The 112,859-nt window shown below is 66.5% G+C and carries 111 protein-coding genes and 1 pseudogene (2 of these 112 cut by a window edge); 53 read left to right on the plus strand and 59 right to left on the minus strand.

Translation table 11 applies throughout. From position 1 onward, the window contains the following. On the minus strand, positions 1 to 136 hold the start of the coding sequence (locus ACHQ4I_RS17125) for a DoxX family protein (RefSeq protein WP_420772775.1). The gene continues 212 nt to the left of window position 1, outside the view; the window shows 136 of its 348 coding nt (coding positions 1–136); its start codon is at positions 134 to 136; the stop codon falls past the left edge of the window. A 101-nt stretch (positions 137 to 237) separates the two neighbouring features. On the opposite strand from ACHQ4I_RS17125, the gene ACHQ4I_RS17130 reads away from it, so the two are divergent. Then, positions 238 to 1,122, plus strand: a complete 885-nt coding sequence (locus ACHQ4I_RS17130; protein WP_420772776.1) for a sigma-70 family RNA polymerase sigma factor — start codon at positions 238 to 240, stop codon at positions 1,120 to 1,122. A gap of 4 nt (positions 1,123 to 1,126) precedes the next feature. Here the strand turns inward: ACHQ4I_RS17130 and ilvD are convergent, their stop codons facing one another. Together ilvD and ACHQ4I_RS17140 are read right to left on the minus strand one after the other, a co-directional pair. Next, on the minus strand, positions 1,127 to 2,833 hold the full coding sequence (gene ilvD / locus ACHQ4I_RS17135) for a dihydroxy-acid dehydratase (protein ID WP_420772777.1): 1,707 nt from the start codon (positions 2,831 to 2,833) through the stop codon (positions 1,127 to 1,129). A gap of 60 nt (positions 2,834 to 2,893) precedes the next feature. Then, a complete protein-coding gene (locus ACHQ4I_RS17140) occupies positions 2,894 to 3,301 on the minus strand; it encodes a MarR family winged helix-turn-helix transcriptional regulator (protein WP_420772778.1) in 408 nt (135 codons plus the stop codon). Positions 3,302 to 3,312: 11 nt separating this feature from the next. Between ACHQ4I_RS17140 and ACHQ4I_RS17145 the strand changes: the two genes are divergently transcribed. Then, on the plus strand, positions 3,313 to 4,002 hold the full coding sequence (locus ACHQ4I_RS17145) for an alpha/beta fold hydrolase (RefSeq protein ID WP_420773082.1): 690 nt from the start codon (positions 3,313 to 3,315) through the stop codon (positions 4,000 to 4,002). 30 nt (positions 4,003 to 4,032) lie between these two features. On the opposite strand, the gene ACHQ4I_RS17150 is transcribed toward ACHQ4I_RS17145, so the two are convergent. Continuing rightward, positions 4,033 to 4,302: a winged helix-turn-helix transcriptional regulator gene (locus ACHQ4I_RS17150; protein WP_420773083.1), complete on the minus strand. Its 270-nt coding sequence runs from the start codon at positions 4,300 to 4,302 to the stop codon at positions 4,033 to 4,035. Here ACHQ4I_RS17150 and ACHQ4I_RS17155 point away from each other — a divergent pair. After that, positions 4,189 to 4,737, plus strand: coding sequence for an alpha/beta fold hydrolase (locus tag ACHQ4I_RS17155; RefSeq protein WP_420773100.1), 549 nt, complete (start codon positions 4,189 to 4,191; stop codon positions 4,735 to 4,737). The two genes, ACHQ4I_RS17150 and ACHQ4I_RS17155, sit on opposite strands and share 114 nt — an antisense overlap. Here ACHQ4I_RS17155 and ACHQ4I_RS17160 read toward each other — a convergent pair. After that, positions 4,679 to 5,035 (minus strand): MFS transporter, encoded by a 357-nt coding sequence (locus ACHQ4I_RS17160; protein WP_420772779.1) that lies wholly within the window; start codon positions 5,033 to 5,035, stop codon positions 4,679 to 4,681. The two genes, ACHQ4I_RS17155 and ACHQ4I_RS17160, sit on opposite strands and share 59 nt — an antisense overlap. Positions 5,036 to 5,067: 32 nt before the next feature. After that, positions 5,068 to 5,973: an MBL fold metallo-hydrolase gene (locus tag ACHQ4I_RS17165; protein WP_420772780.1), complete on the minus strand. Its 906-nt coding sequence runs from the start codon at positions 5,971 to 5,973 to the stop codon at positions 5,068 to 5,070. Here ACHQ4I_RS17165 and ACHQ4I_RS17170 point away from each other — a divergent pair. Then, entirely contained in the window at positions 5,972 to 6,970 is a 999-nt protein-coding gene (locus tag ACHQ4I_RS17170) for a LysR family transcriptional regulator (RefSeq protein ID WP_420772781.1), read from the plus strand. The genes ACHQ4I_RS17165 and ACHQ4I_RS17170 overlap by 2 nt on opposite strands. Here the strand turns inward: ACHQ4I_RS17170 and ACHQ4I_RS17175 are convergent. The 13 genes from ACHQ4I_RS17175 to ACHQ4I_RS17235 form a co-directional block, all read right to left on the minus strand. Beyond that, positions 6,960 to 7,433: an HAD-IIIC family phosphatase gene (locus tag ACHQ4I_RS17175; RefSeq protein WP_420772782.1), complete on the minus strand. Its 474-nt coding sequence runs from the start codon at positions 7,431 to 7,433 to the stop codon at positions 6,960 to 6,962. The genes ACHQ4I_RS17170 and ACHQ4I_RS17175 overlap by 11 nt on opposite strands. A 166-nt stretch (positions 7,434 to 7,599) precedes the next feature. Further along, positions 7,600 to 8,376, minus strand: a complete 777-nt coding sequence (locus tag ACHQ4I_RS17180; protein WP_420772783.1) for an SDR family NAD(P)-dependent oxidoreductase — start codon at positions 8,374 to 8,376, stop codon at positions 7,600 to 7,602. Further along, the gene (locus ACHQ4I_RS17185) at positions 8,373 to 9,305 is read right to left on the minus strand and encodes a diacylglycerol/lipid kinase family protein (RefSeq protein WP_420772784.1); all 933 of its coding nucleotides are present in this window, start codon (positions 9,303 to 9,305) and stop codon (positions 8,373 to 8,375) included. The genes ACHQ4I_RS17180 and ACHQ4I_RS17185 overlap by 4 nt, the downstream gene beginning before the upstream one ends. Continuing rightward, positions 9,305 to 10,006, minus strand: a complete 702-nt coding sequence (locus tag ACHQ4I_RS17190; RefSeq protein ID WP_420772785.1) for an HAD family hydrolase — start codon at positions 10,004 to 10,006, stop codon at positions 9,305 to 9,307. Before ACHQ4I_RS17190 ends, ACHQ4I_RS17185 begins: the two co-directional genes overlap by 1 nt. Positions 10,007 to 10,071: 65 nt before the next feature. Beyond that, positions 10,072 to 11,475: a nucleotidyltransferase domain-containing protein gene (locus ACHQ4I_RS17195; protein ID WP_420772786.1), complete on the minus strand. Its 1,404-nt coding sequence runs from the start codon at positions 11,473 to 11,475 to the stop codon at positions 10,072 to 10,074. 1 nt (position 11,476) lies between these two features. Beyond that, positions 11,477 to 12,808: an aminotransferase class I/II-fold pyridoxal phosphate-dependent enzyme gene (locus ACHQ4I_RS17200; protein WP_420772787.1), complete on the minus strand. Its 1,332-nt coding sequence runs from the start codon at positions 12,806 to 12,808 to the stop codon at positions 11,477 to 11,479. After that, positions 12,805 to 15,525, minus strand: a complete 2,721-nt coding sequence (locus ACHQ4I_RS17205; RefSeq protein ID WP_420772788.1) for a PEP/pyruvate-binding domain-containing protein — start codon at positions 15,523 to 15,525, stop codon at positions 12,805 to 12,807. The genes ACHQ4I_RS17200 and ACHQ4I_RS17205 overlap by 4 nt, the downstream gene beginning before the upstream one ends. Further along, positions 15,522 to 16,925, minus strand: coding sequence for a cytochrome P450 (locus tag ACHQ4I_RS17210; RefSeq protein WP_420772789.1), 1,404 nt, complete (start codon positions 16,923 to 16,925; stop codon positions 15,522 to 15,524). Before ACHQ4I_RS17210 ends, ACHQ4I_RS17205 begins: the two co-directional genes overlap by 4 nt. Before the next feature lie 37 nt (positions 16,926 to 16,962). After that, positions 16,963 to 18,684, minus strand: a complete 1,722-nt coding sequence (locus ACHQ4I_RS17215; RefSeq protein WP_420772790.1) for a fatty acyl-AMP ligase — start codon at positions 18,682 to 18,684, stop codon at positions 16,963 to 16,965. Further along, entirely contained in the window at positions 18,681 to 18,935 is a 255-nt protein-coding gene (locus tag ACHQ4I_RS17220) for an acyl carrier protein (protein WP_420772791.1), read from the minus strand. Before ACHQ4I_RS17220 ends, ACHQ4I_RS17215 begins: the two co-directional genes overlap by 4 nt. Beyond that, positions 18,932 to 19,783, minus strand: a complete 852-nt coding sequence (locus tag ACHQ4I_RS17225) for a hypothetical protein (RefSeq protein WP_420772792.1) — start codon at positions 19,781 to 19,783, stop codon at positions 18,932 to 18,934. The genes ACHQ4I_RS17220 and ACHQ4I_RS17225 overlap by 4 nt, the downstream gene beginning before the upstream one ends. Beyond that, on the minus strand, positions 19,780 to 25,791 hold the full coding sequence (locus ACHQ4I_RS17230; protein WP_420772793.1) for an aminotransferase class III-fold pyridoxal phosphate-dependent enzyme: 6,012 nt from the start codon (positions 25,789 to 25,791) through the stop codon (positions 19,780 to 19,782). Before ACHQ4I_RS17230 ends, ACHQ4I_RS17225 begins: the two co-directional genes overlap by 4 nt. A 3-nt stretch (positions 25,792 to 25,794) precedes the next feature. Continuing rightward, a complete protein-coding gene (locus ACHQ4I_RS17235) occupies positions 25,795 to 26,058 on the minus strand; it encodes an acyl carrier protein (RefSeq protein WP_420772794.1) in 264 nt (87 codons plus the stop codon). A gap of 828 nt (positions 26,059 to 26,886) precedes the next feature. Between ACHQ4I_RS17235 and ACHQ4I_RS17240 the strand changes: the two genes are divergently transcribed. Beyond that, positions 26,887 to 28,101, plus strand: coding sequence for a PucR family transcriptional regulator (locus tag ACHQ4I_RS17240; protein WP_420772795.1), 1,215 nt, complete (start codon positions 26,887 to 26,889; stop codon positions 28,099 to 28,101). Positions 28,102 to 28,110: 9 nt separating this feature from the next. Here ACHQ4I_RS17240 and ACHQ4I_RS17245 read toward each other — a convergent pair. Together ACHQ4I_RS17245 and ACHQ4I_RS17250 are read right to left on the minus strand one after the other, a co-directional pair. Continuing rightward, positions 28,111 to 28,263, minus strand: a pseudogene (locus ACHQ4I_RS17245) (alpha/beta hydrolase-fold protein); the annotation flags it as partial. A 40-nt stretch (positions 28,264 to 28,303) separates the two neighbouring features. After that, on the minus strand, positions 28,304 to 29,101 hold the full coding sequence (locus ACHQ4I_RS17250; RefSeq protein WP_420772796.1) for a lytic transglycosylase domain-containing protein: 798 nt from the start codon (positions 29,099 to 29,101) through the stop codon (positions 28,304 to 28,306). Between the two features lie 183 nt (positions 29,102 to 29,284). Between ACHQ4I_RS17250 and ACHQ4I_RS17255 the strand changes: the two genes are divergently transcribed. Then, a complete protein-coding gene (locus tag ACHQ4I_RS17255; RefSeq protein ID WP_420772797.1) occupies positions 29,285 to 29,587 on the plus strand; it encodes a hypothetical protein in 303 nt (100 codons plus the stop codon). A gap of 93 nt (positions 29,588 to 29,680) precedes the next feature. Next, positions 29,681 to 30,013, plus strand: coding sequence for a hypothetical protein (locus tag ACHQ4I_RS17260; RefSeq protein ID WP_420772798.1), 333 nt, complete (start codon positions 29,681 to 29,683; stop codon positions 30,011 to 30,013). Between the two features lie 420 nt (positions 30,014 to 30,433). Here the strand turns inward: ACHQ4I_RS17260 and ACHQ4I_RS17265 are convergent, their stop codons facing one another. The 3 genes from ACHQ4I_RS17265 to ACHQ4I_RS17275 form a co-directional block, all read right to left on the minus strand. Beyond that, positions 30,434 to 31,414 carry a TolB family protein gene (locus ACHQ4I_RS17265; protein WP_420772799.1) on the minus strand — a complete coding sequence of 327 codons (981 nt, stop codon included), beginning with the start codon at positions 31,412 to 31,414 and terminating at the stop codon, positions 30,434 to 30,436. Then, positions 31,411 to 32,700 (minus strand): MFS transporter, encoded by a 1,290-nt coding sequence (locus tag ACHQ4I_RS17270; protein WP_420772800.1) that lies wholly within the window; start codon positions 32,698 to 32,700, stop codon positions 31,411 to 31,413. Before ACHQ4I_RS17270 ends, ACHQ4I_RS17265 begins: the two co-directional genes overlap by 4 nt. A 110-nt stretch (positions 32,701 to 32,810) precedes the next feature. Next, the gene (locus tag ACHQ4I_RS17275; protein WP_420772801.1) at positions 32,811 to 33,656 is read right to left on the minus strand and encodes an alkaline phosphatase family protein; all 846 of its coding nucleotides are present in this window, start codon (positions 33,654 to 33,656) and stop codon (positions 32,811 to 32,813) included. Positions 33,657 to 33,948: 292 nt separating this feature from the next. Between ACHQ4I_RS17275 and ACHQ4I_RS17280 the strand changes: the two genes are divergently transcribed. Further along, positions 33,949 to 34,287, plus strand: a complete 339-nt coding sequence (locus tag ACHQ4I_RS17280) for a hypothetical protein (RefSeq protein ID WP_420772802.1) — start codon at positions 33,949 to 33,951, stop codon at positions 34,285 to 34,287. A 100-nt stretch (positions 34,288 to 34,387) separates the two neighbouring features. On the opposite strand, the gene ACHQ4I_RS17285 is transcribed toward ACHQ4I_RS17280, so the two are convergent. Then, positions 34,388 to 35,569 (minus strand): alpha/beta hydrolase family protein, encoded by a 1,182-nt coding sequence (locus ACHQ4I_RS17285; protein WP_420772803.1) that lies wholly within the window; start codon positions 35,567 to 35,569, stop codon positions 34,388 to 34,390. A 292-nt stretch (positions 35,570 to 35,861) separates the two neighbouring features. On the opposite strand from ACHQ4I_RS17285, the gene ACHQ4I_RS17290 reads away from it, so the two are divergent. Both ACHQ4I_RS17290 and ACHQ4I_RS17295 read left to right on the plus strand, forming a co-directional pair. Then, complete coding sequence (locus ACHQ4I_RS17290; RefSeq protein WP_420772804.1) at positions 35,862 to 36,641, plus strand: enoyl-CoA hydratase-related protein; 780 nt, start codon at positions 35,862 to 35,864, stop codon at positions 36,639 to 36,641. Between the two features lie 172 nt (positions 36,642 to 36,813). Further along, positions 36,814 to 38,535: a phospholipase D-like domain-containing protein gene (locus tag ACHQ4I_RS17295; RefSeq protein ID WP_420772805.1), complete on the plus strand. Its 1,722-nt coding sequence runs from the start codon at positions 36,814 to 36,816 to the stop codon at positions 38,533 to 38,535. A 45-nt stretch (positions 38,536 to 38,580) separates the two neighbouring features. On the opposite strand, the gene ACHQ4I_RS17300 is transcribed toward ACHQ4I_RS17295, so the two are convergent. After that, positions 38,581 to 39,573, minus strand: a complete 993-nt coding sequence (locus tag ACHQ4I_RS17300; protein WP_420772806.1) for a TIGR03557 family F420-dependent LLM class oxidoreductase — start codon at positions 39,571 to 39,573, stop codon at positions 38,581 to 38,583. 140 nt (positions 39,574 to 39,713) lie between these two features. Further along, positions 39,714 to 40,187: a CinA family protein gene (locus ACHQ4I_RS17305; protein WP_420772807.1), complete on the minus strand. Its 474-nt coding sequence runs from the start codon at positions 40,185 to 40,187 to the stop codon at positions 39,714 to 39,716. 590 nt (positions 40,188 to 40,777) lie between these two features. Between ACHQ4I_RS17305 and ACHQ4I_RS17310 the strand changes: the two genes are divergently transcribed. Next, positions 40,778 to 41,077, plus strand: a complete 300-nt coding sequence (locus tag ACHQ4I_RS17310) for a hypothetical protein (RefSeq protein ID WP_420772808.1) — start codon at positions 40,778 to 40,780, stop codon at positions 41,075 to 41,077. A 20-nt stretch (positions 41,078 to 41,097) separates the two neighbouring features. Here ACHQ4I_RS17310 and ACHQ4I_RS17315 read toward each other — a convergent pair whose 3' ends face one another. The 4 genes from ACHQ4I_RS17315 to ACHQ4I_RS17330 all read right to left on the minus strand — a co-directional run bounded on the left by ACHQ4I_RS17315 (position 41,098) and on the right by ACHQ4I_RS17330 (position 44,531). After that, positions 41,098 to 41,340: an FDXHR family putative zinc-binding protein gene (locus ACHQ4I_RS17315; protein ID WP_420772809.1), complete on the minus strand. Its 243-nt coding sequence runs from the start codon at positions 41,338 to 41,340 to the stop codon at positions 41,098 to 41,100. Positions 41,341 to 41,424: 84 nt separating this feature from the next. Next, positions 41,425 to 41,742: a protealysin inhibitor emfourin gene (locus tag ACHQ4I_RS17320; RefSeq protein ID WP_420772810.1), complete on the minus strand. Its 318-nt coding sequence runs from the start codon at positions 41,740 to 41,742 to the stop codon at positions 41,425 to 41,427. 29 nt (positions 41,743 to 41,771) lie between these two features. Next, complete coding sequence (locus ACHQ4I_RS17325) at positions 41,772 to 42,818, minus strand: M4 family metallopeptidase (protein WP_420772811.1); 1,047 nt, start codon at positions 42,816 to 42,818, stop codon at positions 41,772 to 41,774. A gap of 504 nt (positions 42,819 to 43,322) precedes the next feature. Beyond that, the gene (locus ACHQ4I_RS17330; RefSeq protein WP_420772812.1) at positions 43,323 to 44,531 is read right to left on the minus strand and encodes an esterase/lipase family protein; all 1,209 of its coding nucleotides are present in this window, start codon (positions 44,529 to 44,531) and stop codon (positions 43,323 to 43,325) included. Positions 44,532 to 44,882: 351 nt separating this feature from the next. Between ACHQ4I_RS17330 and ACHQ4I_RS17335 the strand changes: the two genes are divergently transcribed. Both ACHQ4I_RS17335 and ACHQ4I_RS17340 read left to right on the plus strand, forming a co-directional pair. Continuing rightward, the gene (locus ACHQ4I_RS17335) at positions 44,883 to 45,533 is read left to right on the plus strand and encodes a YdcF family protein (protein ID WP_420772813.1); all 651 of its coding nucleotides are present in this window, start codon (positions 44,883 to 44,885) and stop codon (positions 45,531 to 45,533) included. A 31-nt stretch (positions 45,534 to 45,564) separates the two neighbouring features. Beyond that, the gene (locus tag ACHQ4I_RS17340) at positions 45,565 to 46,620 is read left to right on the plus strand and encodes a fused (3R)-hydroxyacyl-ACP dehydratase subunits HadA/HadB (RefSeq protein WP_420772814.1); all 1,056 of its coding nucleotides are present in this window, start codon (positions 45,565 to 45,567) and stop codon (positions 46,618 to 46,620) included. Here ACHQ4I_RS17340 and ACHQ4I_RS17345 read toward each other — a convergent pair. Continuing rightward, entirely contained in the window at positions 46,581 to 47,624 is a 1,044-nt protein-coding gene (locus tag ACHQ4I_RS17345) for an LLM class flavin-dependent oxidoreductase (protein ID WP_420772815.1), read from the minus strand. The genes ACHQ4I_RS17340 and ACHQ4I_RS17345 overlap by 40 nt on opposite strands. Before the next feature lie 188 nt (positions 47,625 to 47,812). On the opposite strand from ACHQ4I_RS17345, the gene ACHQ4I_RS17350 reads away from it, so the two are divergent. Continuing rightward, positions 47,813 to 50,554, plus strand: a complete 2,742-nt coding sequence (locus ACHQ4I_RS17350) for a discoidin domain-containing protein (RefSeq protein ID WP_420772816.1) — start codon at positions 47,813 to 47,815, stop codon at positions 50,552 to 50,554. 177 nt (positions 50,555 to 50,731) lie between these two features. On the opposite strand, the gene ACHQ4I_RS17355 is transcribed toward ACHQ4I_RS17350, so the two are convergent. Both ACHQ4I_RS17355 and ACHQ4I_RS17360 read right to left on the minus strand, forming a co-directional pair. Next, complete coding sequence (locus ACHQ4I_RS17355) at positions 50,732 to 51,973, minus strand: lipase family protein (protein WP_420772817.1); 1,242 nt, start codon at positions 51,971 to 51,973, stop codon at positions 50,732 to 50,734. A gap of 231 nt (positions 51,974 to 52,204) precedes the next feature. Next, positions 52,205 to 52,855: a hypothetical protein gene (locus ACHQ4I_RS17360; protein WP_420772818.1), complete on the minus strand. Its 651-nt coding sequence runs from the start codon at positions 52,853 to 52,855 to the stop codon at positions 52,205 to 52,207. A 103-nt stretch (positions 52,856 to 52,958) separates the two neighbouring features. On the opposite strand from ACHQ4I_RS17360, the gene ACHQ4I_RS17365 reads away from it, so the two are divergent. Continuing rightward, positions 52,959 to 53,426 carry a hypothetical protein gene (locus ACHQ4I_RS17365; RefSeq protein ID WP_420772819.1) on the plus strand — a complete coding sequence of 156 codons (468 nt, stop codon included), beginning with the start codon at positions 52,959 to 52,961 and terminating at the stop codon, positions 53,424 to 53,426. Between the two features lies 1 nt (position 53,427). On the opposite strand, the gene ACHQ4I_RS17370 is transcribed toward ACHQ4I_RS17365, so the two are convergent. The 5 genes from ACHQ4I_RS17370 to ACHQ4I_RS17390 form a co-directional block, all read right to left on the minus strand. Further along, complete coding sequence (locus ACHQ4I_RS17370) at positions 53,428 to 54,618, minus strand: ABC transporter permease (protein ID WP_420772820.1); 1,191 nt, start codon at positions 54,616 to 54,618, stop codon at positions 53,428 to 53,430. Continuing rightward, entirely contained in the window at positions 54,615 to 55,493 is an 879-nt protein-coding gene (locus tag ACHQ4I_RS17375; protein ID WP_420772821.1) for an ABC transporter ATP-binding protein, read from the minus strand. Before ACHQ4I_RS17375 ends, ACHQ4I_RS17370 begins: the two co-directional genes overlap by 4 nt. A gap of 84 nt (positions 55,494 to 55,577) precedes the next feature. Beyond that, a complete protein-coding gene (locus tag ACHQ4I_RS17380) occupies positions 55,578 to 56,600 on the minus strand; it encodes an alpha/beta hydrolase (RefSeq protein WP_420772822.1) in 1,023 nt (340 codons plus the stop codon). After that, entirely contained in the window at positions 56,597 to 57,547 is a 951-nt protein-coding gene (locus ACHQ4I_RS17385) for an acyl-ACP desaturase (RefSeq protein WP_420772823.1), read from the minus strand. The genes ACHQ4I_RS17380 and ACHQ4I_RS17385 overlap by 4 nt, the downstream gene beginning before the upstream one ends. 48 nt (positions 57,548 to 57,595) lie before the next feature. Continuing rightward, positions 57,596 to 58,567, minus strand: coding sequence for an RsbRD N-terminal domain-containing protein (locus ACHQ4I_RS17390; protein WP_420772824.1), 972 nt, complete (start codon positions 58,565 to 58,567; stop codon positions 57,596 to 57,598). Between the two features lie 444 nt (positions 58,568 to 59,011). Here ACHQ4I_RS17390 and ACHQ4I_RS17395 point away from each other — a divergent pair, with 444 nt between their 5' ends. Next, positions 59,012 to 60,562: an acyl-CoA carboxylase subunit beta gene (locus ACHQ4I_RS17395; RefSeq protein WP_420772825.1), complete on the plus strand. Its 1,551-nt coding sequence runs from the start codon at positions 59,012 to 59,014 to the stop codon at positions 60,560 to 60,562. A gap of 212 nt (positions 60,563 to 60,774) precedes the next feature. On the opposite strand, the gene ACHQ4I_RS17400 is transcribed toward ACHQ4I_RS17395, so the two are convergent. The 6 genes from ACHQ4I_RS17400 to ACHQ4I_RS17425 form a co-directional block, all read right to left on the minus strand. Then, a complete protein-coding gene (locus ACHQ4I_RS17400) occupies positions 60,775 to 61,383 on the minus strand; it encodes an Rv1733c family protein (RefSeq protein WP_420772826.1) in 609 nt (202 codons plus the stop codon). After that, positions 61,380 to 62,027: a TetR/AcrR family transcriptional regulator gene (locus ACHQ4I_RS17405; protein ID WP_420772827.1), complete on the minus strand. Its 648-nt coding sequence runs from the start codon at positions 62,025 to 62,027 to the stop codon at positions 61,380 to 61,382. Before ACHQ4I_RS17405 ends, ACHQ4I_RS17400 begins: the two co-directional genes overlap by 4 nt. A gap of 198 nt (positions 62,028 to 62,225) precedes the next feature. Continuing rightward, positions 62,226 to 63,167: a helix-turn-helix domain-containing protein gene (locus ACHQ4I_RS17410; RefSeq protein ID WP_420772828.1), complete on the minus strand. Its 942-nt coding sequence runs from the start codon at positions 63,165 to 63,167 to the stop codon at positions 62,226 to 62,228. Positions 63,168 to 63,259: 92 nt separating this feature from the next. After that, positions 63,260 to 64,324, minus strand: coding sequence for a fused (3R)-hydroxyacyl-ACP dehydratase subunits HadA/HadB (locus ACHQ4I_RS17415; protein WP_420773084.1), 1,065 nt, complete (start codon positions 64,322 to 64,324; stop codon positions 63,260 to 63,262). 82 nt (positions 64,325 to 64,406) lie between these two features. After that, complete coding sequence (locus ACHQ4I_RS17420; protein WP_420772829.1) at positions 64,407 to 65,825, minus strand: lipase family protein; 1,419 nt, start codon at positions 65,823 to 65,825, stop codon at positions 64,407 to 64,409. A 203-nt stretch (positions 65,826 to 66,028) separates the two neighbouring features. Then, entirely contained in the window at positions 66,029 to 67,186 is a 1,158-nt protein-coding gene (locus ACHQ4I_RS17425) for a lipase family protein (protein WP_420773085.1), read from the minus strand. A 332-nt stretch (positions 67,187 to 67,518) separates the two neighbouring features. On the opposite strand from ACHQ4I_RS17425, the gene ACHQ4I_RS17430 reads away from it, so the two are divergent. Beyond that, the gene (locus ACHQ4I_RS17430) at positions 67,519 to 67,776 is read left to right on the plus strand and encodes a hypothetical protein (protein ID WP_420772830.1); all 258 of its coding nucleotides are present in this window, start codon (positions 67,519 to 67,521) and stop codon (positions 67,774 to 67,776) included. Positions 67,777 to 67,804: 28 nt separating this feature from the next. On the opposite strand, the gene ACHQ4I_RS17435 is transcribed toward ACHQ4I_RS17430, so the two are convergent. Then, complete coding sequence (locus ACHQ4I_RS17435) at positions 67,805 to 68,011, minus strand: hypothetical protein (protein ID WP_420772831.1); 207 nt, start codon at positions 68,009 to 68,011, stop codon at positions 67,805 to 67,807. 331 nt (positions 68,012 to 68,342) lie between these two features. On the opposite strand from ACHQ4I_RS17435, the gene ACHQ4I_RS17440 reads away from it, so the two are divergent. The 4 genes from ACHQ4I_RS17440 (at position 68,343) to ACHQ4I_RS17455 (ending at position 70,428) form a co-directional block, all read left to right on the plus strand. Then, positions 68,343 to 68,846 carry a DUF2599 domain-containing protein gene (locus ACHQ4I_RS17440; RefSeq protein ID WP_420772832.1) on the plus strand — a complete coding sequence of 168 codons (504 nt, stop codon included), beginning with the start codon at positions 68,343 to 68,345 and terminating at the stop codon, positions 68,844 to 68,846. A 13-nt stretch (positions 68,847 to 68,859) separates the two neighbouring features. Next, entirely contained in the window at positions 68,860 to 69,522 is a 663-nt protein-coding gene (locus tag ACHQ4I_RS17445; protein WP_420772833.1) for an SDR family oxidoreductase, read from the plus strand. 50 nt (positions 69,523 to 69,572) lie between these two features. Next, a complete protein-coding gene (locus ACHQ4I_RS17450) occupies positions 69,573 to 69,890 on the plus strand; it encodes a putative quinol monooxygenase (protein ID WP_420772834.1) in 318 nt (105 codons plus the stop codon). Between the two features lie 229 nt (positions 69,891 to 70,119). Next, entirely contained in the window at positions 70,120 to 70,428 is a 309-nt protein-coding gene (locus tag ACHQ4I_RS17455) for a hypothetical protein (RefSeq protein ID WP_420772835.1), read from the plus strand. A 40-nt stretch (positions 70,429 to 70,468) separates the two neighbouring features. On the opposite strand, the gene ACHQ4I_RS17460 is transcribed toward ACHQ4I_RS17455, so the two are convergent. Then, a complete protein-coding gene (locus ACHQ4I_RS17460; protein ID WP_420772836.1) occupies positions 70,469 to 71,107 on the minus strand; it encodes a TetR/AcrR family transcriptional regulator in 639 nt (212 codons plus the stop codon). Between the two features lie 53 nt (positions 71,108 to 71,160). Here ACHQ4I_RS17460 and ACHQ4I_RS17465 point away from each other — a divergent pair, with 53 nt between their 5' ends. Together ACHQ4I_RS17465 and ACHQ4I_RS17470 are read left to right on the plus strand one after the other, a co-directional pair. Further along, positions 71,161 to 71,829, plus strand: a complete 669-nt coding sequence (locus ACHQ4I_RS17465) for a class II aldolase/adducin family protein (RefSeq protein ID WP_420772837.1) — start codon at positions 71,161 to 71,163, stop codon at positions 71,827 to 71,829. After that, entirely contained in the window at positions 71,826 to 72,779 is a 954-nt protein-coding gene (locus ACHQ4I_RS17470; protein ID WP_420772838.1) for a carbohydrate kinase family protein, read from the plus strand. The genes ACHQ4I_RS17465 and ACHQ4I_RS17470 overlap by 4 nt, the downstream gene beginning before the upstream one ends. 37 nt (positions 72,780 to 72,816) lie before the next feature. Here the strand turns inward: ACHQ4I_RS17470 and ACHQ4I_RS17475 are convergent, their stop codons facing one another. Together ACHQ4I_RS17475 and ACHQ4I_RS17480 are read right to left on the minus strand one after the other, a co-directional pair. Continuing rightward, entirely contained in the window at positions 72,817 to 73,704 is an 888-nt protein-coding gene (locus tag ACHQ4I_RS17475; RefSeq protein WP_420772839.1) for a helix-turn-helix domain-containing protein, read from the minus strand. An 88-nt stretch (positions 73,705 to 73,792) separates the two neighbouring features. Further along, positions 73,793 to 74,017, minus strand: a complete 225-nt coding sequence (locus ACHQ4I_RS17480; RefSeq protein ID WP_420772840.1) for a DUF397 domain-containing protein — start codon at positions 74,015 to 74,017, stop codon at positions 73,793 to 73,795. Between the two features lie 443 nt (positions 74,018 to 74,460). Between ACHQ4I_RS17480 and ACHQ4I_RS17485 the strand changes: the two genes are divergently transcribed. From ACHQ4I_RS17485 to ACHQ4I_RS17495, 3 genes are all read left to right on the plus strand, one after another. Next, positions 74,461 to 75,258, plus strand: coding sequence for an SAM-dependent methyltransferase (locus ACHQ4I_RS17485; protein ID WP_420772841.1), 798 nt, complete (start codon positions 74,461 to 74,463; stop codon positions 75,256 to 75,258). A gap of 203 nt (positions 75,259 to 75,461) precedes the next feature. Then, the gene (locus tag ACHQ4I_RS17490; protein ID WP_420772842.1) at positions 75,462 to 75,698 is read left to right on the plus strand and encodes a hypothetical protein; all 237 of its coding nucleotides are present in this window, start codon (positions 75,462 to 75,464) and stop codon (positions 75,696 to 75,698) included. Between the two features lie 196 nt (positions 75,699 to 75,894). After that, positions 75,895 to 76,092: a hypothetical protein gene (locus tag ACHQ4I_RS17495; RefSeq protein ID WP_420772843.1), complete on the plus strand. Its 198-nt coding sequence runs from the start codon at positions 75,895 to 75,897 to the stop codon at positions 76,090 to 76,092. Between the two features lie 17 nt (positions 76,093 to 76,109). Here the strand turns inward: ACHQ4I_RS17495 and ACHQ4I_RS17500 are convergent, their stop codons facing one another. Next, complete coding sequence (locus tag ACHQ4I_RS17500) at positions 76,110 to 77,264, minus strand: esterase/lipase family protein (protein ID WP_420772844.1); 1,155 nt, start codon at positions 77,262 to 77,264, stop codon at positions 76,110 to 76,112. A 292-nt stretch (positions 77,265 to 77,556) separates the two neighbouring features. Here ACHQ4I_RS17500 and ACHQ4I_RS17505 point away from each other — a divergent pair, with 292 nt between their 5' ends. From ACHQ4I_RS17505 to ACHQ4I_RS17540, 8 genes are all read left to right on the plus strand, one after another. Continuing rightward, a complete protein-coding gene (locus ACHQ4I_RS17505; protein ID WP_420772845.1) occupies positions 77,557 to 78,816 on the plus strand; it encodes a PucR family transcriptional regulator in 1,260 nt (419 codons plus the stop codon). An 87-nt stretch (positions 78,817 to 78,903) separates the two neighbouring features. Further along, the gene (locus ACHQ4I_RS17510) at positions 78,904 to 79,338 is read left to right on the plus strand and encodes a CBS domain-containing protein (protein WP_420772846.1); all 435 of its coding nucleotides are present in this window, start codon (positions 78,904 to 78,906) and stop codon (positions 79,336 to 79,338) included. Positions 79,339 to 79,455: 117 nt separating this feature from the next. Beyond that, on the plus strand, positions 79,456 to 80,769 hold the full coding sequence (locus ACHQ4I_RS17515; protein WP_420772847.1) for an aminotransferase class V-fold PLP-dependent enzyme: 1,314 nt from the start codon (positions 79,456 to 79,458) through the stop codon (positions 80,767 to 80,769). Next, positions 80,766 to 82,058, plus strand: coding sequence for a heavy-metal-associated domain-containing protein (locus ACHQ4I_RS17520; protein ID WP_420772848.1), 1,293 nt, complete (start codon positions 80,766 to 80,768; stop codon positions 82,056 to 82,058). The genes ACHQ4I_RS17515 and ACHQ4I_RS17520 overlap by 4 nt, the downstream gene beginning before the upstream one ends. After that, positions 82,055 to 83,659 (plus strand): type III PLP-dependent enzyme domain-containing protein, encoded by a 1,605-nt coding sequence (locus tag ACHQ4I_RS17525; RefSeq protein WP_420772849.1) that lies wholly within the window; start codon positions 82,055 to 82,057, stop codon positions 83,657 to 83,659. The genes ACHQ4I_RS17520 and ACHQ4I_RS17525 overlap by 4 nt, the downstream gene beginning before the upstream one ends. After that, the gene (locus ACHQ4I_RS17530) at positions 83,659 to 84,978 is read left to right on the plus strand and encodes a pyridoxal-phosphate dependent enzyme (protein WP_420772850.1); all 1,320 of its coding nucleotides are present in this window, start codon (positions 83,659 to 83,661) and stop codon (positions 84,976 to 84,978) included. The genes ACHQ4I_RS17525 and ACHQ4I_RS17530 overlap by 1 nt, the downstream gene beginning before the upstream one ends. 35 nt (positions 84,979 to 85,013) lie before the next feature. Beyond that, complete coding sequence (locus tag ACHQ4I_RS17535) at positions 85,014 to 85,634, plus strand: TetR/AcrR family transcriptional regulator (protein ID WP_420772851.1); 621 nt, start codon at positions 85,014 to 85,016, stop codon at positions 85,632 to 85,634. A 315-nt stretch (positions 85,635 to 85,949) separates the two neighbouring features. Next, entirely contained in the window at positions 85,950 to 86,669 is a 720-nt protein-coding gene (locus ACHQ4I_RS17540) for an MgtC/SapB family protein (RefSeq protein WP_420772852.1), read from the plus strand. 9 nt (positions 86,670 to 86,678) lie between these two features. On the opposite strand, the gene ACHQ4I_RS17545 is transcribed toward ACHQ4I_RS17540, so the two are convergent. Next, positions 86,679 to 87,800 (minus strand): BTAD domain-containing putative transcriptional regulator, encoded by a 1,122-nt coding sequence (locus ACHQ4I_RS17545; protein ID WP_420772853.1) that lies wholly within the window; start codon positions 87,798 to 87,800, stop codon positions 86,679 to 86,681. A gap of 67 nt (positions 87,801 to 87,867) precedes the next feature. Further along, positions 87,868 to 90,801: a tetratricopeptide repeat protein gene (locus tag ACHQ4I_RS17550; protein ID WP_420772854.1), complete on the minus strand. Its 2,934-nt coding sequence runs from the start codon at positions 90,799 to 90,801 to the stop codon at positions 87,868 to 87,870. Between the two features lie 155 nt (positions 90,802 to 90,956). On the opposite strand from ACHQ4I_RS17550, the gene ACHQ4I_RS17555 reads away from it, so the two are divergent. From ACHQ4I_RS17555 to ligD, 6 genes are all read left to right on the plus strand, one after another. Then, complete coding sequence (locus ACHQ4I_RS17555) at positions 90,957 to 91,877, plus strand: alpha/beta hydrolase family protein (RefSeq protein WP_420772855.1); 921 nt, start codon at positions 90,957 to 90,959, stop codon at positions 91,875 to 91,877. A 65-nt stretch (positions 91,878 to 91,942) separates the two neighbouring features. Beyond that, entirely contained in the window at positions 91,943 to 92,176 is a 234-nt protein-coding gene (locus tag ACHQ4I_RS17560) for a hypothetical protein (protein ID WP_420772856.1), read from the plus strand. Between the two features lie 40 nt (positions 92,177 to 92,216). Beyond that, positions 92,217 to 93,317, plus strand: coding sequence for an SPFH domain-containing protein (locus tag ACHQ4I_RS17565; RefSeq protein WP_420772857.1), 1,101 nt, complete (start codon positions 92,217 to 92,219; stop codon positions 93,315 to 93,317). Positions 93,318 to 93,348: 31 nt separating this feature from the next. Then, entirely contained in the window at positions 93,349 to 93,747 is a 399-nt protein-coding gene (locus tag ACHQ4I_RS17570; RefSeq protein WP_420772858.1) for a cold-shock protein, read from the plus strand. Positions 93,748 to 93,905: 158 nt separating this feature from the next. Beyond that, complete coding sequence (locus ACHQ4I_RS17575; RefSeq protein ID WP_420772859.1) at positions 93,906 to 94,991, plus strand: ATP-dependent DNA ligase; 1,086 nt, start codon at positions 93,906 to 93,908, stop codon at positions 94,989 to 94,991. Then, complete coding sequence (ligD, locus tag ACHQ4I_RS17580; RefSeq protein WP_420772860.1) at positions 94,991 to 96,001, plus strand: non-homologous end-joining DNA ligase; 1,011 nt, start codon at positions 94,991 to 94,993, stop codon at positions 95,999 to 96,001. The genes ACHQ4I_RS17575 and ligD overlap by 1 nt, the downstream gene beginning before the upstream one ends. Positions 96,002 to 96,012: 11 nt before the next feature. Here the strand turns inward: ligD and ACHQ4I_RS17585 are convergent, their stop codons facing one another. Then, the gene (locus ACHQ4I_RS17585; protein ID WP_420772861.1) at positions 96,013 to 96,762 is read right to left on the minus strand and encodes a DUF4190 domain-containing protein; all 750 of its coding nucleotides are present in this window, start codon (positions 96,760 to 96,762) and stop codon (positions 96,013 to 96,015) included. A gap of 318 nt (positions 96,763 to 97,080) precedes the next feature. Between ACHQ4I_RS17585 and ACHQ4I_RS17590 the strand changes: the two genes are divergently transcribed. Next, complete coding sequence (locus ACHQ4I_RS17590) at positions 97,081 to 97,449, plus strand: hypothetical protein (RefSeq protein ID WP_420772862.1); 369 nt, start codon at positions 97,081 to 97,083, stop codon at positions 97,447 to 97,449. 9 nt (positions 97,450 to 97,458) lie between these two features. Here ACHQ4I_RS17590 and ACHQ4I_RS17595 read toward each other — a convergent pair whose 3' ends face one another. The 3 genes from ACHQ4I_RS17595 to ACHQ4I_RS17605 form a co-directional block, all read right to left on the minus strand. After that, a complete protein-coding gene (locus ACHQ4I_RS17595; RefSeq protein ID WP_420773086.1) occupies positions 97,459 to 98,094 on the minus strand; it encodes a TetR/AcrR family transcriptional regulator in 636 nt (211 codons plus the stop codon). A 19-nt stretch (positions 98,095 to 98,113) separates the two neighbouring features. Further along, positions 98,114 to 99,259, minus strand: a complete 1,146-nt coding sequence (locus tag ACHQ4I_RS17600; protein WP_420772863.1) for an acyl-CoA dehydrogenase family protein — start codon at positions 99,257 to 99,259, stop codon at positions 98,114 to 98,116. Between the two features lie 133 nt (positions 99,260 to 99,392). Next, positions 99,393 to 100,088, minus strand: a complete 696-nt coding sequence (locus ACHQ4I_RS17605) for a TetR/AcrR family transcriptional regulator (protein WP_420772864.1) — start codon at positions 100,086 to 100,088, stop codon at positions 99,393 to 99,395. A 195-nt stretch (positions 100,089 to 100,283) separates the two neighbouring features. Between ACHQ4I_RS17605 and ACHQ4I_RS17610 the strand changes: the two genes are divergently transcribed. From ACHQ4I_RS17610 to ACHQ4I_RS17645, 8 genes are all read left to right on the plus strand, one after another. After that, the gene (locus tag ACHQ4I_RS17610) at positions 100,284 to 101,222 is read left to right on the plus strand and encodes an alpha/beta fold hydrolase (RefSeq protein WP_420772865.1); all 939 of its coding nucleotides are present in this window, start codon (positions 100,284 to 100,286) and stop codon (positions 101,220 to 101,222) included. 31 nt (positions 101,223 to 101,253) lie between these two features. Beyond that, positions 101,254 to 101,469: a hypothetical protein gene (locus ACHQ4I_RS17615; protein ID WP_420772866.1), complete on the plus strand. Its 216-nt coding sequence runs from the start codon at positions 101,254 to 101,256 to the stop codon at positions 101,467 to 101,469. Continuing rightward, the gene (locus ACHQ4I_RS17620) at positions 101,466 to 101,717 is read left to right on the plus strand and encodes a hypothetical protein (RefSeq protein WP_420772867.1); all 252 of its coding nucleotides are present in this window, start codon (positions 101,466 to 101,468) and stop codon (positions 101,715 to 101,717) included. Before ACHQ4I_RS17615 ends, ACHQ4I_RS17620 begins: the two co-directional genes overlap by 4 nt. Continuing rightward, entirely contained in the window at positions 101,714 to 102,043 is a 330-nt protein-coding gene (locus tag ACHQ4I_RS17625) for a hypothetical protein (RefSeq protein ID WP_420772868.1), read from the plus strand. Before ACHQ4I_RS17620 ends, ACHQ4I_RS17625 begins: the two co-directional genes overlap by 4 nt. Next, a complete protein-coding gene (locus tag ACHQ4I_RS17630; RefSeq protein WP_420772869.1) occupies positions 102,040 to 103,413 on the plus strand; it encodes a hypothetical protein in 1,374 nt (457 codons plus the stop codon). The genes ACHQ4I_RS17625 and ACHQ4I_RS17630 overlap by 4 nt, the downstream gene beginning before the upstream one ends. A gap of 106 nt (positions 103,414 to 103,519) precedes the next feature. Continuing rightward, a complete protein-coding gene (locus ACHQ4I_RS17635) occupies positions 103,520 to 104,989 on the plus strand; it encodes an SDR family NAD(P)-dependent oxidoreductase (protein ID WP_420772870.1) in 1,470 nt (489 codons plus the stop codon). A 59-nt stretch (positions 104,990 to 105,048) separates the two neighbouring features. Continuing rightward, positions 105,049 to 105,828, plus strand: coding sequence for an O-methyltransferase (locus tag ACHQ4I_RS17640; RefSeq protein ID WP_420772871.1), 780 nt, complete (start codon positions 105,049 to 105,051; stop codon positions 105,826 to 105,828). 46 nt (positions 105,829 to 105,874) lie between these two features. Beyond that, a complete protein-coding gene (locus ACHQ4I_RS17645; RefSeq protein WP_420772872.1) occupies positions 105,875 to 106,264 on the plus strand; it encodes a DUF2784 domain-containing protein in 390 nt (129 codons plus the stop codon). Here the strand turns inward: ACHQ4I_RS17645 and ACHQ4I_RS17650 are convergent. Next, the gene (locus tag ACHQ4I_RS17650) at positions 106,204 to 106,962 is read right to left on the minus strand and encodes a thioesterase II family protein (protein WP_420772873.1); all 759 of its coding nucleotides are present in this window, start codon (positions 106,960 to 106,962) and stop codon (positions 106,204 to 106,206) included. The two genes, ACHQ4I_RS17645 and ACHQ4I_RS17650, sit on opposite strands and share 61 nt — an antisense overlap. A 70-nt stretch (positions 106,963 to 107,032) precedes the next feature. Continuing rightward, entirely contained in the window at positions 107,033 to 107,929 is an 897-nt protein-coding gene (locus ACHQ4I_RS17655; RefSeq protein WP_420772874.1) for a dienelactone hydrolase family protein, read from the minus strand. 44 nt (positions 107,930 to 107,973) lie between these two features. Between ACHQ4I_RS17655 and ACHQ4I_RS17660 the strand changes: the two genes are divergently transcribed. Further along, positions 107,974 to 109,320: a CoA transferase gene (locus ACHQ4I_RS17660; RefSeq protein ID WP_420772875.1), complete on the plus strand. Its 1,347-nt coding sequence runs from the start codon at positions 107,974 to 107,976 to the stop codon at positions 109,318 to 109,320. A 64-nt stretch (positions 109,321 to 109,384) separates the two neighbouring features. Here the strand turns inward: ACHQ4I_RS17660 and ACHQ4I_RS17665 are convergent, their stop codons facing one another. After that, entirely contained in the window at positions 109,385 to 109,957 is a 573-nt protein-coding gene (locus tag ACHQ4I_RS17665; protein ID WP_420772876.1) for a TetR family transcriptional regulator, read from the minus strand. A 102-nt stretch (positions 109,958 to 110,059) separates the two neighbouring features. Between ACHQ4I_RS17665 and ACHQ4I_RS17670 the strand changes: the two genes are divergently transcribed. The 3 genes in view from ACHQ4I_RS17670 to ACHQ4I_RS17680 are tightly spaced (at most 43 nt apart) and all read left to right on the plus strand, a layout consistent with a single transcriptional unit that may run on beyond the window. Further along, complete coding sequence (locus ACHQ4I_RS17670; protein ID WP_420772877.1) at positions 110,060 to 111,268, plus strand: FAD-dependent monooxygenase; 1,209 nt, start codon at positions 110,060 to 110,062, stop codon at positions 111,266 to 111,268. Between the two features lie 43 nt (positions 111,269 to 111,311). Further along, complete coding sequence (locus ACHQ4I_RS17675; protein WP_420772878.1) at positions 111,312 to 112,358, plus strand: nucleoside hydrolase; 1,047 nt, start codon at positions 111,312 to 111,314, stop codon at positions 112,356 to 112,358. Continuing rightward, positions 112,355 to 112,859, plus strand: partial view of an amidohydrolase family protein gene (locus ACHQ4I_RS17680; RefSeq protein ID WP_420772879.1) — the 5' portion only. Its footprint extends 377 nt past the window's final position; the window shows 505 of its 882 coding nt (coding positions 1–505); the start codon lies at positions 112,355 to 112,357; the stop codon falls past the right edge of the window. Before ACHQ4I_RS17675 ends, ACHQ4I_RS17680 begins: the two co-directional genes overlap by 4 nt.

Genomic DNA, 112,859 nt, shown 5'->3' on the forward strand with positions numbered 1-112,859 from the left:
GGTTGAGTGCCCACTGTGGGATGCCGTAGCCCTGCATGGTCTCGCGCACCTTATCCGCCTTGACGACATCGAAGCCGGCGGCGAATAGTGCGGCGACGGCGGCGAGGATGGTGACGACGATGTATGCGACTGACATGGGAATACCCTCCGGGTGTCTGGGTTCTGCGGGTCTGCGATCGTGGTGAGGCAGCCGATCGCCTTATTCACGTGACGGATGCCGAGAGCGAAAGGTGACCGATGCACGCACAGGAATTGCTGGCGCGACGATTCGAGACGCACCGCGATCACCTGCGCGCGGTCGCCTATCGGATGTTGGGGTCGGCAAGTGAAGCCGATGACGCGGTGCAGGAGGCATGGCTGCGGCTGGACCGCACCGACATCGGTGCGGTCGAGAATCTGGCGGGCTGGCTGACGACGGTGGTCTCCCGGATCTGCCTCGACATGCTCCGCTCCCGGGCCGCCCGGCGCGAGGATCCGATCGATCGGATCGCCGATCTCGGCGACTCCGCCTATGACCACGACCCCGAAAGCGAAGCGGTGCTGATCGATTCGGTGGGGCGGGCGCTGCTGGTGGTGCTGGATAGGCTCGGTCCCGACGAGCGAGTCGCGTTCGTGCTACACGATATGTTCGCCGTGCCGTTCGAGCAGATCGCGCCCATCGTCGGCCGCACAACGGCCACCACCAAGAAGCTCGCCAGCCGGGCCCGCGCGCGGGCGCACGGTGATGCGACCGCGTCCACCGCGGAGCTCGCCGAACAGCGCCGCGTCGTCGACGCCTTCCTCGCCGCCGCCCGCAGCGGTGATCTCGACGCGCTGCTCGCGGTGTTGGCTCCCGACGTCGTGCGCACGGCCGATCCCGCGGCGCTGCCCTCGGGTATGGCGCCGGTCGCCCGCGGCGCGCAGGCAGTGGCACGCGAGACCGTCATCCTGCGTCGCCGCTCCCGGGTCGCGACGCTCGCGCTGGTCAATGGCGCGGTCGGCATCATCGTCGCCCCGCGCGGCAAACTGCTACTCGCCCTTGCCGTTACGGTCGAGGACCACCGGATCGCGGGCTACGACGTGATCGCCGATCCGACCCGACTGCGCCGACTCGATCTGGCGGTCCTGCCCGAATTGTCTTGACCCGTCAGTCGCAGACGGCCCCGTATGACGCCGAGCCGACCAGCTTCGAGTACTTGGCGAGCACGCCACGGGTGTAGCGGGGCGGCAATGGTTTCCAGCCCTCCCGGCGGCGGGCCAGTTCTGCGGGGTCGATCAGTAGGTCGAGGGTGCCTGCGGCGACGTCGAGGCGGATTTGGTCGCCGTCGTGGACGAAGGCGATCGGGCCGCCGTCGACCGCCTCCGGGGCGACGTGGCCGACGCACAATCCGGTGGTACCGCCGGAGAAACGCCCATCGGTGAGCAGCAGCACGTCCTTGCCCAGGCCGGCGCCCTTGATGGCCGCGGTGATGGCGAGCATTTCGCGCATTCCGGGACCGCCCTTGGGGCCCTCGTAGCGGATGACCACCACGTCGCCCGCCGCGATCGTGCCATCCGCCAGCGCGTCCATCGCGGCCCGTTCGCGATCGAAAACCCTTGCGGTGCCGGTGAATACGTCGGAGTCGAAGCCCGCGGACTTGACCACGGCGCCGCCGGGGGCGAGGGATCCGGCGAGGATGGTTATGCCGCCGGTCGGGTGGATCGGGGATGTCATGGCCCGCACCACTTTTCCGTCGGGGTCCGGCGGGGCGATATCGGCGAGGTTCTCGGCCACCGTCCGGCCCGTCACGGTCAGGCAGTCGCCGTGCAGCAGCCCGGCGTCGAGCAGCGCCTTCATCATCACCGGCACGCCGCCGATCCGGTCCACATCCGTCATCACATGTCGCCCGAAGGGTTTCACGTCGGCGAGGTGTGGCACCCGGCGCCCGACCCGGGCGAAATCCTCCAGCGTCAGATCCACCTTCGCATCGTGTGCGATCGCCAGCAGGTGCAGTACGGCATTGGTGGAGCCGCCGAATGCCATCACGACGGCGATCGCGTTCTCGAAGGCTTCCTTGGTGAGGATGTCGGCGGTGGTTATCCCGCGCCGCAGCAATTCCACCACCGCCTCGCCACTGCGCCGCGCATAGCCGTCCCGTCGCCGGTCGGTCGCGGGCGGCGCCGCACTGCCCGGCAGCGACATGCCCAAGGCCTCGGCCGCGCTGGCCATGGTGTTAGCGGTGTACATCCCGCCGCAGGCGCCCTCGCCCGGGCAGATGGCGCGCTCGATGGCGTCCACATCCGCGCGACTCATCAACCCGCGCGAGCAGGCGCCGACCGCCTCGAACGCGTCGATGATCGTCACCTCGCGCTCGCTGCCATCGGAGAGTTTGGCGATACCGGGCAGGATCGAGCCCGCGTAGAGGAATACGCTCGCCAGATTCAGCCGCGCCGCCGCCATCAGCATGCCCGGCAACGATTTGTCGCATCCGGCGAGCAGCACCGAACCGTCGAGCCGCTCGGCCTGCATCACGGTCTCGACGCTATCGGCGATCACCTCCCGCGATACCAGCGAGAAATGCATGCCCTCATGACCCATGGAAATACCGTCGGAGACCGAAATGGTGCCGAATTCCATGGGATACCCGCCGCCCGCGAATACGCCCTCCTTGCAGGCCTTGGCGAGCCGGTCCAGCGACAGGTTGCACGGCGTGATCTCGTTCCAGGACGAGGCCACCCCGATCTGGGATTTGCCCCAGTCGCCGTCGTCCATGCCGACGGCGCGCAGCATGCCACGGGCGGCCGTCTTCTCCAGACCATCGGTGACGTCGCGGCTGCGCGGCTTGATATCGGGAGCGTTCGGATCATTCGCCATGGCCACATCATTCCTGCCCGGATCGCCGAGCGGCGCCGACCACGCCGATCACGGTGAATTTCAGCGCGTGCCGATTCGCTGGAGCAGATCCAGCAGCGTTGCGCGTTCATTGGCGGACAATGCGGCGAAGGAGTCGGCCAGCACCTCGTTCGCGACCTGGTTTCCCGCGCGCAGCACCTGCTCGCCGGCGGCGGTGAGCCGGTGCTCGATGGCGCGACCGCGGCCGGGCGTGCGTTCGATCAGACCGCGTGTCACCAACCGGTTGGCCAGGGTGCCGAAGGCCTGCTCGCTCTGAAATGTCTCTTCGGCCAAGGCACGGGCGGTGGAACCGGGGTTGCGGTCGATGGCGCGCAGCGCATCCCATTGGGCGAGGGTGGTGCCGATGGTCGCGAGCCGACCGTCCAGCGCGCGATGGTGGCGGTACTGCGCCTGTTTGACGGCGCGTCCCAGGGCTAGGCAGCGGCCCAACCATTCTCGTCCTGCACGGCGGCGCCGGTCCGGCCTCGGTGGCCGGTATTGCCGAGCAGCTGTCCCGCACGTCCCATGTTCTTACGCCAACTCATCCCGGTTGGAATGGCACACCGTTGGCATTCGACAGCATCGGCGACCTCGCGCGCGCCTATCTGGACCTGCTCGGCGACCGCGATCTGCATGACGTTCTCGTCATCGGCTCCTCCATCGGCGGCTGGATCGCCGCCGAAATGGCCGTCCGCGATCGCGAGCGCCGGATCGCCGGTCTCGTGCTGATCGACGCGACCGGCGTATGGTTCGACGACGAACCGATCACCGACTTCTTCGCCCTCGACGCCCACGGCGTGGCCGAGCACTCCTATCACGACCCGGCGCGCTTCTACCAGGACCCGGCCGATATCCCCGCCGCGCAATCGGCCGTGCGCCAAGGGAATATGGCGGCGCTACGGCACTACGCGGGCGACCCGTACATGCACAATCCGCAACTGCTCCCCCAACTCGCCGCCGTCACCACACCCACCCTGTTGCTCTGGGGCGAAAGCGACCGCATCGTCACCCCGGCCTACGGCGAAGCCTATGCCGCCGCCTTCGGCAATGCCCGATTCGAAATCATCCGTGCGGCAGGCCATTTGCCGCAACTGGAGCAACCGGAGGACACCTTCGCACGCGTCGAGGCATTCCTCCCGGCACTGCGGTAGTGGATCGACGCTCGAGCACCGCGGTAGCGGTCAGACGCGCCGATCGATCTCGCCCATATGCTCCTCCGCCCACATGCGCAGCGCGGCGAGGGGCACTTCAAGGGATAGCCCGAGGTCGGTCAGACGGTAGTGCACGCGGGGCGGGACTGTCGGTTCCACTCGTCGAGCGACCAAACCATCGGCGCGATGCGGCGGCCCGAGCGCGTGCGACGACTCGTGCTGATGGAATCGCTGCTGGGTACGCTGCCCGGCGCCGAGGACTTCCTCGCGGGCGGTCCACCCTGGTGGTTCGGCTTCCACGCGGTACCCGGACTCGCCGAAACCGTGCTGGCCGGAAACGAATCCGAGTACATCGACTGGTTTCTCACCGTCGGTACCCACGGGCGCGGTGTGCCCGCACGGATACGGGACGCCTTCGTCACCGCCTACACCGGCCGCGAGGCGTTGCGCTGTGCCTTCGCCTACTACCGAGCAATGCCGAGCACGGCACGCCAGATCGAACAGGCTGTCACGTCCGAGCGACTCACCGTGCCGACCATGGCCGTCGGCGCGCATCCGGTCGGCGACGCACTGGCACGGCAACTGCGCCCCATCGCCGATATGCTTGTCGCCCACGTGATTCCCGACTGCGGACACATCGTTCCGCTGGACGGCACCGCTGCCCTGCTCGACCTGCTTACGGATTTCCTTGCGGCCGAGGTCGATTCGGGGTTCCCAGGCGAAGGTGCCGGGTGACGAAGACGAGCAGCGCCACGAGTTGGACGGCGGCGGTGACGCTGACCACGGCGGTCAGGGAGCGGGTGTAGAGCAGGCCGAGGAGCGCGGATCCGGCGAAGGCGGCGAGCCCGCAACCGACGGCGAAAATGCCGAAGGCGGTGCCGCGTCGGTGCGCCGGGACAAGATCGGCGACCGTCGCGCGCAGGGTTGATTCCTGGACGCCGAGGACCGCGCCCCACAACAACGCACCGACGACGGCGGAGACGGTGTTGTCCCGGAACCCCAGTGGTGGGATCAGCGCCGAAAGTATCGGCACCGCAAGCAGGATTCGAGCGCCGATGCGGCAGGCTATGTGGGCGAGCCGGTCGCATGCGAATGCTCGGCGCACAAGCATCCGACACCCTTCTCGATCCACTCCTGACCATCCCATTCGGGGCGCCGAGCTATCAGCAGCGCGCGGACCTCGTCGACGATTGTCTGCTCGGCTACGGCCGAATCGCGGCGAATCCACGTCTCATCCCGCAGCATTCGCAGATAGTCACGCACATCGGCCAGCAGTTCCGAGCCGCCGATGGCACCATGACCGGGCACGACGATCCGCGGACCCTCGGCGGCCAGCCGTTCCATGACCGCAAGCCACCGGATTCCGGAAACGTCGGTGTCCTGGGGTGGAAACCAGGGGAAGATCGCGAACTGCCCGGACTCGACCAGATCCCCGGTGAACATGACGCCCGCCTCGGGCACCTCGACAACCTGATCGCCGTTGCTGTGCGCGCGACCGGTGGCCCGCAACCGCACCACCCGACCACCCAGATCGAGTTCATAGGACTGGTCGTAGACGATATCGGGCCATACCAGACGAACACCCTCGAGCTGGCGGGCCACCCCGGCACCGAGGCCGGTGAACATGTCGAGATATCCCGGCCCTTTCAGTCGTAGGTCCGATGCCTGATCTCGGTTGATCAGATAAGTCGCCACGCCGGCGAAGGTTTGTGCGCCGAACGCATGCTCGGGATGGAAATGTGTTGTCGTCAAATACAACTCGCGGCCATCGGCGATCTCGGTCGCGAATTTCAGCACCGTCTCGGCGTTGCGCGGCCCCATGCCCGTCTCGACAACCAGCACGGCATCACGGCCACCGATGACGCCGACATTCGGCACCAGCGGCACCCGCCGGTTCGGAATCACCGCGATGTCGCGGGCAATCTCTGTCGCATCCGTGAGATCGACAACAGGTTCGAGCATTTCGGCCATGAAGACTCCTCATGTGTGGGTGTGTGTTCCCAGTCCAGCGCGGGCCGATCGGCACGTCCAAGACCGATTCCGTACCCCCGATACCGTGCGGGTATCGTTGCCGCTGATGGACTTACGCCTGCTGCGATATTTCGTCGCGGTGGCCGAGGAACTGCACTTCGGCCGCGCCGCCGCACGTCTGCATATGTCGCAGCCGCCACTCAGCCGGGCCATCAAACAACTCGAGACCGACCTCGGCTGCGTCCTGCTGCACCGCTCGCCCATAGGCGTCGTACTCACCCCGGCGGGCACCGCCCTCTACGGCGAAGCGCGCCTCCTACTGACCCAGGCCGAGCAGGCCCGAGCCCGAGTCATCACGGCCGCGGGCAACGCCACACTCACCATCGGCACCCTTGCCGATAGCGCCGAGCAGGCCGGAACCCGGCTCGCCGCCGCATACCGGCAACACCACCCAGGTGTGCACATCCGCATCCGCGAGGCCGATTTCACCGATCCGACCACCGGACTCCGCGCTGGCCTCGTGGACGTCGCGCTCACCCGAACCCCGTTCGACCTGACCGGCATCGCAACCCATGTGCTGCGCGTCGACCGGATCGGCGTCGTGCTCCGCGCCGACGACCCGCTCGCCGATCGCGACAACCTGGGCCTACCCGATGTCGCCGACCGCCAGTGGTTCCGCTTGCCCGACGGCACCGACCCGCTGTGGTGCGCGTACTGGACGCAACCGCGCGGTCACGATAAGGCGGGCCCGGTCGTACGGACGGTCCACGAATGCCTGCAGGCCGTCCTGTGGAACGGCTCGGTCGGACTCATCCCGCTCACCCACGACCTCCCCGACGGTCTCACCGCGGTCCCGCTGATCGATATGCCACCCAGCGAACTCGTCGTGGCCTGGAACGACGGCGACGACAATCCTCTGATCCGGTCGTTCGCCCGCATTGCCGCCGCGATCTACCGCGCTGACCCGAGTGGATCGTCAGGGGTACCTACCCCGTGATGCTCGCGAACCCCATGGGCGGCGTGGCCGAGGGCCCCGTGCGCAGCACTGGGCGGAAGTCGGGTAGTGCGGGCAGCACGTCGGCGTTGCGGGCGGCATAGCAGCGCACTCGCGGAAGCATCCGGGTGACCTCGGCGCGCTCCACCGGTTCGGCGTCGATGAAACCAATGGTGTCCAGCGCCAATCCGAGCGTCTGCGCGATCCGGACCAGCGATGACGATTTGCGACCCCAGCCGATCTCGATGGCCGAGAACATATCGTAGAGCCCGTGCCGGTACAGCTTGTTCAGGGTGAGGTCGCGATCGCTACGGCTGGCGACGGCGTGCCAGATGCCGCGTTCGCTCAGCATATGTAGCGTGCGCAGAGCCGCGGGCCGTGGTGCGCCGCTGGTCGCGTCGCACACGACACCATCCCAGAGGGTGTTGTCCAGTTCCCAGACAAGACATCTCAGAGCCGGTGCCATCGCCTGCCCCTATCGGTTGGTCATCGCTGCCTCTCCTGCCGTGTCATCCGACAGATGGGTTACTAGCACACCATCCAGCGAACGGCACGTGTCGGGCAAGCCCCCGCTTTCTTGGGAGCCCGTCCGGCCGAGGTGATACTACCGGTACCGCCCGCGAATGCTCCTGTCAAAAGCCGTAATAGCGGCGAACGAGGCGTTCGTAGACGCGTGCCGGCGTGAATCGCCGGGTCCAGAAGGACAGCCGAACGTCGCTGCCGCACAGATAGGTCTGGCGTGGTTCGGTCGCTTCCAGGATCGTCCGCACCTTCTTGGCTACCGCCTCGGCGGGCTGTCCGGCCGCCAGATATCCGCTGACCCGGGCGAGCACCGAGATCCGATCGGGTGTGTACGCCTCGATCGGATCTGCAACGCGCACAGCGGAATCGATGATCGGGGTGACCGTCCACCCCGGCGCGAGCACCGACACATGGATGCCGAATGCGGCGGTCTCCACGCGCGCCGCCTCGCCGAGGCGTTCGATGGCGGCCTTGGTGGCCGAATACCAGCCGCCGTAGGGTTCGGCGATCGCGCCCGCACCGGAGCTGACCACGATCACGCGACCGTGGCCTTGGGCCCGCATGATCGGCAGTACCTCGCGCAGCACGCGGTGGGTGCCGATCACATTGGTGTCGACGAGCGCGGCGGCCTCGTCCGGATCGGTCTCCTCCACCGAGCCGACGATGCCGTAGGCGGCGAAGGTGACCACGGCGTCGATGCGGCCGTGCCGGGCGTGCACCGACTTCACCCAACCGCGCACCGCCTCGGTATCGCGGACGTCGACCGCGCTCACGCCTTCGCGAGCGAGCTTGTCACTGCCTTCGACGGTATAGCCGACGCGTGCAAGGTATTCGACGGTTGCCGCACCCATGCCGTTCGCCGCGCCGGTCACCAGCACCACGGTCATAGCGCACACACCTTCAGCACCTGGGGCAATACCTCCAAGCGCGCCGATTCGACGATCGTGATCTCGCCGTCCAATTCCAGCGGTGCGGGTGCGGCCGGGCGCAGTTCCACCGCGGTGTCGCGGTGGCAGGTTGCCAGCGTGGAGCCCGCGAACTTACCGCGGTAGAGCCCCGCGATCAGACCCAGAATTCGGGCGCGGCCAGCGGCTTCCCAGATATTCACGTCGAAATGACCGTCGGCGCGGGTAACCGGGGTGTCGTAGTACATGCCACCGGCGAAGTGCACGCTCTTGAGCACGCCGACATTCGTGATCGGGGCGGTGTGCACCCAGTCCGAGCCACGCAGCTGAATGGCCAGCGGCTGATGGGTGGCGATATTGCTCAGCGCGGTGGCGATAATGGCCGCCTCGACATTGCGGGATTTCAGCCAGCCGATCAGTCCGCGGGCGTGGTTGAACGAATGATTGCCTGCCGCAACGAGTCCCATGCTCGCATTGAGCAGGAAGTAGCGGACCATCCGGGTGCCGTCGGGCAGCAGCATGGTCGCTTTGCCCACGTCGACGATCTCGGCCGGACCGAGCCGGACCGGGATATCGGCGATTCTGGCGCGCCCCGGTTTGTGGAAATCGTTGGAGCTGCCGAGACCGACCGCGCCCAGCGCGGTCTTTTCCGCTCCGCGACGCGGTCGGTCGGTCTCTGGGTCCATGATCGCATTGAGGACCAGATTGACCATGCCGTCGCCGCCCGCCGCCACAATGACATCGGGTGCGTCCGACTCGAAGCTCGCGCGCACCAGCTTCTCGGCTTGCTCTGCGTCGCTGGGCATTTCGACGGCGAGGTCGGTATCCCTCTCGCGCAACGCGTGTTCCACCGGACGCCACCGCTGTAGCGCCGTCCCGGCATTGGATTGTGGATTCAGGACGACGAGCACTACTCCTCCTCGATACCCAGCCACTCGCGCAGCCGAGGCCAACCACCGGTACTAACCAGCCCGGTTTCCGAACAGTCTTGTGGGACAGCCGATTCCGACACATTCACCAGAAACACCGGTATCCCGATCCGGGCCGCCGGTGCATCGTTGGCGGCATCGTTGCCGATCATCACGCACTCCCCCGCTTCCGCGCCGAGCCGGTCGAGGAGTTCTCGATAGAACTCGAGGCGCGGCTTCGAACGGCGCATGTTCTCCCCGCTGGTCCGGAAGGTGAATGCGGACGGGTCGTAACCGCCCCAGCCCAGCCGGGTGGTGACCGTGCTGTCCGGCCACAGCGGGTTGGTCGCCACCACCTGCATGGTGCCCGCCTCCTGGAGCCGGGTCACCGTATCCAGGGCCCACGGTTCGGGCGGAAAACACGCCCGCAGTCGTGGAAACCCGTGCTCCGCCAGGCTCTTCAGTTGGGTCGCGACGGCCTCGGGTGCGACGTCGATCCGGTCGGCGAGGAGCCGGACCATGAGTTCGGTATTGGTGTGCTCGGTGTCGTTGGCGCGGACCTGCTTCAGCACGCCGTAGAGGACGCGCAGAAACCGATGCCGCGGGGTCAACTCACGAAACGCCTGCGCGGCCGCGAACGGCATCAGCGTCTTGAACCTGCGCCGGCGCAGTCGCACCAGGGTGCCGTCCAGATCCCACAGCACCGTCCGATAATGGGGCCCACCCGCGTCCCGGCCGCCGCCCCTGGTCGAGTCGCTTCGCGACGCTGTCATTCCTGGCTGTCCAGTACCGCTTGCAGGTCTTCTCGGGTCAGACCCAGCCGCGCCGCGTATTCGTCGATACCCGGACGTTCGGTCGCGCCGGTGCCGAAACCCGCCCGGTTCGCCAGTTCCGAGCCATAGGCGGCGCCGAGGTCGAAGACCGTCTTGGCCAGTGCCGCCGGGAACAGCCAGCGGCCGAGGTCGCGCTGGAATACCCGAGTCAGGCGGTAGGGGGCGGAGATTCGCGCGCCGAGGTCCGATAGCGCCGACGGGTCGCGCAGCGAACTCATCTTGCGCGCCTCCGCGCCGGGCACCAGCAGCAGATCCGACCACAGCCGCCCGAAGCTGCCGCGCTTTTCCGTGGCGACCGCGGTCATATTGAATTCGGTGTAGGCCTTCTCGATGCGCGAGGTGTGGGTGGAGCGGCTGCGCAGCAAGGCGTGGATATCCGCGGTCTTGCGGGCGGTGTCGTAGCGGGTGAAGCGGTTGACCTTCGGGGCGATCCAGCCGATCAGAGCGGCGAACTCCGGATTGGGTACGAGCCGGTCGGCCAGCGAAAGAGCGTGGTACATCAGGCTTTCGCTGCCCGCCTTGGAGATTTCGCCGGCGAGCAGGTCGTAGTCGAGCTCGGTCGCGTAGCGGGCCAGATTCCAGATATCGGCGAGTTCGCGCACACCGGTCTTGTAGTAGGGCAGGTGGATGCCGAGGTGGTGCAGGTTGTCCTCGTGCGACATGGCCCAGGCGGGGACACCGTAGAAGTCGATGCGCCGCACGCGCTTCCAGATGGCGGCGTAGTCGATGGTGTAGGGAGCCAGCGGGGTGATCAGGCCCCAGTGCGTGCCGACGACCAGTGCCCCGTCACGGGAGACGAACGACGGCAGATGGTGCGAGCGTTCGGCGCGGACCTTGGGCGCCTTGCCGAGCAGTTCGGAGGTGGCGAAAAGTCCCAGCTCCCGGTAGATCTCGATGACGGTGTCGACCTGATCGAGTTCGACGAGGATGTCGAGGTCGTTCATGCGCTTATAGCGCGGATCGTGGTAGATCTCGGTGGAGAACAGCATGCCCTTGAGCACCACACAGCGCACGCCGCGTTCGTCGAACCGGCGCAGCAGCTCGCGGGCACCGGCCAGACGCCGATCGTTCACCGCGGCAATGTGATCGGTCACGCTCGCGAACTGCGTGCGCACCAATTCGGGTACGAGTTCGTAGAGTTCTTCGGCTTCCAGGCGGCGCTGCACCAGCGGAACCGTGGCATTGAGCTCGGCCAGCTCGAAAACTTCGGCCCAGTTGGTGATCTCATGGGCGAGCTTCGCCAACTGGGCCCGCTCGTCGGCGCTCGGAGCGGCCAGCGCGGCGTGCACCAGCAGGCGTTCGGAAGCCGTTGCGCCCGCGGCGATCTCGGATCCGGTCATATCAGCGGATTCCTTCGTGTTCGGTGGTGCCGATTTGTTCGGGGTGGAAGGCGAAGCGGCGCGCGACGGTCGAGATCTTCTCCAGCGCGAAATCGAGCTGCTCCCGGCTGAGGGTGGCCATCATGCTGACCCGCAGCCGCTGCTGTTCGCGTGGCACGGCCGGGAATTCGACGCCGTTGACGAAGACGCCCTCGGCGTGCAGCGCCGCCACCACCTCGGCGACGGCCAGGTGCTGCGGCACCAGGATCGGAATGATCGCGGTCTGCGGATCGACGGTGAAGCCCATCCGGCGCAGTTCCCGCACGAAATAGTCGACATTGTCGTGCAATTGGCGGACGCGCTCGGGATGCGCGTCGATGAAATCGATGGCGGCGAGCACCGAGGCGACCACCGCGGGCGCCAGCGATGCCGAGAACATGTACGACCGGGCGAAGAAGCGCAGTGTATCCACCAGGTCCTTCGAGCCGGCGACGAAGCCGCCGGTGGTGGCGAACACCTTCGAGAATGTGCCCATGTACAGCTCGACCGACCCCGGGCCCATGCCGAAATGCTCTGCCGTGCCATGGCCCTTCGCACCGAGCACACCGGTGCCGTGTGCGTCGTCGATGGCCAGCCAGGCCCCGAACGAATCACACAGTGCCCGAATCTCCGGCAGCGGTGCGATATCGCCGTCCATCGAGTACACGCCCTCGACGGCGACCACGATATTCGCGCCCGGATTGCGCCAGCGGATCTGCATCAGCCGGTGTCGCAGATGCCGAAGGTCATTGTGGTCGAAGGCCATCGAGCGGACCCGACCGAGTTGGATGCCATCGTAGAGGCTGGCGTGGCTCTGCTCGTCGTAGAGCAGGATGTCGCCCTTGCGCAGCAGTCCGGTCACCCAACCGACGTTGGCGGCATAGCCGGAGGAGAACACCAGCGCGGATTCGCAGCCCTTGGTCTCGGCCAGGCGTTCCTCCAGCCGCCGATGCACCGAGGTGGTGCCGTTCAGCAGCGGCGGCCCGCCATGGCCGACGCCGAACTCGCGGACGGCACCGATGGCGGCCTCGACTATCTCGGGTTCGTTGCCGAGGCCCAGGTAGTTGTTCGACCCCAGCATGATCAGGTCGCGGACCGCGCCGCCGTCGGGATCGCGGACCCGCACGACGGGTCCGGCGGGTCCGGTGATCTCGCGGAGCACGAATCCGGTGCCGCGCGCATTCGCGACATAGGGCCGGAACTCCTCGAAGCGCTGTTCGAAGGTGTGCGCGGCGGGATCGAGATAATGTTCGAGGCTGAAGTTCTCGCCGTGCCCGGCACTGGTCTCGGGTGGGACGGCTGCGGTGGAAGTCATGAGCGGTGTTCCTGAACGATGGTTGCGGTTCCGGCCTTGCCGTCGAGAATCAGCACATCCCCGTTGGCGACCAGGCGGGTGACGCCGGGGACGCCGACGACGGTGGGGATGCCGAGTTCGCGGCCGATAATGGCGGTGTGCGAGAGCGGGCTGCCCTTCTCGCTGACCAATCCCCCGGCCGCCACCATGAGGAAGACCCAACCGGGATCGGTGCTGGCTGCGACCAGGATCTGGCCGTCGACGACCACATCCGGCTCCGGTGTGGTCAATACCAGCGCGGGGGCTTCGACTCTGCCCGGCGCACAACCGATTCCGCGCAACACACTACCGGTATCCCCGGTCGGGGTCGGATGTTCGAAGGACGGATCGTTGATGCCGACGGCAGCGATACCCGCCGTGACGATCCGGGTCGGCAACTCCTCGGCGCGCCACCGCTCATGGTCGCGTTTGCGGGTGGCGACCGTGCGCGCGGCATCGGTGTCGACGGCGGTGCCCCGGGTCAGTGCCGCGATCTCCTCGTAGGTGAGCCAGAAGATATCGCGCGGATCGTCGAGCAGTCCGGCCGCGTGCATCTGCCTGCCGTATTCGCGGAACACCCGCTTCACCAGGCCGAAGGATCGGCTGCGGCCCAGCCGCATGTTCTCGCGTTGCTTGACGTGCTCGCGTGCGCGGCCCAGCGCGAACCGGAATGCCATCCGCTGCACGAACTTTCCACGGAACAGCGCCGCCGCGGTGTGCTCGGCCTCGCGGCGGATCAGCTTCTCGCGGGCCGCCATCTCGTCGATGTTCTGACCGCCGCGCAGGTAGTTGCGCAGCATCGGCACCAGCCGCTCCGGATGTTCGCCGAGCGGGTCGGTTTCCAGCTTCAACTCGTCGACGGTACGGTCGCCGAAGAGTGCGATGTGGCGCAGGCAGGCGGCACGGAATTCGGCGAATCCGGTCTGTGCCAGGGCCTTCCACACTTCGTTCGGCTCGAGCGGCCCCTCGAACAGTTCACGTAAAGCGGTATCGGATCGGACCGTGTCGGTCAGCGCGAGCGCCGAGCGCACCGGGTCGACGCTGTCGACACCCTCCTCGCCGCAGAACAATTCGTTGCGCAGCGTGATGGCGGCCGTCTCGGTGAGACCTTCGCGTTCCAGCAGCAGTCCGACGACGTGGAACATCTGCTGTGCCAGGAAGTCGTTGAAGATCTGCACCGCGTAGGCGGGCACGAGTTCGTGCAGGCAGCGCTCCACCCACTCCAGCAGTGCCTCCGGATCCCGTTCCCGCTCCGGTGTTTCCGGGGCCAGCCGGTGGTCCAGATCTGCGGTGAAGGACTGCAGTTCGGTGAAGAACGCGCGTAGTCGGCGCGGCAGCCGCAACCAGCCGACGGTGATGATGGCGGCGATGCGCAGCCGCAGCATATACATCTTCGCCCGTGCCAGACCGCGTTTCGGTCCGGCCGGACGCTGGTAGCGGTTCTCGATATTGAGCGCCGCCTCCCAGCCCTCGATGGCGAACTCCATGCCCGGAATCTGCAGGAACAGCCGATACCAGTTGCTGATGTTGTAGTAGATGCGGCCGTGCGCGGTGCCGACCAGATACGGGTACAGGCTCGCGGCATTGCGGTCGACGATCGCGTCGGTGGCGCCGAAGTCCTTGTGGCAGGCGCGGAATACCTGCTCGTAGGCATTGCGCAGGATGGAGAAGGTCAACGGGCTGGACAGGCCGGGATAGGACTCGGCGACATTGACATTGTCGAAGATGGTCTCGCGCGCGCCGGTCGCGGTGATCGGACGAGCCTGGAGCAGATAAAGCACCCCGCCGGCGTCATAGGCCCACTCGACATCCTGTGGCGCGCCGAAGGTTTCGGCCAACGCCGTCGCGGTATCAACGAGTTCGACCACTCGCGCGTCGGTGAGGGCTTGCTCCGTGACGGCAGCGACCTGCTCGATGACCGTGCCGGAACCATCGGCGGCCACCACGACCCTGCTCTGCTTCTCGGCAACCGAGCGAGACACGATCGTGCGCGCGGCGGTATCGACGAAATAGGTGTCGCACTCGACGGTTCCGGCGACCACGCCCTCCCCGAGGCCGAGCGCGGCCGACACGACCGCCTCGGCCGGATCGCCGGTCTGCGGGTTGCAGCTGAAGACGACACCGGAGACCGCGCTGTCGACCAGCACCTGCACCAGGACGGCGCAGTCGATCTCGGCGTTGTCGAGGCCGCGATGCGCCCGGTAGAACAGCGACCGCTCCGAGTAGGCGGAGGCGAGCACTTCCAGTACCGCCGCGGATACGTCCGCGGGCGCGACATTCAGCAGCGTGTCGAGTTGACCGGCGAAGGAGTCGGTCGCCGAATCCTCGCCGCTCACCGAGGAGCGCACGGCCAGTCGGACACCGGATTGCGGTGTGCGATCGACGATTTCGTTCGTATCCGCGTCGAGTTCGGCTCGGATATCCGCCGGAATCACCTGGGCGAGAATGATCGCGCGGATCTTCGCCGACACCGCGCGCAGTGATGCCGGATCGGTGTGGTCGAGCGAATCCAGCGCCTCGGCAATGGACTCACGGATCGGGTCGAGGATGCGAGCGCAGGCGGCCGAACTCAGCACCACGAACGGCGGCACCTGGTATCCGTTCGCCACGAGCCTGCCGAGATTCGCCGCCTTGGCGCCCACTTGCGCCGTCAGCGTCGCATCGGCGGCCAGTGCGATATCACTGACTGTAGCGCTCATCTTGCGGCCTCCTGCATGGTCTCGACCGTCGGCGTCGCGGCCACCCGCCGGGTGAGCCGCACGAGTACCGGATCGGGGGTATTGGAGATCTCCGGGTTCTCCCGCACCCGCATGCCGTTGACGAGTTCGATGTCGTAGCGGGCCAACAGCATGGCGACGCCGACCCGCACCTCCATCAGCGCCATATGCTGGCCGACGCACAGGTGCGCGCCCCAGCCGAACGGGAAGTAGCGGAATGGCGGGCGGGCCTTGGTCTGGTCCTTGGTGAACCGGTCGGGATCGAAGGTCAGTGGGGAATCCCAGAATTCGGGGAAGCGGTGATTGACGAACGGGCTGATCACCACGATCGCGCCCGGTTGCAGATCGAAGCGGTCGAAGCTGTCGGGCTCCAGTGCGGTGCGACTGAATGCCCACGCCGGTGGGTGCAGGCGCATCGCCTCGTCGATCGCGCGACCGGTCAACTCCAGTGTGGGCAGCGCGTGGCCAACGCCGTCGGTCAGCGCGAGCGCGACATCGATCTCGTCGCGCACGCGGTCGAGGACCGCTGGGTTGCGGGACAGTTCGTAGATAGTCCACGCCAGCGCGCCGCCGGTGGTCTCGTGTCCGGCGAGCAGGAAGGTGAGCACCTCGTGGCGCAGCTGCTCGTCATCCATGGCGTGCCCGGCGTCATCGCGGGCGGCGAGCAGCCGGGCCAGCAGGGAGGTCGCGTCGGCGTCGGCATCTCGATGCCGCTGAATCACGCTGTCCACCACGCGATGCAACCGTTCGAGCACGCCTCGGAAGCGCCGATTGGCCGGTGTCGGCACGCTCGGCGGCACCTGGACGGGCGCCGACATATGCCGCATGACCCACGAAACACCCTCGCGCACATCATTTTCGATCTGCGGCAGGACGCCGTCGATATCGGCGCCCATGACCGCGCGGCACACCACATCGGCCGCGAAGCCCATCACCTCGGGAACCAGGTCGAACGCCTCGCCGGTCGCGGCATATGCGTCGAGACGGTCGAGCATGCGCTGCCCGCACTGTTCCATCAGCGGAATCTCGGTGTCGACATGGCGACGCGAGAAGGCCGGTTTGATCAAGGCGCGCTGGCGTTTCCACAGTTCGCCGCCGCTGGTGAGCAGACCGGGGCCGAGCAGATGGTTCAGGCTCTGGTAGCTGATGCCCTTCTCGTACTTGGCCGCATTGGTCACCAGCACCTGGTTGATATGGTCCGGATCGACCAGCAGGTGCAACTGCTGATGCACCAGGCGCAGCCGGACGCTGCCGCCATATGCGACGGCCTGCTCGTAGAACAGCGCGAGCGGGTCGTCGCGGTAATCCGGATACGCGCCCAAGGGATGTCGCAGCGACGGGCCGCCGAGTCGACGGCCATGGAGCTTCGGCTGCACACTCATCGCCGCGCCTCGCTGACGCTCGACTCACTGCGTTCGCTCATGCCGCGCCTCCGGCGCCGACCAGATCGTCCTCGACCAGGAACAGGCGCCTGGCCTCCGCGCGCTGCACCTTGCCGCTGGTGGTCTTCGGGATGCTGCGCGGCGGCACCACGCGCACACCGGCGGGCAGTACGCCGGTGCGCTTGCTCACCGCGACGCGCACGGCCCGCCGCAGCGCATCGTGTTCGGCGGCGTCGGCACCGGATTCGACGATCAGATGCAGTTCCTCCGAAAGCCCCTGGGTATCGGCATGACCGACGGCAGCGACACCGCCCAGTCGCACACCCGCGACTTCCTGTGCGGCCAGCTCGAAATCGGTGGGCAGATAGTTCGCGCCGCGAATGATGATCAGGTCCTTATGCCTGCCGGTGATGCGCAACCGACCGTCGCGCAGGTAGCCGATATCGCCGGTGTCCCACCAGCCGTCGCGGGTGGCGGCCGCGGTCTCCGCGGGCAGCCGGAAATAGCCGACGGTCATGGAGGGGCCGCGGAATTGGATGCGGCCGGCGATATCAGCGCCGCAGATCGCGCCGTCCTCGGCCACGATGCGCACCTCGGTGCCCGACAGCGGTGCACCGCAGTCGACGATGTGCATCGCGTCCGGGTCGTCCGCCGGAACATCCAGGGCCACACCGTTTCCGGTCAGCGCCTGACGCGATATCGAGTCGAACGCGATCGGCGCGTGTGGACGGTTCACGGTGACCGCAAGCGATGCCTCGGCCATTCCATAGCACGGGACCAGCGCGTCCTTCGGCAGCCCCCACGCCGCGAACCGGTCGACGAAGCGCTGCACCGTCGGCGGATGGATGGGCTCCGCACCACAGAACATGAACCGCCAGCTCGACAGGTCGACGCCGTCGAGTTCGGCATCGGTGACTCGCGCCGCCGCATAGCCATACGCGAAATTCGGTGCCGCAGTGAATGTTCCGCGATACCGGCTGACCGCGCGCAGCCAATCCCCCGGACTGCGCAGGAATCGACTCGGCGGCATCAGCACCGCGTCGAAGCCACGGTATACCGGCGTCAGGAACCCACCGATCAGACCCATGTCGTGGTGCAGCGGCAACCAGCCCACCCAGGTGTCGCCGCGTCCCATCGTGGCGGCGTCGGCGATCTGTTCGCAGTTGGCCGCGAGATTCGCGTGGGTGATCTGCACACCCTTCGGTGTTCCGGTCGAGCCGGAGGTCGCCTGGATGAAGGCCAGATCCCCGGGCTCGGGAAGTCTGGGGGCGAGCGTGGGTGCATCCGGTGAACATGCCCAGGCGTGCAGCACGTCGCCGTCGATGGCGGCCACGGCGTCCGGCAGTGCTCCCCCAGCGAGCACCGACGGCGTCGCGACCACCGCCGCGGGCTCCAGATAGGCGAGCAGCCGGGTGAACTTGTCCCGGAAGATATCCGCCGAGCCGAATCCACCGGGCGTCGCCACCGCGGTCGGCACCGCTCCGAGCACCAGTGCACCGAAGAATGCGGTGACGAACTCCGGGGAGGTGGGCAGGCACAGCATCACCCGATCCCCCGGCTCGACACCCTCGGCGGCCAAGGCTGCGGCGGTGCGTCCCGCTGCGGCCACGAGATCATCGTGCCGCCAGGTGATTTCGCTGCCCGACCCGTCACCGCCACGCTCCGGAACGAAGATCGTCGAGGGTCCCGTCGCACCGTGCTCGGCATTGGCCAGCAGCGCGTGCACGATCGTCGGATGTTTGGGCGTAAGCACCGTCACTGCCCACCTCGCACGTAACGCACGATCTCGTCGACCGTATTCAACTGTGCCGCCGCATCTTCCGGGATGACGATGCCGAACGCCTGCTCCAGCTGAATGGTCAACTCGATGGCAGTCGGCGAATCCAGTCCGTAGTCGGTCAATTGGGCGGACGCATCGATATCGTCCGCCGAAACCCACAGCACCTCACCGACGATGGCGCGCACCCGCGCCTCGATCTCGGTGGCCGGGGTGTCTGCCTGTGTACTCACCCGAGTAACTTCCCTTCCGTCACGCAGGCGCGCACCGACTCCTCGAGATCGACGCCGTCGCCGGTGTCGATGCGGTGGAATCCCACTTCGGGGAAGGCCGCCGCGAGGATGTCGCGCACCTTTAGATATCCGTCACGCAGGGCTCCGAGCCGCTCTGCTGTTTCATGGGCCTCTTTGGGCCCGTCCCCCGAACGTTCCGCGCACCGTGCCGCGGCCTCTTCCGGCGGGGCGTCCAGCCAGAGCACGGCGTCGGGCAATGTGGTGCGGAAGCGGTCGGCGAAGCCGGGGACCGATTCGGTCACGTCCCGGCGCACCAGATCCGCGATCTCCGACAGCAGGTCCCAGATATCCGGAGAGCTGCCGAGGCGGGTGGATTCGGACCGATGCCAGGCCAGGATGTCGTCGAAGGTGCCGGGCCGGTGGCGCTCCAGCACGGCCGCGATCTCCGCCGCGCGGTCGTGACCGTTCCATTCCGGGCGGGCCAGTGCGACATACAGCGGTCCGTAGACGAGCAGTTCGATCATCGGATGCCGCTCGAATACCAGCACATCCGGCGACCAGGTGCTCAGGAAGTGCCGCTCCACCGGGCCGAACAGCGTCATCTGCAGGTACATCGCGGTGGCCTTCATCTCCAGGGCGGAGATTTCGTCGCATCCGACGCTGAAGGCCTTGAGCTGCTTGGACAGATCGGTCAGCGGGACGTCCCTGGTGTTGTGGAAGTCCGGGCAGGTCATCGAGGCGAAAGAGCCGGTGGCCGGCGCCAATTCGCGCAGACGTGCCATCACCGATGATTTGCCCGCGCCGTCGATGCCGACGATCGCGACGCGGCGGGTATGCGCGGCGGTCACCGGTCGTCCTCCCGCAGTTGGGCGAGAACGGCTTTGGTGATGTCGGCGGGGGCCGCGGTACCGTCCAGGCGGATCCAGCCGAACTCCTCCGACAATGCCTCCAGTGCGTCGTGGCTGCGACGCTGGAAGGTCAGGAAGGTCTCCTCGTCGCCGTAGCCGCTTTCGTAGTCGCTGCGCAACTGCTTGCGCCCCAACGCATCCTGCGGACTGACCTCGAGGTAGAAGGTGCGGTCCGGCTCCGGGAATCCCGCCGCCAGCTTGCGCAGTACGGTCGCATCACCGCCGTGGGCGACCTCGGTGGCGAAGTACTTGTACCAGTAGGCATTCGCCAGCAGGATGTCCGGCCCGCGCTCGGCGGCCAGATCGAAGGACAGCTGCATGGCGTGGAACAGGAAGTGCGCGCGGCTCAACGGGGACAGCAGCTTGAGGTAGCCGTAGATCTCGGCCGGACTTTGCCAGGGCAGTTTCGAGGAGACCTTCGGGTCGAGGAACGCGTCCCAAATGGTCACGGCGGCAACGCTTTGGCCTTGCGCCTCGAATTCCGCGGCGATGCGGGCAACCTGGGTCGTCTTACCCGATCCATCGGCACCGGCGATGCAGATCAGGCGCTTGCGTGCGGTCAGTGGTTCATCCGTTCTGCTGGCCGCCGGGCGCGGATGCTCCGGGGGCTGGGGTTGTTGCTTGGGTTCGGTGGGCCGCAATGGCACCGCACGCGCTGGCGCGGCGGGCTCATCCGGTTCCGGGATCGGCGGCTCGGCCGGTACCGGCCGCGGACGCTGGCGCGCCCGCTCCGGTTCCGCGACGTCGCCGACATCGGGTGCCTGGTCGCCCTTACCGGAGAGTTGCGCTGTCTCGGCGGCGACCTCGGCCTCGAGCACGCTGATGACTCCGGCACCGCCGTCGACCCGAATACGCTGTCCGGAGCGCACCGCCGTCGTCGCACCCGCGACATTCAGCACCGCCGGAATCCCGTATTCGCGTCCGATGACCGCCGCGTGCGAGAGCATCCCGCCCACCTCGGTCACCACGGCGGCGACCAGCCCGAGCGCGGGCGTCCACCCGGGATCGGTGAACCGGGTGACCAGGATGTCGCCCTCGCGCAGCTGGTCGATATCGGCCAGCGAGCTGATCACCCGAGCGGTGCCCTCGGCAACACCGGGACTGCACCCGAGGCCGGTCAGATCGCCGTCCCCGATCTCGCGGACCGCGCCGACCGTGACACCGCCGCCGAGCTCGTGCGGTGGCACCAGATCGCGGTAGCCAGCGTAAATCGCACGGCGGTAGGCGATCTGGGGTGCGAGCGTCGTGATATCCACCCGTCCGGCCGCGAGATCGCTCAGCTCGTGGATGGACAGCTGGAAGACATCGTCGGCCCGTTCGAGCGTCCCCGCCGCGGTGAGACGCACCCCGGCCTCCACCACATAGGCGCGGACGATGGCATAGCACTGCGAGGAGAACTCCCGCATGCGTTCGCGCGCGACCAGATACCGGCGCATCCGCTCGACCTGCTTGTCCAGGGCCTTGGCGTACTTCACCCGTGTCAGCGGCTTGGCACGCACCCGCGCGCGCACCGCGGCCAGTTCGTCCTCGTAGCGCTTGCGCTGATCCACCAGCGTGACATCGGGATCCGCGGGCGGGGTGCCGTGTTCGAGCATGACCGCGATCATCGAGCGCACCCGTTCGGGCGCCTCCGACCAGCGCGGGTTGGTCAGATCCAGTTCCGCGTCGGCGTGGAAGCCCTGCTCGTCGAGGAAGGCATCGAGGGCCTTGGTCCATTCGGGGCTGTCGAGACCGTGATCGCTTGCCACCCGGTGCAATTCGACGATGCCGCGCTGCAGCTGCATATGGCTGATATCGGCGAGCCCGCCCATCAGGTCGATCGCCGAGGTGGTCGCGCCGGTGGCGGCGTCGACCTTGTCCAGCAGCTGCTTGAAGTCGGTCTGCACGCTGGAGTTGTTGTAGATGGTGGTGAAGTAGGTGCGCTCGGTGGCGGCGTGGAAGGTCAGCAGGCAGTCCGCCAGATCTGCGACGAAGGTGGCCTCATCGGTCTGCGGCAGTTCGCGAACCCGCCTGCGCCACACCGCGTACTTCGCAGGCCATTCCACCGCGAACGCCTCGACCGCCGCCAACTGGTTCTGGTAGCTCTTCGGCACGGCCAGCGCCGCGGGCAGTGCCCTGGCGATGGTCTTCACATTGGTCGCAGTGCGATGCGGTCCGTCGGAACCGTAGTCATTGAGCACACCGAGGTCGTCGTCGAAGTGCTGTTCGTCGAACCCGGGAATGCGGAACATGCACTTCTTCACCGCGCTGACATTCCAGTAGGCGCGGCCGTAGTACATGGCCATCCAGTCCGGCTCCACACCGGGTTCGGCTAGCCTCAACCGCTCGAAGAACTGCTGCATCGAATGCTGGAAGGCGTTGTCGTACAACGAGAACATCATCGGCGTGCAGACCCGCGCCGAGACGCCGCCGTCGCGCAGATCGGCGTCGGAGAACTGGTCGATATCGGTGCGCCAGGTGATAGCGGTGATGGCCCGCGCCTGCAGCAGCCACAGTTTCCCGTCGCCGTCGATGGCCCATTCGATGTCCTGCGGGCGGTGCCGGTGCGCCTGCACCGCGAGCATGAGTGCCGCCAGTTCGGCGGTGGCGTCGGCGTTCAGCTCGACATTCTCATCGCCCGCGTCCCGCTCGACCACCGAACCGTCGAACAGCCGCAGCGTGTATCTGGTCGGCGTGACATGTCCGGAGACGAGTCGTTCGCCCAGACCCTGGCACGCTTCGACGACCGCGTGCTCTTCTATGCCGGTGAGTGCGTCGATGCTGAAACCCACTCCGGCACAACGGGCGTCGACCATGCGCTGGACCAGCACTGCCACCGAGGCGCTCGCCTCACGGTAGCCGTGCCGGGCCAGGTAGGTGCGAACGCGCTCGTTGTGCACCGATTCCCGGCACTGCTCGATGTAGCCGCGCAATGCCGCGACATCGGTGATGTCGAGGTAGGACTCGTACTGACCGGCGAAGCTGGCGTCGTCGAGGTCTTCGAGCACACCACTCGAGCGCGCCGCGACCGGGAATCCGCCCAGTGCGCGCACCCAGGCGTTCAGGTCCTCGTCGGAGATTCGAGCCAGCTCGAGATCGGCGGTGACGACGAAGCCGGGCGGGACCTCGAATCCGGCGACGATCAATTCGTGCAGCGTGCCCGCCTTGCCACCGGCGCGGTCCGGTGCGAAATCGGCCGCGCCGAGGAACATCGGGGCGGGTGTGGCCGCGGTGGGAGTTTCGGACACGGTGGGAGCTCCTGTCGGAAGCAGAACCGGGCGCACATCGTGACGGACGGCCAGATCGCGCGCGGCGCGCACACCTGCCGCGGTCAGGCCGCCATAGGAGGGGCTCGCGGTCCGCGGTTCGAAACCGAGCAGAACGGTTTCGGCCATGCACGCGTAGACGACCCCGGCGGGCAGCCCGGTTTCCGGAAAAGGGGGTGTCTGGCCGAGCGGCAGCGCCATGCGACCGCCGGAGACCAGGGTGATATTCGGTTGGTGGGACACCGCGGGATCCACATCGCCGGGGACCGCGAGATCGACCACGAGCACCGGATGGTCGTCGGCCAGCCCCTCGGCGGTGACCACGGGCACGGCCGAGTTGGTGGCGGTGAGGACGATGCGGCAGGCGCGCAGCGCGGTCAGGTCCTCACTGACCGTCACCGCTGCGGGCAGGGTCGAGGCGATCCGCTCGAGCCGGGACGCCGATCCGGCGCGCCCGACCAGGGTCACCGAATCCGCGAGTGGCGCAAGCAGTTCCGCCATTACCGCACCGATATTGCCGAGCGCGCCGAGAATCCCGATCCGCCGCTGCCCCGGTTCGAGGCGGGCGAGTTCGGCGCGGACCACGTCGTAGGCGCAGGCCGCGGTGAGCGAATTGCCGGAAGTCACCTTGACGGTGTCCTCCACGACATCGCGCGCGGCATTGGTGACGATCGAGGTGTAACCACCGAGCCCGATCACGGTGGCGCCCAAGGCGATCGCCTGTTCCACCGCCTCCAGCACCAGATCGCGCAGCCAGGCCCGATGTCCGGCACGCTGGCATTCGATGATCTGCTCCGCCGAGATGGGCACCGCGATCAGGCATACCTCGACCTCGGCGCCGGTCGGCGACGTGACGATCTGCCTGGTCAGTTCGAAGGGTTCGGCCACCCCACGCAGCCGTTCGAACAGCGCCGCGAATTGGTCGTCGGACCATTCGGCCAGTTCCGGCGCGAATCTGCGCAGATCCGCGGCGTCGGGCAGATTGGCGAGGAACGCCACCCTGGTCGGGGCCTTCCAGTCGCGCGCTACCTCGTGGGTGCGCCGCCGAGACGGTGACTTGCGCTCCGGCACCGGCCAATCCGTGGTGACCGGCGCGGCCAGGTGCGCGAGCAGCCGCTCGTAATCGCCGCGATGTAGTAGCGCGGCGAGATCGTCGAGCGCCGCCGCCAGCCGGTCCAGGTCCGCGTCGGCGAGGAAGGCCGAGGGCTGGATGCGCAGGGTGGTCGGCGCGGAAAGTGTTGGCAGCATGCGGATCTGGTGGGTGTGCAGCAGGTAGCCCGCCACCACGTACCCGAACAGCTCCGGATCGCAGATCTCGCGCAGCAGCGCGGAGGTCGGCTCCAGCGGCGACAGTTCGATTCCTTGCAGGAGTCCGCGGCCGCGGACCGCGACGATCTCCTTGGGCCAGCGTCGCGCCACCGCGTCGAGCCGGGAACGCAGTCGCGACCCGGTGTCACGGATGCGGATCTGGTTGTCCCGCAGCAGATCCAGCGCGGCATCGGCGACCGCACAGGACAGGTCGTCGTCGGCGAAGGTCGAAGTGTGGTACCGCCCGAAGTCGGCGATCGAGCACTGCCGGTCGACCAGCAGGGCGGAGATCTTCACCAGTCCGCCGCCCAGGGATTTCGAGAGCAGGTAGTAATCCGCGCCGACCCCGGATGGCGTCGAGGCCAGGAAGGTTCCGGTGCGCCCCATGCCCGACTGGATCTCGTCGAAAACCAGGGCCGCCGTATGCGAATCGGCCAACTCACGCAGCGCGCGCAGGGTCGCTGTCGGGACCTCGCGCACACCGCCCTCGCCCTGAATCGGCTCGGCGAAGACCGCAGCGATCGGCGAGATGCGGGTCCACGACCGCACCGGCCGACCGGCGCCGTCGAAGGTGATCCGGCATACCGGCCGCAGTTCATCGGCGAACGCCGCGGCGACCTCGTCCGGATCCCAGGTCTCGAGCCTGCGCCGCTCCGGGCCCGGCACCACCAGGTCCGCCGGGGTGTCGGCCTGCTCGGTCAGGGCGAACGCGCCGGCGGTCTTGCCGTGGAAGGCGCCGGTCAACGAGACGAAAACCGGTCCGCGACGGCGTAGTTCGTCGATCTCGCGCAGCGATTCGGTGAGAATCTCCGCGACCGAACGGCCGTCGTCGTCGGTGACGCCGGATCCGTTGTCGGCCATGGCGATCGGACGCACATCATGTAGACCGTCGCGCCGAACCCGGCGCGAGGTGCGGCGCAGTTCGGTCTCCAACTCACCGAGGGCGCGCGCATGCGCAACGGCCGCGTGGCGGATCGCCGCCTCGACCGCGTCCGCGCCGGTGGATCCGAAGGTCACCACGTAGTCGCGACCGGTGCTGGCCGCCACCGATTCCGAGAGCCGTCGCGCCAGTCGCGCGGCCCCGGGCCGGACACTGCCCTGGGAGACGAACGGGGTCTGCTGGTTGAGCCGCGCGGTCGCCACCCGCACGAGCGCCGGATGGTTGTGCCCGAACAGCGCCGCCCCGAAACCGCCGACAAGATCCAATACCCGCGCACCATCGGGGCAGATCAGGGAGTCACTTTCGGCACCCACATACACGACGTCCAGATGGCACGCACGCAGCAGCCGAGCCAGCCCGGGACGGTTGTGCCGGGCGAAATCATCGAATAGTTCGTGCTCGGAAACAATGGCGGCGGTATTTATTTGTTTCGGAAACAGAACGCTCGCGGACACTACCTACGCTCCGATACCCGAGTGCCGATTCGCGGCGGACTTAGCGACCACACAGTCGATTACGTCGCGGGCGGTGTGCAGGGTCGCGGCCTCCTCGTCGGAGATCTCGATGTCGAACGTCCGCTCGAGTTCGATCACGAGTTCGGCCGACCGGACCGAATCCAAGCCATAATCCAGCAACGGCGTATTCACATCGATCTCGGACACCTGCAGTCCGCGCGAAAAGAGTTCACGTACCCGCTCGTGAACATCGTTCAACCCGGTCATCACACGTCCTCCGTCGCACTCGAGCCTGCCGCGTCCGCCGTGCGCGCAACGCGTGCCGAAACCGTGGACTCCGCCGTACCCGACCTGAATGTTCGCTGGTCAGAGCCGAATCCAACACCAGCCGAGACTGCGCTCACTTGCCCTCCGATACCGGCAATCAGGACTGTCACGTCCAATATCTCGTCCATGTGCACAACTGTTAGCAGTCACAGCGGTGCATGCACACATCTGTACACCGCTGTTTTGCGGCTTGCAATCTCAATGACCTTGCCGCGCAACGAGTTAGCAGCGTCGGCAACTGTCCCGCTAATTTGACTCGACAAAGTGCGTCAGCCCCGATTGCCCCCACCAAAAAGGGGTCCTGACGAGTCCGCGTCTGAGACAACACATTCCGCGATATGGAGTCACAGATAATTCATCAATTCGACCACACCCCCGAGCAGCGGGATCAATTTCCAATAAATGCGCTGTTCACGCCCGGTTCACTGAGCGGACAGCAGAGTTTTCAAACCAACCCACCGGTATTTTTGTTTTGCATTGAGCCCTAACACATTCGGCGCAGAATGCAAAGTCACGTAACCGCATTTTTACGCCATCCCACGCGGCATGTGCGGGGCCCGAACTTCCGGCTAACTTCTGGTCCCGTCGGCAGGTGTGACCGCTCTCATTACTTGCCGGTAGCCCCTCTGAAACACTGTGACCGGTCACAAGGCCACCCCGCCACCGCTAGCGCACTTTCACAGAACCATGCGAAGCGTTCCCTAGCCGACCTCGGCCGGTTAGTGTGAATGCGCCACACAGCAACATCGGGGGTAAAAGGAGTCGCCAATGTCCGTCGACCACTCGACCAGGCCGACCCTGACCCTCTCGGGTAAGCCGATGTCGTTCCCACTCAAGGACGTTCGCACATTGTCCCGGCAGATGGTCGGCCACTTCGTGGACAACGTCATCCCGTGCGCGACGATGCCGGGGGATGCGATCACCGGCGATTTCACCGCCAGCACCCGCGTCTGCCTCGAGATCGCGGTCAGCATGCTCGACGGCAAGGACATACCGGAGAAGGTGCAACGGCTCGAGGACCATGCCGCCGGGTGGGCCCGCGAGGGCGTGCCGATCGACACCATCCTGCATTCCATCCACGAGGGCTTCCAGATCGGCAGCGAGCTGGTGGTGTCCAGTGCGACGATCAAGGACTACGACAATCTCGTCGATGGCGCCAAGATGGTCATCGAACTGCTCGACAAGCTCACCTCGGCGATCTCGGTCGCCTATATCCGCGAACTGCGCTCGGTCGTCAGCGAACACCACACCGCGGTGCACACGCTCACCTCGGCGCTGCTCGGCGGACACAGCACCTCGACCATGGCACGCGAATGCGGCATCGCCATCGCCGAGTCGTACGCCGTTCTCGCCGTTGCCATTCCACCGCATCGCGACGAGCACAATCCAAGGCTCGACGCACAGGTAGTGGCCCGGCGCAAGCTGCGTCGGCTGCAGGCCGAACTCGCGACCCAGTGCGGCGCCAGCGCGCTGTCGCTGCTCAGCGTGGACGGCGGCACCGTGCTGATCCCCTCGACGCAATTCGACAACGATCAGCTCGACGCGGTGGTGACCAAACTGTCGCACGCCGCGCAGGTCGGGATCACGGCGACCATGGTCGAGGCGACGCCGGAACAGATTCCGAACGCGGCCGACCAGGCGCACGAACTGCTCGATATGGTGCAGCGGCTGCAGGCGGTGGCCGGGCTCTATCAATTCGACGAACTCGCGCTCGAATACCAGCTCACCCGCCCGGGACCGGGGCGCGAATACCTCGGCTCGCTGCTGGATCCGCTGGACGAGCATCCCGAACTGCTGGAGACCCTGCAGCGCCATATCGGCAATAACCTCAACCGGCAGCGCACCGCCCGGGTCCTGCACGTGCACACCAATACCGTCGACTACCGGCTCAAGCGCATCGGCCAGCTCACCGGCTTCGACCCGTCGCAGCCATCTGGGCTCTGGTACCTGCGCTCGGCCTTGGTCGCGCGCACGTACCGCTGACGCGAGCCCGATGGCGTTGACGCCGGTGGTACCGAGTTCGGCATCGATCAGCGGCGGCAGCTCCTCGGTGAGGAACGTCTTCCATTTGTACAGACCAAGTTTCGGGTCGGGCACACGCCGGTCGGTGTAGTAGCTCCACTGGCCACCCACCGGCCGCAACATGCGCGACACGCCGCGAATCGATGTCCTACTAGTGCCTCCGTCAGCTCTCGTAGCCGATTGCGGCGTTGCGTACCTGGTTGACGTAGACGGTGGAGTGGTTGTAGGCGAGGATGGCTTGCCGCCAGCCGTGGGCGGTGGCGAGGTCACCCCCGGCCGCGCACAGGTAGCGGCCCGCGGCCAGCGCCGCATCGTCGATATTGTCGGGGCTGCCCGAAAGATCGCTGGTGGCTACTGGTTTGCCGGTCGCCAAGGTGTTGGCGAGGGTGTTGTAGTCGGTGCTGGCGCGCACACCCCAGCGCTTCCAGGTGTCAGGAATGAACTGGAACGGCCCCATCGCGCGGGCATACACCGTGCGCCCGGCTCGGGCCGTTGCGTTGGGATCGACGATCACGGCATTGCCGCCGGTGCCGTTCAGGGCGATTCCACGGATCGGTGGGCGCACCAGGCCGTCGGCCGCAATGGTGGCACCGCCGAATCGGGCGTGATCGCTTTCCACACGGGCGATCCCGGCCAGGGTGACCCACCCGAGATGGCACCCTGGCTGCGCCTTCGCCATGGCCACCGTCGCGTATCCGTAGGCCTGCAGCGCGCGCACCGGGACTCCGTATTTTTCGGACCGCACTCGAGCCCAGTCACGAAGCTGGTCGAGCGGGTGCTCGACCGCCTCGAGCCGAATCGCCGGCACCGACCCACCCGTACGGGGCGGCTGCGGATCGGGAGTTCGATCGGATGCGCCACCACATCCCGCGAGGATTGCCGCTACCGCAGCCACCAGCAACGCCGGGCGCGCTGTCGGCACGCCCCGACCGCGCGGGCCGAGCAAATAGGAATTCGTCATCGCCCCTCGAAATTCACTGTCGCAGTGGGTCTTCCCACCTGAGTGACCTGCTACTCGGCCCGGAGGGGTGGAGAAGCCGTAGGAGTCGCCTTCGCGGGCTTGGGCGCGGTCGGCGCCGTTGAGTGACGCGTAGTCGTCGTCGGTGGATGTGCGATCGTCGGCTGGGACGGTGGCGGTACCGGCTTGCTCCCGGTCGTCTTGGTGATTGTGGTCGTCATCGGAGTGCGCGGGGCCGATGTGGTTGTCGTCTTGCCGGCCGGTGTTGTTGTCCTGGCGCTGGTCGGCGTTGTCGTCCTACTGATCGACGTCGTGGTTGTCGGGAGGGTCGATGTTGTTGTCGTGCCGGTAGTTGTTGTCGTGCCGGTCGGCGTCGTCGTCTCGGTCGGCGACGGGCTTGTCGAGAGGGTGGTGGTGCCGGAGGGCGCGACGATCACCGGAACGCTGGTTGTGGTGATCGGATCCTGGCTCGGGCTTACGCCGGGCTGAGCAGTCTGGCTCGCATCCGATTGCGGGGCGGCCTGCACCGAGAAACTCGCGCTCGCACTCACACTCGCGCTGACAGACAGACCCGGCGCTGGGGTGGGAGTCGGGGTATCGGTGGTCGTGGTGGCCGGATCGCCCGTGGTGGTGTCGGTCGACTCGCTGGTGGTCGTGTCGGTCGCGGTGTCCGCCCCGCTGGCGAGCGTGTCCGCTGTTGCGGTGTCATCCGGAACGGGCCCATCATCCGGGGTCTCCGAGATGCTGGCAACGTCGCTGATCGCCCCGATCTGGGTGGTCGGATCCGCCGCGCTCGATGTCTCGGAGACCTCCGACGACGTCAAGACATTGCCCGCCTTGTCATTTCGCTTCGAATCCGCGGCGACCACGGCCCCGATAACGAGTGCGATCAGCGCCGCGGCAGCCGCGGCATAGGGCAGGTGCTGGCGCACGTCGCGGGCCGCGAGATGCGGTAAGCGCTGTCGAAGGTGAAAAAACCTCGTGGGCCGCTGCCATCGCCCCGAGTCCGATCCGGACCGGTCGTCGGATAAATTGTCGCCGAATCCATCGTCACGGCTTTCACCGCGTGGCTCGTGGGGATCGGCGACGGCATGATCAGGCGTGCCGATGAGCATTGTTTTGTGGTAATCAGCGGTCCCGCTGTCAGGAATGCTGATCGATCGTGTCGCATCGGGATCGGCGATATCGGCATCAGGCGAGCCGATCGAATTGTTTCGGTCGGGTTCGTTACTATCCAATGCTTGCATCAGGAATTGTTTTCTCTCTGCTTCGAGTCGAGCCCGTCAGGATTTCCGAAAAATTAATTTGCACTCGAGCGGCACGCCATTGCTCCGGTCAGCCGAGTACCGCCGGGGATTCGGCATGCGGAATGAGCAGCCGCGGACTGCCCGAGCCGTCCGCCGGGACCGCCCAAATATCCGAGTCGTCGGTGCCGCGCGGAATGGCGTAGCCGATGGTGTCCGGATCCAGCCACGCCGGCTGGTCGTCCACGCTGCGGGTTTCGGCCAGCGGAGTCCTCGCGCCAGACACCAGGTCCAGTACGGACAGCCGCCAGCCGTTCGCGGGGTCGCCATCGATCGCCGACTTGAAGGCGATACGTCTGCCATCGGCGGACAGCGATGGGCATTCCACGTTCTGCGCGATGGTGCGGATGCTTTTCGCCGCGATGTCACCTTGCACGAGGAACCGGTGTCCGGCGGTGGACATCGTGGCGTAGAAGATGTTGTCGGCGGCGGCGAATGTGATACCCCAGAAGTTGAGGTCGGCCGCGGTGTAGGGATGGCCGTCCAGGGTCACCGAGAGGAATTCCAGCGAGTCGATCATGTCCGCGTTCTCGAGGTCGATCAGCCCCGCTCGGGTGGAGAACCGTCCGTTGTTGTAGGAGTCGCCCGCCACGAACACCGTCCAGGCCGCCAGCCGTCCGTCCCCGGATAACCGGGTGCGGTTGGGCACGCCGACCAATGGGATCTCCTTCTGCACGTTGAGTGAGCTGTCGAGGATGGCGGCCTGGAAGGTGGCGAGCACGCCGTCCTGCCGTAGACAGATGCCGGTGCCGCCCGCCGCGTCGACCCGCAGGCAGTCGAGGGCGGATACCGAGCGTGACCCGCCCGGATCTTGCGTGGTCACCATCGCAAGGCGCCCCTTGCTGTCCGGTGCGGTGCTGCGGAACAGGATCCCCGGCCCGGCCGTGAGACTCAGCCCGTTGGCCACGGACACGGTGGGCTGCACGCGGCTCACCGCGAACACGCCGTAGCCGACCGCGACCGCGGCCAATAGCGCCGCCCCGAGCAGTGCGAGCAACACCCGCCGCGTCATGCCTGCTCCTCGGCGAGGTCGCCAGGGGCGCCGGTGTTCGCGGCCGGGATGCCGCGCAGCAGCAGACCCAGGACGAGCACGGCCACCGCGACCAGAACCGCGGCGATCCGGCTCGCACTCGCCGGTCCGCACACCGTCCAGGCCAGCCCGAACAGCACCGAGGACACCAGGTAGGACAACGCCTGTCCGGTCTGGATCAGCGCGATTCCCGTGGTACGCAGGGATTCGGGCAGGACCGGACCGGCCAGCGCCATCAGCACGCCGTCGGTGGCCGCGTAGAACAGGCCGTAGAGGGCGAGCACCACCACCAGCAACGCCGTTCCGCCGAACGGCCCGAACAGCAATAGATACACCAGCACCAGCGCCGTGTAGCCGCCGAGCACGACCTTCAGCCGGCCGATCTTGTCGGCGAGCAGGCCCAACGGCGTGGCCAGCAGCAAATAGGACAGGTTCGTACCGACGGCGAGCAGCGGGAACCAGCTGACGCTGAGGTGTTCCCGCTGTTGCAGCAGGAGATAGACGAAGCCGTCGCCGATGGTCACCGTCCCGGCCAGGCACGCGGCCAGCACCAGCCGCCGCACCGGCGCCATCCTTATCAACCCGCCCAGCGCCGAGGGTGACACCGTGCCCTTCGGTGGCTGTTCGTCGCGGTGATCCCGAACGAACAACACCAGTACGAATACACCGAACACGGCGATGCAGAAGCTGGCCACGAACACCGCGTCGTAGGCCTGCGCGGTGGCGGCAAGGATGCCGAGCGCGACCAGCGGCCCGGCGAACGCTCCGATTGTGTCCATCATCCGGTGGACGCCGAACGCGCGGCCGTACAGCTGCGGCGGGGTGGACAGGGTGATCAAAGCGTCACGTGGCGCTGTGCGCAGGCCCTTGCCGGTGCGGTCGATCGCGATCACCGCGCCGATCGCGCCGACCGAATTGCCCACGGCCAGCAGCCCGAGCTTCGCCACCGCCGACAACCCGTAGCCCAGCCCGGCGATGAACTTGCGGCGGCGCGTCGAGTCGGCGATGTACCCGCCGACCAGCCGCAGCAGCGCTGTCGCCCCGGTATATGTGCCGTCGACGACGCCGTAGACGGCGGGGCTCAGGTGCAGCCCGATGACCAGGTACACCGGTAGTACCGCGGTCATCATTTCCGAAGAGATGTCGGTGACCAGGCTGACCGTGCCGAGCGCGAACACGTTGCCGCTCAGCAGGAAGAACACCTTCCGGCGAGAAGGTTTCGCGCCGTCGTCCCCGGCGTGTGGACGGTCGATCGTGGACAGGTACATGGGGTGTGCCACCTCAGTGAGTTGCGGGAGCCGCTCGCGGACACGCCGTCGGCATGCCCGCGAGCGGGGTGATTACCAGCTACCGATCAGTCGCGGACATCCGCGAACTGTCAGTTCCACACGTTGGTGATCTCCGAGGCGGAGTTCAGGTGGGACAACCCGTACGCGCTCTCGATGGTGCTCAGCACGTTGTAGTGGTTGATCTGGTTGGAGAAGGTGCCGACCTGGGTGTGCGCGCCGACGAATGTGGTGAAGATGTGGTTGGACGAACTGCCGTTGTCCTCGTCGAAGGTGACGATGAGCAGGCTGTTGTGCGTCTTGGCCCACTGCGCGTAGCCGTCCATGTGGTTCTGCAGCCAGGTGTCACCCGTGCTGATCGAACAGTCGTGCATGTCGTTGCACATGTCGGGCGCCACGTACGAGACAGTCGGCAGGGTCGAGTAGTCCGAAGGGAACGTGCTGAACCGCACGTTGCTGGTCGCCGGAACGTTGCTGAAGAACGGTGCGGCGTTGTGCTTGCGCCGGTACGTGCCGCTCGAGCAGCCGGTGTAGCCGTCCGAGGGCATGGCCTCGGAGTAGCTCTTGTAGGTCTTGCCCGCGGTGATCAGCTGGTTGGCGATATTGTTGCCGCCGAAGGTGTGCGGGCAGCTGTCGTCGGTGATGCCCTGGGTCGACCCGGAGAACATCGCCAGATAATTCGGCTCGCTCGGGTGAGTGACCGCGAAGGACTGGGTGAACTTCGCGCCTTGGCCGGCCAGGCTGTTGAAGTAGGGGGCGCTGGAGCTACCGTTGATCTGCGAGTAGGAATGGTTCTCGAACATCACCAGCACAATGTGGTCGAACACCGGAACGCTCGTCGCCGCCTGCGCGTTGGACGAGCTGACGACCGCGGATGTCGCCATACCGATGAAAGCTGCCGCCGCCATGATTGCGGGCGCAATGCGCTTTCTGAACACGAATCCTCCTGAAGGATAACCAGGCCCTGACAGCACCGCCAGGGCCGGGCAATCCTAAGAACCGCCAGTCGCCGTGATCCCAAATATTCCGAGGACACCGGATGTGCGCGAGGTGAACAAACAAAACGAAAAATCCATTCTTGGGGGCAAAAACCAACTGGTCACATGAATTGAACGAAACTGGTCACGTGAATAAAATAAAACTGGTCACGTGAATAAATCGGGTGCCTCTAGATCTAACTGATGGTTCCGGCGTGATTCGCTGAAATAAATTCAGCGGGAACGTGCCGCGATGACAATACTTGAGGGCGGTCGCTTCGATCGCGCCGACGATGGTGGGATACGCCAGGCCACCCATCAAACTGCTCGCCGCCTCAATCCCCTACCGGCGCCGGTCTGTGGTCCGGGAACTCAGCGGCCGCGTCCGCCCCCGGGGAAACCCTTCGCGCGCAAACACACCCACTCGTTCGAGGAGGTGATCAGCCACGTCGCCAAGATGTATGCCGAGGCATCGTGGACCGTCCTGCATCACTACGACGCGCAACTGCGGCACGAAGCACTGTTCCACCTCGGCCAAATGTTGTCCTGCAACCGGGACAGCCACTGTCCCGTTCGACGGAAGTATCGCTAATCCTGTTCCAGCACATGACTTTTGGCGTGGACAACCGCTGATCCCCTGGCCGTCTAATGGCGCGTACCGTGGCCGAAACTCGGGCCGCCCACCTGCGGACTCACGGGCTGCCGATGGCCGGGCTGGATTGAATGCGGGCCACGAACTGCTCGATGGCGGACCACATTCGGGTGTTGAGTTGCGTGTGCTGGCCGGTGCCGAGGACGGTGTGGAAGTCGACGCCGGCAGTGGCGAGTTGGGCGACAAGGGTGCCGTGCAGTGGGGACGGGACGGTGGTGTCGGTGATGTTGACGCACAACAGGATCGGGGCGTTGTAGCCACTTGTGGGAACGGTCATGTAGGCGTCGGCGGCAGCAGGCATCGGCGCGACGGACAAGGGCTTCGCCAGCAACTCGCCGATGCTGAGGCCGCGGACGCGGTCCGCGATCTGCGGTGTGCACATCACACCGACACTGTCGAGCACGGACCGGCCCTCGGGGGTGAGGTATTGGTCGACACCCGCCTCGGGTCGGGCGGCGCGCAGTCCGGCCAAGATGCTGACGAACAGGTCCATGAAGCCGTCCGCGAGGGCGGCCGGGGTGGGAGTGCCCGGTCCGAACAGCGGCACGAGCTTCTCCACGTCGGACTCGGGGTCGATCGCGATGGTGCCACGGAAGTCCAGGTCCGGCGCATCGGTGGCCTGCCGGTGGCCGGTGCCGAGCGCGGCCTGCCCGCCCTGAGACGCGCCGATGACCGCCCACGTCCGCGACAGTTCCGGGTGGGTGGCGCGGGCGGCGCGCACGAGGTCGATCGTGGCCGTCGCCTCGGTGTCGATCCCGAGGTACGGATGCGGTCCGGTGTCGAAGCGGCCGAGGCCGAGGTAATCGGGCGCGACCACGGCGAATCCCTGCGACGCCAGGTACTGGAGCAGTGCGTCTTCATCTCCCGCCATCGTCTGGGCGGGGTGCTCGAGCGGATCGGACTGGCCGCCGCAGCCCCGCCCGAGCCCGCTTGTGCCGTGGTCGTAGGCCATGATCGGCCAGCCGGATGGCGGCGGCGTACCGGCCGGGATGTACAGCGCTCCGCTCGCCGGCTGTGTCGTCCCGTTCGAGCCCCGCATCCAGTACTCGATCACTGAGCCATCGGCATTCGACATCCCGCGCGTACCGTCGGGCAGCGGGTACTCCGCGATCAGGGTTCCCGGCGTTTCCGCATGCGCCGGAGCAATATGCATCGGGAATGCGACGCTGGCCGACAACGTGACCATCGCCACCGCTCGCTTACCCGCGTGGACAACTCGCATCGAACACCTCACATCCGGTCCGACACCGTCACAATCGTGCACGAGGGTATAGACCAGAACCCGACAACTCGCTTCAACACGCTGCTCAGCAGAAATCGCGTGCATCGGCCCCCGGGGCGACCACCGCTACCCCCACCGAGTAGCTGATCCGACCAGATAGCTTGTGCCGCATCAGAAATCCCGCACGTGACTACTGGGCGGGGCGAGACCACGAGCGGGCTCAGCCGTGCCGGCTGTTCTGGATCAGACCGGAGGTGTCGTGTCGTTGCCCGTCGAGATCTACGGTGGAGATATGACCGCCTTGGAGTATCGGCACTTGCTGGTCGCGCGGGACAGCGACACGGTGCGCATCACCATGAACCGGCCGGACCGGCGCAATGCGCTGTCGGGCGAGCATCTGGCCGAACTGCTCGCCTCGTTCCGGGCCGCCGGCGAGACCGACGCCACCGGGATAGTGCTCGGGGCGCACGGTCCGGTGTTCTCCGCGGGCCACGACTTCGCCGACGTCGCCGCCCGCGACCTACTCGGCGTGCGGGAACTGCTCACACTGTGCACCGAGCTCATGTCGACCATCGAGTCGGTGCCGCAGGTGGTGATCGCCCGGGTGCAGGGTCTGGCCACGGCCGCCGGCTGCCAGCTGGTGGCCTCATGCGATCTGGCCGTCGCCGCCGAATCGGCCGGTTTCGCACTCCCGGGCGGCAAGGGTGGCTGGTTCTGCCATACCCCTGCGGTGCCGGTGGCCCGCGCGGTCGGTCGTAAACGCCTGATGGAATTGGCCCTCACCGGCGACCCGATCGATGCCCGCACCGCCGAACAGTGGGGCCTGATCAACCGAGCGGTGCCAGATGCCGAGCTGGATACCGCCGTGGACGAGTTGCTCGCCCGCGCTACCCGGGGCAGCCGAGCCAGCAAGGCACTCGGCAAACGCACTCTCTACCGCCAACTCGACCGCCCTGAAGCCGAGGCCTACGCCCTCGCCCTGGAAGTCATGGCCTCCGCCGCCCAACTCCCCGCCGCCCGCGAAGGGATGGCGGCCTTCCTGGCAAAGCGCCCGCCTGTCTGGCGTGATTAGCGCTGCCAGGTAGGCGAATACCCTGTGCGTCTCGCCCAGGTCACCAATACTTGAATGTGAACGCCCAGCCACGGTTCGCCAGTCGGAAAAGTGCATGCATCGACCCACAGTGGAGGTTGACGTGCGGTTTCACTCGGACAGCCCTGGCGGCAGGCTCGTCGCCGTCACTGGCGTGAATACCATCTCGTTCGCCGTGCTCGCCACCGCCCAGCTCGAACAGGGGTTGCTCGGCTTCGCGGTCGAGCGCATCGACCCGACAGAAAACGAAAGCTTCTTCATGCCGGGCTTCAAGGTCTTCAAATCGGTCATCCCCCAACCCGCGCCCGGAATGCAGGTCAGCACCTTCGGCCAGCCGATCCAAAGCTTCGTCTGGGACGACTTCACCGCCAAACCCGATCGCGAATACCAGTACCAGTTCCACCCGCTCAAAGGCACACCGAAAAATCTCGACCGATCCACGGCACCGCTGTCGATCACCGTCCACACCGAACCACTGTTCAGCAACCTGGACCATGACGTCTTCTTCAATCGCGGTGTCGCCAGCAGCCAGGCCTACACGCGACGTTTCGGATCGACACCGATCGGCGATCTGCAGCCGCCAGCGAAACGAGACGAAGCCATCCGCTGGCTAAGCCGGGACCTGGATGTGGCGCTGCTGCGGTTCATCGACGACTGCGCACCCGGCGACCGGCTGTTGTGCTGCTTTTACGAATTCCGCTACAAACCCGCCGTGATGGCACTCAAAGCTGCCATCGACCGCGGCGTCGCCGTCCGGATCATCATCGACGCCAAGGTCAACGAATTCACCGACAAACAAGGGAAATTCCATCCCAGCTTCCCGCGGGTCGACAACCTCGCCATGATCACCGAGGTCGGCATCCCCGCCCAGCATGTGATCCACCGCGAAGCCCGCACCTCGGTGATCCAGCACAACAAGTTCATGGTCCGCATCACCGCCGCCGGACCGGTCGAGGTGTGGACCGGATCAACCAACCTGTCCCAGGGCGGCATCTCCGGACAGACCAACGTCGGGCACTGGATCCGCGACCGCGACACCGCAACACGTTACGTCCAATATTGGGACGTGCTGTCCGACGATCCCGGCGGGACCGACTCCGACGCACTCGCTGAGGTGAAACGCAAGAACAAGGCATTCAAGACAGCCGTCGAAGCGCTGTCACCGGTGCCGACCGATCTGCACCAGCTCCCGCCGGGCACCACGGCCGTGTTCAGTCCACGACCGAAAGACACTGTGCTGCAGTCGTACTCGTCGATGCTCGATACCGCGCACCGGCAGGGCTGCATCACCCTCGCCTTCGGCATCGCCGCGACGTTCAAGGACCTGCTGAAAGACAACACCCCACAGAACGCGCTGATCTTCATGCTGCTGGAGAAGCGGGATAAACCGAACCCGGACAAGCCCGAAACGTTCGTCGCGATCAACGCCTCCAACAATGTCTACCAGGCGTCGGGATCGTTTCTGCGTGACCCCGTCTACCAATGGGCCAGGGAAACCAACGCCGAACTACTCGGGTTGAACCAGCATGTCAGCTACATCCACTCCAAATTCATGCTGATCGACCCGCTCGGCGCAGACCCCATCGTGGTGACCGGATCCGCCAACTTCAGTGAACCCTCCACCACAGACAACGACGAGAACATGCTCGTCATCCGCGGCGACACCCGCGTCGCCGACATCTACCTGACCGAATTCAACCGACTCTTCAACCACTACTACTTCCGCAGCGTCGTCGAAAACCACACCGCACACCATGAACCCGGCGATCAAGCCAGCCTGTTCCTGACCGAGGATCCAACCTGGCAGGCGAAATACACACCCGGATCGTTCCGCACGAAACGCCTGCAACTCTTCGCCGACATGGATGTCGTTTAACAGCAGGATCGAGGTGCTGCTCCGGCGGGCCGCTATCCGGAAGGCTCAGGAATCGGTGTCGGCCGCACGGAGTTTCGTCAGTAGCGGTTCGGCGGCCTCGGCCAGGAACCGGTCCTGCTGTTCGTCGCCGATTTCGACGACAGCGATATCGGTGAAGCCCGCGTCCTGGTAGGGCCGCACCGCCGCCACCACGGCGTCGAGATCGGGCCCGCACGTGATCGTCTCGGCGACATCCTGCGGTCGCACGAACTGCGTCGCGGCCGCGAAACTCGCCGGCGTCGGCAGGTTCGAGTTGACATCCCAGCCGCCCGCCGACCACCGGAACTGTTCGTGGGCGCGCTGAATTGCTTTGTCGCGGTCGGTATCCCAGCTGATCGGCAGTTGCCCGGTGACTCGGGACTCCGCCGCACCGGAGTCGTTCGCGCGGACGCGATGCCATGACCGCACGAGTTCGGCGTCGGGACTGGTGCTGACCATCTCGTCGGCCAACGGGGCGAATCGCTGCACCGATCGTGGCCCGGATACCGCGACCGCGATCGGTACCGGCTGGTCCGGCAGGTCCCAGACCTTGGCGGCGTCGACTCGATACCAGTCGCCGAGTCGGCTGACCGTCCCGCCCGCGTGCAGGTCACGAATGATGCCGATGGCCTCCGCGAGTCGCTCCAGCCGTTCCTCGAGCCCGGGCCAGCCCGTACCGATCACATGTTCGTTGAGGCTCTCGCCGCTGCCGAGACCAAGGGTGAACCGCCCTTCGGCCAGGATCTGCAATGTCGCCGCCTGCTGCGCCACAATCGCCGGGTGGTAACGCAAGGTCGGGCACGTCACGTAGGTCATCAACGGGATCCGCCGTGTCGCCTGCGCGACGGCCCCGAGCGTGGTCCACGCGTTCGGTGCGTGTCCCTGCTCCTCGAGCCACGGCGCGTAGTGGTCGCTGCTCACCAGGAAGTCGAATCCTGCTTCCTCGGCGGCAACCGCATAGCGGACGAGTTCGCGCGGGCCACTCTGCTCGGTCATCAGTGTGTATCCGAATCGGGTCACGGTGTCGCTCCTCCTCGCTCGGCGGTGGATATCGATGGGCTACCCGTCTGCCGCGCGGTTATCGGTGGCGCTTCCATGCGCGCGGAGAGATCACTGCCGGGCCTCCCGGAATTCGCCGCGAACCGCATCCGGGGCGACGATCAGCTCGAGGTTTCGCCTATCGCCTCACCCACCATGTCGAGCGCGACTTCGACCGTCCGCCTCAGCACGTCGTCGGGCTCGCCATCGAAGAGCTCATGCCGTGCCCAGGTCCCACTCTCGCCGTGGACCGCCAGCCATACCGACCCCGCCGGCTCACCGTCCTGAGGATCGGGGCCGCCCACCCCGGTCACGGCCACAGCCACATCCGCGCCGAACAACCTCCGCACCCCGACCGCCATGGCCCGAGCCGCGGTCTCCGACACCACGGCAACCTCGGGAACGCCCAACACCCGCCTTTTGACATCCGCGCTGTAGGCAACTACCCCGCCCCGCAACCACAGCGCCGAGTCCGGGGCAGCACCCAGCGCCGAGGACAACCGCCCACAGGTCAACGATTCCGCGACTGCCACCGTCCGCCCCGACCGAATCGCGGCCGCGGCCAACCGCCGCGCAGAATCATCGATTCTGGACATGAACCCACCTATCGACTCCGGCCGAACCCCCACGCCTTCCCAATTCCCCTCGACCGTACTGGCGCAGCGCGTGTTGCCGAAGCCAGCAGTTGCCTGGCCGAACAGCATTGCCCGACAAGCGGATCCGCGCCCCCGTTACCACCGATACCAACGGCCGCGAGTCCCAGCGGAATCGGCGGTTCGGAAAACAAACCCGAGGGCCCAGATCACCAGAACGGCAATCGCGACCCACCACAGAACTTTCACTGCGAAACCCACTCCGAACAGAATCAGAGCCAGCAGCAGGACCAGCAATAGCGCAAGCATATTCTTCACACCTCCTGCCCAGCGCTTACCCGACCACCGAAGCCGATAACAGATCCCGCAATTGATTTTCACGACCCGGGTCTGGCTACCGCCTGTCCCACCACCGACCCACGCAGGTCGGCGAGAAAGGTAGTTTGCGCGCGGCGGTTCGTGGTTACTGCTAGGGGGATGCCGCCGCCGACGAGGCCACCGGCTGACGATCAGGGCTGGAGACCGGCCCGCGGGGAAATGCAGTTCGCCGCCTACCTTGGCCGACTGTGACAACAGCGGAAGGAACCAGACAAATGCTGATGCTCACCCCCACTGCCATCGAGGCAGTTCGCACCATCACCTCCGTAGAGGGCGCGCCAACCGATGCCGGGCTGCGGATCTCCACGACGGACGGCGCCGAGACGATACAGCTCGCGGTCGCCGCGGAACCGGCCGAGCAGGACCAGGTCTTGACCGCGGAAGGGTCGCGGATCTTCCTGGACGAGCAGGCCGCCGCCTTCCTGGACGACAAGATCCTCGACACCGGACTCGACCCGAACGGACAGGGCACCTTCGTCCTCGCCCAGCAGGACCAAAGCGGCACTGGCCTGTAATCCGGAACGCCGGACGGACTCTAATTCTGCGGCAAGCCCCAGCAGGGGTAATCGCGGCCGGCGTCGACCAGACCGACGCTCTGCGGTGTCCGACAGATGACGTGCGGCTTGTGGCGATAATCCACCACCAGATGCAGCGTCGCAGCCTTTTCACCGGTGAACGTCTGATGGCATTGGGAACAGTGGCACACATTGTGCGCGCTCAAGGGCCACCAACACCGACATCCCCGGCATCTCACCAGCTCCGGTGATCTCGTCTTCATGATCACTCACCCACTCGCGGACCCCTGATGCGGTCCGCCGTCAACACCTCGGTGTACCCGCATCGAGCCGTGTCACACCCTGCTTCAGGTAGCCGCATCCGGTTGGGAGCGTTCGGCGAGTTCGGCGATCAGCGGTTGTGCCGCGTCGGGGATCTGCATATCGGTCCAGTGATAGGTGCTGGTCCGATGGCCGTCGGTGACGGTGAGTTCGTAGTCGAACTGATCCGGCATCACCCGACGGTCTGTCGGCGTGTCCCGCGCGGGCAATGTGTCGTTGAGCAGGTCGGTGATGACCGGCCCCTGCTCGGCGGGCAGGTCGCGCGCGTCGACCGAGGTTGTCATCTCTATTCCGGCGAGACCCCCGCTTCGCCGGAATTCGAGATGTACGTCCGATGTGGCCATAGACACGATGGTATTCGTGGCCGTCAGGTTCAGCGCAGCGGAACTTTCACGGCATCCCATGCGGATTCCACCGCTTGCGCTTCATTGCTGACCCTTCCGAAACGATAGCGGGCCTGTTTCAACGTCAATGCGGCGAAATTGCTGAAGGTGGCGTTGGGCTTGAGCCCAGGGTCGACGAGCGTGTCGTACCAGATTGTTCCCGGCGTCTTCCACGCTTCCCCGCCCAGCGTGGTGGCGAGCACGTAGAAGGCGTGGTTCGGGATGCCCGAGTTGAGGTGGACGCCGCCGTTGTCCCTGGTGGTCTGCACGTATTTGGACATATCGGCCGGTTGGCTGTCGTGCGGATTGGCTGTGCCGGGAGCCTTCAGCGATCGCAATGCGGGTGACAGCAGCGGTCCCACGATGTCCGCACCGATCAACCAGTCGGCCTTATCGGCGGTTTGCGCCAGGTGGTACTGCTTCACCAACGATCCGAACACGTCGGAGATGGATTCGTTGAGTGCGCCGGACTGGTTGGAGTAGGTGAGATTCGCCTCGAACTGGGTGACCCCGTGGGTCAACTCGTGCGCGACCACATCGAGGCTGCGGGTGGTATCGGTGAATACCTGGCCGCTGCCATCACCGAAGAACATGTGTCCCTGTCCATCCCAGAACGCATTGTCGTATTTGGTGCCGTAATGGACCATCGCGGCGATCGGCATGCCCTGGTCGTCGATGGAGTCGCGTTGGAAGACGTTCCAGTAGAAATCATAGGTGGCGCCGAAGTTGTCGTAGGCGGCGTTGATCGAGGTGTCGGCCACCGGCGGCTGACCTTCGGCTCGAACAAGCGTGCCCGGCACCATCGCGGTGGAATGGTCCTGGTCGAAGATCGATCGCTGCGGTACACCGTTCGATACCGCGCCGACGACCTGTTGCGGTTGCGGTCCCTGCCGGCCGACGGCTTCGGCGCGCAGCATTCGGATGCTGTTGTCCAGATCCATGGATGCGAGCAGTTCTGCTCGCTGTTCCGGCGGGAGTTCACGCGCGACCGACTGCAATAGGTCGGGTGGGAGGATGCACGCTCTTGGGTATCGCATTTTTCTGCTCCGTTTCGGGTGCTGCGGCGGCTCATTCTGGATGCGGGCGGGCCGGTTGGGCGCGGCAATGGTCGATATCCGTCGAAAACACTTGTGGTGCTGTCGATTTATGTCATTGCCGCACGGTTGAGCGGAACAGATGAGTGGGGTGCGCCTTACCACCTAGACCAGCGTCGACCTGCGCATTCATTCTCCGGTAGCACACGGCCCCGGACACGGGTAGGCGACTACCCCTTATTTCCTGTCGAGGCGACCGACCGGGTGGAGTAGTGCCCGACAGATAGGCGTGGCCGGGCTGGTGGTCCGGACATCCGAATGCCCACCGAGCCGATCGTGCGGAATCGACTCGGTGGGCACACCGCCACGCGCCGACCCGGCCGGAAACAGGGTGCGGTAGGGGCCCGTTTCATCGGCACGGGTCGCGTGGCGGTCGGCGCACCCGCCGAACAGGAGCGGGGAGTTAGGGTTTCGTCCTGTTCGGCGCGGTGCACGGCCTGCCGGATATCACAACCGACCGCCACCGCCGAGCAGCCACGGGTTGAAGGCGCACTCCAGGTTCGGATGCCCGGCCGGGTCCAGTGCGTGCAGCGCGATCGACAGGGCGCGCGGCGAGTACATAATCGTCAGGTGGTCGGAAAGATCTTGTTCGCAACCGTCCTGCAGGGTGATGTTGTTGACGGTCACGCCGGGTCCCGCCTTCAGGAAGGTCAGATCGTAGGGATTGGTGACCTCGTCGTAGCGGGTGCCGACGACCGTGTAGTCGACGCCGGGGATGGTATCGCCGTTCGCGTTGAGTTGGTTCACGAAATCCGAGCCGATGGTCTGCTGGATGCCGGCGTGACCGACGAAGATCTCGATGAAGCCGAGGATGTCGATGCCGAAGTTATTGATGGCCCGGCCCAGTGCCCCGATGCCGTCGAGGCTGGTGCCGTGGTGGGTGGCGCCGAAGGTGACCAGATTCTTCACCTTGGCCGCGCCGCCCTCGAACTTGGTGTACCAGTTGGCCATCGAGCCGCCCTGGGAGTGCGCGACGATATCCACTTCGGACGCACCCGTCGCGGCGAGTACCCGATCGACGAAGGCCGCGACCTGTTTGGCCGAATCCTGGATGTACCCGGTGCCCATCACGCCGGGCAGCACCGAACCGAGGCCGCCGCCCTCCAACAGATTGGAGCGCCCGTAATTGAAGGTGAAGACGCAGAAGCCCGCATCCTTCATCGGCTGGCCCATATAGGCGAACCCGTTGTAGGCGTTCATCCAGGTGCCGTGCAGTGCTATCACCGGGCGCGGATGTTCGGCGCTCGGCTTGCAATTCCAGTCGTTGGTGCCCGGCGGCGCGACCTCCGGATTCAGCAGCCCGTAGCCGAAGGCGGCCAGCCAGGACGTCATCGGCGGGCCGTAACCCTTTGTGTCACTGGCATATCCGCCCGAGGATCCGGAGCTGCTGCCCGATCCGCCGTAGCAGCCACCGGAGCCGTTACCCGATCCGGCGCCGCTGCCGGAGGTGCACGCCGAGCCGGAACCGCCCGCACTACCCGAATCCGCGACCGGTGCGGCCTTGCGGCCCGCGGCGATATAGTCGGCCAGCGTTTGCTCGGTCGGCGCCGGATCCGGATTCGCGTTGGCCGCGACGCCGGTCATGCTCATGGCGAGCACCGAGACGCCCATCATTACCGCGGCGCTGACCGACCGGCCGCATCTACTTCGTTTCATGACATGCCTTCCTGCAGAACGTCAGCGTTCGAGTGACAGCGCCGAACACGGTGGCCTATGAGTGGCGGGTCGATGGCGCTGAAACTGGGCCAACGCTAAAGCGGTGCGGCGACGAAGCCGATGGGACGGACAGGTAACTGGATACCTCACCAAACGGCATTGTGCCCGTTAGGTATACGGCACAAGCGGGGTATTTCGACCGCACGGTGATCGCCACAATTCGAGTGATCGTATTCGGTGAGTTCTCCAGATCACCAACTGATCACGGAGAATTCGCGTCGAATGGGCACACCATGGATCCACGTTTTCCCGCCGTCGGCGGCCACCCGGCGGTTAATGACTGGAGCTGCCATGTTCGACCCGAACGTATCGACCGTCCGCCTCGGCCGCGGCATCGCGCGGATGACGGCAGGTGCCCTGCTCGGTGCGGCAACGCTGGCGGCGGCACTATTGCACAGCCCGCCAGCGAGCGCGGATAGCACCGGCTCGGCCGAACAAGCCCAGGGTGCGGTGTTCGGACTGCCGCCCGGCGAATCCGCCGATCGCACACCGGCACTCGGCTTCCGCGGCCCGGATACCGCGATCGTCGTGCTCGGCTTCGGGCTGCTGCCAGACGGCACCATGCGACCGGAGCTGATCAGTCGGCTGCACGCCGGATATGTGCAGGCACTGCTGGCCCCGATGTCGCCGATCATCGTGACCGGCGGCAATCCGCGCAACGGCGTCACCGAGGCCAGGGCGATGGCGGATTGGCTTATCGGCCATGGCATTCCGGCCGAGCGCGTATATGTCGAGTCGGAGGCGGACTCGACCGCGCAAAACGCCGAATGCTCGGCCCGGATCATGCACGATATCGGCATGCGCGACGCCGTCGTGGTGACCTCCGCCGACCACATCGACCGGGCCGCCGCCCTTTTCGGCGATGCGGGCGTGGCCGTCGTCGCCACGGTCACACCGGAACAAGTGCCGCCGCTCGCCTGGAACTTCGGGCCGACACGGTAAGCCGCACCGCCACCGCAAAACAGGAGCGAATATGAATGACAACGTCGTCGCTGCCGTTGCCCATCCCGCGGACCAGGCGCGCGCACTACTCGACCACCGCTATCGGTCGGCCGCCGTTTATGAGGTCGGACGGGAGAAGATTCGCGAATTCGCCCGTGCGATACAAGATTTCCATCCCGCACATTGGAATGAGGACGCGGCCGCACAGCTCGGATTCGGTGGGCTGATCGCACCGCCGACATTCGCCTCGATAATCCTGCTGCGGGTCCATCGCGAAATACTGGATACGCTCATCACCGGCTACGACGCGACCAGGATTCTGCACGCCGACCAAGTGCTCGATATCGGCAGACCGCTGATCGCGGGCGATCGAGTGACCTGTGATGTCTATTTCGAATCATTCCGGCATTTCGCGGACTACGACGTGCTCGCGGTGAAGAGCGTGTTGATCGATCAGCACGGCGAGGTGGTGCAGACCGGGTCGACGGCCCTGCTCGCGCGCACCGGGCCCGCGGGCCCCGGATTCGCGCAGCGGCTCGGCAAGATCGCCATGCACTCCCCCGGCGAGGCGCAGCGCGCGCCGGGTGTCGTCGTCGCGGGCGAAGGTGACGGCATCTCGGCCCCAACCTTGCCCCGGATACCGTGCACCACAGTCAATTTCGAATCCTTGTCGATCGGTACCGAGCTACCCGCTCGCATGGTCCACCTGTCGCGCGGTGATCTGGTCAACTATGCCGGGGTGACCGGTGACAGCAATCCGGTGGTGTTCAGTGAACAGGTCGCCAGCGCGACCGGACTGCCGACCGTGGTGGCGCCCGGCATGCTCAAACTCGGTCTGGCCGCCGGATTTCTCAGCGACTGGCTCGGCGATCCCGCCGCCACCACCCGCTTGCGCGCCCAGTTCGCCCACTACACGCACTACCTGCACATCCAGCCGCTGCAGGCCAGCGCCATCGAATTACGTGGCCGGGTAACCTCGCTCGACCCGTTTCGCCGCAAGGCGACCATTGCCCTGGACGCGAGGTCGCACGGCCGTAGGCTTTTCGGCTACGCGGCCGCGGAAGTCCGCTTCTCCATGCCGGATTGAGCGGTTTGGAGCAGTCCGGTCAGCCGGGCGAGTCTGCGATGGGAATCCAGCCGCGCGGCCCGGTCGTATGTGCTGGTGTGCACCAGGATCTCGTCCGCACCGGTGCGCGATATCAACGCCTCCAATGCCTCCGCGACCTCGTCCTCGGTGCCGTGGATGTGGTCGCGCAGCGCGTCGTCGAAAATCCGCCGTTCCCGCTCGGTCATCGGCGTGGACTCGACCTCCGCGGGCGGTATGAGAACCGGAAATTCGCCGCGCGTGCGCGAGTACGCGGCAGACCACGCCTCGGGCAGCAGCAGCCGATGGGCCTCCTCGGTCGTATCGGCGATCACCACCGCCGCGGAGACGATGACATACGGTTGTGCGCCCCACGGTGTCGGACGGAATTCCGCTCGATACCGCTCGATCGCCTCGATCATGGGGTCCACCCCGGCGATCGCGGCGATCACCAGGGGCAGCCCGAATCGTGCCGCCCGCTCGGCACCCGATCCGGTGGCCAGCAGGAAGGCGGGCACCCGAAGCCCCTCCGCGGGCCACGCGTGCACACCCGACTTGCCGCGCGCGAAATACTCGAGCACGTCGGTGAGTTGCTGGTCGAAATCGTCGGCGTCGGTCTTGCCGTGCCCGAGCGCGCGCCGCACACCATCGGTGAAGCCGACCGACCGCCCGAGCCCCATATCTATCCGCCCCGGAAACAGCGACTCCAAGACCCCGAATTGTTCGGCCACCACCAGCGGCTGATGATTCGGCAGCATGACTCCGCCGGTCCCGATCCTGATCCGTGCCGTCGCCGCCGCGGTCGCCGCCGCGAGCACCGTCGGTGCGGAACCCGCGACACCGGGCACGCCGTGGTGCTCGGACACCCAGAACCGGTGATAGCCCCACTCCTCGGCCAACCGCGCGAACTCGACGGTCTCCCGCAGCGCCTCCGGATGACTCTGTCCGCGTCGTACGCGCGAGCGATCCAGAATCGAAAACCGCACCGCACCGAGTCCCGAAGTCATATCTGTGTCAACACGCCCGGCCCCGGCACATTCCGCCGCGTGCTGGCCGACACGCGGCGCTGCGCCGGACAGCACGTCCTCGATGCGAGAATGGGTACCGCACCTGCGAATACCGGTAGCCGGTCCCGCGGTAGTCCACGCAAGATCGCGGCTCGGCGCGAACGTCCGAGCACGCCGTGGAGGCGCGAATGTCGTGGATCGTCCAGTTTTTCGAACGAGCGGGCCGTCGCACCACCATGCTGTTGGGTATCGCGCTCGCCGCCGTCCTCGCGTTGGTGGCATCCGCGGTGGTCGTCGCGGTGGGCCACAGCGACCACGCGTCGAGCGATGCGTGCCCAGGCGATCCCGTCGCATCGTCCCCGGCATGGGCGCTGTCGAACACGCGGGTGGACGCGCCGATCGACGCGCACCCGTTCGTCGGCAACGGCTATCTCGGGCTGCGCGTTCCGCCGCGCGGCATGGGCTATGCCGCGACCGATGAGACGACCGGGTGGCCGCTGTACACGCCCGCCTACGACGGCGCCTTCGTCGCTGGCCTCTACTCGCACACGCCGGGCGTGGCCGACAATCGTGAAGTAGCCGCGGCCATCCCGAACTGGTCCGGCCTGCTGGTCGGTGTCGGCGAGCAAACCTATTCGCCCGCCACGCCGTCGGCCCAGATCACGAACTTCGAACAGACACTGCATCTGCGATGCGGATTGGTGCGCACTCGTCTGACCTGGACCACGCCGGACGGTAAGGCCACCGATCTGGTCTACGACGTCCTCACCGACCGGGCCGATCAGCATGTCGGCGCGGTCCATCTGACGGTGGTGCCGCGCTGGTCGGGCGAGATGGTGGTCTCCGATCTCCTCGACGGTGCGGGAGCTCGGCGGCTGAGCCAGACCGATGTCGGTGCCCGCGACGACGACGCCATCCGGGTCGGCTTCCGAACCGACGGGACCGATGTCAGCGGCGATATCGTCTCGGTGCTGCGGCCCGGGCAGGGCATCCAGTCGTCCGCGATTCAGCAGACGCCCTCGACGCGCGACCTGAGTGCGCACCAAGACGTGCGGTTCCCGGTGCAAGACGGCGGCACGTACCAGGTGACGAAGTTCGTCGGCGTCGACACCACGCGCACCGCATCCGATCCGGCCGCTGCGGCGTTCGAGGCCGCGCAGCGGGCGGTCCGGTCCGGGTGGGCGCAGCTGCTCGCGAATACGTCCGCGGCGTGGCGGGCCCGGTGGCGCGGCGATATCGAGGCGCCCGGTCAGCCGGATGTGCAGACCTGGGCGCGCGGCGCGCTCTACTCGCTGTACTCGAGCACGAATTCCCAACAGGACAACAGCATTTCACCCGTGGGACTCAGCAGCGACAACTATGCGGGCGCGGTGTTCTGGGATGCGGATATCTGGATATTCCCCGGATTGCTGCAGCTCGCGCCGGAATTGGCGAAATCGGTTGTGGAGTACCGCTATCGGACGCTGCCCGCCGCACAGGCGAACGCGCGGCGGCTGGGCTATCGCGGCGCGTTCTACCCGTGGACCAGTGCGAGTCGCGGCGATCTGGACGAATGCCACAGCTGGGATCCGCCACACTGCCGCACCCAGATCCATCTCCAAGGCGATGTGTCGCTGGCGGCCTGGCAGTACTACACGGCCACCGGCGATACCGACTATCTACGCAACCGCGGTTGGCCGATCATGCGCGGGCTCGCCGAATTCTGGGCGTCGCGCGTGACGCGCAACGATGACGACAGTTACTCCATTCGCGACGTCGCGGGTCCCGATGAGTACAGCAACGGGGTCAACGACGCGGTCTACACCAACGCGGTCGCCGCCCTCGCTCTGCGTCATGCCGCCCAGGCCGCCGAGATCCTGGGCGAACCGCGCCCACCCGAATGGCTCACGATCGCCGACGGCCTGCGCATGCCCTTCGATGGCACGCAACGGATCTTCGTCCAATTCGACGGGTACGCCGGCACTCCCATCAAACAGGCCGACACCGTGCTGCTGATCTACCCGTTGGACTGGCCGATGCCACCGGATGTCTCCGCCCGTGTGCTCGAATACTATTCGGAGCGAACAGATCCCGACGGCCCGGCCATGACTGATTCGGTGCATGCCATCGACGCGGCGAAGATCGGCGTACCGGGCTGCGCGACAGATACCTACCTCGAACGCGCCGTCCGCCCCTTCGTGCGCGCACCCTTCGGACAGTTCGCCGAGGCGCGCGGCGAGAAGGCCGGGGCCAAGGACCCACTGGCGGGCGCTCCCGCCTTCACCTTCGTCACCGCGGCGGGCGGTTTCCTGCAAACCTTGACCAACGGACTGCTCGGGCTACGCTTCGACACCGATGCCATCCGCATCGCCCCGACGCTTCCGCCCGAGCTGAGCCAGGGCCTCACCATCCGTGGAATCCATTGGCAGGGACGAACGTTCGACGCAGTCATCGGCCCCGACCAGACGAGACTGACATTGACCGGCGGTCAACCGATGCGGGTGCGATCGGAGTCCGAAACTCGGCTCCTCACCGATGAGGCCACCTTCGACACCCGACGCCCGGACCTGACCCCGACCGACAATCTCGCCCGCTGCAAGCCGGTCACCACCACCTCCGACGAGCCGGGCCGATATGCCGACGCCGCGGTCGACGGCAGCACCGCCACCGGCTGGGCACCCGACGGCCCCCATGGGGCGCTCACCGTCGACCTCGGAAAGGAAATCCGCATCGATCGAATCGTTGCGCACTGGACCGAACCAGCCCCGGCCACAACCACTTTCACGATCTCCACGGACGAGCATGCGTGGACCCCGGTCACTGTGGATGCGGCGACGGGAACTCTTGCCGGACCGGTGAGCGCCCGTTACGTGCGTCTCGAACTCACCGCGCCCGGCCCGGCGCACTCCGGCGTGCGCGAACTCGAAATCTCCGGACCCGAACACTCCTAGCCACGGCGCGGCTGGCGGACCGGTCGCCGGGCTCGGCGGCCGCCAGGGCCGCCGAGCGCGGGTCGAACTTCCGCTTCACACACTGTCTTCGTGCAGCACGACCCGATGCCGGGAGGAACTACGCTGCCGCAACGCGCACGTCGTGACGGGCGACGCACCGCGTCGGGTGCCGATCCGTCAGCAGGAGGCGGGTGCGGGCTCGCCGAGAATCCGGGCGTTCAGCCAGCTCAGCGCCTCGGGTGCGCCGCTCACCGCGGCCGACAGATGCTCGAACGCGGGCACTTCCAGCGTCTGCACCGGCACCCCGGCCGCACACCAGCGGCGGTCGACGTTGCCGATCGCGTCGATCGGGATCAGGGGGTCGGTCGGCGAATGCCATTCGAACACCGGTATTTCCGGCACCCCTGGGTAGAACTCCAGGCTGTTCTCCCGCAGTACCTCCCGAGCCTCGGGGAAGGCAGCCGTAGGGGTGCTATCGGTGTACTCGCGGGCGCTGCCGCCGACACCGGTGACGAGGATCTGGTTGGTGCAACTGTTGGCCATGGCGTCCCGAACCGCCAGGCCGCGCTTGTTTAGATACGCGCTGATCGGTATCCGCTGCGGATACTCCCGCTCCAGTCCGATCGCCGCCGCCATGGCCAGCCCGAAGGCCGGATGCGACTCGAAGCCCACCGCCTCCGCCATCGACTCGATGTTCATCGGGGCGCCGCCGATGGCCGCGCCCGCAAGCTCCAGTTCCGGCGCGTACGACGGCTGCAGCGCAGCAGCCCATCCGGTGGCCATGCCGCCACCGGAGTAACCGGCCAGCGCCACCCGGCTGTGCTGCACGGCGAGGTCGGGCAGCCGTTTCACCGCGCGGATGCCGTCCAATACGATCTGGCCGCCCAACCGCGCCGCCCCGAAAGCGAAGTTCGGGCCGAGATGATCCGGCAGCGCGACACTCCAGCCCTGCGCCAGCGCCGTGTTCAGAATCGACGCCGTCGTCGCCAGATTGGGATCGCCGGTGTACAGCTGGTGCGATACCGCGCAGGCCGTGCCGAGCGCATTGATGAAGTGCTGATACGACAGCAGCGGCGCGTCGGGCCGGTGGCCGAAGGGGGTAATGACCGTGGTGGTCGCCGCGATCGGCGCGCCGTGCGAGTTGGTGGACCGGAATGAGACCAGCGTGACGGTGGCGCCGGGGAAGAAGACCACGGGCGGCAGCGCCCGCACATCGAGTACATCACCGGGCCGGTGCGCCGCCAGATCCGCCGGGGCGGCGTAGAACGGGTCCGGATCGGGCTGCGGATACAACGGTTCTGCGGTTGCCGTCGTCGCCAGCAGCAGCCCGAGCGCCACGCTACCGAGCGCACTCAGGACCGGGACGGAACCGCTGCGGCTACTGCGGAGAAAGCGAAGAAACCGACGAGTCACGACCATGACCTCCATGGGTAGTTCACGGCATTCGTTAGACCAGCAAGTCCGAGCTCACGTGCGACCTTATCGGCAAACTCTCAGCGATATGCCGAAAAGCGCCGATGCGCTGGGAAAATAACATCGCACACTCGGCGTAGGCAAACCGGCGGCGCCAGCGGCAGGCGCGTCGAGATCGGATGGTGAGCATCGGCTTGCCGCGGGCGAATCATCGGAGCAGAACCCCGTAGAGGTGGATCAGATTCGTTCGAGCCAGGGGTGACCGGGGTGGACCCGCGACAGCCATTCGGACAGCCGGGACCTTTGTGACCGGTCCATCGCCGGTAGCACGCGCCGGAAGTCGGCTTCGTCTTTGTCGCGGCGTGCCTTTGCCTTGAACAGCAGCGCGACCTCGGGAATCGAGTACGGGATGCCGTCGCCGGTGCGAAGAATCAGCTCCTCGTAGGGCAGGGTGATCGACGGGTCGCGACGGCACACCCAGCGATCGCCGACGTGCCGTTCACGAAACACATCGAGGCGATAGCGACCGGTCGCGGGTTCGCGTAGCCATGTCTGATGATGGTTTGCCGCCTCCGCCGGAAACAACCAAACTCGGCCGTCGCCGACAACATCCCACTCGAAGCCGGGAAAAGCGGCGAACATCTCACTGAATCCGCCTTGTGGTACACCAATTTCGAGATCGTCGTGCCCGCGGGCGCCGCCTCCGGTGAACAGATCGAGCGCCCACCCACCCGCCACATACCAGGGAACCGTGACACTCGGCATTCGTCTCGCGAGTTCGTCGGGAGTCCATGCCGCCCAGAGCCTGTCGCATTCCTCAGCCGAAACCAGACGCCCGGCCACCTCGGACGGCCTCTCCTCAGGCAGCGCGTTCGGCACGTGGTTCATCTCGAAGCCCCCTCCTGTGACAGCCACATGCCGACATCCGGCCCGTCGGCTTCACTACACAATACGTGCACGTCACTGCGGTTTCGGCCATAGCATGGAACGCGTGCGCCGGTTTCTGCTGCTGTTGTTGGTCCCGCTCGCCGCCTGCGCCACCGACCCGACACCGACTCCGACCGCGCCGATGATCACGCCCACCGAATACGTCCGAACACCGGCGGACTGCAGCAAGTTGGAGCTCACCGCCCTCCTCGTCGAACCCGGCCACGGCTACATCTTCGGCACCCACGCCGAATGGCTGCCAAAGGGGCAACTCGTCCGCATCCGCGTGGCGATCACCAACGCCGACAACACATTCCACACCACCCGCACCACCGACTACCAGCTCGACGCCGCCGACAGCACCCATCCGGTCAGCAATGACGCCATGGCGATCAAACGCCAACCGACCGAAGTCACCATCGGCGCGGGCAACCGGCTCGAACTCGACCTCTGGTACCACATCCCACTCGACACCACACCAAAACTGCTGCGCGACAATGCCTGTGCCATGACCACGCCGCTACCGGCGTAGCTCAGTCCTCCATCTTCAGCGCCTGCCGAATCGTCAACCGCCCTTGGGTTTGCATCAGGGAGCGGCGGTAGATCTTTTCCGCGATCACGACGATGCCGTAGGCGGCGGCCGCCATCAGAGCCAGGGCGATCAGCGGCTCCCACCAGAAGGCCGTCCCCTCGGCGAGGCGGCCGGGCATGGCGACGATGGAGAGCACCGGAACGTAGGACGCGACCACACGCGCCGAGCCGGAGAGGAAGATTCCGGCGAACAACACCAGCAAGATGAGCAGTGACAGTGGTGTGGCGGTGGATTGGATGTCCTCACTGCGTGTCGCGAGTGACCCGGCGACCGCCCAAAGGCTGGCCAGTGCGAGGAAACCGACGATGAAGAACACGATGAACCAGCCTGCGGCACCGGCAACTTCGCTGACCTGATCACTCTTGTCCGTGAATGCCAAACCGATCAGCCCGGCGCCGATGAAGAGTGTGAGCTGCCCGAAGGCCGTGATCGTATTGCCGATCACCTTGCCGATCAGCAACTGCCGCAACGGAATCGCGCTGGCGAGGATTTCGACGATGCGGTTCTGTTTCTCCTCGACGACGCTCTGGGCGATGGACATGCCGAACAGGAACGATGCCGTATAGAACAGGAACGTGAAGACGACGGAGACGACCTTCGCCAGGCCGGGATCCACCGCGGAGGGGTCGAGCAGATCGTAGGCGACCGGACTACCACGACTGAGCGCCTCCATCGACGTTCCCGCCGCAACAGCGTTGCGCTGCATCGTGATCTGCGCGACCGCGGCGGTCACATAGGTCGAGGCATTATCGTCCTTCCCGGCCTTGCCGACCAGCCGCCAGCCACCCGACGCGGCGGGCACCAGCCCGACATCGACGGCATTGTGGCGCACCTGCTGTTCGACGGCGGTCACATCGGCCTCCGGGCGCGCGGTGAAAGTGACCTTCTTATCGGCACTTTCGGCCAGACTGTTCGCGGTCGCGATGATCTGATCGGCGCCAGCGCCGGTGATAGCCACATCGATCTTGTCGGTGCGACTGCGCAGGAACCCACTGATAGCAAGCGAGGCGACGATCACCACGATCGTAATGGCGGTCGAGATGAGGAAGCCCCGGTCGTGCAGCTTCACGACGACCTCACGCCCGGTGACGATCCGCCACACCCCGCGCGGCGCGGATTCGGTGGCACTCATGCCGTCACCTCCCGGTAGATCTCCGACACCGACGGCCGCACCTCGGCCAATTCACGCACCGAACCGTGTGCCAGCGCCTCGGTGAGCAGTTCATCGGTGGTCGCGCCGGTCAGCTCCAGCAGCACACCCGATCCGTTGGTCTCGAGCACCCGTACTCCGGCGAACCCGCCGAGCCAGCCGACATCCCCGCTGAACACCAGCCGATATCGCGAACCTCCGGCTCCGCGCAGCTCATCGACCGCACCCTGCCCGACCACCCGACCGGCCGCCAGGATCACCAGCTGATCGCATAACCGCTCCACCAGGTCGAGCTGATGCGAGGAGAACAACACCGGCACGCCCTGCCCGGCATACTCCCGCAGCAGCTCCGCCATCGAATCGACGGCCACCGGGTCCAGTCCGGAGAACGGCTCGTCGAGAATCAGCACCGCCGGCTCCGCGATGACCGCCGCGGCGATCTGCACGCGCTGCTGGTTACCGAGGGAGAGCGACTCCAATTTGTCCTTATCCCGGTCCCCCAGCGCGAACCGCTCCAGCAGTTCGGCCGCACGTCGCTTGGCCGCACTGGCGGACTGCCCGCGCAGCCGGGCCAGGTAGACGAGCTGATCCAGCACCGGCTGCTTCGGATACAGACCCCGCTCCTCGGGCATATAACCGAACGAGCGCCGATCCGCGACCGTCACCGGCCGCCCCTGCCACCGCACCTCGCCGCCATGGGTGGCCAGCACCCCCATGATCATTCGCATGGTCGTGGTCTTGCCCGCGCCGTTGGCACCGACGAATCCGGTAAGCGCCCCGGGGAGCACCGGAAAAGACACGTCGTTCACCGCGACCGTGTCCCCGAATCGGCGCACCAGGTGCACGACTTCCAGCATCGAATGTCCCGTCCGTCGCTTTGCCCCAACCCTACCGAGGCGATGTGCCGAGGCAAGGCCGCCAGCGCAGGAGTCCGGCGCGGATCAGTGCGGCTCGGGCAGCCCGAGGGCCGGAGCGAGAGCGCGCCATGCGCGCGGCAGTTGGGCCTCGAAATCGGGCCAGGTGTGCATACCGGCCGGGGGGTAGTCGACGGTGGCCGGAATATTCAACTCGGCGAGCCGCGCGGCGAAGCGTTCGGTGCACGAGCGCGCGCCGGCCTCCAGCGCCAATCCCCCGCCTGCCGTCTGCAGGGCTTGTGCCGGGTTCGGTGCGTTCGACACCGCGACGAGATCGGCATTGGTCGGCAGACCGGTAGCCGCGGAGAGGTAGATCGTCGTGCCCCGCAGGTCGGCGGCGCCGAGCACACTGTCATGCGCACCCCACTCCGGCGAACCGGGTGGGCCCCAGAGGTTTTCGACATTGCCGCCGCGTGAGGCGACGGTGATCGTGGTGACCGCCCGGCCGAGTTCGTCCGCGGTGGAATAACATCCGCTCATCCCCGCGACCGCGCGATATCGGCCCGGATTCCGCTGGGCCAACATCATGGCCGCCTGCGCGCCCATCGATACGCCCGCGATCGCCCGTCGCCCATCGGTTCGCAGATAGGACTCGATGATCGGCGGCAGCTCCGAGGTGAGGAATGTTTCCCAGCGATTGATTCCGAGGGTCGCGTCGCGACGCATCCAGTCGCTGTACATGCTCCCGGTGCCGCCGCTGGTCAACACCACGTCGACCGGCTTATCGGCGAAGAACTCCGCCGCACGCCCCTTGCTGAGCCACCCCGAGACCTGCTCGCCGTCAACGCCATCCAGCAGATACAGCAGCGGATGCGGGCCGGAACCGCTGCCGCGCAACACATCCACCGTAATGACCCGGCGCATGGCGGCCGAGGCGATGGCGAAGCGCTCGTGGCGCGGTCCGACGGTCTCGATACTGATGGTGCCGGTCCGCGTCATGGCCGGATCCACCGGCGGCGGCGCGGCGGGGGGATCCGCGAGCGCGGGCGCAGGCGCCACCACGGCGATGAGGGCCATCGCCGCCGCGGTGATCGGTACTCGAAGACTCATGGTGCGACGGCGGCTCGCTCTGCCTGTCTGGCGGCGGCGCGGTCGCGCTGCTCCTCGAAACGCGTTGCCCTGAGCGCCAACTCGTCGAGATGGGCGGCGATCTCGTCGCGGGCGCGTTCGCCGTCGCCGGATAGGTCGGTGCGCTCGAACACATTCCAGGCGCGCAGCACCGGGCGCAGCACGCCGTCGAGGTGCTGACGCAGGTCGTAGATGCCGTTCTTGGCCAGCACGACGGCATTGCGCCGGAAGTTGGGCTGGGTGAGTCCGGGCATCTGGAACCGGGTGACGATATCGGCGAGCGCGCGCAGGGTCTGGTTCGGTGTGAGGTCGAGGGCGGCGGCACTGAGGTTGCGGTAGAAGATCATGTGCAGGTTCTCGTCGGCGGCAATTCTTTGCAGCATACGCTCGGCTATGGGCTCATCGCAGGCCACACCGGTATTTCTGTGACTAATCCTGGTCGCCAGTTCTTGCAATGTCACATATGCGACAGAACGAAGGAACTGCGGTCCTTTCACGGGTTTCGCGACACCCGTTGTCATATGCGCCATTCTGGCCTGTTCGAGCGTCACCGGGTCGACTGCCCTGGTGACCACCAGATAATCGCGCATGACAATCGCATGACGATTCTCCTCCGCGGTCCAGCGCCCCACCCAGGTGCCCCAGACTCCGTCCAGCGAGAACGACTCCGAGATCTCCCGGTGATAGGAGGGCAGATTGTCCTCGGTGAGCAGGTTGGTTATCATCGCGGTGCGTGCGACCTCGGAGAGCCTCGATTGTCCCGGCTCCCAATCGATTCCGCCCATGGCCGCGAAATTCCGGCCGTCGTCCCACGGCACATAATCGTGCGGGTTCCATGCCTTGGCCTTGCGCAGGTGCTCCGCGAGCTGGCGTTCGGCGACGGGCTCCAGTTCGCGCAGAATATCGAGATCGGTCAGCGTGGTCGTCACACGTTCTCCTCAGTTCGAGCACAGAAACCGCAGATTAGGGGCGTTTGTTCAGGCCGAACGGGTGATTCGACGATCATTGGTCGAGGTGACTACCGGTCGACGAACCTGCTGGAGGCCGTCACAACCCGCCCGGTCGGCCAGCCGGTAGAGCCCCGGCGGTCGGCCCTCGGCCTGGAGGTGGGCGAGCAGTTCCTGGGCCAGCCCGGCCAATTCGGGAATCCGAGCGGTATCGCCGGAGGTAACCACGGCGGTCAGCGGAACCTCGGCGGCCTCACCGAGCAGGTCGAGCACCTCGGGGGTGAGCGCGAGCGGTGTCATGGCGGATATCTCGTCGATCGGGACCAGGACCGTGCCGCCCTCGTCGGACAGCAGCGACAACGCCCGCGAACCGAGCGGAGTCGCCAGCGCCGCCTGCACGCGGCGCAGCTTGCGGCGTGCCGCGGACGGCGCGCCCATGCCGGGTCTTCGCTCGTCCGGATGTGCGGGAATCGCGAGGGCGGCGACCTGATATGACGCGGCGACGCTGATTCCGGCGCGGCGCGCGAGGCGTGCCACGCCGTGCCCGCTGAGCAGCGCCGATACCAGCGTCTGCGCGGCGGTCTGCTGCTCCCGCGCGACCTGGCGGTGTTCATCCAGATATGCCGTCGACGTCGCGGTCGTCACCATTTCCAGCACCCGCACGATGAGTCCGGCCGCGGCCGCCACCTGATCGGCGCCTGCACCCGCCGCCTGCTCGGTGAGGAATTCCAAACCGATGCGGACACCGTCGTGATACGCGTCGAGCACAGTTTCCAGCGCAACCCCCTCGCGGGCCCACCGCGCGGCCGATCCGGTGATCGCCGCGGGCTGTGCCGTCTCCGGCGCCACCCGCGGCTCGAGCGCCCGCGCGGCCTCCGCCAAACAGGTGCGCGTGATAGTACCGAGATCTTCGCGTCGCGCGCGCCGAGCCTGAAAAGTCAAATGTTCGACCAGTTTCGCTTCCAAGCTCTCGACACCCGAACCAGCCTGTTTGCCTGCCATGACTATGAAAGGCTAGCCAGGTTCGAACCGGAATCGCATATCCGATCCTCGAATTAGGAAAGTCATCACCCGACACCGGCAAGCTTGGGCGAAATCACAAGCAGCGAACCGATTCTCGGCAGCAATATTCCGGTCATTCAGATGATCAGATTACGGCGGCCGGATCCATACCGCACCCGTCCGTTGACGCACGGGTGCGGACACGGACCGAGCGCTGTAACGCCCGGCGGCGATCCACCGACGGCATCGACATGGCGGCCCGCCGGTACCCCAGATGGCGGTGGCTCAAACCAGAGCACACCCACCGAACCTGTGAGCTGTCCCATGACTAAGGTGGATAACCTGTGCTGTGGGTCATACGCCCGATAGCATCGAGCGTCTTGCCCCAGTTCGGTGAACCCGTCCGGTGCAATAATGACGAGTCGAAGGATGGCATAAACCCGTATGAGCGGTACGCGAGAAAAGCTGGAGGAACTCCGGGACATCCTGGAACTCGCCGAGGAACCGGCCGGCGAGACCGGTATCGCGAAGCGCAAGAGCAAGGGCATACCCAGCGCCCGTGAACGCGTCCGGATGCTGCTCGACAAGGGCTCCTTCGTGGAGATGGGCGCGCTGATGCGCCAGCCCGGCAGCACCGACGGCATGTACGGCGACGGCGTGGTCACCGGCCGCGGCTATATCGACGGCCGGCCGGTCGTCGTCATCGCCCACGATCAGACCGTGCACGGTGGTTCGGTCGGCGAGATGTTCGGCCGAAAGGTCGCCGCCGCAATGGAGTTCGCGCAGGAGAACGCCTGCCCGGTGGTCTCGATCAACGATTCCGGCGGCGCCCGCATCCAGGAGGCGGTGACCTCACTGGCCTGGTACGCGCTGATGTGCCGCCGCCAGGAGGACCTGTCCGGTTTCGTGCCGATGGTGGCGGTCATGCTCGGCAAATGCGCGGCCGGTTCGGTGTACGGCCCGGTCAATATGGATGTGCTGGTCGCGACCGAGAAGTCCTACATGTTCGTCACCGGCCCGGAGGTGATCAAGGGGGTGACGGGCGAGGTGGTCAGCGCCGACGATCTGGGTGGCGCCGCCGCCCTGCAGGCAAACGGCACCGTGCACCATGTCGCCGCCGACGAGCAGGCCGCCTTCGACTGGGTCCGCACCTACCTGAGCTACCTGCCGTCGAGCTGCCTCGAGCAGGCTCCGGTGGTGAATCCGGGCCTGGAGCCGGAGACCACGAGCCACGACCTGGAACTGAACTCGATCATCCCGGACTCCGCCCGCTCCGGGTACGACATGCACGAGGTGCTGCTGCGCATCTTCGACGATGGCGACTTCCACGAGATCAGCGCGGGCACCGCCCAGAATCTGATCACCGGCTTCGCCAGGGTCGACGGCCGCAGCGTCGGCGTGGTCGCCAATCAGCCGCAGGTGCTCGGCGGCGCGCTGGACGGACTGTGCTCGGATAAGGCGGCGTACTTCATCCGGCTGTGTGACGCCTTCGGCCTGCCGATCATCTTCGTCGTCGACACTCCCGGTGTGCTGCCCGGCCTCGAGGAGGAGCGCAACGGCGTCATCAAGCGCGGTGGCCGATTCTTCCGCTCGGTGATCGAGGCGACCGTGCCGATCGTCTCGATCGTGACGCGCAAGGCCTATGGCGGCGGCTACGCGGTAATGGGCTGCAAGCCGCTGGGCGCCGACCTCGCCCTGGCCTGGCCGACGGCGCAGATCGCGGTGATGGGCGCGGAGAGCATGGTGGGCATCATCGGCCGAAGGCAGCTGGAGGCCACCCCGGCCGACCAACGCGCCACGGTGCGTCAGCAGATGATCGACTTCTACAACGCCACGGTGGCGACCCCGTGGACCGCGGCCGAACGCGGCTACATCGACGCCGTCATCGAGCCGTCGCAGACCCGTCTGGAGATCCGCAAGGCGCTCAGCCTGCTGCGGGACAAGGACGCGGTCAGGAAGCACAACCCGCGCAAGCACAGCCTCTTCCCGGTCTAGGGTGACGCCCGTTTGTGTTGTGTCACAACGCAAACGGGCACCGGTCGTGCGATATCCGATCTTCGCTCGCTCGCTGAGCGACCTGATGGCACTGTGCCCTAACGTCATCGGTGCCCGGCCCGTGTTCGCCGCACGGCGGCCCGGCACGCGGCGTGCCCATCGAGTGTGTCCCTACCCACTCTGGATGGGCACGCCGCACTCGCGCGCGGCGACTAGGCCTGATCCGGACGTGTCCCGTGGTTGCCCCAGATCCGTTCCACCGTGGCCCATTCCGCCTCCCAGAGCCGGGCCCGGCGACGATCCAGGCCGCGGCGCAGCAGTGCGTAGCCGCAGCCCAAGCCGGCCCCGATCGCGAACACCAGGCCGGTGCTGACCAGCAACGCCTTGCTCAATGGCCGTGTGCTCGATGGCGGTTCGGTGACCTTGCCGGCGCCGTCGAGCCAGATCTTCACGGTGGCACCGGCTTTCACCACCCCGGTGGACTGGTAGTCGCTGGTGTGCGCGACCCCCTGCTCGTCCTTCCACTGCACCCGGGCCGGGGTGATCGGCGCGTACAGCGGCGCCTTGCCGACCTCGGTTACCGTCGCGTCGACCTGGTGCAACTGCGCCGCCTGCGCCCGTGCGAGACGGTCTTCGGTCTGGTAGACCCGGCCGCCGACCGCCATCGACAGCAGCGGAGCGATGATCAGGAACAACACCGTCAGTACCGCGGCGACCGCTAGTTGCAGGCGATCCTCGCGGCGGCGCATCGGATTTCGATCCAGTCCGACGCGACGGCAGGTGCGGCGGACGACGCTCGGTGGCCCGGCTGCTGCGGTCATGACGATGACACCTCGCTCTGGAATTCAGCTGTCAGCCCGTGAAGGGTGTCGAAGAATGTGTCGATGAGATCGGGCAAGCCGTCGCTGTCCGAGCCCGCGCCCCAGACCTGCAGTGCGGCCAGGAGCAGTCCGGTCCCGGCCGCGACGGCCACCTCCGGACGGCGATCCACCGCGGGATCGATATCGAGTCTGGCGGCGATGATCCGCACCGATTCGCGCTGCCCCTCCAGGCGGATGCGCTGATACCCCGCGGCCAGCGTCGGCTCGTCCTCGAAGCGCTGGACCAGCGCCCAGCGGCGAGCCAGCCGCTCCGCCTTCGGACCGGTGTATTCCGCGGCCAGCCAGTCGTGCAGGGCATTGCGGTAGGCGACCAGCGGCGGCTCGCCCGTGGGGCGGCGGCACAGGGCCGCGTTGAACAGGTGCACGTCCTGGTCGATTTCACCGAGTACGGCCTCCTCGATGGAGGAGAAATGACGACTGAAGGTCCGCCGGGTCACCCCGGCCCGCTCCGCGATGTCCTCGACGGCCACCGAATCCAGTCCCCGCTCGTTGAGCAGGTCGAATGCGGCGCGTGACATCGCCGCGCGACTGCGGAGGGTGCGCAGCCTGCGGCCGTCGAGGTCGACTCCGTCGTCGATACTCATATCGGCAGTCTACGCGCTATTGTCCCAACGGGACATTAGTTCGGTGCGATCCGAATCACGGCTTACGAGCCAGCCCGGCGACGCTGAGCTGCTCCCGGACCGTCGATTCCCGGCCGGCGGTGCCGACCGATGCGGCGTCCCCGGAAGGCGCTTCCGGGCGCCGCTGTTCAGTTGGCCGCGCTTGCCGATTTCCGCGCCTCAGCGCGGATCGGCGGCCGCGGCCGGGTGATCGACGGTCGCCGGATGTCGTTCGCACAGCGCGCGCAACAGTCCCGGCGTGTACTCCGGAGGCGCGGCGTGGACCGACAGCTGGTTCGCCACCGCACGATAGGCGTCGAGGTCGACGGCCTTGTCCAGATACAGTGCGCTGGTCAATTGCTGCAGGTAGACGATGTCCGGCAGATCGACTTCGGCGAAGCGCAGCATGGTGAAGGCGCCATCGGCCAGTGCCGGTCCGCCGACGTGATCGGGCAGCACCTGCAAAGTGATATGCGGTTCGTCCGCGATGCGCAGGACCTGTTCGAGCTGGGCCCGCCACACCGTCGAGCCGCCGATGGGCCTACGCAGCGCGGCCTCCTCGACGATCAGCCACAACTGCGGCGGGTGCGGACGGCGCAGGATCTCCTGACGGCGCAATCGCAGCGCGACCCGCCGCTCGATTCCGTCGGTCGATTCGGCCGGATGTGCGAGCGCGAGCAGCGCCCGCGCATAGTCGGCGGTCTGCAATAGCTCCGGCACCGCACGCGGCTCATAGCAGCGAATCAGCTTGGCGGCCTGTTCGAGTCCGAGATAGGTGTCGAACCACTTTGGCAGCCAATCGCTGTCGCGATGCCACCAACCGGAGGCGTTCGCCTGGCGCGCGAGCTCCTTGAACTCCTCGCGCTCCACGGGATCGGTGACCCCGTAGAGTGTGAGCAGATCGACCAGATCGCGCTCCCGGAAACCGGTGCGGCCCAACTCGAGTCGGCTGATCTTGGAATGCGAACCGCGGATCGCCTCGCCCGCGTCCTCGCGCGAGATGTCACAGGCCTCGCGTAGCCGTCGCATCCGACTGCCGAGCATCATCCGCAGCACGGTGGGCCCGCCATCGGCGGCCGGGTTGGTTCCGGAGAATGAATGTCGCACTTCTGAAGCACGCATGGTGCGAGTCTGCCATGGAATTGCCATGACTCTCTAGAACCAAAATGCCCCATTTCCAAAAACATTCGCACATCGGTAAGTACATCTGGCGCTCAGCGCAGCTGCACCTCGGCCATCGCTCGCCCGAACAGCTTGCGCCCGTCGCAGGTCGCGGTCAGCGCGATCGTCGCCGCGCGGCGCACCGGATCCAGCGCCTTGATCCGGCCGCGGAACTCGATCTCGCTGTGTTTCTCGGCCGATACCGGTGCGAAACCGGAGAATCGGACGCCGTAGTCGATGATCGCGGCCGGATCGCCGAGCCAGTCCGTCAGATAGCTCGCGCCCAGGCCCATGGTGAGCAAGCCGTGCGATACCACATCCGGCAGCCCCGCCGTGACCGCGACATGGTCGCTGTAGTGAATCGGATTCGAATCACCCGATACCCCAGCATAATTCACCAGATCACCGCGCGAGAGCGGGATGACTCGGGTGGGCAGTTCGGCGCCGACGGTGAGCTCGTCGAATTCCGGCATCGTGCACGGCACCCGAACCCGGGTCTCGTCCACCCCGGATCCGGGCATCTGCTCGTCGAAGCATTCGACCATGCCGCTCTCCACGGCCTGCGCCCGCGAGTCCAGGGTCGGACTGCGCCGCGCGGTCATCGCCTGACCGCTCATGATGACACCGTCGACCGCCGTCACCAGCTCGGTCTCCACGTGCGTGCCGGTCTGCGCGACCACCGTGGCGTGCGAGGTCTGCAGCAGTTCGCGGTGCTGGTTGGTGAGGACGGTCTTGATGACCATGAAGTCCATATCGCCGAACTGCCGGAACGATTCCATGCAGGAGTCGCAGCGCAGGCGGTCACCGGCGACCAGCGGCCGGTGCACCTTGATGTTCTGCTCGGTATGCAGCATCTGGCTGATGTCGTAGCCGGTCAGCACCGATTCGAACATCTTGCGCTGGAGCAGCAGCCAGACGATCGAAGAGAAGGTGATCGGCGCGATCAACGCGTCGTATCCGAGGTCCGACGCGGCGGCCTCGTTCCAGTGCGCGGGGTGGAAGGCGCGAACCGCCCGGGCGAATTCGCGAACCTTCTCCCGGCCGACCTCATAGTGATCGACCATCCGGAAGTGGCGGCCCACCAATGCGCTGGCTTGTTCGGATCCTGTCAACACCATCATGTGTTATAAATCGCTCGCCCGGCGTCCAGTGCAACGCGGGCAGCGCATAGCCAGCTAATTCTTAATTTTGCCGGTTCCCTCAACATTCATCGGGGGCAGGCACACCCCGCAGGCGCTGATCCAGCCAGATCATCGCTTCCGGATACCCGAGACCCCCAGCGATGATGTGCTCACCGAGCACGCTGCGATACACCGCCGTCACCCCCAGGCCGCACTGTTCCTGATACAGGTTGCGGGCCCCCTCGGCCAGGATCCAGAATTCCTGTTCACCGTTATAGATATAGAGCGGCGTCGCGGACTTCATGCCCGCCATCCGCGTCGCCGCATAGATTTGCGCGGCGACCTCGGAATGCAGTGGATCGGGAATGTTCGCGGCGATATCCATGGGCAGCATGAGCACACCGACCGCGCCGAAGGTGTTTCCGCACAGGTCTTTGAGCGGTGAGGTGGCCGCCCACTGCGCCAGATTGTTCATGCTGGCCAGGATCTCGGGGCGCTCCCGGCCGACACCGAAGGTCGCGGCCATGAACACCCCCGAGGCGAGATTGGCGTTCATACTGCGCGCGAGGATCTCATAGTCGGCGGGCACACCGCCCAGCGCCGCGCCGACGATCGATCCGGCCAATTCCGGCGCGTAGCTATCGATCAGCTTCACCGCGCCGTGCGTGGCGATGGCGCCGCCGGAGTATCCGGTCATCCCGAATCGGCTGTCGCCGAATTCGTCCGGGCGCAGCCCGCGCACCGCCCGAATGGCATCCAGCACGGCATGTCCGGCGACATAGGGCTCGGCGTAGGCCATCCACGGCCCCTCGTGGTCCGGAATCAGCACGGCGTATCCGCGCAGTGCGGCCAATTGTGTCGTTGGCGGGAGGAAGTCGGTGAGGTTGGTATTGCGCGACCAGCCGTGCGCGAGGGTGTAGCCGGGTGTGCAGTCCCGGCCGAGGCCGTCGATCGGCAGGTTGTTCACCACGACCGGTCTGGCACCGGAACCGGACCAGGCAGTGGCGGGGATGATCAATGTCGCCGTGGCATAGGACGCCGCGCCGCGCGAATCGGAGGTGCGGTACTTCAGCAGCAGCGCCTGCTGGATCGGCACCAGCACCAGCGGCGCGGCCGTCGCGCTGATATCGCGGATCTCGATCACTTGGCCCTCGGCGAAACTGTCCAGATCCGCGGGCCACGCGTCGAAGATCGGATCGCCGATCGCGCTCGGCAGCGCGGCCTGACGCAATGCGGCCAACGCCGGGGAGCCGGTGGCCGCCTCCAACATCGGGCCGGACGAATGCGGTGCGGGGGCGATCGGCGGCGGCGGTATGACGCCATCGATCCACTGCTGCAGATCGGGCAGGATCTCACCGGCATCGGACGGGATCGGCAATGCGGGCAGCCCCGGAATGACGGGCAGTCCCGGTGCGGACGGCGGCTGCGCGGCCGCCTCCCCGGTCGCGACCGAACAAACCAATAACAGCGCGAACACAATTACACGCAGGCAGCTCATGGCACACCCACCCCTGTCGTACCGAGGCCAGTACGTCAGGCTAACCGGCCATGCCCGGCCGGAGACCCCAATGTGTTCGAGTTGTGTGTGTCACGTCGCCGAATTGCAATAATTCGAGCCGAAACTGCTTGTCCGGCAAGGCAGATCCGGCTCGGTTGCGACCCGACGGTCCGCCGGATCTCACCAGTTGGTCTGTGCTCGCATCAACAGTTGCTCGGTGCCGCCTCCCCTCGGAATCGCGCATCCAGCCAGGTCAGCGCCGCAGGGATACCCAGCACCGCGGCGGTCAGATGATCCGGGACCGGTATCTGTTCGGACTGCACCCGCGCACCGGCCGCGCACCAGCGCTTATCGGTATGCACCACCGCATCCACCGGGATGAGTCCGTCGATCGGCGAATGCCATTCGAAGATGGGCGTTTTCGGCACGCCGTCGTAGAGTTCGAGGCTGTTCTCCTCGACCACCGCGCGTGCGGTGGCATCGTTGATCATCGATGTCGACTTCGCGAAGTCCAGCGCGCCGCGGCCCGCGCCCGTGGCCAGGATGTCATTGGTGCAGCTATTGGCGATCGCGGCGCGCGCGGCCAAGCCGCGGTCGTTGAGTTGGTCGCTGATCGGGAAGCGGTCCGGATACTCCCGTTCCAGGCCGAGCCCGGCCGCCAGGGCGAGCCCGAAGACCGGGTGCGAGTTGAGGCCGAGGGTCTCCAGCATCGTCACCAGATTCATCGGCACACCGCCCATCGCGGCGCCGGCGATGTCCAGTTCCGGCGCGTACTTCGGCGCCAGCGCGGCCGCCCACGCGGTGGCCATGCCGCCGCCGGAGTAGCCGACCATCGAAACCGGACTCTTGTGCACCTGCAATTCGGCGACCTGTTTCACCGCCCGGATACCGTCGAGGGTGATCATGCCGCCCAATTTGGCTGCGCCATAAGCGAAATTCGGACCGAGGTGATCCGGCAGTGCGACGGTCCAGCCGCGCGAGAGCAGCACGTTCCAGCCCGGCGCCTCCCGGACGATGAGGTTCGGATCGCCGGTGTAGAGCACCCGCGACACCGAGCACTCCGCGCCGAGGCCGTTGATGATGTGCTGGTAGGAGAGCAGGGGGCCGTCGGCGGCGTGCGCCTTGGGGGTGAGCACCGTGGTGGTCGCCGCGATCGGCTGCCCCTCGGAGCTGGTGGACCGGAACCGCACGACGGTCACGGTGGTGTCCGGGAAGATCGGCAACGGTGGCATCACCCGCGTCGCGATCACGTCACCGGGCTTCTTATCCGCCAGATCCGGCGGTGTCGCGTAGAAGGGGTCGGGATCGGGGGCGGGATACAGGGGTGTGGTGTGCGCGGCCCCGGCCACCGCGATCACCATCAGCAGACCGGTCGCCAGCACACCGAATGCGCGCAACGGTCTTCGCAGGGCCTGTCTCATCGACGCTTGCCTCTCGAGTTGGGTCCAACGCTGCGACCATAGTCGACGACCACGGCCCGGAAGGGCAGGGGGTGAATCCTTTTGATAAGTCACAAGTTCCGGGTGCGCGAGCTGTGATAGCCGGGTCGCGGCCTTCGTGACTGTCTCCTACCGGGAGGTGTCGTGTCTGTGACATGTCCAGCTGATCGTCTGGACCATATCCTCCACCATGGTGCGTGACTTACCGTCGCATCTACTGACACGTTTGGGTCGGGGTCAAAGGAGACGGTGGCATGGACGGCACTGGACACAACTCCACTGCGCGAGATTCGATGTATCCGATCGATATCCACGAATCGCCGACGCGGCGGATCACCGTCTACTTCGACGGTCCGACACCCGAGGACGCGCTCATCCTGGAGTACGCGGCCACCAGGGCCGAGGCCTGGGAATTCACCTCGGCCGCACTGCACGACGGGCTCACCGTCACCGTTGATGGCAAGGTACGACCGGGATTACGTCGCCTGCCGTGCCGATCACTGTGGCGCTGAAGGCATTACGCGAGCAGGAAGGCGACGTTCACACATTCGGACTCCACCGCCCGGCCACCGTCACCCCGCACTCCAGATGCGGCGGCGTACCGGTGGCAACCGCGTCGATTGCGTGCGTCGGTGTATCGAGCGCCGCCGTGAACAGCGCGGTCTGCCCGCCCTGCTGTCCGAAGACAGCCCGGCGGACGCGCAGGGCCGCTAGCACCGTGCGGGCCGCACGCACGCCATCGATCACGCTGCGCGCCCGGTGAGGGACCCTCGGGCACGGATGCGTGCCGCGCTCCCCAGTCCGACGCGATCGAAGATCACCGGCGAATCCGGCGGCCAGCCGAGCTGGATCGACCGTATCGAGTAGCACTCGCGCGGCCGGATCGTGAACGCCAGCGCAGCCCCGCCAGCGCCACCAACGCCGCACCGACCCCTCCGAGCCGCACCATCGACCGACTATCGCCAGCCCCGCCACCGGCCGACAAGACACCATCGGTGGCCCCGAGCCCGGTATCGCTGTTGCGCCGCCGCCCTATGACTACCCTCGGTTGGCATACCACCACGCGGAAGGATCGGCAGTGACCCAGCGGAATACCGAGCGGACGCGAGCGGCGCGATTGGGCGCAGTGCTGTTGTGCTGCGGCACGCTCGTGGGCGCATGCGGCTCCGATGAATCAGCCTCGGTCACCGCGGCGACCGTGCCGACCACGACCACGACCGTGGCGGCGTCCAGCACTCCCCTTGCCGCGGCGCCGAGCGTCGATCCCTATGCCGATATGCCGCTCATCGACCACACCACCTGGACCGAGGGCGTCGACGGTGCGCGCCTGCTGGTCTTCCCGACCCAGGCCGGGCGGCACGAGACCTTCCCCAACACCGAGGAACGGGCGTGGCAGGAGGTGCTCGGACAATCTCCGGACGCCGACACGCCCGGCATGCGCGACCAGTTCGTCTGCCATTGGGTCTGGGCCCGCATGGTGCAGCCGAACAAGGAGAGCTGGAATCTGGAGCCATGGCGCCCCGCGGTGGGCTATCAGGCCACCGTCCAGGCCGCGTGTAATCCCGGCGGACCAGAACGATGAGAAGGGAGCACCCATGCGCGTCGTCATCGCAGGCGGACACGGCAAGATCGCACTACTGCTCGGCGAAATACTCAGCAGGCGCGGCGACCAGGTCGACAGCCTGATCCGCAATGCCGAACACGCGGACGAGGTTGCCACCACCGGCGCACGACCGGTCGTCTTCGATCTCGAGCACAGCACCGTCTCGGAACTCGCGGCTGTCGTAAAGGATTCCGACGCCGTGGTTTTCGCGGCCGGTGCGGGCGCGGGCAGCGGCGCGGCCCGCAAGTACACGGTGGACAAGGGCGGTTCGGTCCTGCTGGCCGATGCCGCCGAAGCGGCCGGTGTCCGGCGCTTCGTGCAGATCTCCACCATGGGCGCCGGACAGCCGCCCGCGCCCGGCACCGATGAGGGCTGGGCCGCCTACATCGACGCCAAGACTCAGGCGGAGGACGATCTGCGCGCCCGCGATCTGGACTGGACGATCCTGCGGCCCGGCCGCCTGCTCGATACGGCGGCAACGGATCGGGTCACGCTGAGCGAGCCGCCGGTGCCCCGCGGCAGCATCGCACGCGCCGATGTCGCCGCCGTCCTCGCCGAGATACTGCACGAGCCGCGGACCGTGCACGCCACGCTGGAGCTCGTCGCGGGCGACACACCGGTGTCACAGGCGATCGCCGGTACCGGTAGCCAGTAGATCGCCGAAGGCGGTGCCGGAGTTATCGATTGACCTTTTACGCCGCTGGAATGGAGAACATTACCGTGTTCAGCCGCATCACTTCCCTCAAGCTCCGACCAGGATCTCGTGGTGAATTCCTCGCCGCGGTGAACCGCAGCGCCAGCGCATCGGTGCGCGAGGAACCCGGTTGCCTGCGATTCGATGTGTGCGCGGACCGGGTCGATCCGCATCGGTTTTTCCTCTACCAGGTCTATATCGATGAGGAGGCGGCCGAGGCGCACCGTTTCACTGAACATTTCCTGGCCTGGCGCTGCGCGGTGGAACGATATGTCGAGCCGGGCACTCAGGTGCACTACAGCACGGATGTCGTGGTCAATGCGAAATGATCGCACAGAATTCGCCAGGGTCGACACCGGTTCGCGGATTATTAGCAGATGCGAAAACCCAACTGCGAATGCACAATCGATCGTGCAGATGTGCTTGCATCTGAAAGGCACACCGACCTAAACTCAGTCCCGCAAGGCATTACAGGGGACAACCAGGGGAGGCCGCGTGGGTGAACCAAGGGCCAATGTCGCCACAGGTTTGCTGCCGCCAGATATAAGGGGTGTTCGAATGGACCAACCACTTCACGGCGGCCGGCTCGGAATCGCCGAAGCCGCACTGGCCGACCAGCCAGCGAACGGTATAACAACTATGAGCACACCGTCGACCCGAAGCGGACAGCGAAGTACCGCGTACTCGCGAGAAACCGCAGTCGCTTTCGTCATCGATGCCGTCGAGTCAACCGGTGCGGCCACTCGACATGATTTCGATATCGACCGGATCGTCACCACCGCGCACGCGCTGGCCGACGACTGGGATCTCGAGGCCCTGCAGCCCGCCACCTTCTGGCGCATCGCCTCCAGCTTCATCAAGCAGTGATCCACGGCATTCGATGATGTAGCGGCGCAATCGAATTGCATCACGGCTGGGGTGGCGATGCCCACTGCGAGGCGTAGGCCCGCAGCGCGATCTTGGCCTCTCGCAACAGATTCGGATCGCCGTTCGGATCGATCCGGAATGCCTCTTGCATGACCGCATCGCCCATCAGGTGTGCGGCGCGGCACGCGATATCGAGTTCCTCGCCATCGGCGACGGTGCCCTGCGCGAGCATGACATCGCGCAGCGTCACCGCCATCCGGCGTTTGTGCTCGCGATCGGCGGCCCGCGCGGCCTCGTTGAAGTCCTTGCCGAACCACAGCGCACGGAAGCCGGGCTCGTCCCGGTACACCTGTGCGAACGCGTCCACCAGGACGCCGATCGGATCGTCCCACCGTTCGCGGCGCGCGATCTCGAGTAGCAGAGCCGCCTTGGCCTCCAGCTGCTCCAGGTACGACGCGGCGAGGGTCTCGATGACGGCCTCGCGGTCCGGCAGGTACTGATACAGCGATCCGACCGAAATCCGCGCCTCCGCAGCCACTCTGATCATCGTCAGCGCGCCGACGCCCTCGGTGGCGATCAGTCGGTCCGCCACCTCCAGTACGCGCGCCAGTCGCTCCCGGCTGCGCGCCTGAATCGGCACGCGACGCAAGCCCGCTTCGGGTAGAGCACGGACCGGCACGGAATACCTCCGAGATAATGTGAATAGGATTCAGGTTTCGGTAGGGTATCCGGATGACCACCACCGCGCCAAACGAACGCGCCCAGGTCGCCGCGGCGTGTCTGCGCCTCGCCGAGCACGGACTGCTGATCGGCACCGCGGGCAATGCGAGCCGGCGCTTCGGTGATCTGGTAGCCATCACCGCCACCGGCGCCGTACTCGCCGAGGCCACCGCCGACGACGTCACCGTGGTCGATCTGACCGGCGCCGTGGTCGCAGGCCGCTATGCGCCGACCTCCGAATTGGGTTTGCATCTCGATATCTATCGCACCTATGACACGCAGGCGATCGTGCACACGCATGCGCCGAAGGCCACGGCCATTGCCTGCGTCCTGGACGAACTGCCGGTCATCCACTATCAGCAGCTGCTGCTCGGCGGTTCGACGAGGGTCGCACCGTTCCATCCCTTCGGCACCACGGAACTCGCCGATGCGGTGCGAGAGGCGTTGCGGGGCAAACAATCCGCGCTGATGGCCAATCATGGCGCCGTCACCATCGGCGCATCGCTGGACCAGGCGGTCGAGTCCGCGCTGCTGCTGGAGTGGGCCTGTGCGCTGTATCTGGACGCCGTGGCGATCGGCCGGCCGCGCGAGCTCTCCGAGCAGCAGCAGGCCGCGGTCGTCGAGGTGGCACTGCGCACCGGATACGGCACCCGCAAACCACTGAAGAAGGATATCGAATGAACGTAATCGCCTTGGGCGCACAGGTATTGGACATTCTCGTCCGCCCCGTGGCGGCCATACCGGAGGGACAGCAGACCACACTGGTCGAGGATATTCGCATCACCGCCGCGGGCACCGCCGCGGGTACCGCGCTGACCCTGGCCAAACTCGGCGCGAGCGTGCGGACCGCGGGCGCGATCGGCACCGACACCTCCGGCGATATCCTGCTCGCACTGCTGGCCAAGGCGGGCATCGACACAGAACTGGTGGTGCGCAAGGAAAATCAGCCCACCTCGTCGTCGGTGCTGCCGATCCGGCCCGACGGCGCGCGGCCGAGTCTGCATCTGCTGGGCGCCAACCCGTTCTACACCCTCGACGACGTCGACTGGGCCGCGCTCGCCGCCGCCGACCATCTACACCTCGGCGGTCCGGAGTTGATCGGCGCGGCCGATGCCGCGCGAATCCTGCGGTATGCCAAGGAGAATGGCGTCACCACCTCGGTCGATCTGATCGCGCCCGGCGCGCTCGGCAGCCTCGACGCCATCGCCGACGTGCTCCCGTACACCGACTACTTCCTACCGAATGACGAACAGGTGCTCGGCTTCACCGGCAGCACCGATCTCAGGGCGGGCTGCGAGGTGTTGAAGGGCGCGGGCGCAAGCATTCTCGCGATCACCAGGGGCGCGGATGGCACCCTGCTCGTCGGTCCCGACGGATACCACGACATTCCCGCCTACGCCGTCGATGTCGTCGACACCACTGGTTGCGGCGACGCCTTCTCCGCCGGATTCATCCGCGCCACCGCATTGGGCCGCTCCCTGCCCGACGCCGCCATCCTCGGCAATGCGGTCGCCGCGCTCGTAGCTCAGGGACTCGGCAGCGACTATGGCGATTTCGATCTCGCTGCCGCGGACACGTTCGCGGCCGGCGGCCCCACTCGCGACCCTGCCCCGAGCCAGCCGGGCCGGTAAGCGGGTTCGTTCCGAATCACCACTGCCGCAATGGCAGTCAAGCGTTCTTGGCGTACTGGGCGAGGATCTTCAGCGACTCGCCGGGCGACTCGGCCTGCACACTCAAGCGGTCCATGACCGAGAGGTACAGCGCGAGATCTTGCCGTCGATCCAGGTACAGCGCGCTTGTCAGGTGTTCGAGGTAGACGATGTCGGGCAGCTCGGCCTCGGCGAAACGCAAGATGCTGAACGAACTACCCGCGGCGGCGTGCTCCCCCGCCGAATACGGCAGGACCTGGACGGTGACATTCGGCAATTGCGCGAGCTCGATGAGGTGTTCCATCTGCTCCCGGTGCACTCGCGATCCACCGACCGGCCGATGCAGCGCGGCCTCATCGATGATCGCCCAGATGGTTGGCGGATCGGCGCGATGCAGCACCTCTTGCCGACGGATGCGGACCTGGACCCGCCGGTCCATATCGGCGTCCTCGTACCCGAGTGACATTACCGCCCTGGCATATTCGGGCGTCTGCAAGAGCCCGGGCACCAGATGCGCCTCGTAGGTACGGATCTTGCTCGCGGCCTGCTCCAAGCCTAGGTAGGTGCCGAACCAGGACGGTAGCAAATCGCTGTAGCGATGCCACCAGCCTGGTTCGTTCGCCTGCCTGGCCAGCTCCAGGAATCGTTCCCGTTCCTCGGCGTCCGAGACGCCGTACAGGGTCAGCAGGTCGCGGATATCGCGTTCCTTGAAACCGGTGCGGCCCAACTCGAGACGACTGATCTTGGCGTGTGATCCGCGGATGTGGTCACCTGCGGCCTCTCGGGTGATGCCCTTACTCACCCGGAGGTCACGCAACTGCCCGCCCAGCGCGATCCGCAATACGGTCGGACCACGTTCCACTACAACCGATTGCACACGACCGTCGTCATCGGGTTCTGCGATCATGAAGTCATCTCCGATACTCGGGTTTGACCACAGTGTGTCACAAACACCACGTTTAGAAACACACCGCACCGATCGCCAATGTTACCGCTCAGCTAGTCAGATCGTCGAACTCCCCGGCCTTCGCGCCGCGCACGAATGCGTCGATCTCGGGTCGGGTGTAGAACAGCATGCCACCTTCCGGGTCGCGCGAATTGCGAACGGCGATCAAACCATCCGATGCCTCCGCGACTTCGACGCAGTTGCCCCCGGACGGACCGCTGAAGGAGCTCTTGCGCCAAGGGCTCTTGATCTTGTGCATACCGGTGTCCACCATCTTCCCCACTCCTCGGGCTGCTTCCAGTGTGAGATGTGCGCTCGAGCGGCCTTACAGATGTGCGCTCAAACGTTCTTGCATTTGCACCTACATTTGCAAGATAGCACGAAGCTTCCCCAGTGGGACAGCAGAATTCAGACCTAACGGTCCGCTATGTGGCCATTGTTCGACGGGTTACTCGAGTGCCGTATGGGCCATCCCGAAGGGGGCGATCTGTCTAGCCCCCACGCCGCGCCGCGCCGGTGGTAGGACCCGTTTGCACGCAACGGATTCCGCACGATGCCCGCACCCGAACCAGGTCGGCGAACTGCCCGGATCGCAGCGGTCGAGCGCACGCGAATCTTGTACTGTCACAGTGCACATCGGATGTGCCAGCCATACGCGACGTCGCCCGGCGGGAGCAGTCCGGTCAACGCTTATCCGCTCGCCGAGGAGTCCAGCCCATGTCCGAAGATCACCGCCCACTCATCCGGACCGACATTCCGCATTCCGCACGTATCTGGAACTACTGGATGGGCGGCAAGGATTATTACGAAATCGATCGGATCGCCGGTGACGCGGGCATCGAGGTGGACCCCGACATCACCACCATGGCGGTGCAGTCGCGCCAGTTCCTCATTCGCGCGGTCCGCTATCTGGCGGGCGAGGAGGGCATTCGCCAGTTCCTCGATATCGGCACCGGGCTGCCGACCATGCAGAACACCCACGAGGTCGCCCAGAGCGTCGCGCCCGAATCGAAAGTTGTTTACGTCGATAATGATCCGCTGGTGCTCACCACCGCGCGGGCGCTGCTCACCAGCACCACCCCGGAGGGTGTGACCACCTACATCGACGCCGACTTCCACAATCCGGAGCAGATCATCTCCGATGCCAGGAACGTGCTCAATTTCAATGAGCCGATCGGGGTGATGTTCATGGGCGTGCTCGGTCACGCCAAGACCTACCCGGACCTGCTGCGCATCGTGCGCACCGTGCTCGCCGCGGCACCATCGGGCAGTTTCCTGGTCATGTGGGACGGCACCGACGACAGCAAGGACTACGTCACGCTGTGTGAGAACTACACCGGCACCGGCGGCGTTCCCTATGTTCCCCGCCCCCAGGCCGAAATCCACGCCGTCTTCGACGGTCTGCACATGGTGGAGCCCGGATTCGTCTCCATTACACAGTGGCGGGCCGATGCCGCCGAGGTAGGCGAGATCCGGGCGATCTCCGCCTACGGCGCGGTCGCGCGCAAGCCCTGAATCACAAGCGGGACAACGGTGGTCATCGGCCATCCGGTCGACAACCACCGTTCATATTTCTATCGGTCGTTCGTACAAATGTACTTGCATCTGTAAGTGCCGACGGCCTAAACTCGGAGCGAGCATCGGGGAGGTACGCAGGGAGTTCGCGCCAGCGTCACCACATTCCACCTCCCCATCCGCAAAAGCGAGGGGCGGTCGAGATGAGTACGCCATTCCGTACTACCCGCGGGGCCACGATCGCCGGGGGTTCCGGGATCGACACCCTGCGGCAATGCTCGGCGCCGGACTACGCGCCACTCGATTGCGCTGTCGAACCGCGCGGCCTCACCTATCGACAGGCGCGCGAGATCCTGTATCTGCACGAGGTCCACGGCCCGCAATGCCGCCAATGGCTCGCCGCCGCCGCCTACCTCTCGGCCGGACTCGACGACGAATAACGTTCACCACCAACGGCTCCGCAATCCGCCAGCACCCAAATCGCTTCGGACACAGCGATGTTCGCACCGATGTGCTTGCATCTGTACAACACGCCGCTCTAAACTCGTGCGCGACAAGGGAGTTTCGCATCCGCCGAGCCCGTGCCACAGTCGTCACCGGGACCTCTCGGCGCCAGAGGCACAGGGGCCAATTCGCATGAATCCACCACCGGCTGCCGGTCGGCTAGGCATCGCCGACGTCGCCGCCGCCTACGGCACCGAAGCGCTGCAGCGGCGCATCGCCGAGCTACGCGCCAGCGGCCAGCACTACGCCGCCATCGCGATCGAACACGAAATCCGAAGCGGCGCAGCGGTAGACGACTTCACGCTGCGCAACCGCCAAGGCGCCGCTTAGATTTCGCTCGGCGATGCCTATAGTCCGCCGCCCCCGCCGATGAACCAGGGGTTGAAGGCGCACACCAAATCAGGATGCGCGGCCGGGTCGAGCGCTCGCAGCGCGATCGATATCGCGCGCGGCGAGTACATCATCGTCAGGTGATCCGACATATCCTGCTCGCAGCCGTCCTGCAGCGTGATGTTGTGCACCGTGGCATCGGGCCCCGCGGTCAGGAAGGTCAGCTCATAGGGATTGGTGACCTCGTCGTGCTGGGATCCGACAACCGTGTACTCGATACCGGACACGGTGTCGCCCGCTTGATTCAGCTTGGCGTAGAACGGTGAACCGATCATCTGCTCGATATTCGCGTGGCCGATGAACAGTTCGTTGAGGCGCACGATGTCGGCGCCCAGTTTGTCGATCGCCCGCCCCAGCGTGGCCATCCCGAGCAGACTGGTGCCGTGATGGGTGGAGCCGAAGGTGACCAGCCGCGCCACCTTGCCCGCTCCCCCTTCGAATTTCAGGTACTGATCGGCCACCGTGCCGCCCTGCGAGTGCGCGACGATATCGACCTGATCCACCCTCGTCGCGGCCCGCACCCGATCGATGAATTCGGCGAGTTGCTTCGCCGAATCCTCCATGTAGCCAACCGCATTGCGTCCGGGCAGGATCGCACCGAACCCGCCGCCCTGGAGCACATCGGCCTGTCCGTAGTTCAGCGCGAAGACGCAGAAGCCCGCGCGCACCAGCTGCGGTGCCAGGTAGGCGAAGCTGTCGTAGGCGTTCATCCAGGTGCCGTGCGCGAGCACCACCGGACGCGGATGCTCTTGTGTGGGACGGCAATTCCAGTCGTTCGCACCCGGCGGCGATGCGTCCGGATGCAGGACGCTGTAGCCGAACGCGGCGAGAAAGCCCGCGACCTCCGGCCCCGCGCTCACCGGAACCGAAGCCCGGCTCCCCGTCGAACCCGAGCTGCTGTCGGTGCCCACGAAGGCAACCGGGGTGCGCCCTTCGGGCGTCGCGCCCGGCCCCGCGCTGATGTAGTCGGCGAGAGCCTGCTCGGTCGGCGCGATGTCCGGATCGGCGCCGGCGGCACCGGGTCCGAACCCGACCGCGAGCACCGTGGCGCTCCCGATCACGGCACAGGACAGCGCCTTCCGTCGCAATCGCCGATCAGTACGTCGTGACATTCGTTCGCACCTTCCATAGCTGCCCAGCATCGGACACGACGGCGCAGGGGAACCGTTCGCAACACCGAAGCCATGGCCAACGTTAAGGCGGCTGGTCACCGGATTTCACCTGACGCGGTGCGGCGCTGGAGCTTCCCACCACGGCACATGGCCCGAGTGAGAGCAATGCACAACGATGCGGTCGCGTATTCGATCTCGCGTAACCTTTCCCAGGTTCATAACCTTTTCGTATAGTGATGCAACGATTCGGACGCAGATGCATCACGTCCGAGGTGCCACTGGAGCGACGCGTATGACCTTCTCCGCGCTGGATCTGTCCGTCGAAGCGACGGACCCCGTCCTCGAGATCGGCGGGCAGCCCGCGTCGATTCCCCTGCTGAATACCGATCGTGTCGCCTCGCGCATGGTCGGCTACTTCGCGACCTGCATGGCGCCGTGTCGCACGCTGCCCGGCGAGCAGCTGCGCGGCGACGTCACCAAGCTGACCCGCAGCTGTCTGGCGCTGGCCGCCGAAATGTTCGACAAGCGCGCGGTTCCCGGCGATGATCAGCTCGGCGAGGTGCGCGAGGCGGCGGCGCAGTGGGCCCGCGAAGCGGTGCCGCTCGGCACCATCCTGCGCGCCTACCACGAGGGCCTGCGCATCGCGTTCGGGTTGGTGACCGCGCGCGCCAAGGCCGACGATGTCGATGAACTGCTCGTCGCCACCGACCTCATGCTCGAACTCCTGGAGGCGATCACCGCGGCAGTCTCGGACGCCTATGTCGAGGAACAGCATCTGGTCGCCAGGGAACACCAGACCGCGACCCAGACCCTGGCCTCGGCACTGTTGAGCGGTCGCGGCAGTTCCGCGCTCGCCCGCCAGGCGGGCATCCCGATCGCCGACTCGTATCAAGTGGTCGCGCTGTCGATTCCCGAACATCCGGACGAGCGCGATCCGCGGGTCGACAGCCATGTCGCCGCCCGCAGAAAGCTGCGCAGGCTGCAGTCGGAGCTCGCCATCGCCTTCGATTCCCGGGTGCTCGCCCTGCTGAGCACCAAGGGCGGCACACTGCTCGTCCCGATCGACGACGACGCGGCGATCCTGACCGCCGAAACGCTGGAACTGCTGGCCAAATCCGCCGAGGTTCAGCTCACCGCCACCGTGGTCACCGGCGAGACCGATCAGATTCCCGAGGCCGCGGACCAGGCCCACGAACTGCTGAATCTGGTGCGGGTCGGCGGACGCAATCCGGGTCTGTATCAGATGGCCGACCTGGCCGTGGAGTACCAACTCACCCGTGGCGGCCCCGCGACCCGACGCATCGCCACCATCCTCGACCCGCTCGACGCACATCCCGAACTCTTCGACACCATGCGCGTCTACCTCGGCAACGATATGAACCGCCAGCTCACCGCGCGCCAGCTCTACGTCCACCCGAATACCGTCGACTACCGGCTGCGCCGGATCGCCCAGCTGACCTCGATCGATCTGGCCACCTCGACCGGGATCTCGCAGGCGGCCATCGCCCTGCTGGCCCGCGATCTCGACCGCAGTGTCGCGCGACGGCTGTAGAATCCCCGCCTGATGCGGATTCGTGCTGGTCACGAGGTCACGAACGAGTCATCCTGGTAGGTGCCGCGACATCGGGATGGGTGGATTATGCGAATAGCCGAGATCTTGCGCAGGAAGGGTAGCGACGTGGCCACCGTCGCGCCCGAGACCACGGTGCGAACCTTGCTCAGCACGCTCGCCGAACACAACATCGGGGCGGTGGTGGTGTCGCCGGACGGCAACCGGATCGTCGGCATTGTCTCCGAGCGCGATGTGGTGCGCAGTCTGCACGCGCGTGGCGCCGCTCTGCTCGACACCCCGGTTTCGGAAATCATGACCGTCGACGTCCACACCTGCGCGCCCGAGGACCGGGTCGACTCGCTGCGCGGCACCATGACCGAACACCGCATCCGGCATCTGCCCGTGGTCCGCGACGGCCGTCTGATCGGGATCGTCAGCATCGGCGATGTCGTCAAGAGCGCGATCTCCGAACTGGCCACCGAGCGCCAACATCTGGTCGAGTACGTGCAGGGACAGTACTGAAGGGCCCAGGGTAGCTGCGACTTCCGAAAAACGTTGTCCGAGAGAAACCTTCGAAGTCCGTTCTGAATGTGCGTATCGTTGGTGGCGTCCAGCGCGGTTCTCGGAGGGAGCGACACGTTGCGGTCACCTGCGTCCGGGACGCACCTAACCCGGCCTTCTGTCACCCCGCCGCCGGTCTCCGCCCCGCGGATATCGGCACCATCGCTTCCCACCGCCGCAGCCGCGCGTGGACTGTTTCCCGCGCTCGCCGAATCCACCGAGGTCTATCTCGACAGCGCGGCCACCACGCAGAAGCCGCTGCCGGTCATCGAGACCATTCACCGCTACCACACCTCCCGCACGGCCAATGCCGGTCGTGGCACCTATCCGTGGGCGACCAACCTCACCACCCGCCTGGCTCGGGTCCGGGACCGCACGGCCAGCTTCCTCGGTGCCGAGTCTCCGGACGAGGTGGTCTTCACCGGCGGCGCCACTGCGGCGCTCAACGCGGTCGCGCTGTCCTGGGGGCTGGCCGAACTCGACGACGGCGACGAAATCCTCTACAACCCACGCGATCACGCCTCGAATGTCCATCCCTGGCATCATCTTCGGCAGGTGCTGGCCCGCTTCGGCCGTCGCATCGAACTGGTCCCCTATCGGGTGACCGAACTCGGCGAGGCCGATACCACCGACATCCTGGCCAAGGTCACCCCGCGCACCCGGCTGATCACCACCAGCCATCTGCACCATGTCTTCGGCGGGCTCACCACGCTCGAGGAGTTGCGCGGCCTGATCGATCCCGAGATTCTGCTGTGTTTCGACTGCAGTCAGAGCGGCGGGCACCTGCCGGTCGACGTCACCGAACTCGGCGCCGACTTCGCGATCTTCGCGGCGCACAAGATGTTCGGCGCGCCGGGCACCGGAATCCTCTACTGCCACCGCAGAGTTCACGATCGGCTGCTGCCGTTCCTGCCCGGCGGGAATACCGGGGTCGACCTCACCGATGCCGGATTGGCCTCGGCCGGAATGCCGGAACTGCTCGAGGGCGGCACCCAGAACATTCCCGGCATCCTCGCCCTCGGCAGCGCACTCGAGGTGCTGGAGTCGCTGGACCTCGGCGTCATCGCCGCGCACAACCGCACTCTGACCTTGCGGCTCATCGACAATCTCCGTCCCGTGCCGGGACTGGACTTCCTGCCGGGGCCCGCGCACGCGCCGTGCGCGATCGGCTACGGCATCGTGTCCTTCACGCTCGCGGGCATTTCCGCGACGGATCTCGGCTTCGTGTTGAGCGAGTTGGGTTTTCTGGTTCGCACCGGCTTGCACTGCACACCCGGGGGTGGTGACGACAGCACGGATTCGGTGCGGGTCAGCACGCACATCTACAACACCCTCGACGAGATCGACCGCTTCACCAGATGCGTCACGACGATTGCCGAGGAGGTCACATGAAAATGGACGACACCCCGCGCTATGACAGGCGGGCCGCGTCCCGGGTGCTGGCGGGACTCACCGAACCCGGATTGTTCGCCACCCCGATCGCGGTAACCTCCTCCCGACATATCGAATACACCTGCGCCGCACTGCGTCCCGAGCCCAATAGTCACCTGACCTACTCGCAGCGGCTGTACCTGCAGAACTTCATGCGCCCGTGCCGGCCGCATCAGGTCACCAGCGCGACGCACCGCATCGCCTGGACCGACAGCGACGGCATCCCCAATACCGGGCACTTCCGCGCCGACGGCCTCGGTCCGCTGGTCCCGATCGCGATGCGCGAGACCGTCCTGGTGCTGTGGCACGCCCTCGCCGCGAATTCGGCACTGGCCCAACGCGTCGACGGCCTCGGCCCACGCGAGCGCACCGTGCTCGACGGCACCACCACCGATCACGATCCGATCGAGATCCTGCGCGTCGGCATCGAGGCGGCCGGGCGTGCGCTGGCCCAGCACGCACTGCTGGCCCGTCAGACGCAATATCGCAGTGCTGCCGAATTCGCCAGGGGCATACACGATTCCGGTATTTTCGCGTCGGTCGCCACCCGCTGGTACTGGGAGTTGCAAGCCTCCACGTACCGGCGCGGGATGATCCCGGTGACCCTGGCGACCCAGCCCGACGGCACGGTGCGCTACACCGCCGACACCGTGGCGACGCTGCGCGCGATGAAGGATGCCACCATCGAGGACGCGCACACCGTCATGCGGCGGGCCACCCGGGTGGAGGGGTTGAGCGTCGCGGCGGCCATTGCCAAGTACCACGACGATCTCGATCTCATTTCCCGCCAATATGCGCTGCTGCCGTCGAATACCCGGCCAGCATGCCTGGCCGCCATGCCACACCATCTCGGCGGCGGGCATTACACCTTGCTGCCGGTGGTGGTCGACCAATTCGTCGCGATCTTCGGACAGCTCGCCGAGCGGATCCGGATCACCGAGGTGAGCGCCGATCTGGATGAACTGACCGCCGACGCTTCGGCCACCGCCGAGGACCAGATCTTCTATGTACCGGATATGAGCTGCCAGCATTGTGTCCGCACCATCACCGGGGTGCTGGAGACGATGGGCATCAAGGTGGTCGAGATCGATCTGCCCAGTAAACGGGTGGTCGCCGAATTCCGAAGTCCGCGCAATCGGGCGCGCGCCTTCGAGTCGATCCGCGACGGCGGTTACAACCCCGTGGCCGAGAAACCCGCGCATGCCGCATTGGATTCCTCGGGGTCGCAGCCGAGGGAAACCGCGGTATGACGGCGCCGCTACCGGCGCTACCCGCGAAGATCCATCCGCTGGTGCGCGCCTTTCTCGATACCCGCGAGGCCGTCGAAGAGACGCTTATTCGCTTCGGATCCCCGATCCACCTGGTGTTTCCGCAGGTCTACGCGGAGAACCTGAAACGGTTCCGCGCCGTATTGGACCGCAGGGGCACGCGCTACCGAATCTGCTACGCGCACAAGGTGAATCAGTCGCGCGCCTTCGTGCGCACCGCCGAGCACGCGGGCATCGCGATCGACGTCGCGTCACCGCAGGAGCTGACCAGCGCGATCGGCGCCGGATTCGGCCCGATGCGCATCGAGGTGACCGGACCGAAAGGTGAGGCCTTCCTGCGTGATCTGATCGATTGCGGGGTCACCATCAATGTCGACAATCTGTGGGAGCTGCGCCGGATCACCGAACTGGCCGGTGACCGTGCGAGAGTCCCTGTGCTGCTGCGGGTTTCCGGCTTCGATGAAGGTTCGGTGAGCCGGTTCGGCGTGCCGCTGGCGCATATGGATCGCGCCTTCGATCTGCTGTCAGCCAATCGTCGGCGAATCGCGTTCCTGGGCTTCGCCTTTCATATCGACTCCGGCGAGCCCGCGGAGCGCATCCGGGCCATCGACGCCTGCCTCGCCCTGGTCGAGCGGGCGTACGAGCATGGGCTCGGGCCTTCGGTGTTGAATATCGGCGGCGGCTTTCGGCAGGTGTTCACCGCCGACGCGGATCGGTTCGACGGTTATGTGCGCGCGCTGCGCGAATCGCTGCTCGGCCGTGGGGAACCGATGAGCTGGTCGAACAATACCTTCGGTTATCACGTCGATGACGGTGCGGTGCACGGGATTCCGGTTTTCCACAAGTACGCGAACACTGTGCCCGCGACGCGGATGCTCGACGATCTGCTCGGCGCGCCGTTGGAGCGGCACGGCGGTCGCACGGTGGCCCAGGTGGTCGGGGACAATATGCTCGACGTCTGGCTGGAGCCGGGTAAGGCGCTGGTCGATCATGCCGGGGTGACGGTGTCACGGGTGGAGTTCGTCAAGGAACTCGCCGACGGCACGGTGCTGGTCAATCTCGACCTCAGCCGCGATCAGGTGACCCCGGCCGATCAGGAGGTCATGATCGATCCGGTGATTCTGCCCAGCATCGCGCATATGCCGAGCATGCCGGGGCCCGGCCGAGATGGCCGCGTGAGCGGCGCTGGCGTGACACCATTGCGCAGTGCCGCCGACACCATGCCCACACTGCATCCGGTACCCGAATCCGGTCCTGTCGGTGTGTATTTCGCCGGACGACTCTGTCTGGAGCGCGACCTGATCACCAATCACAAGGTGTGGCTGCCCGAGCGCCCGCGCCAGGGCGACCTGGTGGTGTTCCCGAATACCGCCGCCTACCACATGGATCTGTCCGCGGCGTCGGCCTCGATGCATCCGCTACCCGCGAAACTCGCTGTCGTGCATCGGACGGGCAGTTTCCAGGTGTACCGCGATGCCGACTACGAGCCGCTCATTCCGGTGGGCCTGCCCCCGCCGCGCCGCACTCCCCCGCGCGGCCCGCGCCGTCCGCCGCTGCCGCGCCGACCTTCCGGAGCGCCGTAATGCGCTATGACCACATCACCGAGCTGATCGGCAATACGCCACTGCTGCGCCTGGACCCGGCCGTGCACGGACTCGACAATGTCGAGCTGTACGCGAAACTGGAGTCGCACAATCCCTTCGGCTCGGTCAAGGACCGGGTGGCCTGGGGCATGATCCGCGACGATCTCGACGATATCCGCGCGGGCGGCCGGACACTCATCGAGGCATCCAGCGGCAATACCGCCAAGGCGCTGCGGATACTGGGCGCGGTGCACGGCATCGGTCTGCGCGCGGTGACCAACCGGATCAGGGTCGCCGAGGTGCGCGATCTCCTGCAGCTCTTCGGCACCGAAATCACGGAGTTGCCCGGCCTGTCCGAATGTCCGGACCCGACCACGCCGAACGATGTGTACTCGGTGATCGAGGCGACCATGGCCAAGGATCCGCAGGCCTACTATCACCCCTCGCAGTACACCAACGAGAAGAATATCGAGGCCCATCACCACGGCACCGGCCGCGAGATCCACGAGGACCTCGCGGCCGACGGGATCACCCGGATCGACTATCTCGTCGGCGGACTCGGCACCACCGGCTCCACCCGCGGCGCGGCCACCTACCTGCGCAAGCACAATCCCGAATTGCGCACCATCGCGGTGGTTTCCGATCGCTCGGACTTCATACCGGGTATCCGTTCGGAGAGCGAGATGTGGGATGTCGGGCTGTTCCAACCCGATTTCTACGACCGCATCGTCACCATCGATTCCGCCCGCGCGGTGGCGGCCACCCTCGCACTCGCCACCGGCTACGGCATCCTGGCCGGTCCGACCAGCGGCGCCAGCTATGCCGCCACCCTGGAAACCCTTGGCGAGCAATCCATTTCGACGCAGGAGCCGGTGGTCGCGGTCTTCATCGTCTGCGATCGACTGGAACCGTATCTGTCCTATATCAAGAAGCGCAGGCCGGAACTGTTCGACCGCGCCGACCGCCGACGCGCACCCACCACGGCCGAACTCAGCGCGACCCCGGCCCTGTCCCCGCACGAGCTGGCCGAACTGGACCGCACGGCGCGGCCAACCATCGTGGACACCCGCGGCGCGATGGCCTATCGCATCGGCCACGTGCCGGGCGCGATCAATATTCGCGACGACCAACTCGACGATATGTTCACCCAGGGCATCCCGTTCCCGCGATCGCGACCCCTGGTGTTCGTTTGTCCAGTCGGCGAATTGTCGCTGCGCTTCGCGGCGCTCGCCCGGCAGGACGGTTTCGACGCCACCAGTCTCGGCGGCGGAATCGTCGCCTGGCGTGATGCCGGATTCGCACTGGAACGCGGTGGCTGAACCGTGCCATAACGGTCAGGCATTAGTGTGGGCGGGTGCAGACAGGCCAGGAATCAGACGATGACGCCGGTCCCCGGATCTGGGGCGGAACGACGCTCACCGAGCGCAGGGAGGCCCGCCGCGCCGCGTTGCTCGAGGCCGCGCTGGACCTGATCGGCGAATCCGGTGCGAGCGGGGTCACCATGCGCGCGGTATGTCGGCGAGCCAATCTCACCGACCGGTACTTCTACGAGAGCTTCTCCAGCCGCGATGAACTCCTGGACGTGCTCTACCGCCAAGTCGCCGACGAATTCCTGGAGCCGATGACCGCGTTCGCCGCAGCGGACCCCTCCCGCGACCGCGAATTGTCGGAGATCCTGGTCGACAAGGTGCTCGCCGATCCGCGCAAGTCACGGCTGTTCCTGGTCGAACCGTATTCGAGCACCGGCCTCGGCCAGACCACCATCGCGGTGATGCCGGTCTTCACCCGGCTGATGCAGGATCATCTCTTCGCCCATATCGAGGACCCGGTGCGGCGCCGGCTGGCCGCGGTCACCATGGCCAGCGGTAATGCGGGCATGTTCTCGGCCTGGTTGAACGGATCGCTGCGCGCCACCCGTGAGCAGGTAATCGACCACTGCACCGCGACCATCGCCGCCTACCGCGCCATGTATTGACCACCTTCAACTGACGGCACAAGCCATCAGATGTGATGCGATCGGGTTCACGCCGTGAAGTGCCAAAGGTCTGGGGTGCTCACCGGCTGTTTTGCCGGATTTCCCGCGCAGGCTCTGCGACGATTACACACAGCGCCCGGCCCTGCCGTGCGCTCGACCGGAAGAAGGAGGTAGCCCAGATGACCGGCGGTAATAGTCCCATACTCGTGTTAGCCGAATATTCACTCGGCGACACCTCCGCAAGCGGATTCCGGAACGGGATGAGCCCGTAGCCTGCTGTTCGATGGTGCGCTTGACCTAGTCAGGGAGTGCGTAATGTCAACGGTAGAGATGATCCTGCGGCTACTGGCCGGTGTCGGCCTCGGCGCGGTGATCGGATTCGAGCGGCAGTACCGAGCCCGGATGGCAGGGCTCCGCACCAATGCGCTCGTCGCCGCGGGCGCGACGCTGTTCGTACTGCTGTCCGCGCACGGTTTCCACGGCGGCGAGGCCGACCAGGCCCGGGTGGCCGCGCAGATCGTCTCCGGCATCAGCTTCCTCGGTGCCGGGGTGATCATCCGCGATGGTTTCAATGTGCGCGGGCTCAATACCGCTGCGACACTGTGGTGTTCGGCCGCCGTCGGCGCACTGGCCGGTGCGGGCATGTTCGCCACCGCGGCCGCGGGCACCATCGCGGTCATGGTGGTCAATGTGGCGCTGCGAGCGGCCGGACGCGCGGTGAACCGCCAACCCGGTGCCGCCGCCGAACAACCCGCGTCCTATGTCTTCGTCGCGGTGACCAACGATCAGCAGGAGGCTCATGTGCGGGCGCTGCTCGTACAGGCCCTGACCCGCAGCGACTTCCGGCTCGTCTCGGTGGCCAGCGCGAATACCGGTACTCCTGGCCGAGTCGAGGTGCGCGCCGAACTCACCCGTGATCAGCGCGACGACCGGCAGATGGAATCGGCGGCGAGCAGGCTCAGCCTGGAACCATCGGTGACCAGCGTCGGCTGGCATATCTCGGTCGACGAGTCGTCGGATGGTGCGCGGGCATGACAGCGTATTTCATTGCTGAATCAGGGTGAACACGAATTCGAACTCGCCGATGCGTACCACCGCGCCGTCGGTGAGCGCCACGCTGTCGATAATGCGCTCGTTATCGACGTACACACCGTTGGACGACCACAGATCCCTGATCACGAAACTCAGCCCGTTGTCCACGAGCACGGCGTGCTGACGGCTGACCTTGCCGTGGTCGAGCACGATATCGTTATCGGGCAGCCGCCCGATCCGCGTCACCGATCCCGAGATCGGGTGGACCGTGCCGTCCCGATCGCGCAACTCCGCGCGCGCACCCGCCGACGACTGCTCGACAATCGTTGTCGCCCGCGTGATCGTCGCATCGGCCACCGCACGGACGCTCAGCGGCTCCTGACGCAGAATCCGCGCCTCCAACTCCCGGATCGCCGGACCCGGATCGATGCCGAGTTCGTCGTCCAGGGTGGTCCGCAGCTGGCGCACAGCCGCGAGCGCGTCGGACTGTCGCCCGCTCAGATACAGCGCGGTGATCAGCTTCTCCCACAACGGTTCTCGCAAGGGGTGCGATCCGACGATCAGGGCGAGTTCGGCGGCTACCCCATCCGCGCGGCCGCGCGCGATATCGGCCGAAGCGCGCGCTTCGATGACGCCGATCCGTTCGTCATCGAGCGCGGCGGCGTAGGCGTCGGCGAATCCGAGCCCGCGCAGATCCGCCAGCACGGGACCCCGCCATTGACCGAGTGCACTGGACAGCAATTCGCTGGCCGCGCCGAATCGCCCCGCCGCCAGATCCCGCAGACCCGACTCCTTGCGTGCGCGGAACCGCTGCACGTCACAGGCTCCCTCGGCCACCGCGATCCGATAGCCAGCGCCGACCTGGGCGAGCACGGCCCGGGCGTCGAGCCCAGCATCGCGCAGGGGTTTGCGCAGATTCGAGGTGATGGCGTGCAGGCTCACCCGCACATCCGAGGGCGGCGTCTGCTCCCACACGGCCTGGGCGAGCGCTTCCACCGACACCGGATGATTGGCATTGATCACCAGATATGCCAGCACCGCACGCTGTTTCGGCCCGCCTACCGGCGCCATCACCCCGTCGATCGAGAGCTGAACCGGCCCGAGCACGCCGAACTGCGCCCGCATATCGGCCATTGCCGCACTCCTTAGGACTGGGCCAGCCGATGGCCCCCGCAAGAACAGTAACGCCGATCCGCCCCCGCTACCCGCCGGATCGGGCCCGCCAATACTCCAGATTGCTGCGGGTGACCAGGGTGTGCGGGTGGTCGGGGCCCAGGATCCGGATCTGATCGGCGAGCAGCGGTTCGTATTCGGCGATGGCGGCGCCGACATCGCCCGCCTCACCGTGGCAGCCCGCCAAACAGTTGCGGGTGTACAGGGTGTCCGGATGATCCGGTCCGAGAATGCGCAACTGATCGGTCAGCAGGGTCGCGTATTCGATAATGGCCCTTGCTGTTTCGCCGCTTTCCCGACGCCAGCGCGCCATACTGATGCGGGTGCGCAGGGTCTGGCCGTCATCCGGGCCGAGGATGCGGATCTGGTCGGCGAGCAGCAGTTCGAACTCGGTGAAGGCGCGGGTCAGTTCGCCCGCCATGGCGCGCGAACGCGCGAGATGCAGCCGGGTGCGCAGGGTTTGCGGATCGACCGGGCCGAGGATGCGCTCCTGATCGATGATCAGCTGTTCGAATTCGATGACCGCGCGGCGCAGGCTGCCGCGTTCACTGCGCCAGTAGGCCAGGCTGTTGCGGGCACGCAGCGTCCAGGGGTGGTCGGTGCCGAGGATGCGGGTGTGATCGACGACTAGTCGTTCGAATTCGGCGACGGCGCGCTCCAACTGGCCGATATGTCCGCGCCAGTCCGCGATATCGAATCGGGTGGTGACGGTATCGAGGTCGTCCACGCCGAGTACGCGCGTCTGGTCGCGGGCGAGCTCCTCCAGTTCGGCGATGGCGGCGGCGAAATCGCCGCTGCGGCCTCGACAGTTCGCGAGATGGTTGCGGACCGACAGCGTGACCCGATGGTCCGGCCCCATGGCGGCGGTGAAGCTCGGCAGCCAGGCCGCCCACAGATCCCGATTGTCCACCACCCGTGTGGTTTCCAGCGATTCGAGGTAGCCGAAGGCGGCGGCCGCGTCGCCATAGGCCAGGTAGTGGCGGACCGCCGCACCGCGGGCATACGCGGCCACGCGGTCGGCGGTGCCGGTTTCGATGGCGGCGATCACCGCCCGATGCGCGTCGTCGCTGTGCACACCGAGCCGGTCGCATTCGTTGGTCAGCCCCGGGATCAGGGCGGCGTGGGTGATGCCGAGCGATTCGTCGGCCGTGCCCGGTCGACTGCGGATCACCAGAACGCCCAAACCCGCTGTGATATCACGGATTCCGGCGATATTGGCGTCGACCCCGAGCTCGCGCATGGCCGCGTCGAGTACTTCCAGCGGCAGCACCGGCCCGACGCCCGCGGCGACGAGCACACCGAGCAGCGCGCCGATCGCCCAGGCATCGGCGGTGTTCGGCGCAATATGTCCGTTGCCCGCGGCGGACCGAATGGCCGCCCCGACCCGCAGTGCCACCAGACCGTCGACGCCGATGTCCTCGGCGACCACCCGGTCGGTGACCTCGGTCGCGACTTCCGCCAAAAGCCCGGCCAGCAACCAGCCCGCCGCGGCAACCGGGGAATCGGCACGCGCCGTGGGGGCTTCGGCCAGACGCGCATCGATCCAGCCGACCCACTCCTGCTCGTCGACGGCGGCGCGCTCATACCCGGCCGATTCCACGATGGCGGCGATATCCTCGGCCACCGGCTCGGCCACCACGATCCGGTGCATATGCGCCAGCGCCGGATCGTCCTCGAAACCCAGGCCCGCCCGGATCCCGACGATCACCCGGACGTGCGCGAGTTCGGGTCGCCGGGTCAACTCGGCAACCGCGGCAACGAGCAGCCGCTGCGTACCCTCCTCCGGTCCGTTCAGCCCATCCATGACGATGGTGACCCCGCGACCCCATCGGCCCAAGTCCGCCAATGGTTGTCGCACCTCGATATCGAAGACGTCGAATTCGGCGGCGCTGTGTTCGGCCAGCCCCCGGGCCATCGCGGCCGCCGCACGAAAACCGGGTAGCCGGGTGCTCAACTGCGCGGACAGTTCCGCCGCGACCGCCTCGATCGAACTGCTGACCGTCAGAAACACCGCGGCCGTGATGTATTCGGGCGCGACCGGCAGCGTATCGACCAGACTCGGCCGGATGAGCATCGCCAGCAACGTCGATTTGCCGACACCGGGCGGTCCGATCACACCGCGCAGCCGATAGCCGCCGGACCCGACGATATCGTCGAGCGTCTCGCGCACGGCTGGCGTGAGTAACAGCCTGCGGGTCAGGTGATCGACGAACCCCGCTGCCGGACGGCCGGTTACGGCATCGTGGCGGCGTGCGATATTCGGCACCAGCCACAGGCCGGGATCACCGCCCTCGGAAGCCGATACGTTGCCCGAGGTGAACGACAGATGTTCGGGCTGCTGCCGCGTGCACGCGGCGGCGATCGGATCGACCAGATCCGACGGCAGCAGATTCTCCCCGCGCGCGGGCAGCCCGGCTTCGAAGGTGGACAACAGGGTTCGGGTGAAGCATCCGGCGTACGCGGGCCCGTCACCGGCGGCGACCAGCAATTCCATCCGGCCCGCCGCCCGCGATAGCAGATCGGTCCAACGCCGGGCCGCGCCCAGCACACCCTGTTCGGTCTCACACGCGTCGACCAGCACCACCAGCCCGTCCAGCGCCGATCGGTTCAACCGCTCCCGAATCTCCTGCGTCAGATGGAACGCCGTATGCGAGGTCGGCACCGCGGGCGAATCATGACCGAGCAGAAAGAAGTCCTCCGCGCTGGTCGAGGTGCCGTGCCCGACGAAGCCGATCAACAAGGTCGCCTGCTCCCGCGCGGCCGCATCGAAGGCCTCGTCAACCGCCGTAACCAACTGTGCAACAGTCGGATTCAGCACCGGGCCGGGCACCGCCGTCGCGGCCCGCCACCCGCCGGACTCGGTCAATCTCCCGTACAGCCCCGTCGCCAGTTCACCAGTGAAACCCAGTTCGCCGAGCGCCTCGCATTCGGACCCGACGACAAGGGCAAGCCTTCCTCCCATACCAGCACCACCATTCCCACCTCGACTCCCCAACGACCCTCCACACCCCAATCGCCCCTAGCGACTGCTTGCAGGTCGCTCGAAAGGATCGGCCGCGCGTGGTAGGAAAGTACCCGAACACCAGATTCTGGCGAGCGGCAACGGGGGGCGCGAAGATGGCAGCGATAGTGCTGGTGCACGGGATCGCACAGGAGCAGTACGGTGCGGATCTGCTCGAGGCGCAGTGGCTTCCGGCGCTGGCGGCGGGGGTACGCGCGGCCGGACACGCCGAACTGGCGGATCAGCTGTGGCGCGGGCAAAGGCCCGGCACACCGGAGGTTCGAATGGCGTTCTACGGCCATGCATTTCTCGAACCCGGTGCGCAGGGTGCCGGCGGGCCCGTCGGCGACGAGGACGCCGAACTCACCGAACGCATCGCCGAGGCCTGGTTGGCGACGGCGGCCGGGCAGGCGGCCGATCAGCGCGATCGGCTGGAAGCGCAACGTTACCTGGACAATTCCGCCCTGGGCGCCGAGGGGGCGCAGGGCATCAGACGAAAGGCCAGACCCGCGGCGAATGCGCTGACCAAGCTGAAGTGGTTCGCGCCCTTCGGTTTCGGGATGGCGGGCAAATTCGTCAATCGGTCGCTTGCCCAGGTCAGCCGGTATCTCACCGAGGAGACGGTGCGCGAGTACGCACAACAACAGGTACTCGATCTGATCGGCCCGGAGACCCGGCTCGTCATCGGACATTCGCTCGGGTCGGTGGTCGCCTACGAGGCGCTACATCGGACCCAGCAGCCAGCCGCGCTGGTCACCTTGGGTTCGCCGCTCGCGCTGCAGTCCATCATCTATCCGCTGCTGCGACCCCAACCGCCCACCGTCCCCGCCGCGCTCACCCGCTGGGAGAATTTGGCCGATCGCGACGATATCGTCGCGGCACATCTGGATCTCGCACCATATTTCCCGCCCGCCTCGGGGCGTGCGGTGGTGCCGACAACACATCCCGAACTGGACAATGGTTCGAGTCCGCACGATGCGGCGAACTATCTCACCAAGAAATCGGTCGGGCGCATCATCGCCGAGTCCCTGTCGTAATCGGAACAACCCCTGATCGCGCGTACGCTGACAACTCTGGCACCGAGTGCGAGGAGTTCACCGCGATGACCGACCCCGTGCAAGGTTTGACGGGTAGGCTCACCTCGCCGATCCGGGGTCCCGGAATGCTCGGCGAGGTACTGGTTGCGATTCGCGGGGGCACGGAGATATACATCGCACGGGCGGCCGAGCCGATCTCGGCAGGGGAATCTGTCTTGATCATCGCGGTACATCCGGGCCGCATCGTCGATGTGGTGCCGTGGATTCCACTGGAACCCGCGCCGGTCGACGAAATGTGACATCGCGATCTACGAAGTATGAAACTGCTACGGAGGCACTGTGCTGGGTTATCACGTTCCGAATCCTGACGAGGCAATGCTGGTCAGCGGCGGGAAAAGTAGGGACAACGCGCCCTTCGGCGTCGTCATCGGGCGCGGCAAATGGGTGATGCCGTTCTTCCGCAAGGTGAGCTATCTGTCGCTGGCCATGTTCGAGGCCGAGATCAAGGAACGATGCGTCACCAAACAGGCCATCCAGCTCGAGGTGCGCGCGGTGATCGCGTTCAAGGTCGCCAACGACACCCAGTCGATTGTCAATGCGGCCCAACGCTTCCTTTCCGAACAGGAACGGGAGATGTCGGTGCTGACCGGACGCATCTTCTCCGGACATCTGCGCTCGATCGTCGGCTCGATGACGGTCGAGGAGATCATTCGCGAACGCCAGCGACTGGCCGACGAGGTGCTGGTGGCCTCCAAGGTGGAAATGAGCAATATCGGCCTGTGGGTCGATTCGTTCCAAATCCAGTCCATCGATGACGGCAATCTCGGGTACATCACCGCACTCGCCGCACCACACAACGCGGCGGTGCAGCGCGATGCGCAGATCGCGCAATCGCAGGCCGCGCAGCATGCCGCCGAGGCCGAACAGGAATCGCTGCGCCGCCGCGCCGAATATCAGCGTGAGACGGCCATTCTCCAAGCGCAGTATCAGCAGGATATCGATAAAGCCAATGCCGAAGCGGCGCAGGCCGGTCCGCTGGCCGAGGCCAAGGCACTGCAGGAAGTGCTCACCGCGCAGGCCGAACAGGCCCGCAAGGAGGCCGAACTGCGCGAGCAGCAGTTGCAGGCCGAGGTCGTGAAACCCGCTCAGGCCGAAGCGGAACGGGTGCGCATCCTTGCCGAGGCCGAGGCGGACCGGACCCGGATCCAGGCCGAGGCGGCGGCCTCCAACAACCGGATCGCGTTGGACCAGTTGCTGATCGAGCAGCTACCGGAAATCGTCAAGCAGGCCTCCAACGGGCTGTCAAACGCCAACCTGACGGTGCTCAACGGACCCGACGGTGTCGGCGAATTGGTCAACGGAATGGTCGGTCAGGGCCTCACTGTATTCAACTCGTTACAAAAGGCGCTTTCATCCAACGACGGCGATAATGCGGGCTAAAGTGGCCGAGTAGAGACGGCGCGAGGAGCGGGTGTTGGTGTCCATCGGGAAATTGGTGTCGTTCGACAGTTCGCGGGGATTCGGGTTCATTCGGCCCGACGATGGTGGCCCGGATGTGTTCGTTCATGTGAACGACATCGGACTGGACGAGGACGAGCTGCGCCAGGGCCGAGTGTTCGAATTCGATGTGACCGAGGGTGATCGCGGACCGAAGGCGGTCAACCTCGCCGTGGTCGGCGGTCAGCCGATCCCACCCGCTCCTCGGCACAAAAAAGACCGATCCGGATCCGGCCAACTCACCGCCACCGAACACAAACGCCTGATCACCGAGCTACTACTGGACGCAAGCCCCGCCCTCACCGCCGGTGAGATCCTCACCATCCGCGACCGCCTCACCGCCTTCGCCGACCAACACGGCTGGCTCGACTGAGGTCGCGTTGCACCGAGGAAGGTGGCGTCCGATACGGGCGGAGCAGCAGGTCACGACCTTGTCGGACCAGCGACTTACGATCGAGCTCGAGCCCACACCGATGAATCCGCGTCGCCCGCGACGTCGATAGGGGTGGGGACGAACTCTAGGAGGATCGCGTGGACCTACCGGTCATGCCACCTGTCCGGCCGATGCTGGCGAAAACGGCGCCGTCCGTACCGCGGGAGCCGGGCCTGAGTTACGAACCGAAATGGGACGGTTTTCGCTGCGTGGTGTTCCGCGACGGCGACGAAGTGGAACTCGGTTCACGCAACGACCGGCCACTCACCCGCTATTTCCCGGAGGTCGCCGAACTGCTGAAGGCTGCGCTGCCGGATAAATGCGTGGTGGACGGGGAAATCGTGGTTGTCACCGATGAGGGACTGGATTTCGACACCCTGCAGAACCGGCTGCATCCCGCGGCCTCGCGCGTCAACAAGCTGGCCAAGGAAACACCGGCCAGCTTCGTCGCATTCGATCTGCTCGCACTCGGCGATAAGGATCTGACCGGCGAACCGTTCGCCGAACGCAGGCGGCTGCTGGAGACCATTCTCGACACCGAACTCGCCCGGGTGCATCTGACCCCGATCACCCAGGATCCCGATGTCGCCGAGGACTGGTTCACCCGCTTCGAGGGCGCCGGCTTCGACGGCGTCATGGTCAAGGCCGACAATCTGTCCTATCTGCAGGACAAGCGGGTGATGCTCAAGGTCAAGCACGAGCGCACCGCGGACTGTGTGGTGGCCGGTTTCCGATGGCACAAGGATGGCGCGGGCGTCGGGTCGCTGCTGCTCGGACTGTTCGACGACGAGGGCAATATGCATCACGTCGGGGTGGCGAGCAGTTTCACAGCGGCCAAACGCAAGTCGCTGGTGGACGAGCTGCAACCATTGCGGGAGAACGCATTGGAGAACCATCCGTGGCGCGAATGGGCGGACGCGGCGGCGCAGGCCAAGGCCGATGGCAAGATGCCCGGCGGGGTGAGCCGATGGACCGGCGGCAAGGATCTGTCCTGGGAGGCCCTGCGTCCGGAATTGGTCGCCGAGGTCCGCTACGAACATGTGCAGTCCGGCCGATTGCGCCACGGCGGCAGGCTGGTTCGCTTCCGCGCCGACCGCACACCGCAGTCGTGTACCTACGCCCAGCTCGATGAGGTCGCACCGGCCGAGTTGAGCGCCATCTTCGGCGAAGCCCGGGGGCAGTGATGGGCGAGTCGGTCGATATCGAGGTGGACGGCAGATCCGTCGCCATCAGCAATCCCGGCAAGGTCTATTTCAATAAACGCGGCGAGACGAAACTCGATCTCGTCCATTACTACCAGGCCGTCGCCGAGCCCTTCCTGAAGGTGGTTCGCGATCGGCCGCTGTTGCTGGAGCGGTATCCGGATGGGGCGTCCGGTAAGTCGTGGTTCCAGAAGCGGGTGCCGAAATCCGCGCCGGACTGGCTGCACACCGTCGAGGTCGCCACGCCCAACGGCACCACCAGCGACGCCCTCGTCGCACACGATCTCGCGCATATTCTGTGGGCGGTCAACCAGGGCTGCCTGGGCTTCCACGTCTGGCCCAACCGCGTCGACGATCTGAATATCGCCGATGAGCTGCGCATCGATCTGGATCCGTCCCCGGGCATCACCTTCGACGATCTCAAACACGCCGCCGTGCTCACCCGTGAACTGTTCACCGAACTGGGCATCGATTCCCGGATCAAGACCTCCGGCTCGCGCGGACTGCATATTTACGTTGCGCTGGAACCGAAATGGGACGGCTATCAGGTGCGCGCCGCCGCGGTGGCGCTGGCCAGGGAGTTGGAGCGGCGGCATCCGGACCGGATCACCGCGCAGTGGTGGAAGGAGGAACGCGGCACCCGCGTCTTCGTCGACTTCAACCAGAATGCCCCGCACAAGACGGTTTTCGGTGCGTGGTGCGTGCGGCCGAAGGTCGGCGCGCAGGTGTCGACGCCGATCGCCTGGTCGGATCTGGACACCGTCGTCCCGGAGGAGTTGACCATCGCCACCGTCCCCGCGCGGCTGGCCGAATTCGGTGACCCGTGGGCGGATCGTCCGGCCCAATCCATCGAGCCGCTGCTGAAAATGTCGGAGCGGGATATGGCCGCCGGCCTCATGGACGCACCGTGGCCGCCGCAGTATCCGAAGATGCCCAACGAGCCACCGCGGGTACAGCCGAGCCGGGCCAAGAAGGCGGATCCGGAAGGCTAGCTACCCGAAGGCTATTCCGTCCACAGCACCCACACCTTGCTCTCACAGGTGAGTGCGCGCCCGTCCGCCGTGCGGGCGCTCTTCGCCGAACCATCGCATTTGGTCCCGGCCTCCGCGACGGTGCCGCCGATCGTGTACGGCCCGTTCCACTGGTAGACGCCGCCGCTGGCCAGGCACAGCAGGGTGGAGCCGTCCGCACCGGTGCCGATGCGACCCGGCTCGGTGCACACCGTGCCCTTCTTCGGAACCACGGTCGGCGCGGCGGTCGTGGTGACCGGGGGTGCGACCGTCGGCGCCACCGTGGGCTGCGGGACGGCGGTCTGGGCGATGGTCGAGGGCAGCGCGACACTCGACACGGTCGGGGTTCGGTTCGCCCCGGAAAGCGCATCGGAGAAGTTGGTGCCGGTCAGCACGACATATCCGGCGATGCCGACCACCTCGATCACACCGAGCAGCAGCGCGCACACCGCCATCGTCTTGCCGCGCGGATGACTGAAGGCGATGAACCCGAATACGATCGCGACCGGGAACAGGCCCAGCAGGGCGGCAACCAGGGCGACGATCGCGTACGGATTGACGATGGGCGGAACCTCGACCCGCAGTCGACCGGCCCGGCGACTCCGGTTCGCAGGCTCGGCCTCGGGCCAGCGGTCGTTGGGGTCCGGGTCCGGCCACCGGCCGATCGGCCCCATCTCCTGCTCGTACTCCTCCGGCTGCGCTTCCGGCCAGCGCTCGCGCTCACGGTTGTCCGTCCGTGCCATCCAGGTCCCTCTTCCACACCACCAAACCGCGCAGGAACCTCGAACTGCCCGGACCCGCCCCGATACCGACAAAGAATAGGGGCCAACGGCCGCAACATCATCCGAAACGGCCGATCAATCGTCATCAAACCGTAATCGCGAAAGCCGCCATGTCAAAACGGACGGTACTCCCCACTGGCGAGGAGGTATTCGGCCCGGTACCGGCCTAGGGCCGGAGTAACAAACCGGCAAACACATTCGCGGATCGAAGCCGCGAGGTACATGCTGGTCACAACAGCGAACGACCGACCCGGTGACTTCAGTTTCTCAGGAGGATCCATGCGCGGCGAAACCGATTCGACAAAACGGCATGCCCGGCCGTGGCACTCCCATGCCGGCGATCTACTCGGTGACGACTACAACGTTCCCGGCATAATTCTGTGTGCGCTCGGCATCGTCGCCATGGCCTGCACGCTGACCGCGGCCGGTTACGGCTTCATCGGGTGGACGCAGATCGGCGCGATCGCCACGGCCGGTCTGTGGATCACGGGAATCGGCGCGCTGCTGGTGGAGCATCGCCGCGAGGAAGTCATCGAGTTGAAGTACGGACGGCACGGACACGCGCCGGGACATGTGCGGCCGGTGCGCTACAGCGCCACCGAGCGCAGGATCGCATCGGGTGAGAGCACTTCTGAATTGACGAGGTAGCCCCCGGGGTCAGCGCCCGCGGTCCACCTTCGGCATGGTGTCGGTCATCAGCGTCATCAGCAGATCGGCGAGTAATACATGCACCTGCTCGCGGGTGAGCGTGCCGCGCGTGATCCATTCCCGCCCCGCGACTTTCACCAGACCACCGAATGCGCGGACCATCGCCCGCAATTCGGCACTGTGGGCCGATTCCGCGCGCCCCACCATCAGCAGCATCCGCTCGGCGGCCGCGTCATCGGCCTGGTCCAGGATGTGCTGCACCTCGGGATCGTCGCCGACGCCCTCGTGGCTGGTCACCTTGACCCAGGTGCTGCCGTGTTCGGAGATCACATCCAACAGCCAGTGCACGCTGGCCTCGACGCGCTCGCGATCCGTGCCGGTGGGCGCGACCATATCGTCGAGGCGCGGCAGGGTGACCATTCGGCGCACGACCGCGAGATACAGGTCGCGCTTATTGCCGAAGTAATGATTGATCAGCCCGCGCGCGACCCCGGCGCGCTGTGCGAGTTCGGCGGTGGACACCGCCGCGTACGGCCGCTCGCCGAACATGTCGATCGCGCACTCGAGGATCTGCGCGCGTCGCTCGTCCGGCTCCAGCCGGCGTCTGCGCGGCTGCGCCTCCGTGTTGTCTCGAGCGACCCGCAAGCGATCGCCAGCGGCGATCTCAGAGTGACCTGGCAATGAGATCCTTCATTACCTCGTTGCTGCCCGCGAGGATGCGCAGCACGCGGGCACCGGTGTAGAGCTGGGAAATCGGATACTCCGTCATGTAGCCGTAGCCGCCGAACAGTTGCAGGCAGCGGTCAACCACAATACCGAGTTGGTCGGTGAGCCAGTACTTCGACATTGCAGCGGTGGGAATATCGAGTTCGCCGCGCAGATGCTTGACGATGCAGTCGTCCAGGAAGATCCGGCTCACGTGCGCGATGGTCGCGCATTCGGCCATCTCGAATTTGGTGTTCTGCATCGCGAACAGTGGCTTGCCGAAGGCCTCGCGGCCCTTGGTGTACTCGACGGTCAGCTGGACGGCCTTTTCCATCATGGCGACGGCGAGGATGCCGGTGACCAGCCGCTCCTGGGCCAGCAGCTGCATCATCTGATAGAAGCCCTGGCCTTCGGCCTCGCCGAGCAGATTCGACGCGGGCACACGCAGCCCGTCGAAGAACAGCTCCGCGGTGTCCTGGGCCTTGCCGCCGATCTTGTTGAGGATGCGGCCGCGCTTGAAGCCCGGGGTGTCGTCGCCGACCTCGGCGAAGATCAGGGAGACACCCGCCGCGCCCTTGGTCGGGTCGGTCTTGGCGGCGATGATGATGCCGTCGCAGAGCCAGCCATTGGTGATGAAGATCTTCGAGCCGGTGATGACGTATTCGTCACCCTCCCGGACGGCGCGGGTCTTGATGTTCTGCAGATCCGAACCGGTGCCCGGTTCGGTCATGCCGATCGAGAGCACCATTTCACCGGTCGCGGCCTTGGGCAGCACCCGCTGTTTGAGGTCTTCGGTGCCGAAGTGGTGGATATAGGGCGCGATGATCGAGGTGTGCACGGCCATACCCATCGAGCCGTCACCGGCGAACGCCTGCTCCTCGATGATGGCGGCCTCGTGCGCGAAGGTGCCGCCACCGCCGCCGTATTCGGTCGGGATCGCGGTGCACAGCAGGCCGAGCTCACCGGCCCGGTTGTACAGCGCGCGGTCGGGATGCCCCTGGGCGACGAACTTCTCCTCGTGCGGGACGACTTCCTTCTCGAAGAAGTTTCTCGCCAGTTCCCGGACTGCCTCGACCTCGTCGTCACTCCATGCGGCGCGTGCCATCGCAGAAATCCTTTGCTCGTGCGCGCGGGCCTGTCGCACCCACGTCTCGTCAACAGCGTCGCGCACTATTGGCACGATGTCAACAAAGCGGGTGCGCGGCGGGTCGAGGCGGGTTTACTAGGAGGAAGGCGGATCAGCCGGTCGGGCGCTGGGCCTGGTTGACGGCCGCGAGCGAGGTGAAGATCGGGGTATCCGGATCGGCCGAGATCCCCTGCCGACGCAGGAATCCATCGATCAGACCCCAGACGAATTCGGTGGCCTGGTCGACGAATTCGGACGTCCCCTCGGGCCGCCGGGGATCCGCGTCGCCGAGCCACAGGTCGGTGATCGCGACGACGACACCGACGACCGCGCGGGCCAGATAGTCGATGCCGGTGGCATCGATCGGGATGGATTCGGCGACTTCGCGGGCCTGCCCGGCGAATCGGCCCGCGGCCGCGCGGCCCAGATCGAATTGCAACACCGAACCGTCCGCGTGCTGGGTGACGTGTGCTTGGCCGAGGAAGCGAAAGACATTGGGGTGCTGCAGGATACTGTCGGCGTAGCCGGTGAGCACGCGGCGCAGCGCGACCCGCGGCGGTTGCAGCATCAGCGTGAGATCGTTGCCCGCGGCCGCCGCGGCGGATTTCGCCATCCGGTCGCCGATCTCGGTGTAGAGGTCGGCCTTATCGGCGAACTGGCGGTACAGGCGTGGTTTGGTGATCCTGGCCTCACGGGCGATGTCGTCCATGCTCGGGCGCGGGCCGTCCCGGTCGATCACCCGAATGGCGGCGTCGACGATCTCTGCGCGGGTGATCGTCCGCGGCGCGGATCTATCCGAACGAGCCATGGCCCGGAGCATACACGTACCGGCGGTACGCACTCCCGAGCCACCTAAACCCCTAGTCGACAAGGTGATATACGTGACCGACTTCATAGTCGACCGCGGTTTCGACCCATTGATTTCGGTTCATTCGTACTGTCAGTATCGGATCACGTACCGGCGGTACAAACGCAGTACCCAGGCATCGATCGAGGCAAGAAAATGACCGAACAGCTCGACTCCCCCGACCCGACCGGCGCCCGACGCCCGTACCGACAGTCGACCGTGGACGGCGCGCACGGTGACCTGGCCGTCTTCGAATGGGGCGCCCTCGACGCCGAACCCCTGGTACTGGTGCACGGTCTCTCCGATACCCACCTGGTGTGGTCCGCGGTGGCGGCGCTGCTGGCCGACGGGTTCCGGGTCATCGCCTACGACGTGCGCGGACACGGGCGATCCGCGAAACCCGGTGCGCCGCAGGATTATCGACTCGATGCGCTGTCCGAGGATTTCTTCGCGCTGATCGATGCGGTCAGCCCGAAGCGGCCGGTGCACGTCTGCGGGCACGGCTGGGGCGCGGTGCAGGCGTGGGAGGCGGTCTGCGATTCGCGCGCCAATACCCGGATCGCCTCGTTCACCGCCGTCGCCGGCCCAAATCTCGATCATGTCGGAATGACGCTGCGCGAGTTGGCAGCTCAACCGCGACGCGCGCTCCAGCTGGTGGCCGACCGGAAATTCTGGCGGCACGGGGCCGGATCGGCGCAGACCGCCGCACAGCGAATCGCCTACCCGCCACGGGTGCGCACCTGGTTGATCGAACGGCTCGGCGGCGTCTCCCGCGCGTATGCGCCCATCGCCCCGACCTGGCGCACGGACCTGGGCGCGGGTGCGCGGATCGCGGTGGCCAATCTCGCGCACCATCTGCTGTGGCCGCGCGAGCGCAGCACCGCGGTGCCGGTGCAGCTGGTCGTGGACACCACCGACGTACTGGTGCCGCCGTTCCTCTATTACGGCAGCGCACGCTGGGTGGATCGGCTCTGGCGCTGCCCGATTCCGGCCGATCACTGGCTGCCGGTGACCGAGCCGCTGCTCGTCGCCGAGGCCATTGCCAATTTCGTCGAGGATCTGCACGCCGCCAACGCCAGCATCCCGCAGCAGTGAGACCGAAATCCGCCATCGGAGAGCGATATTCATGCCCGACGCAGCCAGCACACTGACCCGCACGCTGGGCGCTGCACTGCCCGACGAGTTCGGTCGGCTCACCGACGCCGAACTCGCCGAGCTCGACCGCCTGCTCGGCGCGGCCCTGACCGGACGCGCCGAAAGGCTGGACGCGGCAACGGAATCCTCGCTCCAGCTGATTCCGCGGCTCATGCGCCCGGCCGTCAAGAAGGCATTGGGTCTATGAGCAGCCAGTTGCTCACCCGCGCCGAGACGACCAAACTCGCTCGCCTGCTGGACATCTCGGATCCGGCGCAGCTGCACTTCCTCGCCGAGCTGCCGCCGGAGGCGATCCGTGCCTTCCGCGAGCGGGCCACCGACCTGCTCTTCGGGCCCGAATCGGTGATATCGCAGCGGGTCTCGGCGACGAGGTGCTCGACGCGCTGCTCGAAGCGGTCCGCGAACTCGACGCCTGGGCGACCCTGCTGCCGGTGACCAGCACGATGAGTGGCGATAGCCTGCGGATTCTGGCCGAAAGGCCTACTGTGCAAGACGAATCCGCGCTCGGCTCGATCATGGATGTCGCCTTGGACCAAGGACTGTGGCTCGACCTGTTGCCCTTGGCCGTGCATCTGCGGCCCGCGCAATTGGCCGTCATCGCTACCCGGGTCGCCGAGAAGCCGGACGACGAACTCGCCGAACGGGCGATCGCGTGCGGTCGGGATCGGGTGGGCGAACTGCTGCGTGACGCATGGGTCCCACCAGCGGTGGTCGGTCTGAATGGCCGGGTAAACGATCGAGATGGTACTTTGCGCGCATGACCGGACCGGGGGAACAGCAGAACCAGCCCAACGACGCCTGGTGGGCGCAGGAGCAGCCGCCACAGGGGCAGCAGTATTCGCAATCGGATCCGACGATGGTCGGGCAGCCCGGCCTTCAACTGCCGTCGCAGCCCGCGATTCCGGTCGCGGGACAACAGCCCGGTACTGCGCAGCAGCAGCCCGCTGATCCGACGATGGTGCGGCAGCCGTTCGACCAGGCGGGGGCCGCGCCTGCCGGGTATCAATCCGGGACCGGCTACCAGCAGCCCGGATATCACCAGTCCTCGCCCGGATATCCGCAGCCGGGATTCCAGCAGGCCGGGGCCGCACCGGGATTCCCGCAGGCAGGGTCTCCGCAGGCCGCGCCGGGATTCCAACAGCCCGCGCCGGGATTCCAGCAGGCTGCACCAGGATTCGAGCAGCCCGCGCCGGGACTCCAGCAAGCTGCACCAGGATTCGCGCAACCCGCGCCAGGATTCCAGCAGAGCACACCAGGATCCGCACAGCCAGCACCCGGATACCCCCAGAGCGCACCAGGATTCGAGCAACCCGCGCCGGGATTGCCCCAAAATGCACCAGGCTCCGCGCAGCACGCACCCGGATTCCAGCAGCCGGCGCCTGGGTACCAGCAGCCCGCCGGATTCCAGCCCGCTCCCGGATTCCAGCAGCAGGCACCCGGATACCAGCCGCCGAAATCCGGTGGCAAAGGCTGGCTCTGGGCACTCGGCGCGATCGTGCTCACCTCCGCGATCTGGGCGGTCGCGATGTTCGCGATCGGCGCCTTCGACGCGGGCAAGGCCGATATCAGCAAGGATGCCGACCTGCGCGGCTACAAGTACATCGACAATCTCTGCGATATCACCGACACCTCGCCCTACACCAGCGCGGGTTTCGCGCTGTCGAAGTCCGATTCCTCGGGCGACACCTACCCCAAGCACGAGGGCTCCAAGCACGCCGCGGTCGATTCGATGGGCTGCGATGTCCGCTTCACCCCGTCCGGGTCGAGCGAGAAGTACGACTACGCCGCGATCTACACCAGCGCGCAGGTGCACAAGCAGACCAACCCGGGGCCGGAATTCGCCGCGACGTACGAGACCTGGACGCAGAGCGAATACGGTAAGAACGCGAAGGTCGACAAGGTCTCCGGACTCGGCGACGAGGCATATGTGATCACCGGCAAGCACAAGTCCGACGATCCGACGGCCGATGTCTCGCTGGCCGTGCGCGACGGCTGGACCACCTACCACATCAGCTGGTCGCAGTATTCGTCCAGTTCATCGAAGTCATCGGGCAAGATCCTCAGTGCCTCCGACGCCACCGAGCTGCTGAAGAAGACAGCCAACTCGACATTGAGCAAGCTGCGCAAATAGCCGGCGTCCGGTCGGTGCGGGACCGCCGCGCCGACCGGTCGTAACCGCGAATGCGACAATGACTGGGTCAACCTCCCTGTTTCACGAAGGACAAACCCGCATTCCGATGGCCGAGAACACCGCGTCGACGTTTACCGCACCAGCGCCGAGCGGCCCCGCCATCGACCCCGATGAGCTGGCGATCTGCCTGCGGGTGCTCGAACAGGCCGGGCGGTTGGACAAGGACGACCCGGATTCGATCGCGGTGCAGCGCGCCGTCGGCCACATGTTCAAGAAGCTCAAGCAGCGCCGCCGGACCGAGGCCAGGGATGCGGTCGCCGAGGCGGACCGAGCGGTGGTTTCGGCGACCGCGACCGGATCGCCGAATCGGATCGATGACGAGACCGCGGGCATTCCACTGACCTCGAATGCGGCGGGCGCCAGCGCGGGCACCCTGATCCGGCCGCGGCCCTGCTATATCTGCAAACAGCGCTACACCCGGGTCGACGCGTTCTATCACCAGCTGTGCCCGGACTGCGCGGCGAGCAGTCACGCAAAACGGGACGCTCGTACCGATCTCACCGGCCGTCGCGCCCTGCTGACCGGCGGTCGCGCCAAAATCGGCATGTACATCGCGCTGCGGCTGCTGCGCGATGGTGCGCACACCACCATCACCACCCGCTTCCCCAATGACGCCATCCGCCGCTTCGCCGCCATGGACGACAGCGCCGACTGGCTGCACCGCCTGCGCATCGTCGGCATCGATCTCCGGGATCCGGCCCAGGTCGTCGCGCTCGCCGACGATGTCGCGGCACAGGGTCCGCTCGACATTCTGATCAACAATGCCGCCCAGACCGTGCGCCGCTCCCCCGGCGCCTACAGCGCGCTGGTCGACGCCGAATCCGGTCCGCTGCCCGCGGGCGCGCTGCCGGATGTGGTGACCTTCGGCAAGACTATGCAGGCGCACCCCACCGCGCTCACCGCCTCGCTGACCCCGACCCTGTCCTCCGCCGATGTCGCCGAACTGGCGCTCGTCGCGGGCTCGGCCACGCCGGAACGCATTTCGCGCGGCATCGCGATCGACGCCGGTGGTCTGGTACCGGATCTGGCGCACACCAACAGCTGGGTGCAGACCGTCGCCGAGGTGGACCCGACCGAACTCCTCGAGGTTCAGCTGTGCAATTCGGTCGCGCCGTTCATCCTGGTCTCCCGGCTGCGCCCGGCCATGGCCGCCGCCGCGGCCCGCCGCAAGTACGTCGTGAACGTCTCCGCCATGGAAGGCCAGTTCTCCCGCGCCTACAAGGGTGCGGGCCACCCGCACACCAATATGGCCAAGGCGGCACTGAACATGCTGACCCGCACCAGCGCCCGCGAAATGTTCGAAGAGGATTCCATCCTGATGACCGCCGTCGACACCGGCTGGATCACCGACGAACGGCCGCACTACACCAAGGTCCGCCTCGCCGAGGAGGGTTTCCACGCTCCCCTCGACCTGGTCGACGGCGCCGCGCGCGTCTACGACCCGATCATCCAGGGCGAAACCGGCAACGACCTCTACGGCTGCTTCCTCAAGGACTACCAACCCTCACCCTGGTGAAAACGGCCTCGCGGCGAGCAGAATCGCGGTGATATCGCTACGAGGATTGGAGGGCTGCTGTGACCGCATCCGGTGGGCTCGGCGCGACACTGCGCGATCGGCTTCCGTTCCTGCGCTGGTCGGTGATCCGGTTCGCACTCGGCGGGCGCAACGTGCTGCGCACCGGCCAGGTCGGTGACGGGCGGGAGCAGGCATTGCTGGATCACGTCCGCGCCACCGCGACCGCGGGCGATATCGACAGCGTGATCGCCGCCGTCGACTACTTCGCGCGCAATCGCAGCGTGCTGATGAATATCGGCGATGAGAAAGGCCTGATCCTCGATGCCGCCATCCGGCGCGCAGCGCCGCGACTGCTGCTCGAACTCGGCACATACTGCGGCTACAGTGCGTTGCGGACGGCTCGGGTGATGCCGCCCGAGGCGCGTCTGGTCTCGGTGGAGGCGAGCTCCGCCAATGCCGCCATCGCCAGGGCGGTCCTCGACCACGCGGGTCTGAGCGAGCGGGTCACGGTGGTCGAAGGCAAGATCGGTGACGGCGGGGCGACACTGCGCCGACTCGCCGTCGACCACGACTTCGGCCGCGGCGCACTGGATTTCCTGTTCATCGATCATTTGAAGTCCGCCTATCTGCCGGACCTGCGGTCGATCATGGCCGCCGGATGGCTGCACCCGGGTTCGATCGTGGTGGCCGACAATGTGAAGGTGCCCGGCGCACCCGGATATCGGCGCTATATGAGCGAGCGCGAGGGCACCGAATGGCGGACCATCGAGCACAAGACGCACCTCGAATATCAGTCGTTGCTCACCGACCTGGTGCTGGAGTCCGAATACCTCGGCTGACGTCGGAGCCGCGACCGGAGTCGCATCCCGCGACTACGCTGGCAATATGCTGTACCGGCTGCTGGCCGATGCCGCTGCCGCGGTGCATTTCGTGTTCGTGGCGTATGTGGTGGTCGGCGGGTTCGTGGCGTGGCGATGGCCGCGCACCATTTGGCTGCATCTGATCGCATTCGGGTGGGGGTTCAGCACGGTTTTGTTCGGATTCGACTGTCCGCTCACGAATTTGGAGAATTGGGCGCGGCATCGGGCGGGTGTGGCCGGGCTCCCGCCGAGCGGGTTCATCGACCACTATTTGACCGGGGTGATCTATCCGGAGAACGCGTTGGGGTTGGTACGCGCGTTGGTCGCGGTGTGCGTGCTGGTGTCCTGGGCAGGTTACCTACGGAGGGTCCGGGCAATGAGGTCGGCGACCTCGGAGACCTTATCGTCGAGGTAGAAGTGGCCACCGGGGAAGACAGTGTGCTCGAACGAGCCGCGGGTGTGCTCGCGCCACTGTTCGGCCTGTTCCGGTGACATGGTCGGATCTTCGGTGCTGACCAGCGCCGAGACATCGCAGGACAGCGGGGCGCCCTCGAGGTAGCGGTAGGTTTCGATGGTCTGGTAGTCGCTGCGCACGGCTGGCAGCACCAGTTCGGCGAGGCCGGGTTCCTCGCGCAGGATCCGGACCGACGCGGGATCGGTTGCCAGGCGCTCCAGGTCGCCGATCAGGTCGTCGTCGGAACCGAGGTGTAGGCGACCCTCCTCGACGAAAGTCGGCGCGGGACGACCGGATACGAAAAGCGTGGTGAGCGTTTGCCCCTTGCGCTCCAGGCGGCGTGCGGTTTCGAAGGCCACGGTCGCGCCCATGCTGTGACCGAACAGCGAAAGTCGCTGCACCGGACCCTGATTCAGCACCTCGTCCACGATCCGATCGGCGAGGGTGTCCATATCGTCGAGCGCGGGCTCACCGAGCCGGTCCTGCCGACCCGGATACTGGACGGCCGCGACGGCGATGCCGTCGTCGAAACATTCGGCCAGCGCGCGATACGCGGTAACCGAACCACCGCCCGGCGGGAAGCACAGCAGCTGGTGGCGCGGCGCGGGATGCGCCCGCAGCACCCGCAGCCAGTCCGTCGCGACAATGGCTCTGCCCACGTCGATCTCCTTCTCCGTCAAAAGCATTCCGCACCCGCCGATACCGGAATCGGCGGGTAAACAGCAGCGTTCAGCCGAGATATGTTCCGTACCAATCCAAGACCCGATGCCATGCCTCGGCGGCGGCCGCCGGGTTGTAGCGGGGGCCGGTGTCGTTGAAGAAGGCGTGGTCGGCATTCGAGGCGACATAGATCTCATGGGTGAGGCCAGCGCGCTCCAGCGCCGCTTCCGCGGTGGGGCGCGAGGCGATCACCCGCTCGTCCTTGGCGGCGTAGATCCCGAGCACCGCGGCCTTCGAGCCGGACAGCTCCCCGTTTTCCGGGAAGGGTCCGTAAAACGGTGTCGCCGCAGCGAGTTCCGGGGTGCCCGCCGACAGCAGCAGCCAGACCAGTCCGCCCCCGAAGCAGAACCCGGTGGCGCCCACCTTCTTCCCCGGCACCCGGCGTTCCAGTTCGGCGATTCCGGCCTGCAGATCGCCGATGAACTGCTGCGGCGCGATCTTGCCGAGTTCGGCGGTGGCCGCCGCCGGATCGGTGAACGCGGCGGTGCCGCCGAGTTCGGACAGCAGGTCGACGGCCAGCGCGGAGTATCCGGCGCCCGCGAAACGTCCTGTCACCGAACGGATATGGTCGGTGAGTCCCTTGTTCTCGTGGATGACCAGCACACCGCCCCGCGGCTGCGCCGCGGCCGCCCATGCGGCCTGTAGAGGACGACCGCCAGGGCCGGAAAAGGTGACCGCAGTGGTAGCGACCGCGCCGCTCACACCCGGCGGCGCCGACGATGTCGAGGCGGTGGACGAGGAGTTCGCGTGATCGCCACCACGCGAGCAGGCGGCCAACAAAGCGACCGCGGCGGTGGCGCCGACGCCCAGCATCCCTAGTCGGCGCAATGCTTCCCGGCGGCCGATCAATCCGTCGGCATGGTCGGTGGCGATCTCCTCGGCGATGTAACGCTGCAGCGGCGTCATGGCCCCGACCCTACTACTGCGTCACAACAACTACTCTCGGTCTCGTGATTGCGCACGAACAGCTGGTCCGCGACTACGAATCCGGAATCGGTGTCCCCGCCTCCGACACCACCCCATCCGCCGATCCGGGCGGCTGTTTGGCTGCGACGCTGCCGGTTTGGGCGCTGGCCGCCGGATCGGTGGCCGCGGTGACGGCGGCGGCGAACCGCATACGGGAGGCACACCAGCTGAACCCGGTGCTGCACCGGCTGGATCCGGACCGGATCACCGCCGCCTTCTCCAGTGAGCGTCTGCTGCGCATCGGCGGTGCGGCCCCTGCCATATTCGCCGATCTGTCCGGGTTCTTCCCGACCTTCGACGGCTGGGTGCGCACACACGCCAACTATCCGCACCATCGCGCGAGACTGCTCGGCGCGCTCGGACTGCCCGCCGAGGCACCCGTCGATCTGGCGGTCGCGCACATGGCGATGAGCCGCGCCAGCGATATCGAGGAACTCGCGGCCGCGCACGGCGCGATCGCGGTCCAGGTGCGCACCGAGGAGGAATGGGCGGCCAGTCCGCAGGGCCAGGCCGCCGCATCGGGTCCACTGGTGGCGATCGACGCCCGAATCGATCGCGGCGAGATCGGGTTGCCGATCGGCGCGTCGCCGTTGCAGCCGCTGCGTGGCGTCCGGGTGCTCGATCTGACACGCGTGATCGCCGGACCCGTGGCGACCAGAACGCTGGCACTGCTCGGCGCCGAGGTGCTGCGGATCGACCCGCCGCGGCTACCCGAGATCCCCTGGCAGTATCACGACACCTGCCAGGGCAAACGCTCCACGCTGCTCGATCTGCGCGGGCAGCTGCCGCTGGTCAATGACCTGCTCGCCGCCGCCGACGTGCTGATCACCGGATATCGGCCCGGTGCACTCGAACATGCCGGGCTCACCGCCGCTCGCCGTCCCGGCCTCGTGCACGGCCGGATATCCGCGTGGGGCGAATCCGGCCCCTGGGGTCGGCGCCGCGGTTTCGACAGCATCGTGCAGGCCGCGGCCGGCATTTCGATCATCGAGGGCGCGCCCGCGGTGCCGGGGGCGCTGCCCGCGCAGGCGCTCGATCACGCCTCCGGCTACCTGCTGGCCGCCGGTGTGATCGATGCGCTCGTCGCCCGTGCCCATGACGGCATCGGGCGCGATGTCCGAGTCGCGTTGGCGCGCACCGCATCCTGGCTGCTCACCGCATCCGGCCGCACCCCGCGTCATCCGCAGGCCGCACCGCCGAGCCCGCTGGCGGCGGTCAGGAACGGCAATGTGACCACCGCGGCGCCGGTGCTCGCCGAATATCCCGACTACGCCTGGCCCGCACCGCGGTACGGCGCTGACCGACCTACTTGGCCATTGCCCACGCGATAGCACTCGCGGCCCGCTGGTGGCCACCGGCGGCGAGCCGGACAGCAGTCGGATCGGTGCTGACCGGTCAGGGCTCGCCGGCCAGGGCCGCAATGGCCTTGGCCAGTCGCGCGCCGTCGGGCAGGTTGTCGCCACGGGTGATCGTCCACAGGATGCCGAGTCCCTGGGTGAGTACGAAATACAGCTCGGCGATCGCCTGAGCGGTGTCCGCGTCGAGGTCCGGACGGGATTCAGCCAGCGCTCGACCGATATCGTCGTATGCGCCGGTGAGACTTTCGGACATGAACGTCTGCGATTCCGGCGTCCGCGCGACGCGCACCAGATTCTCCAGACTCGCCAGCATGCCTTCGCGGTTGTCCTCGAAGACCTGCGGCATCTCGTTCCACATCCGCGCGAATGCCGCCAGCGGCGGCTGACCGGCGCCGTCGCGGATCAGCGCCTCCATCCGGTCGCCGATATCGGTGCCGAGGGCCTCCGCCAGCGCCTCGGTGATCAGCCGATCCTTGGACCCGAAGTGATAGCCGATGGCGGCCAGGCTCACCCCCGCGGCCGCGGCGATATCGCGGGCGGTCGTCTTCGCCACGCCGCGTTCGATGATGGCCTTACGCGCCCCCGCTAATAGGTCTTCACGGTTTCCCATGAGGTCCAGCCTACACTTGGGTTAGACATTTGTACTAGACGTTCGTGCCAACATGTGTTACACATACGTCTAACACATTCGTCCGACAGATTGGCCCCGGTCATGAGCACCACCAACGCACTCCACATCCTCATCAGCGGCGGCGGCATCGCCGGCAACGCGCTGGCGCTGCAACTGCTGCGCGCGGGCATCCGCACCACCGTCGTGGAGCGCTCCGCCACGCCGCGCCCCGGCGGTCAGGCCGTCGACCTGCGCGGGCCCAGCCGCGATGTCGCCGAGCGGATGGGACTCATGCCGGGCATCCGCAAATATCAGCTCGACGAACGCGGCATGGCCTACGTCGACGAGCACGGCCGGGAGTTCGCCAGGATGCCCGCGGAGATGTTCGAGGGCAAGGGTCCGGTGGCCGAGATCGAAATCACCCGAGGCGATTTGAACCAGGTGCTGCTCACCGAACTGGCCAGCACGGCGGGCGAACTCGACTACCGCTACGGCGACTGGATCGAAGCGCTGCACCAGGACGACACCGGGGTCGAGGTCACCTTCGCGTCCGGTCGCACCGAACGCTTCGATCTGGTCGTCGGCGCCGACGGAGTGCATTCGGCGACCCGGCAACTCGCCTTCGGTCCGGAGGAACAGTTCGTCACCTATCTCGGTGGCTACATGTCCTTCTTCACCATGCCTACGCCCGCCGGAACCGAGCCGGGCTGGTTCAAGATGCATACGGTGCCCCGCGCCGCGGTCGCGATTCGCCCCGATGCCGATCCGGCCACCTCGAAGGCGATCATCACCGTGCGCACCGACGCCGATCCGGCGCTGCGCCGCGATGTGGCCGCGCAGCAGCGGCTCATCCACGACATGCTGGCCGAGGCGGGGTGGGAGACGCCCGCCGTACTGGACGCGATGAGCACGACCCCGGACTTCTATTTCGACATGCTGGCCCGCGTCGATATGCCATCGCTGTCCACCGGCCGGGTCACCCTGCTCGGCGACTCCGGCTTCTGCGGTTCCCCGATGACCGGTATGGGCACCGCCATGGCCATCGTCGGTGCGTACGTCCTGGCCGGTGAAATCGCCGCCGCTCCCGACGATCTCGCGACGGCGCTGACGCGTTATGCGGAGATCGTCACGCCGTTCCTGGACAAGGCCAAGGAACTGCCCGGCGGTGGCATCAAGATGATGCTGCCCACCTCGCGCATCGGCACACGGATGGCGCACGTCAGCATGCGGTTGATGACCTCGCGACTGCTCCGGCCGGTGATGATGCGGATGATGACCGACACCGACGACTACGAGTTGCCCTCCTACTGAACCTCGCGGCGGAGCAGCGGCATCGGCTCGCTAGGCTCGGGTAATGCGGCAAAAGATCATCATGGACGTCGATACCGGGATCGATGATTCACTCGCGCTGCTGTATCTGCTCGCCTCCCCGGAGGCCGAGATCGTCGGCATCGCCGCCACCGCGGGTAATGTGCCCGCGCCGCGGGTGGCGGCGAACAATCTCGCCTGGCTGGATGTGTGCCGAGCCCCCGACATCGAGGTCGCGCTCGGCGCCTCGGCACCGCTGGCGATCCCGTTGCGCACCACCGAGGACACGCACGGGCCGCAGGGCGTCGGTTATGCGGAGCTGCCGGAGTCCGCTCGTTCGCTATCGGCCCGGTCCGCCGCCCAGATGTGGGTCGATCTGGTGCGTGCGGCTCCCGGCGAGATCGTCGGGCTCTGCACCGGACCGCTGACCAATCTCGCGCTCGCCCTTCGGCTCGAGCCGCGACTTCCGCTGCTACTGCGGCGGCTGGTGATCATGGGCGGGGCCTTCAATCATCCCGGCAACACCACTCCGACCAACGAGTGGAATGTGCACGTGGACCCGGAGGCGGCCAAGGAGGTCTTCGACGCCTTCTCCGCCGCCCCCGCCGATCGACGGCCGATCGTGTGCGCGCTCGATATCACCGAAACCATCGAGATGCGGCCCAAGCATCTGGCGCTGCTCGCCGAGCGCGCGGGAAGCCTTCCCGTCGAAACGGTTTCGGAGACCGACCCGCCGGAGGCCAGGTCTGCGACGAGCAATCCCATCGTGCGCCATCTCACCGATGCGGTCCGGTTCTACTTCGACTTCCACAAGCTCTACGACCAGGGCTATCTCGCGCATATGCACGACCCGTTCGCGGCGGCCGTCGCGCTGGATCCCGGACTCGCCAGCATCCGACCGGCGACGGTCGACGTCGAACTCGTCGGCACCATCACCCGCGCCACGACGGTGGCGGACTGGGCCGGCATGTGGGGCCGGCAACCCAACGCGGACATCGTGATCGGTACCGATCCGGACGTGTTCTTCGAGCGGTTGATCGGCAGGGTCGGCGACTTCGCCCGTTCGGTCTATCCGCGGGAAGGGGCCCGATGACCGACGACGACAATACCTACCTCGCCGACTTCCGCACCCGGCTCGGCCTGCCCGGAATCATCGACGTCCATACCCATTTCATGCCGGAGCAGGTCATGGCCAAGGTGTGGGCGTACTTCGATTCGGCCGGTCCGCTGGTCGGGCGGGAGTGGCCGATCGCTTACCGCGACGATGAGCAGGTCCGGTTGAAGACATTGCGCGGCTTCGGTGTTCGCGCTTTCACCTCGCTGGTGTATCCGCACAAACCGGATATGGCGGCCTGGCTCAACGAATGGGCCGCCGATTTCGCCGAGCGCACCCCGGATTGCCTGCACACCGCGACGTTCTATCCCGAACATCACGCCGACAGTTACGTGGAGGCGGCCATCGAACGCGGTGCGCGGATATTCAAGGTCCATGTGCAGGTCGGCGACTTCCATCCCGGTGATCCGCTGCTGAATCCGGTGTGGGGCATGCTCGAGGACGCGCGGATACCGGTGCTGATCCACTGCGGCTCCGGAC

The sequence above is a fragment of the Nocardia nepalensis genome (assembly GCF_048910785.1).
Taxonomy (GTDB): domain Bacteria; phylum Actinomycetota; class Actinomycetes; order Mycobacteriales; family Mycobacteriaceae; genus Nocardia; species Nocardia nepalensis.

Bases quoted from the DNA above. Each gene is read 5' to 3' on its own strand.
- ACHQ4I_RS17480 (WP_420772840.1), bottom strand. From the start codon at position 74,017: ATGGTGGACACCGGTATGCACAAGATCAAGAGCCCTTGGCGCAAGAGC.
- ACHQ4I_RS17590 (WP_420772862.1), top strand. From the start codon at position 97,081: ATGCGCGGCGAAACCGATTCGACAAAACGGCATGCCCGGCCGTGGCAC.
- ACHQ4I_RS17360 (WP_420772818.1), bottom strand. From the start codon at position 52,855: ATGAACCACGTGCCGAACGCGCTGCCTGAGGAGAGGCCGTCCGAGGTG.
- ACHQ4I_RS17520 (WP_420772848.1), top strand. From the start codon at position 80,766: ATGAAAATGGACGACACCCCGCGCTATGACAGGCGGGCCGCGTCCCGG.
- ACHQ4I_RS17235 (WP_420772794.1), bottom strand. From the start codon at position 26,058: ATGACCGGGTTGAACGATGTTCACGAGCGGGTACGTGAACTCTTTTCG.
- ACHQ4I_RS17670 (WP_420772877.1), top strand. From the start codon at position 110,060: ATGAGCACCACCAACGCACTCCACATCCTCATCAGCGGCGGCGGCATC.
- ACHQ4I_RS17665 (WP_420772876.1), bottom strand. From the start codon at position 109,957: ATGGGAAACCGTGAAGACCTATTAGCGGGGGCGCGTAAGGCCATCATC.
- ACHQ4I_RS17635 (WP_420772870.1), top strand. From the start codon at position 103,520: ATGGCCGAGAACACCGCGTCGACGTTTACCGCACCAGCGCCGAGCGGC.
- ACHQ4I_RS17645 (WP_420772872.1), top strand. From the start codon at position 105,875: ATGCTGTACCGGCTGCTGGCCGATGCCGCTGCCGCGGTGCATTTCGTG.
- ACHQ4I_RS17465 (WP_420772837.1), top strand. From the start codon at position 71,161: ATGACCACCACCGCGCCAAACGAACGCGCCCAGGTCGCCGCGGCGTGT.
- ACHQ4I_RS17415 (WP_420773084.1), bottom strand. From the start codon at position 64,324: ATGGTGTTGACAGGATCCGAACAAGCCAGCGCATTGGTGGGCCGCCAC.
- ACHQ4I_RS17475 (WP_420772839.1), bottom strand. From the start codon at position 73,704: ATGATCGCAGAACCCGATGACGACGGTCGTGTGCAATCGGTTGTAGTG.
- ACHQ4I_RS17180 (WP_420772783.1), bottom strand. From the start codon at position 8,376: ATGACCGTGGTGCTGGTGACCGGCGCGGCGAACGGCATGGGTGCGGCA.
- ilvD (WP_420772777.1), bottom strand. From the start codon at position 2,833: ATGGCGAATGATCCGAACGCTCCCGATATCAAGCCGCGCAGCCGCGAC.
- ACHQ4I_RS17430 (WP_420772830.1), top strand. From the start codon at position 67,519: ATGGACGGCACTGGACACAACTCCACTGCGCGAGATTCGATGTATCCG.
- ACHQ4I_RS17175 (WP_420772782.1), bottom strand. From the start codon at position 7,433: ATGGCACCGGCTCTGAGATGTCTTGTCTGGGAACTGGACAACACCCTC.
- ACHQ4I_RS17315 (WP_420772809.1), bottom strand. From the start codon at position 41,340: ATGAAGACGAGATCACCGGAGCTGGTGAGATGCCGGGGATGTCGGTGT.
- ACHQ4I_RS17335 (WP_420772813.1), top strand. From the start codon at position 44,883: ATGTTCGACCCGAACGTATCGACCGTCCGCCTCGGCCGCGGCATCGCG.
- ACHQ4I_RS17390 (WP_420772824.1), bottom strand. From the start codon at position 58,567: ATGGCAGGCAAACAGGCTGGTTCGGGTGTCGAGAGCTTGGAAGCGAAA.
- ACHQ4I_RS17165 (WP_420772780.1), bottom strand. From the start codon at position 5,973: ATGGCCGAAATGCTCGAACCTGTTGTCGATCTCACGGATGCGACAGAG.
- ACHQ4I_RS17130 (WP_420772776.1), top strand. From the start codon at position 238: ATGCACGCACAGGAATTGCTGGCGCGACGATTCGAGACGCACCGCGAT.
- ACHQ4I_RS17615 (WP_420772866.1), top strand. From the start codon at position 101,254: ATGCCCGACGCAGCCAGCACACTGACCCGCACGCTGGGCGCTGCACTG.
- ACHQ4I_RS17600 (WP_420772863.1), bottom strand. From the start codon at position 99,259: ATGGCACGCGCCGCATGGAGTGACGACGAGGTCGAGGCAGTCCGGGAA.
- ACHQ4I_RS17250 (WP_420772796.1), bottom strand. From the start codon at position 29,101: ATGACGAATTCCTATTTGCTCGGCCCGCGCGGTCGGGGCGTGCCGACA.
- ACHQ4I_RS17560 (WP_420772856.1), top strand. From the start codon at position 91,943: ATGACCGACCCCGTGCAAGGTTTGACGGGTAGGCTCACCTCGCCGATC.
- ACHQ4I_RS17280 (WP_420772802.1), top strand. From the start codon at position 33,949: ATGACAATACTTGAGGGCGGTCGCTTCGATCGCGCCGACGATGGTGGG.
- ACHQ4I_RS17655 (WP_420772874.1), bottom strand. From the start codon at position 107,929: ATGACGCCGCTGCAGCGTTACATCGCCGAGGAGATCGCCACCGACCAT.
- ACHQ4I_RS17450 (WP_420772834.1), top strand. From the start codon at position 69,573: ATGGAGAACATTACCGTGTTCAGCCGCATCACTTCCCTCAAGCTCCGA.
- ACHQ4I_RS17350 (WP_420772816.1), top strand. From the start codon at position 47,813: ATGTCGTGGATCGTCCAGTTTTTCGAACGAGCGGGCCGTCGCACCACC.
- ACHQ4I_RS17540 (WP_420772852.1), top strand. From the start codon at position 85,950: ATGTCAACGGTAGAGATGATCCTGCGGCTACTGGCCGGTGTCGGCCTC.
- ACHQ4I_RS17290 (WP_420772804.1), top strand. From the start codon at position 35,862: ATGACCGCCTTGGAGTATCGGCACTTGCTGGTCGCGCGGGACAGCGAC.
- ACHQ4I_RS17320 (WP_420772810.1), bottom strand. From the start codon at position 41,742: ATGGCCACATCGGACGTACATCTCGAATTCCGGCGAAGCGGGGGTCTC.
- ACHQ4I_RS17205 (WP_420772788.1), bottom strand. From the start codon at position 15,525: ATGAGCGCTACAGTCAGTGATATCGCACTGGCCGCCGATGCGACGCTG.
- ACHQ4I_RS17505 (WP_420772845.1), top strand. From the start codon at position 77,557: ATGACCTTCTCCGCGCTGGATCTGTCCGTCGAAGCGACGGACCCCGTC.
- ACHQ4I_RS17340 (WP_420772814.1), top strand. From the start codon at position 45,565: ATGAATGACAACGTCGTCGCTGCCGTTGCCCATCCCGCGGACCAGGCG.
- ACHQ4I_RS17455 (WP_420772835.1), top strand. From the start codon at position 70,120: ATGGACCAACCACTTCACGGCGGCCGGCTCGGAATCGCCGAAGCCGCA.
- ACHQ4I_RS17550 (WP_420772854.1), bottom strand. From the start codon at position 90,801: ATGGGAGGAAGGCTTGCCCTTGTCGTCGGGTCCGAATGCGAGGCGCTC.
- ACHQ4I_RS17525 (WP_420772849.1), top strand. From the start codon at position 82,055: ATGACGGCGCCGCTACCGGCGCTACCCGCGAAGATCCATCCGCTGGTG.
- ACHQ4I_RS17425 (WP_420773085.1), bottom strand. From the start codon at position 67,186: ATGGTGATCGCGGTGGCCGGGGCCGCGCACACCACACCCCTGTATCCC.
- ACHQ4I_RS17270 (WP_420772800.1), bottom strand. From the start codon at position 32,700: ATGTACCTGTCCACGATCGACCGTCCACACGCCGGGGACGACGGCGCG.
- ACHQ4I_RS17310 (WP_420772808.1), top strand. From the start codon at position 40,778: ATGCTGATGCTCACCCCCACTGCCATCGAGGCAGTTCGCACCATCACC.
- ACHQ4I_RS17510 (WP_420772846.1), top strand. From the start codon at position 78,904: ATGCGAATAGCCGAGATCTTGCGCAGGAAGGGTAGCGACGTGGCCACC.
- ACHQ4I_RS17170 (WP_420772781.1), top strand. From the start codon at position 5,972: ATGAAGACTCCTCATGTGTGGGTGTGTGTTCCCAGTCCAGCGCGGGCC.
- ACHQ4I_RS17375 (WP_420772821.1), bottom strand. From the start codon at position 55,493: ATGCTGGAAGTCGTGCACCTGGTGCGCCGATTCGGGGACACGGTCGCG.
- ACHQ4I_RS17445 (WP_420772833.1), top strand. From the start codon at position 68,860: ATGCGCGTCGTCATCGCAGGCGGACACGGCAAGATCGCACTACTGCTC.
- ACHQ4I_RS17345 (WP_420772815.1), bottom strand. From the start codon at position 47,624: ATGACTTCGGGACTCGGTGCGGTGCGGTTTTCGATTCTGGATCGCTCG.
- ACHQ4I_RS17410 (WP_420772828.1), bottom strand. From the start codon at position 63,167: ATGCGTGCTTCAGAAGTGCGACATTCATTCTCCGGAACCAACCCGGCC.
- ACHQ4I_RS17545 (WP_420772853.1), bottom strand. From the start codon at position 87,800: ATGGCCGATATGCGGGCGCAGTTCGGCGTGCTCGGGCCGGTTCAGCTC.
- ACHQ4I_RS17500 (WP_420772844.1), bottom strand. From the start codon at position 77,264: ATGTCACGACGTACTGATCGGCGATTGCGACGGAAGGCGCTGTCCTGT.
- ACHQ4I_RS17555 (WP_420772855.1), top strand. From the start codon at position 90,957: ATGGCAGCGATAGTGCTGGTGCACGGGATCGCACAGGAGCAGTACGGT.
- ACHQ4I_RS17490 (WP_420772842.1), top strand. From the start codon at position 75,462: ATGAGTACGCCATTCCGTACTACCCGCGGGGCCACGATCGCCGGGGGT.
- ACHQ4I_RS17285 (WP_420772803.1), bottom strand. From the start codon at position 35,569: ATGCGAGTTGTCCACGCGGGTAAGCGAGCGGTGGCGATGGTCACGTTG.
- ACHQ4I_RS17420 (WP_420772829.1), bottom strand. From the start codon at position 65,825: ATGAGCTGCCTGCGTGTAATTGTGTTCGCGCTGTTATTGGTTTGTTCG.
- ACHQ4I_RS17305 (WP_420772807.1), bottom strand. From the start codon at position 40,187: ATGTCCAGAATCGATGATTCTGCGCGGCGGTTGGCCGCGGCCGCGATT.
- ligD (WP_420772860.1), top strand. From the start codon at position 94,991: ATGGGCGAGTCGGTCGATATCGAGGTGGACGGCAGATCCGTCGCCATC.
- ACHQ4I_RS17155 (WP_420773100.1), top strand. From the start codon at position 4,189: ATGCGGCGGCCCGAGCGCGTGCGACGACTCGTGCTGATGGAATCGCTG.
- ACHQ4I_RS17495 (WP_420772843.1), top strand. From the start codon at position 75,895: ATGAATCCACCACCGGCTGCCGGTCGGCTAGGCATCGCCGACGTCGCC.
- ACHQ4I_RS17405 (WP_420772827.1), bottom strand. From the start codon at position 62,027: ATGAGTATCGACGACGGAGTCGACCTCGACGGCCGCAGGCTGCGCACC.
- ACHQ4I_RS17675 (WP_420772878.1), top strand. From the start codon at position 111,312: ATGCGGCAAAAGATCATCATGGACGTCGATACCGGGATCGATGATTCA.
- ACHQ4I_RS17370 (WP_420772820.1), bottom strand. From the start codon at position 54,618: ATGAGTGCCACCGAATCCGCGCCGCGCGGGGTGTGGCGGATCGTCACC.
- ACHQ4I_RS17400 (WP_420772826.1), bottom strand. From the start codon at position 61,383: ATGACCGCAGCAGCCGGGCCACCGAGCGTCGTCCGCCGCACCTGCCGT.
- ACHQ4I_RS17395 (WP_420772825.1), top strand. From the start codon at position 59,012: ATGAGCGGTACGCGAGAAAAGCTGGAGGAACTCCGGGACATCCTGGAA.
- ACHQ4I_RS17200 (WP_420772787.1), bottom strand. From the start codon at position 12,808: ATGACTTCCACCGCAGCCGTCCCACCCGAGACCAGTGCCGGGCACGGC.
- ACHQ4I_RS17630 (WP_420772869.1), top strand. From the start codon at position 102,040: ATGACCGGACCGGGGGAACAGCAGAACCAGCCCAACGACGCCTGGTGG.
- ACHQ4I_RS17355 (WP_420772817.1), bottom strand. From the start codon at position 51,973: ATGGTCGTGACTCGTCGGTTTCTTCGCTTTCTCCGCAGTAGCCGCAGC.
- ACHQ4I_RS17585 (WP_420772861.1), bottom strand. From the start codon at position 96,762: ATGGCACGGACGGACAACCGTGAGCGCGAGCGCTGGCCGGAAGCGCAG.
- ACHQ4I_RS17485 (WP_420772841.1), top strand. From the start codon at position 74,461: ATGTCCGAAGATCACCGCCCACTCATCCGGACCGACATTCCGCATTCC.
- ACHQ4I_RS17620 (WP_420772867.1), top strand. From the start codon at position 101,466: ATGAGCAGCCAGTTGCTCACCCGCGCCGAGACGACCAAACTCGCTCGC.
- ACHQ4I_RS17195 (WP_420772786.1), bottom strand. From the start codon at position 11,475: ATGACCGGATCCGAGATCGCCGCGGGCGCAACGGCTTCCGAACGCCTG.
- ACHQ4I_RS17380 (WP_420772822.1), bottom strand. From the start codon at position 56,600: ATGAGTCTTCGAGTACCGATCACCGCGGCGGCGATGGCCCTCATCGCC.
- ACHQ4I_RS17240 (WP_420772795.1), top strand. From the start codon at position 26,887: ATGTCCGTCGACCACTCGACCAGGCCGACCCTGACCCTCTCGGGTAAG.
- ACHQ4I_RS17265 (WP_420772799.1), bottom strand. From the start codon at position 31,414: ATGACGCGGCGGGTGTTGCTCGCACTGCTCGGGGCGGCGCTATTGGCC.
- ACHQ4I_RS17470 (WP_420772838.1), top strand. From the start codon at position 71,826: ATGAACGTAATCGCCTTGGGCGCACAGGTATTGGACATTCTCGTCCGC.
- ACHQ4I_RS17605 (WP_420772864.1), bottom strand. From the start codon at position 100,088: ATGGCTCGTTCGGATAGATCCGCGCCGCGGACGATCACCCGCGCAGAG.
- ACHQ4I_RS17330 (WP_420772812.1), bottom strand. From the start codon at position 44,531: ATGAAACGAAGTAGATGCGGCCGGTCGGTCAGCGCCGCGGTAATGATG.
- ACHQ4I_RS17210 (WP_420772789.1), bottom strand. From the start codon at position 16,925: ATGAGTGTGCAGCCGAAGCTCCATGGCCGTCGACTCGGCGGCCCGTCG.
- ACHQ4I_RS17530 (WP_420772850.1), top strand. From the start codon at position 83,659: ATGCGCTATGACCACATCACCGAGCTGATCGGCAATACGCCACTGCTG.
- ACHQ4I_RS17610 (WP_420772865.1), top strand. From the start codon at position 100,284: ATGACCGAACAGCTCGACTCCCCCGACCCGACCGGCGCCCGACGCCCG.
- ACHQ4I_RS17325 (WP_420772811.1), bottom strand. From the start codon at position 42,818: ATGCGATACCCAAGAGCGTGCATCCTCCCACCCGACCTATTGCAGTCG.